101 protein-coding genes, 2 tRNA genes and 1 other RNA gene (1 of these 104 cut by a window edge) are annotated in these 114,360 nt (G+C 66.5%); 62 read left to right on the top strand and 42 right to left on the bottom strand.

The features are described from left to right. The first annotated feature begins 56 nt into the window (after positions 1–56). Both HLA91_RS07090 and HLA91_RS07085 read left to right on the top strand, forming a co-directional pair. Positions 57–144 (top strand) — tRNA-Leu (locus HLA91_RS07090). 157 nt (positions 145–301) lie between these two features. Then, positions 302–928, top strand: coding sequence for a hypothetical protein (locus HLA91_RS07085; protein ID WP_170274108.1), 627 nt, complete (start codon positions 302–304; stop codon positions 926–928). An 11-nt stretch (positions 929–939) separates the two neighbouring features. On the opposite strand, the gene HLA91_RS07080 is transcribed toward HLA91_RS07085, so the two are convergent. Together HLA91_RS07080 and HLA91_RS07075 are read right to left on the bottom strand one after the other, a co-directional pair. After that, positions 940–2,127 carry a glycosyltransferase family 4 protein gene (locus HLA91_RS07080; protein WP_170274107.1) on the bottom strand — a complete coding sequence of 396 codons (1,188 nt, stop codon included), beginning with the start codon at positions 2,125–2,127 and terminating at the stop codon, positions 940–942. Beyond that, positions 2,127–3,416, bottom strand: a complete 1,290-nt coding sequence (locus tag HLA91_RS07075; protein WP_170274106.1) for an NAD-dependent epimerase/dehydratase family protein — start codon at positions 3,414–3,416, stop codon at positions 2,127–2,129. Before HLA91_RS07075 ends, HLA91_RS07080 begins: the two co-directional genes overlap by 1 nt. A 249-nt stretch (positions 3,417–3,665) precedes the next feature. On the opposite strand from HLA91_RS07075, the gene HLA91_RS07070 reads away from it, so the two are divergent. Continuing rightward, positions 3,666–4,976, top strand: coding sequence for a M20/M25/M40 family metallo-hydrolase (locus tag HLA91_RS07070; protein ID WP_170274105.1), 1,311 nt, complete (start codon positions 3,666–3,668; stop codon positions 4,974–4,976). 40 nt (positions 4,977–5,016) lie between these two features. Here HLA91_RS07070 and HLA91_RS07065 read toward each other — a convergent pair whose 3' ends face one another. Both HLA91_RS07065 and HLA91_RS07060 read right to left on the bottom strand, forming a co-directional pair. Then, complete coding sequence (locus HLA91_RS07065; protein ID WP_170274104.1) at positions 5,017–5,988, bottom strand: DMT family transporter; 972 nt, start codon at positions 5,986–5,988, stop codon at positions 5,017–5,019. Further along, positions 5,985–6,167, bottom strand: coding sequence for a DUF5703 family protein (locus HLA91_RS07060; protein ID WP_311197719.1), 183 nt, complete (start codon positions 6,165–6,167; stop codon positions 5,985–5,987). Before HLA91_RS07060 ends, HLA91_RS07065 begins: the two co-directional genes overlap by 4 nt. 123 nt (positions 6,168–6,290) lie before the next feature. Here HLA91_RS07060 and HLA91_RS07055 point away from each other — a divergent pair, with 123 nt between their 5' ends. Next, positions 6,291–6,971, top strand: a complete 681-nt coding sequence (locus HLA91_RS07055; protein WP_102160109.1) for a histidine phosphatase family protein — start codon at positions 6,291–6,293, stop codon at positions 6,969–6,971. Positions 6,972–7,017: 46 nt separating this feature from the next. Here HLA91_RS07055 and HLA91_RS07050 read toward each other — a convergent pair whose 3' ends face one another. Beyond that, on the bottom strand, positions 7,018–7,845 hold the full coding sequence (locus HLA91_RS07050; RefSeq protein WP_170274103.1) for an undecaprenyl-diphosphate phosphatase: 828 nt from the start codon (positions 7,843–7,845) through the stop codon (positions 7,018–7,020). Between the two features lie 174 nt (positions 7,846–8,019). Between HLA91_RS07050 and HLA91_RS07045 the strand changes: the two genes are divergently transcribed. Next, positions 8,020–8,925 carry an aldo/keto reductase gene (locus tag HLA91_RS07045; protein ID WP_170274102.1) on the top strand — a complete coding sequence of 302 codons (906 nt, stop codon included), beginning with the start codon at positions 8,020–8,022 and terminating at the stop codon, positions 8,923–8,925. Between the two features lie 59 nt (positions 8,926–8,984). On the opposite strand, the gene HLA91_RS07040 is transcribed toward HLA91_RS07045, so the two are convergent. Beyond that, positions 8,985–9,326, bottom strand: a complete 342-nt coding sequence (locus tag HLA91_RS07040) for a hypothetical protein (protein WP_170274101.1) — start codon at positions 9,324–9,326, stop codon at positions 8,985–8,987. A gap of 84 nt (positions 9,327–9,410) precedes the next feature. Here HLA91_RS07040 and HLA91_RS07035 point away from each other — a divergent pair, with 84 nt between their 5' ends. The 3 genes from HLA91_RS07035 to mshC all read left to right on the top strand — a co-directional run bounded on the left by HLA91_RS07035 (position 9,411) and on the right by mshC (position 12,201). Next, on the top strand, positions 9,411–9,977 hold the full coding sequence (locus HLA91_RS07035; protein WP_170274100.1) for a DUF3090 domain-containing protein: 567 nt from the start codon (positions 9,411–9,413) through the stop codon (positions 9,975–9,977). An 8-nt stretch (positions 9,978–9,985) separates the two neighbouring features. Further along, a complete protein-coding gene (locus HLA91_RS07030) occupies positions 9,986–10,882 on the top strand; it encodes an SCO1664 family protein (RefSeq protein ID WP_170274099.1) in 897 nt (298 codons plus the stop codon). Positions 10,883–10,968: 86 nt separating this feature from the next. Further along, positions 10,969–12,201 (top strand): cysteine--1-D-myo-inosityl 2-amino-2-deoxy-alpha-D-glucopyranoside ligase, encoded by a 1,233-nt coding sequence (gene mshC / locus HLA91_RS07025; RefSeq protein ID WP_102160101.1) that lies wholly within the window; start codon positions 10,969–10,971, stop codon positions 12,199–12,201. Positions 12,202–12,262: 61 nt separating this feature from the next. On the opposite strand, the gene HLA91_RS07020 is transcribed toward mshC, so the two are convergent. Next, positions 12,263–13,099, bottom strand: coding sequence for a PAC2 family protein (locus HLA91_RS07020; protein ID WP_102160099.1), 837 nt, complete (start codon positions 13,097–13,099; stop codon positions 12,263–12,265). Positions 13,100–13,122: 23 nt separating this feature from the next. Here HLA91_RS07020 and HLA91_RS07015 point away from each other — a divergent pair, with 23 nt between their 5' ends. Beyond that, on the top strand, positions 13,123–13,827 hold the full coding sequence (locus HLA91_RS07015; protein ID WP_102160097.1) for an HAD family hydrolase: 705 nt from the start codon (positions 13,123–13,125) through the stop codon (positions 13,825–13,827). 24 nt (positions 13,828–13,851) lie between these two features. Here the strand turns inward: HLA91_RS07015 and HLA91_RS07010 are convergent, their stop codons facing one another. Further along, positions 13,852–14,685 carry a RecB family exonuclease gene (locus HLA91_RS07010; protein WP_102160095.1) on the bottom strand — a complete coding sequence of 278 codons (834 nt, stop codon included), beginning with the start codon at positions 14,683–14,685 and terminating at the stop codon, positions 13,852–13,854. Between the two features lie 97 nt (positions 14,686–14,782). Between HLA91_RS07010 and HLA91_RS07005 the strand changes: the two genes are divergently transcribed. The 3 genes from HLA91_RS07005 to arc all read left to right on the top strand — a co-directional run bounded on the left by HLA91_RS07005 (position 14,783) and on the right by arc (position 18,826). Beyond that, on the top strand, positions 14,783–15,961 hold the full coding sequence (locus HLA91_RS07005) for a site-2 protease family protein (protein WP_170274098.1): 1,179 nt from the start codon (positions 14,783–14,785) through the stop codon (positions 15,959–15,961). 82 nt (positions 15,962–16,043) lie between these two features. Continuing rightward, positions 16,044–17,105 (top strand): tRNA (adenine-N1)-methyltransferase, encoded by a 1,062-nt coding sequence (locus tag HLA91_RS07000; RefSeq protein ID WP_102160091.1) that lies wholly within the window; start codon positions 16,044–16,046, stop codon positions 17,103–17,105. Beyond that, positions 17,024–18,826, top strand: coding sequence for a proteasome ATPase (gene arc, locus HLA91_RS06995; RefSeq protein WP_420867901.1), 1,803 nt, complete (start codon positions 17,024–17,026; stop codon positions 18,824–18,826). The genes HLA91_RS07000 and arc overlap by 82 nt, the downstream gene beginning before the upstream one ends. A gap of 19 nt (positions 18,827–18,845) precedes the next feature. On the opposite strand, the gene HLA91_RS06990 is transcribed toward arc, so the two are convergent. Continuing rightward, a complete protein-coding gene (locus HLA91_RS06990; protein WP_170274096.1) occupies positions 18,846–19,223 on the bottom strand; it encodes a DUF3054 domain-containing protein in 378 nt (125 codons plus the stop codon). Between the two features lie 43 nt (positions 19,224–19,266). Between HLA91_RS06990 and dop the strand changes: the two genes are divergently transcribed. From dop to HLA91_RS06955, 7 genes are all read left to right on the top strand, one after another. Next, positions 19,267–20,826, top strand: a complete 1,560-nt coding sequence (gene dop, locus HLA91_RS06985; RefSeq protein WP_170274095.1) for a depupylase/deamidase Dop — start codon at positions 19,267–19,269, stop codon at positions 20,824–20,826. 1 nt (position 20,827) lies between these two features. After that, positions 20,828–21,022 (top strand): ubiquitin-like protein Pup, encoded by a 195-nt coding sequence (locus HLA91_RS06980; protein WP_102160085.1) that lies wholly within the window; start codon positions 20,828–20,830, stop codon positions 21,020–21,022. Further along, entirely contained in the window at positions 21,019–21,837 is an 819-nt protein-coding gene (gene prcB, locus HLA91_RS06975; protein WP_165882947.1) for a proteasome subunit beta, read from the top strand. Before HLA91_RS06980 ends, prcB begins: the two co-directional genes overlap by 4 nt. Further along, a complete protein-coding gene (gene prcA, locus HLA91_RS06970) occupies positions 21,834–22,619 on the top strand; it encodes a proteasome subunit alpha (RefSeq protein WP_165882948.1) in 786 nt (261 codons plus the stop codon). Before prcB ends, prcA begins: the two co-directional genes overlap by 4 nt. Then, a complete protein-coding gene (pafA, locus tag HLA91_RS06965) occupies positions 22,616–24,088 on the top strand; it encodes a Pup--protein ligase (RefSeq protein WP_170274094.1) in 1,473 nt (490 codons plus the stop codon). Before prcA ends, pafA begins: the two co-directional genes overlap by 4 nt. 113 nt (positions 24,089–24,201) lie before the next feature. Next, positions 24,202–25,167 carry an FKBP-type peptidyl-prolyl cis-trans isomerase gene (locus HLA91_RS06960; protein ID WP_259797221.1) on the top strand — a complete coding sequence of 322 codons (966 nt, stop codon included), beginning with the start codon at positions 24,202–24,204 and terminating at the stop codon, positions 25,165–25,167. A gap of 36 nt (positions 25,168–25,203) precedes the next feature. Continuing rightward, complete coding sequence (locus tag HLA91_RS06955) at positions 25,204–25,578, top strand: FKBP-type peptidyl-prolyl cis-trans isomerase (protein ID WP_102160075.1); 375 nt, start codon at positions 25,204–25,206, stop codon at positions 25,576–25,578. 33 nt (positions 25,579–25,611) lie between these two features. Here the strand turns inward: HLA91_RS06955 and HLA91_RS06950 are convergent, their stop codons facing one another. Then, complete coding sequence (locus HLA91_RS06950) at positions 25,612–26,760, bottom strand: DUF3866 family protein (RefSeq protein WP_170274092.1); 1,149 nt, start codon at positions 26,758–26,760, stop codon at positions 25,612–25,614. A gap of 39 nt (positions 26,761–26,799) precedes the next feature. Between HLA91_RS06950 and HLA91_RS06945 the strand changes: the two genes are divergently transcribed. From HLA91_RS06945 to HLA91_RS06925, 5 genes are all read left to right on the top strand, one after another. Beyond that, positions 26,800–27,864 carry a WYL domain-containing protein gene (locus HLA91_RS06945; RefSeq protein WP_170274091.1) on the top strand — a complete coding sequence of 355 codons (1,065 nt, stop codon included), beginning with the start codon at positions 26,800–26,802 and terminating at the stop codon, positions 27,862–27,864. Further along, complete coding sequence (locus tag HLA91_RS06940) at positions 27,845–28,831, top strand: helix-turn-helix transcriptional regulator (protein ID WP_170274090.1); 987 nt, start codon at positions 27,845–27,847, stop codon at positions 28,829–28,831. Before HLA91_RS06945 ends, HLA91_RS06940 begins: the two co-directional genes overlap by 20 nt. A 72-nt stretch (positions 28,832–28,903) precedes the next feature. Next, on the top strand, positions 28,904–29,194 hold the full coding sequence (gene tatA, locus HLA91_RS06935) for a Sec-independent protein translocase subunit TatA (RefSeq protein WP_102160070.1): 291 nt from the start codon (positions 28,904–28,906) through the stop codon (positions 29,192–29,194). An 8-nt stretch (positions 29,195–29,202) separates the two neighbouring features. Next, a complete protein-coding gene (gene tatC, locus HLA91_RS06930) occupies positions 29,203–30,024 on the top strand; it encodes a twin-arginine translocase subunit TatC (RefSeq protein ID WP_311200221.1) in 822 nt (273 codons plus the stop codon). A gap of 96 nt (positions 30,025–30,120) precedes the next feature. Further along, positions 30,121–32,820, top strand: coding sequence for a DEAD/DEAH box helicase (locus HLA91_RS06925; protein WP_170274089.1), 2,700 nt, complete (start codon positions 30,121–30,123; stop codon positions 32,818–32,820). An 88-nt stretch (positions 32,821–32,908) separates the two neighbouring features. On the opposite strand, the gene secA2 is transcribed toward HLA91_RS06925, so the two are convergent. Next, positions 32,909–35,173 (bottom strand): accessory Sec system translocase SecA2, encoded by a 2,265-nt coding sequence (gene secA2, locus HLA91_RS06920; protein ID WP_170274088.1) that lies wholly within the window; start codon positions 35,171–35,173, stop codon positions 32,909–32,911. A 97-nt stretch (positions 35,174–35,270) separates the two neighbouring features. Beyond that, entirely contained in the window at positions 35,271–37,028 is a 1,758-nt protein-coding gene (locus HLA91_RS06915) for a 5'-3' exonuclease H3TH domain-containing protein (protein ID WP_170274087.1), read from the bottom strand. 77 nt (positions 37,029–37,105) lie between these two features. Between HLA91_RS06915 and HLA91_RS06910 the strand changes: the two genes are divergently transcribed. Continuing rightward, a complete protein-coding gene (locus tag HLA91_RS06910; RefSeq protein ID WP_338076733.1) occupies positions 37,106–38,086 on the top strand; it encodes a metal-dependent hydrolase in 981 nt (326 codons plus the stop codon). 76 nt (positions 38,087–38,162) lie between these two features. Beyond that, positions 38,163–38,915 (top strand): polyprenol monophosphomannose synthase, encoded by a 753-nt coding sequence (locus tag HLA91_RS06905; protein ID WP_170274086.1) that lies wholly within the window; start codon positions 38,163–38,165, stop codon positions 38,913–38,915. Positions 38,916–39,001: 86 nt separating this feature from the next. Here HLA91_RS06905 and HLA91_RS06900 read toward each other — a convergent pair whose 3' ends face one another. After that, positions 39,002–39,343 carry an RNA polymerase-binding protein RbpA gene (locus HLA91_RS06900; protein WP_165882959.1) on the bottom strand — a complete coding sequence of 114 codons (342 nt, stop codon included), beginning with the start codon at positions 39,341–39,343 and terminating at the stop codon, positions 39,002–39,004. 75 nt (positions 39,344–39,418) lie between these two features. After that, complete coding sequence (locus HLA91_RS06895; RefSeq protein ID WP_170274085.1) at positions 39,419–40,147, bottom strand: glycerophosphodiester phosphodiesterase family protein; 729 nt, start codon at positions 40,145–40,147, stop codon at positions 39,419–39,421. A 120-nt stretch (positions 40,148–40,267) separates the two neighbouring features. Between HLA91_RS06895 and HLA91_RS06890 the strand changes: the two genes are divergently transcribed. After that, on the top strand, positions 40,268–40,825 hold the full coding sequence (locus HLA91_RS06890; RefSeq protein WP_102160050.1) for a hypothetical protein: 558 nt from the start codon (positions 40,268–40,270) through the stop codon (positions 40,823–40,825). A gap of 304 nt (positions 40,826–41,129) precedes the next feature. Continuing rightward, complete coding sequence (locus tag HLA91_RS14055) at positions 41,130–41,843, top strand: septal ring lytic transglycosylase RlpA family protein (protein WP_275587801.1); 714 nt, start codon at positions 41,130–41,132, stop codon at positions 41,841–41,843. A 110-nt stretch (positions 41,844–41,953) separates the two neighbouring features. On the opposite strand, the gene HLA91_RS06880 is transcribed toward HLA91_RS14055, so the two are convergent. The 3 genes from HLA91_RS06880 to HLA91_RS06870 all read right to left on the bottom strand — a co-directional run bounded on the left by HLA91_RS06880 (position 41,954) and on the right by HLA91_RS06870 (position 46,208). Beyond that, positions 41,954–42,469, bottom strand: coding sequence for a ferritin (locus HLA91_RS06880; protein ID WP_102160048.1), 516 nt, complete (start codon positions 42,467–42,469; stop codon positions 41,954–41,956). A 1,219-nt stretch (positions 42,470–43,688) separates the two neighbouring features. Beyond that, the gene (locus HLA91_RS06875; RefSeq protein ID WP_170274084.1) at positions 43,689–45,164 is read right to left on the bottom strand and encodes a polysaccharide deacetylase family protein; all 1,476 of its coding nucleotides are present in this window, start codon (positions 45,162–45,164) and stop codon (positions 43,689–43,691) included. Positions 45,165–45,275: 111 nt separating this feature from the next. Continuing rightward, complete coding sequence (locus HLA91_RS06870; RefSeq protein WP_165882966.1) at positions 45,276–46,208, bottom strand: AEC family transporter; 933 nt, start codon at positions 46,206–46,208, stop codon at positions 45,276–45,278. Positions 46,209–46,327: 119 nt separating this feature from the next. Here HLA91_RS06870 and HLA91_RS06865 point away from each other — a divergent pair, with 119 nt between their 5' ends. Further along, positions 46,328–46,765, top strand: a complete 438-nt coding sequence (locus HLA91_RS06865; RefSeq protein WP_170274083.1) for an Hsp20/alpha crystallin family protein — start codon at positions 46,328–46,330, stop codon at positions 46,763–46,765. 119 nt (positions 46,766–46,884) lie between these two features. Here the strand turns inward: HLA91_RS06865 and HLA91_RS06860 are convergent, their stop codons facing one another. The 3 genes from HLA91_RS06860 to HLA91_RS06850 form a co-directional block, all read right to left on the bottom strand. Next, complete coding sequence (locus tag HLA91_RS06860) at positions 46,885–47,868, bottom strand: quinone oxidoreductase family protein (protein ID WP_170274082.1); 984 nt, start codon at positions 47,866–47,868, stop codon at positions 46,885–46,887. 84 nt (positions 47,869–47,952) lie between these two features. After that, positions 47,953–48,750: a class I SAM-dependent methyltransferase gene (locus HLA91_RS06855; RefSeq protein ID WP_338076734.1), complete on the bottom strand. Its 798-nt coding sequence runs from the start codon at positions 48,748–48,750 to the stop codon at positions 47,953–47,955. Next, positions 48,747–49,745: an endonuclease/exonuclease/phosphatase family protein gene (locus tag HLA91_RS06850; RefSeq protein ID WP_170274081.1), complete on the bottom strand. Its 999-nt coding sequence runs from the start codon at positions 49,743–49,745 to the stop codon at positions 48,747–48,749. The genes HLA91_RS06855 and HLA91_RS06850 overlap by 4 nt, the downstream gene beginning before the upstream one ends. A 52-nt stretch (positions 49,746–49,797) precedes the next feature. Here HLA91_RS06850 and HLA91_RS06845 point away from each other — a divergent pair, with 52 nt between their 5' ends. Beyond that, the gene (locus tag HLA91_RS06845; RefSeq protein WP_170274080.1) at positions 49,798–51,075 is read left to right on the top strand and encodes an aspartate aminotransferase type Ic; all 1,278 of its coding nucleotides are present in this window, start codon (positions 49,798–49,800) and stop codon (positions 51,073–51,075) included. A gap of 91 nt (positions 51,076–51,166) precedes the next feature. On the opposite strand, the gene HLA91_RS06840 is transcribed toward HLA91_RS06845, so the two are convergent. From HLA91_RS06840 to HLA91_RS06830, 3 genes are all read right to left on the bottom strand, one after another. Beyond that, positions 51,167–52,021, bottom strand: a complete 855-nt coding sequence (locus tag HLA91_RS06840; protein ID WP_170274079.1) for a 3-hydroxybutyryl-CoA dehydrogenase — start codon at positions 52,019–52,021, stop codon at positions 51,167–51,169. A 74-nt stretch (positions 52,022–52,095) separates the two neighbouring features. Beyond that, positions 52,096–52,599: a peptide deformylase gene (locus HLA91_RS06835; protein ID WP_170274078.1), complete on the bottom strand. Its 504-nt coding sequence runs from the start codon at positions 52,597–52,599 to the stop codon at positions 52,096–52,098. Further along, entirely contained in the window at positions 52,592–55,993 is a 3,402-nt protein-coding gene (locus HLA91_RS06830; RefSeq protein WP_170274077.1) for a pyruvate carboxylase, read from the bottom strand. The genes HLA91_RS06835 and HLA91_RS06830 overlap by 8 nt, the downstream gene beginning before the upstream one ends. Before the next feature lie 195 nt (positions 55,994–56,188). On the opposite strand from HLA91_RS06830, the gene HLA91_RS06825 reads away from it, so the two are divergent. The 3 genes from HLA91_RS06825 (at position 56,189) to HLA91_RS14190 (ending at position 62,108) form a co-directional block, all read left to right on the top strand. Then, on the top strand, positions 56,189–57,352 hold the full coding sequence (locus tag HLA91_RS06825) for an exonuclease SbcCD subunit D (protein WP_170274076.1): 1,164 nt from the start codon (positions 56,189–56,191) through the stop codon (positions 57,350–57,352). Further along, the gene (locus tag HLA91_RS06820; protein ID WP_170274075.1) at positions 57,349–60,396 is read left to right on the top strand and encodes an AAA family ATPase; all 3,048 of its coding nucleotides are present in this window, start codon (positions 57,349–57,351) and stop codon (positions 60,394–60,396) included. Before HLA91_RS06825 ends, HLA91_RS06820 begins: the two co-directional genes overlap by 4 nt. Before the next feature lie 119 nt (positions 60,397–60,515). After that, positions 60,516–62,108, top strand: a complete 1,593-nt coding sequence (locus HLA91_RS14190) for an AAA family ATPase (protein WP_170274074.1) — start codon at positions 60,516–60,518, stop codon at positions 62,106–62,108. 102 nt (positions 62,109–62,210) lie between these two features. Here HLA91_RS14190 and HLA91_RS06810 read toward each other — a convergent pair whose 3' ends face one another. Then, complete coding sequence (locus HLA91_RS06810) at positions 62,211–62,786, bottom strand: MerR family transcriptional regulator (protein WP_102160020.1); 576 nt, start codon at positions 62,784–62,786, stop codon at positions 62,211–62,213. 229 nt (positions 62,787–63,015) lie between these two features. Next, complete coding sequence (locus HLA91_RS06805) at positions 63,016–63,738, bottom strand: 1-acyl-sn-glycerol-3-phosphate acyltransferase (protein ID WP_170274073.1); 723 nt, start codon at positions 63,736–63,738, stop codon at positions 63,016–63,018. A gap of 162 nt (positions 63,739–63,900) precedes the next feature. On the opposite strand from HLA91_RS06805, the gene HLA91_RS06800 reads away from it, so the two are divergent. Both HLA91_RS06800 and HLA91_RS06795 read left to right on the top strand, forming a co-directional pair. Next, positions 63,901–64,683, top strand: a complete 783-nt coding sequence (locus HLA91_RS06800) for an alpha/beta hydrolase (protein ID WP_170274072.1) — start codon at positions 63,901–63,903, stop codon at positions 64,681–64,683. A 1-nt stretch (position 64,684) separates the two neighbouring features. Beyond that, entirely contained in the window at positions 64,685–65,122 is a 438-nt protein-coding gene (locus HLA91_RS06795) for a hypothetical protein (RefSeq protein WP_170274071.1), read from the top strand. A 31-nt stretch (positions 65,123–65,153) separates the two neighbouring features. On the opposite strand, the gene HLA91_RS06790 is transcribed toward HLA91_RS06795, so the two are convergent. Further along, positions 65,154–65,480: a hypothetical protein gene (locus HLA91_RS06790; protein WP_170274070.1), complete on the bottom strand. Its 327-nt coding sequence runs from the start codon at positions 65,478–65,480 to the stop codon at positions 65,154–65,156. Between the two features lie 136 nt (positions 65,481–65,616). Here HLA91_RS06790 and HLA91_RS06785 point away from each other — a divergent pair, with 136 nt between their 5' ends. Further along, the gene (locus tag HLA91_RS06785) at positions 65,617–67,383 is read left to right on the top strand and encodes a DEDD exonuclease domain-containing protein (protein ID WP_170274069.1); all 1,767 of its coding nucleotides are present in this window, start codon (positions 65,617–65,619) and stop codon (positions 67,381–67,383) included. A 13-nt stretch (positions 67,384–67,396) separates the two neighbouring features. On the opposite strand, the gene trpD is transcribed toward HLA91_RS06785, so the two are convergent. Further along, positions 67,397–68,506, bottom strand: a complete 1,110-nt coding sequence (gene trpD, locus HLA91_RS06780) for an anthranilate phosphoribosyltransferase (protein WP_170274068.1) — start codon at positions 68,504–68,506, stop codon at positions 67,397–67,399. A gap of 338 nt (positions 68,507–68,844) precedes the next feature. Between trpD and ctaE the strand changes: the two genes are divergently transcribed. From ctaE to qcrB, 4 genes are read left to right on the top strand one after another with little or no spacing between them, the layout of a single operon-like run. Beyond that, a complete protein-coding gene (ctaE, locus tag HLA91_RS06775) occupies positions 68,845–69,483 on the top strand; it encodes an aa3-type cytochrome oxidase subunit III (protein ID WP_259844526.1) in 639 nt (212 codons plus the stop codon). Positions 69,484–69,532: 49 nt separating this feature from the next. Then, entirely contained in the window at positions 69,533–70,318 is a 786-nt protein-coding gene (qcrC, locus tag HLA91_RS06770; RefSeq protein ID WP_170274066.1) for a cytochrome bc1 complex diheme cytochrome c subunit, read from the top strand. 43 nt (positions 70,319–70,361) lie between these two features. Then, on the top strand, positions 70,362–71,411 hold the full coding sequence (qcrA, locus tag HLA91_RS06765; RefSeq protein ID WP_170274065.1) for a cytochrome bc1 complex Rieske iron-sulfur subunit: 1,050 nt from the start codon (positions 70,362–70,364) through the stop codon (positions 71,409–71,411). Then, complete coding sequence (qcrB, locus tag HLA91_RS06760) at positions 71,408–73,051, top strand: cytochrome bc1 complex cytochrome b subunit (RefSeq protein WP_420867889.1); 1,644 nt, start codon at positions 71,408–71,410, stop codon at positions 73,049–73,051. Before qcrA ends, qcrB begins: the two co-directional genes overlap by 4 nt. Before the next feature lie 1,052 nt (positions 73,052–74,103). Here the strand turns inward: qcrB and HLA91_RS06755 are convergent. The 6 genes from HLA91_RS06755 to HLA91_RS06730 form a co-directional block, all read right to left on the bottom strand. Then, the gene (locus HLA91_RS06755; RefSeq protein ID WP_170274063.1) at positions 74,104–74,505 is read right to left on the bottom strand and encodes an aa3-type cytochrome oxidase subunit IV; all 402 of its coding nucleotides are present in this window, start codon (positions 74,503–74,505) and stop codon (positions 74,104–74,106) included. Further along, positions 74,502–76,214: an aa3-type cytochrome oxidase subunit I gene (gene ctaD / locus HLA91_RS06750; RefSeq protein WP_170274062.1), complete on the bottom strand. Its 1,713-nt coding sequence runs from the start codon at positions 76,212–76,214 to the stop codon at positions 74,502–74,504. The genes HLA91_RS06755 and ctaD overlap by 4 nt, the downstream gene beginning before the upstream one ends. After that, positions 76,211–77,101 carry an aa3-type cytochrome oxidase subunit II gene (gene ctaC, locus HLA91_RS06745; protein ID WP_170274061.1) on the bottom strand — a complete coding sequence of 297 codons (891 nt, stop codon included), beginning with the start codon at positions 77,099–77,101 and terminating at the stop codon, positions 76,211–76,213. Before ctaC ends, ctaD begins: the two co-directional genes overlap by 4 nt. Before the next feature lie 132 nt (positions 77,102–77,233). Beyond that, complete coding sequence (gene aat, locus HLA91_RS06740) at positions 77,234–77,872, bottom strand: leucyl/phenylalanyl-tRNA--protein transferase (protein ID WP_170274060.1); 639 nt, start codon at positions 77,870–77,872, stop codon at positions 77,234–77,236. 16 nt (positions 77,873–77,888) lie between these two features. Next, entirely contained in the window at positions 77,889–78,242 is a 354-nt protein-coding gene (erpA, locus tag HLA91_RS06735) for an iron-sulfur cluster insertion protein ErpA (RefSeq protein WP_102159991.1), read from the bottom strand. A 154-nt stretch (positions 78,243–78,396) separates the two neighbouring features. After that, positions 78,397–79,761 (bottom strand): M20/M25/M40 family metallo-hydrolase, encoded by a 1,365-nt coding sequence (locus HLA91_RS06730; protein ID WP_170274059.1) that lies wholly within the window; start codon positions 79,759–79,761, stop codon positions 78,397–78,399. A 33-nt stretch (positions 79,762–79,794) separates the two neighbouring features. Here HLA91_RS06730 and HLA91_RS06725 point away from each other — a divergent pair, with 33 nt between their 5' ends. Beyond that, positions 79,795–80,430, top strand: coding sequence for a DUF3043 domain-containing protein (locus HLA91_RS06725; RefSeq protein ID WP_170274058.1), 636 nt, complete (start codon positions 79,795–79,797; stop codon positions 80,428–80,430). A gap of 144 nt (positions 80,431–80,574) precedes the next feature. Here HLA91_RS06725 and HLA91_RS06720 read toward each other — a convergent pair whose 3' ends face one another. Further along, complete coding sequence (locus tag HLA91_RS06720) at positions 80,575–81,654, bottom strand: quinone-dependent dihydroorotate dehydrogenase (protein WP_170274057.1); 1,080 nt, start codon at positions 81,652–81,654, stop codon at positions 80,575–80,577. A gap of 164 nt (positions 81,655–81,818) precedes the next feature. On the opposite strand from HLA91_RS06720, the gene HLA91_RS06715 reads away from it, so the two are divergent. From HLA91_RS06715 to sucB, 3 genes are all read left to right on the top strand, one after another. After that, positions 81,819–83,330 carry a leucyl aminopeptidase gene (locus HLA91_RS06715; RefSeq protein ID WP_170274056.1) on the top strand — a complete coding sequence of 504 codons (1,512 nt, stop codon included), beginning with the start codon at positions 81,819–81,821 and terminating at the stop codon, positions 83,328–83,330. Positions 83,331–83,553: 223 nt separating this feature from the next. After that, complete coding sequence (lpdA, locus tag HLA91_RS06710) at positions 83,554–84,945, top strand: dihydrolipoyl dehydrogenase (protein WP_170274055.1); 1,392 nt, start codon at positions 83,554–83,556, stop codon at positions 84,943–84,945. Between the two features lie 21 nt (positions 84,946–84,966). Continuing rightward, entirely contained in the window at positions 84,967–86,955 is a 1,989-nt protein-coding gene (gene sucB / locus HLA91_RS06705; RefSeq protein ID WP_170274054.1) for a 2-oxoglutarate dehydrogenase, E2 component, dihydrolipoamide succinyltransferase, read from the top strand. Between the two features lie 103 nt (positions 86,956–87,058). Here sucB and HLA91_RS06700 read toward each other — a convergent pair whose 3' ends face one another. After that, positions 87,059–88,657, bottom strand: a complete 1,599-nt coding sequence (locus HLA91_RS06700) for a hypothetical protein (protein ID WP_170274053.1) — start codon at positions 88,655–88,657, stop codon at positions 87,059–87,061. A 154-nt stretch (positions 88,658–88,811) separates the two neighbouring features. On the opposite strand from HLA91_RS06700, the gene lipB reads away from it, so the two are divergent. The 3 genes from lipB (at position 88,812) to HLA91_RS06685 (ending at position 91,362) form a co-directional block, all read left to right on the top strand. Next, positions 88,812–89,450 carry a lipoyl(octanoyl) transferase LipB gene (gene lipB / locus HLA91_RS06695; protein ID WP_170274052.1) on the top strand — a complete coding sequence of 213 codons (639 nt, stop codon included), beginning with the start codon at positions 88,812–88,814 and terminating at the stop codon, positions 89,448–89,450. A 78-nt stretch (positions 89,451–89,528) separates the two neighbouring features. Continuing rightward, positions 89,529–90,569 carry a lipoyl synthase gene (gene lipA / locus HLA91_RS06690; protein ID WP_170274051.1) on the top strand — a complete coding sequence of 347 codons (1,041 nt, stop codon included), beginning with the start codon at positions 89,529–89,531 and terminating at the stop codon, positions 90,567–90,569. Positions 90,570–90,633: 64 nt separating this feature from the next. Then, complete coding sequence (locus tag HLA91_RS06685) at positions 90,634–91,362, top strand: DUF4191 domain-containing protein (RefSeq protein WP_170274050.1); 729 nt, start codon at positions 90,634–90,636, stop codon at positions 91,360–91,362. Positions 91,363–91,477: 115 nt separating this feature from the next. Here HLA91_RS06685 and HLA91_RS14185 read toward each other — a convergent pair whose 3' ends face one another. Further along, positions 91,478–91,918 carry an RDD family protein gene (locus HLA91_RS14185; protein WP_170274049.1) on the bottom strand — a complete coding sequence of 147 codons (441 nt, stop codon included), beginning with the start codon at positions 91,916–91,918 and terminating at the stop codon, positions 91,478–91,480. A gap of 179 nt (positions 91,919–92,097) precedes the next feature. On the opposite strand from HLA91_RS14185, the gene glnA reads away from it, so the two are divergent. Together glnA and HLA91_RS06670 are read left to right on the top strand one after the other, a co-directional pair. Further along, positions 92,098–93,522, top strand: coding sequence for a type I glutamate--ammonia ligase (glnA, locus tag HLA91_RS06675; protein ID WP_170274048.1), 1,425 nt, complete (start codon positions 92,098–92,100; stop codon positions 93,520–93,522). 140 nt (positions 93,523–93,662) lie between these two features. Then, positions 93,663–95,132, top strand: a complete 1,470-nt coding sequence (locus tag HLA91_RS06670; RefSeq protein ID WP_102159966.1) for a mycothione reductase — start codon at positions 93,663–93,665, stop codon at positions 95,130–95,132. A 19-nt stretch (positions 95,133–95,151) separates the two neighbouring features. On the opposite strand, the gene HLA91_RS06665 is transcribed toward HLA91_RS06670, so the two are convergent. From HLA91_RS06665 to HLA91_RS06655, 3 genes are read right to left on the bottom strand one after another with little or no spacing between them, the layout of a single operon-like run. After that, complete coding sequence (locus HLA91_RS06665) at positions 95,152–98,325, bottom strand: bifunctional [glutamine synthetase] adenylyltransferase/[glutamine synthetase]-adenylyl-L-tyrosine phosphorylase (protein ID WP_170274047.1); 3,174 nt, start codon at positions 98,323–98,325, stop codon at positions 95,152–95,154. Then, on the bottom strand, positions 98,322–99,659 hold the full coding sequence (locus HLA91_RS06660; protein ID WP_102160708.1) for a glutamine synthetase family protein: 1,338 nt from the start codon (positions 99,657–99,659) through the stop codon (positions 98,322–98,324). Before HLA91_RS06660 ends, HLA91_RS06665 begins: the two co-directional genes overlap by 4 nt. Before the next feature lie 5 nt (positions 99,660–99,664). Then, on the bottom strand, positions 99,665–99,865 hold the full coding sequence (locus HLA91_RS06655) for a hypothetical protein (RefSeq protein ID WP_102159962.1): 201 nt from the start codon (positions 99,863–99,865) through the stop codon (positions 99,665–99,667). A gap of 179 nt (positions 99,866–100,044) precedes the next feature. Here HLA91_RS06655 and ald point away from each other — a divergent pair, with 179 nt between their 5' ends. The 7 genes from ald (at position 100,045) to bioD (ending at position 107,475) form a co-directional block, all read left to right on the top strand. After that, entirely contained in the window at positions 100,045–101,163 is a 1,119-nt protein-coding gene (ald, locus tag HLA91_RS06650) for an alanine dehydrogenase (protein WP_102159960.1), read from the top strand. 72 nt (positions 101,164–101,235) lie between these two features. Then, positions 101,236–102,147: a type I methionyl aminopeptidase gene (map, locus tag HLA91_RS06645; protein ID WP_102159958.1), complete on the top strand. Its 912-nt coding sequence runs from the start codon at positions 101,236–101,238 to the stop codon at positions 102,145–102,147. Next, a complete protein-coding gene (gene ppgK, locus HLA91_RS06640) occupies positions 102,144–102,983 on the top strand; it encodes a polyphosphate--glucose phosphotransferase (protein WP_170274046.1) in 840 nt (279 codons plus the stop codon). The genes map and ppgK overlap by 4 nt, the downstream gene beginning before the upstream one ends. 65 nt (positions 102,984–103,048) lie before the next feature. Beyond that, complete coding sequence (bioB, locus tag HLA91_RS06635; RefSeq protein ID WP_102159955.1) at positions 103,049–104,275, top strand: biotin synthase BioB; 1,227 nt, start codon at positions 103,049–103,051, stop codon at positions 104,273–104,275. After that, the gene (locus HLA91_RS06630; RefSeq protein ID WP_170274045.1) at positions 104,268–105,593 is read left to right on the top strand and encodes an adenosylmethionine--8-amino-7-oxononanoate transaminase; all 1,326 of its coding nucleotides are present in this window, start codon (positions 104,268–104,270) and stop codon (positions 105,591–105,593) included. Before bioB ends, HLA91_RS06630 begins: the two co-directional genes overlap by 8 nt. Continuing rightward, positions 105,590–106,741, top strand: a complete 1,152-nt coding sequence (locus HLA91_RS06625; protein WP_170274044.1) for an aminotransferase class I/II-fold pyridoxal phosphate-dependent enzyme — start codon at positions 105,590–105,592, stop codon at positions 106,739–106,741. Before HLA91_RS06630 ends, HLA91_RS06625 begins: the two co-directional genes overlap by 4 nt. After that, positions 106,738–107,475, top strand: a complete 738-nt coding sequence (gene bioD, locus HLA91_RS06620) for a dethiobiotin synthase (protein WP_170274043.1) — start codon at positions 106,738–106,740, stop codon at positions 107,473–107,475. The genes HLA91_RS06625 and bioD overlap by 4 nt, the downstream gene beginning before the upstream one ends. Before the next feature lie 124 nt (positions 107,476–107,599). On the opposite strand, the gene rnpB is transcribed toward bioD, so the two are convergent. After that, positions 107,600–107,965: RNase P RNA component class A (rnpB, locus tag HLA91_RS06615), an RNA gene on the bottom strand. 109 nt (positions 107,966–108,074) lie between these two features. Between rnpB and HLA91_RS06610 the strand changes: the two genes are divergently transcribed. Beyond that, positions 108,075–108,836, top strand: a complete 762-nt coding sequence (locus HLA91_RS06610; protein ID WP_170274042.1) for a peroxide stress protein YaaA — start codon at positions 108,075–108,077, stop codon at positions 108,834–108,836. Positions 108,837–108,853: 17 nt separating this feature from the next. Here the strand turns inward: HLA91_RS06610 and HLA91_RS06605 are convergent, their stop codons facing one another. Next, positions 108,854–109,594 carry a zinc ribbon domain-containing protein gene (locus HLA91_RS06605; protein WP_170274041.1) on the bottom strand — a complete coding sequence of 247 codons (741 nt, stop codon included), beginning with the start codon at positions 109,592–109,594 and terminating at the stop codon, positions 108,854–108,856. A 5-nt stretch (positions 109,595–109,599) separates the two neighbouring features. Beyond that, the gene (locus tag HLA91_RS06600) at positions 109,600–110,454 is read right to left on the bottom strand and encodes a Nif3-like dinuclear metal center hexameric protein (protein WP_170274040.1); all 855 of its coding nucleotides are present in this window, start codon (positions 110,452–110,454) and stop codon (positions 109,600–109,602) included. A gap of 133 nt (positions 110,455–110,587) precedes the next feature. Here HLA91_RS06600 and HLA91_RS06595 point away from each other — a divergent pair, with 133 nt between their 5' ends. The 5 genes from HLA91_RS06595 to HLA91_RS14180 all read left to right on the top strand — a co-directional run. After that, complete coding sequence (locus tag HLA91_RS06595) at positions 110,588–112,099, top strand: fatty acyl-CoA synthetase (RefSeq protein WP_170274039.1); 1,512 nt, start codon at positions 110,588–110,590, stop codon at positions 112,097–112,099. 85 nt (positions 112,100–112,184) lie between these two features. Next, positions 112,185–112,258: transfer RNA gene (locus tag HLA91_RS06590), tRNA-Val, on the top strand. Between the two features lie 274 nt (positions 112,259–112,532). Then, entirely contained in the window at positions 112,533–113,339 is an 807-nt protein-coding gene (locus tag HLA91_RS06585; protein WP_170274038.1) for a helix-turn-helix domain-containing protein, read from the top strand. Positions 113,340–113,343: 4 nt separating this feature from the next. After that, positions 113,344–113,751, top strand: a complete 408-nt coding sequence (locus HLA91_RS06580; RefSeq protein ID WP_170274037.1) for a VOC family protein — start codon at positions 113,344–113,346, stop codon at positions 113,749–113,751. 298 nt (positions 113,752–114,049) lie between these two features. Continuing rightward, on the top strand, positions 114,050–114,360 hold the start of the coding sequence (locus tag HLA91_RS14180) for a nucleotide disphospho-sugar-binding domain-containing protein (RefSeq protein ID WP_170274036.1). Its footprint extends 778 nt past the window's final position; only the first 311 of its 1,089 coding nucleotides appear in the window; the start codon lies at positions 114,050–114,052; its stop codon lies off the right edge, out of view.

Raw genomic sequence — 114,360 nt, 5'->3', positions numbered from 1 at the left:
GGGCGAATCCGATTTTGCAATCGGGTTCAGAGCATGTAATGTGTTCTCTGTTGCCCGCGCGGGTGGCGGAATTGGTAGACGCGCTAGCTTGAGGTGCTAGTGCCCACTATATCGGGCGTGGGGGTTCAAGTCCCCCCTCGCGCACAACCGGCTCAGGCCGTTGAAAGCCCCGGAACCATTGAGGTGCCGGGGCTTTCTGCATGTCGGCCGAGCCTCCGTCTGCACGGGATTCTGTGACATACTCGCCGGTGAGGATGCAGCCCATCCGAACCGTGTTCCCGGCAAGACAAGGAAGTCATCAGTGCCCTCTACGCGAAGTGAGCTCGTCACTGCCGCTGTCCACTATCTCTACGCGCTGTCACAGAACCTGACACCGGCAGAGGAGATCAGCGGTGCGGTCGAGTCCGAGGCTGCCGCGGAACTCGAAGAGGTCCTGCATGAGCAGGGCAGGACCCGTGCTGATGTGCTCAACGTCTTCGCACTCATCGCTGCCACCCGCGCCGAGCTCACAGCAGGTTCGGCGGTGCCGTTCTCCAAGGACGCCTATGATGCCGCGCGTGCCCGCGCGGTGCGCGGTCTGGAGTTCGCGGGCCAGGCTGGGCACCAGATCTGGCCGCCGACGAGCCAGACAGTGCGCAAGCGGCTGGGCACGAACTTCTGGAACGACGCTCTGAGCTCGCTGGGCTTCCCCACCTCGGGCGGGGGCCGCAGGCGGGGCGCCTTCCACTACTCTCCTGAAGCATTCCGCAGCGCGGTCAGCGATTTCCTCACTGATGCGCACGCAGCCGGGGGAGCGGAGAGCTTCAGCCGCTATGAGGCATGGGCCAAGGACGAACGGGCCGCCGGCCGGGCCAGGCCGTCAGGCGCCTCGGTGCGCAATCACTTCGGCAGCTGGAACGACGCCAAGGCCGCAGCTGAGCAGGTTTGACCTCGGCTCGGTCAGGTTGCGCGCGGCATCGGCCGGCCGAACGTCTTGATCCGCCAGCGCGGGGGCACATAGTCCGACCAGTGCCGCTCGATGGCCAGCTCGTAGCTTTCGACGAGCTTCTCGGTCGCCGCCCGCCAGCTGTGCTGCTCCATCTCGGCCTGCCCGCCGGCGGCCAATGCTGAGCGCAGGCTCTCATCTGCCAGCAGACGGTTGACCTGAGCTGACATGTCCTCACTCGAATGGGGTTCGCACAGCAGCCCGCCGACACCGTCGGGCACGGCGAACGGGATGCCGCCTGCCCGCGCAGCGACGACCGGCACGCCTGAGGCCATCGACTCCAGCGCCACCAGCCCTAAGGTCTCAGTGGTCGAAGGGAAGACGAACACGTCGGCTGAGGCGTAGGCCTCGGCCAGCTCCTGACCGCTCATGTAGCCGGTGAACAGCGTCGGGGTGCCGGCGAACTCAGCCTCCAGCTGCTTGAGATGCGGTCCCGAGCCGACCATCGCCAGCCGGGTTCCCTTCGGTGCGCGGGCGATGACGCCGCGCAGCACGTCGAGATCCTTCTCCTTCGACATCCGCCCGACATAGACGAGCAGCCGGTCCTCCGGGTGCCCGTCGGTGAGCCGCTCGCGCATCCGCTGCGAGTAGTTGCCCGGATGGTAGGTCTGCGTGTCGACGGCCCGCGGCCACAGGTCGAGGTTCTTGATCCCAGCCGCCGCGGCCTGCTCGATCATCGGCTGCGAGGTGCACAGGTTGACCTCGGCGAGGTTGTGGATCCACGTGATCCACCGCTCGGTCGTGTCGGTGATCCACTCGAGCCCGAGCCGCTGCGTGTACTCCGGCACATTCGTATGGAAGGACGCGAGCATCGGCAGATCGCGCCGCTTCGAGGACATCGTGCCGTAGGCGGCCAGCCAGATTGGGTTGACCGCATGGACGACATGCGGGTGGAAGCGCTCCATCGTCTTGGCGATGTTCGACGTCGGCAGGCCGACCCGCAGCTCGGGGTACCACGGCTTGAAGGACACAGATCGCACCGGCACCACCCGGAACCCGGCATAGCGGGCCGGTGGGTGGCCTGGGGCGAACACGACGACCTCATGGCCCATATCGGCCAGGTGGTCGAGGGTGCCCATGAGCCGGGTGACGACTCCGTCGATCTTCGGCAGGAAGACTTCTGTGAAGAGGGCGATGCGCATCAGCTGCCGGATACCGCCGCCGTCTCGTCGTGGTCACCTCTGGCCTGCGCATCGGCCAGGTCCGAGGTGTCGGCCGGGACGGTGGGCACACCCGGCTGCTGGTGCTTGGTCCAGACCGAGGACGCCGGGATCTTCGACAGGTCTGCCCGGTGGGCGTAGCGCTTGGCGGTCTCATTGACCTCCATGAGCAGCCCGTCGGACAGAGTCGTCGGCTTGAGCCCGAGTGCCAGGAACGTCGCGTTCGAGGCGTGCAGGTCGTTCTCTGCCGATTCGTGGCGCGGGTTGGGCACGTTCTCCAGGCGGGCGCCGGTGATCGAGCAGATGAGCTCGGCGAGTTCGCGCACCCGGTGGGTCTCGGTCAGCTGGTTGAAGATCTTGACCCGCTCACCGGCCTCAGGGGGATTGTCCACCGCGATCTCCACACAGCGGACCATGTCCTGGATGTGGATGAATGCGCGTGTCTGCCCGCCGGTGCCGTGGACGGTCAGCGGGTAGCCGACCGCCGACTGCATGAGGAACCGGTTGAGCACGGTGCCGTAGTCGCCGTCGTAGTCGAAGCGGTTGACCAGGCGCTCATCGAGCTTGGTCTCTGCGGTGTTCGTACCCCAGATGATGCCTTGGTGCAGGTCGGTGATGCGCAGCGCATCGTTCTTGGCGTAGTAGGCGAACAGGTGCTGATCGAGCACCTTCGTCATGTGGTAGATCGAACCCGGGTTCGTCGGGTACAGGATCTGCTGTTCGACCTGGTACGGCTCGCACGGCCGTCCCTCGGCATCCTTGTCGGCGGTGACCTGCACATCGAGGTAGCCCTCGGGGATCTCCATGCCGGCGGTCCCGTAGCCGTAGACGCCCATCGTGCCCAGGTGCACGAGGTGGATGTCGGAGCCGTTCTCGACGATCGCAGCGAGCAGGTTGTGGGTGGCGTTGACGTTGTTGTCGACGGTGTAGCGCTTGTGCGCCGGGGACTTCATCGAGTACGGCGCTGCCCGCTGTTCGGCGAAGTGGATGACGGTGTCGGGTGCGTACTCGCCGAGCAGGCGCAGCACGGCTTCGTAGTCCTGCGCCAGGTCGATCTGGGCGAAGCCGATCCGCTTGCCGGTCAGCTCCTCCCAGGCGTCGAGCCGTTCTTCGATCGAGGCGATCGGGGTCAGCGACTCCGCACCGAGCTCCTCGTCGATCGCCCGGCGGGACAGATTGTCGAGGATGACAACGTCGTGGCCTCGCGCTGAGAGATGCAGGGCTGTCGGCCAGCCGCAGAATCCGTCTCCACCGCAGACAACAGTCTTCATCTTGCTCCTCCTCGATCGACGACGGCGCGCTCGCGCCGGGACACTTAGTCGTAGTCTGTCATATGCACACGCCGCCCACACACGCGGGGACGCGCCGGAGGGCCCCGGCTTCGAAGGCGTTACGGGGTATTCATCTGCGGTTCGCCGATTTCCGGATGACGAACGCTCGCGAACGTGCTTGCGCTTCCGGTGTACGCTCGGCTCAGGCCGGCCCGGCCGCACCGCCGCGAGTGAGAATGGAGAGTGCCGATGAGTCATCAGTTCGCCAGCGCCGAGGCAGAGGTCACCCGCCTGTGCCAGGAGCTCATCCGCATCGACACGCAGAACTGGGGCAACAACAAGTGCAATCCCGAGCGTCCGGCCGCTGACCAGATCGCCGCCTGGTTCGCCGAGGTCGGCCTGGAGTCCCAAATCTACGAGTCCGCTCCCGGCCGCGCGACGCTGGTGACCCGGGTGCCGGGCACCGATCCCGAGGCGCCGGCGCTCGTCGTGCACGGTCACACCGATGTGGTTCCCGCCGATGCCTCCGAATGGTCTGTCGACCCGTTCGCCGGGGAGATCCGCGACGGTCTCGTTTGGGGTCGTGGAGCCGTTGACATGAAGGACATGGACGCGATGATCATCGCGGTCGTGCGTACGATGATGCGCGAAAATCTACGCCCGCGCCGCGATCTCATCATCGTCTTCTTCGCTGATGAGGAGGCAGGCGGGCTCTACGGTTCGCAGTGGATGGCCAAGAACCATCCCGAGGTGTTCGACGGCGCCACCGAGGCGATCTCCGAGGTCGGCGGTTACTCCGTCGATATCCGCGGCCAGCGCGTGTATCTCGTCCAGACTGCGGAGAAGGGCATCGCCTGGCTCAAGCTCATCGCCCGCGGCACGGCCGGGCACGGCTCGCAGATCAACCGTGACAACCCGGTCACCAAGCTCGCCGAGGCGGTCGCGCGGATCGGCGCGTACGAGTGGCCTGAGCAGATGCCGCAGGCCACCCGCGACCTCCTCGTCGGCGTGTCCGAGCTCACCGGGATCCCCTTCAGTGCAGAGACCTACGGCGAGCTGCTCGACGAGCTCGGCTCGGTGGCCAAGTTCGTCGGCGCGACGTTCGCCAACACCTCGAACCCGTCGATGCTCGAAGCCGGGTACAAGCACAACGTCATCCCCTCGACCGCCTCGGCCTACATCGACTGCCGGCACCTGCCCGGTCAGTACGAGGACCTCAAGCTCAAGCTCAAGGAGCTCGCCGGCGAGGGTGTCGACATCGAAGAGGAGATCGTGGCCACCGCGCTCGAATCGCCCTTCGGCGGACGGCTCGTCGACACGATGGTCGCCTCCCTGCAGGAGGAGGACCCGGATGCCACAGTGCTGCCGTACACGCTCTCAGGCGGCACCGACAACAAGGCGCTCTCGCTGCTGGGGATCACCGGCTACGGCTTCGCACCGCTGCGCCTGACCCCGGATCTCGACTTCCCGGCGATGTTCCACGGTGTCGACGAGCGGGTGCCGGTCTCAGCTCTGGAATTCGGTGCCCGGGTGCTCGGCCGGTTCCTCATGGACGCCTGAGCCATCCGCACCTGTTCTCACTGCGGCAGCTGTCGCGGTGTCAGTCGTCGTCCTCCAGCCAGCGCTGACGGCGCTGGATCGAGGCGACGACGACGCCGAGGAGCACAAGCCCGATCGCGATGAACGTCTGCGGGCCGATCGGCGCAGCCCCGACGGGGAAGAGCAGGTCGATGACGAGTGAGCCGAGTAGATTGCCGAACAGCGCCAGCAGGCTGATGAGCAGCACCCCCAGCCGGCCGACGGCCACGGTGGAGAAGCCGATGTACATGACGCCGAGCACACCGCCGATGAGCATCCACCACTGACCCGGCAGCTGCGGGAACCCGCTGATCGGCACGCCGGACAGGCGCACGAGGATCGCTGCGGCGAAGAGGAACAGCGAACCGACGAGGAAGTTCGTGAACGTCGCTGCGAATGCCGAGCGGGAGGCGGTGTTGAGGTTGCCGTTGAAGGCCTGCTGGAATGCCGTGAGCGCACCGGAGGTCAGCGGCAGCAGCGGCGCCCACAGGGGAACGCCGTGCGATAGTGCCCCGGAGGAGGACACGACGACGCCGAGGAGGACGATGATGACGCCGGCGACGCGGGGGACGCTCGGTGCCCTGCGTCCGCCTGGGCTCAGGTGGGTGTTGTCGACGATGATCCCGCCGAGCAGCTGACCGCACACGAACGACATGATGAATGTCGCCACGCCGAACAGCGGGACCGTCAGCGACTGGGCGATGACGACAGAGGCGCCGCCGATGCCGCCGGTGAGCATCCACCACGGGAACTCGCGGCGGCGCACGAGCTGCCAGGCGCGTCCGAGTCCACGTCGGGCGGCGGGGGCGAACGGAATGGCGAGGCACAGGACGACGAAGCCGCCGGTGAAGGAGATGAACGCGGAATACAGGCCGTGGCCGAGGGCGGCGGCGAGGTGGCCGTTGGTGGTGCCCTGGATGGACATCGCGATGCCGGCGGCGATCATCGCCACGGCTGACAGCAGCGCCGGCCCGCGGGAAGCGGTGGCCGTCATGCGGAGTGCTTGATGCGGATGATGCGGCGACGCAGCCACACGGTCTTCGACCCGCCCATCCCGATCCGGGTGCGCGCCAGCTCCCAGCGGCCGTATTCGGCTTCCTCGGTCAGCAGGCGGGCGGCTTCGGATCGGGTCATCTCCCGATGCAGGCTCACGGTCCGGAACTCGTACTCCACAGGTGTACGACGTCGCTTCACATTCCCTCCTTCGCTCCGATGAGATTATCACCAGGCCAGCCCGATTCCCGGGCGGCTCGCAAGGCGGACACGGCGTGGCCGGCGTGCACTATCCTGAGGCGTATGGTCCATCTGGTTCTCATCCGGCATGGGGAGAGCGATGCCAACGCCGCCGGCCTGCTGGCCGGCCGCACACCCGGGGTCGCGCTCACCGAGGCCGGCCGTGCCCAGATCCGCAGTCTGGCCGGCATCCTGCCGTTCGCCACGATCACCGCGCTGCGGCACTCACCGCTCATGCGGTGTGTGCAGACGACCGAAGAGCTGCTCGGCATCATCACCGTCGGCCAGACACGCGAGGACCCGGGCCTGGCCGAAGTCGACTACGGGCAGTGGAGCGGCCAGCCGCTCACCTCGCTCAAGGAGCACCCTGAGTGGGCGCGGGTGGCCGAAAGCCCCTCGACGATGGTCTTCCCCGGCGGGGAGTCGCTGCAGGCGGCGGCCTCTCGGGGGATCGCCGCAGCCGAGGCGCTGGTCGCCGAGCTGCGGCAGCGCACCGTGGCCAGTGGCGAGGATGAGAAGACCCAGGAGGACAGCGTCGGGATCATCGTCAGCCACGGTGACATCATCAAAGCGATCCTCGCCGATGCCCTCGGCAGCCCGCTCGACCGCTTCCAGCGCATCGCGGTGGCCCCGGGATCCTTCAGCGTCATCTCCTACCCGGCCACCGGGCATCCGGTCGTGACCGCCATGTCGGTCACCGCCGGCGGACGCCAAGCCGCCCCCGACCTCGGCGGCGGCCGATGACCGCTCCCGGTCAGGGGAGCGGCGGGCCAGGGGAGCGGCGGGCCGGTCAGATCGCGGAGATGACTCCGGCACCCAGCAGTGCGTAGATGACCAGGCCGATGATGACGCGGTACCACACGAAGACGGCGAACGAGCGGGTGGAGATGAACTTGAGGAACCCGACGATGACGACGTAGCCGACGACGAAGCTCACGAGTGTCGCCAGCGCGGTCGGGCCCCAGCCGAGCACCATCGGCTCGCCGATGCTCTTGAACAGGCCGTAGAAGCCCGAGGCCATGACGGCCGGGACGGCGAGCAGGAACGAGTAGCGGGCAGCGGCTTCGCGCTTGAAGCCCATGAGGCGGCCGGCGATGATCGTGCCGCCGGAGCGCGAGACACCGGGGATGAGGGCCATCGCCTGCGCGAGGCCGTAGAGGATGCCCTGACCCCAGGTCATGTCCTTGAGCTCATAGGTGCGCGAACCGTACTTGTCGGCCACGCCGAGGATGATGCCGAAGACGATGAGCATCGTCGCGGTGATCCACAGGCTGCGCAGCACAGTCTCGATCTGGCTTTCGAACAGCAAGCCGAGCACAGCGATCGGGATCGAGCCGAGGATGATGAGCCAGCCGAGCCGGACCTTCGGGTCGTCCTTGGGACCGCGTCCCACAAGCGCTTTGCACCATGCGGCGATGATGCTGGTGATGTCCTTCCAGAAGTACACGAGCACCGCGGTCTCAGTGCCGATCTGCACGATGGCGGTGAAGAACGCTCCCGGGTCCTCACCCGGCAGCAGGAACTCGCCGACGATCCGCAGATGTGCTGATGAGGAGATCGGCAGGAACTCCGTGAGTCCCTGCACGACTCCGAGGATCGCGGCGATGAGCCAATCCATGCACTTACTCCTAGCTGTAGGCACCCGCCAGCGGCGGTGTGGGCAGACTCCGGCGCCGGGGATCTGGCGGCGGGGTTGGGGTCAGCTCGGGGGATTCGTCACATGGCGGCGACGACGCACCGGCGGGCAGACCCACATCAGGGTAGACCCACTGATCAGGTAACCTCAAGGACTATGCACGTTCACCGCGTCGGAACATCAGGTCTGGAGCTCTCCGAGCTCGGACTCGGCACCTTCGACTGGGGTAGCAGGGTTGAGGCGGAGACCGCTCAGCAGCTCCTCGATTCCTACAGTGAGGCCGGAGGCACGACTCTTGAGCTGCCGTCGTTCGCCTCGCCGGCGGCCGATCTGCTCGGGAAGCTGACAGTCAGCCCCGAAGTCACTGTGTGCGCCCGTGTCGGCGTCGCCCAGCGCGGTGATGAACCGGTCCTCAGCCTGTCCCGGCAACAGGTGCTCAGACAGACCCGCCAGCTCATGCAGCGGATGCGCCGCGACCACATCGAGGTCCTCGTCCTCGACGGCTTCGACGTGACCACGCCGCTGGAGGAGACCGCCTCAGCACTCGAGACGCTGCTGAGCGCCGGGGACATCGACTATGTCGCCTGCGCTTATCATTCCGGCTGGCAGCTGGCCGCTGTCGCCGGCGCCGGCATCCCGGTGGTCGCTGCGTTCAACGAGCATTCGCTGCTCGAGCGCTCGGCAGAGACCGATGTCGCCCCGGCCGCTGACTATCTGGGCATCGGGATGGTCGCCGGTGCCGCGCTCGGCCGCGGCGTGCTCTCAGGCCAGTACGCCAGGGCCGTTCCGGCGGATTCGCGGGCAGCCGTCCACCGGGATGGCTATATGCAGGGGTATCTGAGCGATGATGCGCAGCGGATCGTGGCCGGCGTGAGCAAGGCCGCTTCGAGCCTGGAGATCGCCCCGGTCGATGTCGCGCTGGCCTGGATGCGCTCACAGGCGCCGGCCTGCAGCCTCATCAGCCCGCGTACGACCGATCAGCTCACGCAGCTGCTCAACAGCGATTCCGAACTGCAGCCGGAGATCCTCCAGGTCCTCGACCAGATCTCCGAACCCAGCTGACACCTCGGGCACGGCAACAGGCGCTGTTCAGGTGAGGGTGGGGCAGCAGCGCTTAGCGCTCACTGCTTGACGGTGACCTCATCGTCGTAATCGTCGTCGAAGTCGTCATCATCATCGTCTTCGTCGTAGTCATCGTCGAAATCATCATCGAAGTCGTCGTCATCGTCATCGTCGCCGAGGTCGGCCTTGGCATCTTCTTGATCATCGAAGAGCTCAAAGGGCGTGACCTCCTCGAATGCGCGATAGAGGGCGTCCTCGTAGATGTCGAAAGCCTCGGCCAAGGCCATGTACGTGGCTTCGACTCGCGGGTCCTCATCGGAGGAACGGTGAGCCGCTGCAGCGTAGTGCTCGCGGATTGCCGAAAGGAACTCTTCCAGGGCCACATCGGGTTCAAGGCTCATGCCTCCAATGTACCCCCCTTCTGCTGGCCGCGTCACCAGTTCGAGCCGATGACGAGGGGAATCGAATGTCATAGGGTAAGGACTATGGCCGTCCCGATCTTCGAACACCCGTCACCCGACCGGTTCATCGCCGGGACCGTCGGCCTGCCGGGTGAGCGCACCTTCTTCCTCCAGGTTGCCTCCGAGGGGGTTGTCACCTCGGTGACGCTGGAGAAGGAGCAGGTCGAGATGCTCGGAGAGCGGATGGACGAACTGCTCGACATGGTCCGGGCCAGGGGGGCCAGCACCGTGCCGATCCCCGTCGGCCCTCTCGAGGAGCTCATCGACAACGCCGGGCTGGCGATGCCGGTCGACTCCGAGTTCATCGTCGGCACGATGAGCCTGGGCTGGGACACCCAGGCCGGGCTGCTCATCGTCGAATGCTTCGAACTCACCCAGCAGGATGCCGAGTCCGGCACGAGCGGCGACCCGGATGACGACTCCCAGGAGCGCCGCTCACTCAAGGTGACGCTGACCGCCGGCCAGGCCCGCGAGTTCGCCCGCCGCGCCGATCAGGTCGTCAATGCCGGACGCTCGGACTGCCCCTTCTGCGCGCTGCCGCTCGACCCGGCTGGCCACATGTGCCCGCGCGCCAACGGAATCGCGCGCTGATGCCGGATATGACCACCCGCAGCGGGCACAGCGACTCCAGTCCCGACTGGCCGGAGATCTCCGTCCGCATCGACACTCCGACGCACCTGTCCGAGGCCGACGACACCGCCAGCATCGTCGAGGTGCTCGCCGCCGGCGAGGTCCACCAGCTCGGGCGCATCCCGCATGCGTCGAACGACACCCGGCTCATCACCGTATCAGCCGGTGACACGGTGCTGCGCGCAGTGTACAAGCCCGCCGCGGGGGAGCGGCCGCTGCACGACTTCCCGCACCAGTCCCTGGCCGGCCGGGAGGTCGCCTGCTTCGAACTCGGGCAGGCCATCGGCCTGCCGGTCGCCCCGCCGACGGTCATGCGCACCGACATGCCGGCCGGGCCGGGCTCTGTGCAGGCCTATGTCGAGACGCTCAGCCCCGGTGATGCGCTCGTCGACATCTTCGAACCCGACGAGGTGCCTGAGGGCTGGGCTGCGATCTTCGCGGCCATGTCCGAAGACGGAGAGGACCTCATCGTCGCCCACGCCCTGGCACCGGCGCTGCGGCAGATCGCGCTATTCGACCTCATCGTCAACAACGCCGACCGCAAGGCCTCGCACATCCTCAGCGGCCACTACCGCTTCGACGGCACCGCCCCCGGTGTGTTCGGCATCGACCACGGCCTGACCTTCCACGCCGAACCGAAGCTGCGCACGGTGCTGTGGGGCTTCTGCGGCGAACCGTTCACCCCAGCCGAAGCCCGGCTGCTGGCCGAGGTTGCTGAGAGCACCGAACTCCACCACCGCCTCGGGAACTGGCTCACCGATGCCGAGGCAGACGCCACCGCTGCACGTGCTGCCGGCCTGGTTGATCTCGGGGCGTTCCCGCTGCCACCGGCGACCCGGACGCCGATTCCGTGGCCTCCGCTGTGACCTGGGCACGCTGACGCCTCCCGTTCCCGCGGGCCGGGATTTCGGCCGTGTTGAGGTCGCTGATTACTCACTCGTATGCTGGGAGCGTGAAACCATGGCAATCTCCTGATGTTCCCAGGCTCTCCAGCTCCGGCCGCGGCCCCGACGTCTACTGCACTGCAGAGCAGGGACCCGTACAGGCGCCAGGCAAGGAGAAGGTCGCGCGACTCTACGTCTGCGGGATCACCCCCTACGACTCGACACACCTCGGTCACGCCGCCACCTATGTGGCCTTCGACGTGCTGCAGCGAGTGTGGCGCGATGCCGGTGTGGAGGTGTCCTACGTCCAGAACATCACCGACATCGACGACCCGCTGCTCGAGCGGGCCGACGCCACCGGCGTCGACTGGCGGGATCTGGCCGACGGTGAGATCGAGCGGTTCCGCGGCGACATGGAAGCGCTGCGCGTCATCGCCCCCGACCACTACATCGGCGCCGTCGAGAGCATCGACCTCGTCGTCTCAGCCGTGACCGAGCTGCTGCACAACGGCTACGCCTACCGGCTCGACAACGGCGACGTGTACTACCGTGTCAACGCCGCGATCAAACCGGCCTTTGGCTCGGAATCGCACTACGACCGCGAGACGATGATGCGGCTGTTCGGCGAACGCGGAGGAGACCCGGACACACCCGGCAAGGAGGACCCGCTCGATGCGCTGCTGTGGCGCGCCGAACGCGAAGGCGAACCGTCCTGGGACGGCGGCGAGCTCGGTCCCGGCCGACCCGGCTGGCACATCGAATGCGCGGCCATCGCCAATGAGTACCTCGGCTTCCCGCTCACCATCCAGGGCGGCGGCTCAGACCTCATCTTCCCGCACCACGAGATGTGCGCAGCCCATGCGACCGCGCTGACCGGTGAGCCGTTCGCGCAGGTGTTCATGCACACCGGCATGGTCGGCTACGAGGGCGAGAAGATGAGCAAGTCCCGCGGCAACCTCGTCTTCGTCTCCAAGCTGCGCGAATCCGGTGTCGACCCGATGGCCGTGCGGCTGACCCTGCTGGCCCACCACTACCGCTGCGACTGGAGCTACTCCGACGAGGTGCTCGAGCAGGCCCAGCAGCGCCTGGCCACGTGGCGCAAGGCCGCCGAACTCGGCTCGACGGTCAGCGCCGCTGACGTCATCGACGATGTGCGCCACGACCTCAGCGACGACCTCGACACGCCCTCAGCCCTGTCGACCCTCGACCGGTGGGCTGCCACGACGAGCAGCGAGGGCTCACGGGCCGACACCGAGGAGATCGTCGAGGCCATCGACGCGCTCCTTGGCATCAAGCTCTGAGGGCTTCTGCCTCGGAACTGACGACCGGCCCTGCACCTGATGGTGCCGGGCCGGTGCCGTCTCAGCTTCCGTCGCGGCGCCGGTGCTGCAGGTAGCGCTCGAACTCGCGGGCGATCGCCTCGCCCTTGGCTTCGGGCAGCTCGGAGGTCTCAGCGACCGATTCGAGGTGCTCGACGTGATCCTGCAGGTCGGGGTTGGCCTCGACGAACTCCTCGACACCGAACTCCCAGGCGCGGGCATCCTCGACGAGATCGTGCTGGGGGACGACGAACCCGGTCAGGTCCTCAAAAGCACCGAGCAGCGACAGGATCGCCTTCGGCGAGGTGGTGCCGGCGACATATCCGGGCACGGACACCGTCAGGGTGACCGCCGGGATGCGCTGCTCGGCGAGCATGACGGCGAAGATCTCCAGCAGGCCAGCGGTTCCTTCACCGTAGGCCGATTCGACGCCGTCGTAGGCGGAGACGATGTCGGACTGCTCGCTCGTGACCGCCACCGGCAGCGGCCGGCGGTGGGAGACCGCCGCGGCGGCACCGCTGATGAGCACCACCCGGTCGCCGGAACGCGCGCCGTCGAGCAGCACCTCGAAGGCATCAGCCCAGTAGAAGGTCGGTTCCGGTCCGATCATGACGATGACGTTGATCGGCGTGCCCGGCACCGTCCCGGTATAGGTCTCGATGCACGGCCATTCGACTTCAGCGCTCATACCGGAGCGGCGCAGCCGCGGGCGCACCAGCGTGTAGTCGTAGTAGCCATCGGTCAGCAGGTCCTCAGCCGGGCGCAGATCCCACGCCTCGACGAGGTGGTGCGCGGCGTCAACGGCGCTCTGACCTGCGTCATCCATACCTTCGACGGCGATGATCCGCAGCCAGCGATCGGAGGGAGGCAGAAAGTCCATGGGCACAGACTACGCTAGGAGGCATGCGACATTACTCGGCAGTCCTGTGGGACATGGACGGCACTCTCGTCGACACCGAACCGTACTGGATCACCGCCGAAACGGAGCTCATGCACGCCCACGGCCTCGACTGGGACGAGGAGAAGGGCATGCTCATGGTCGGTAACGAGCTGCTGACCTCTGCCCACATCCTCATCGCCCACGGCCTGACGCTGCCGGCTGAGGAGATCGTCGAACTGCTCCTCGACCGGGTCATCGAGCTCATCGGCGAGCATGTGCCGTTCCGGCCCGGAGCCCGTGAGCTGCTGGCAGACCTGCAGGCCAACAATGTGCCGTGCGCGCTGGTGACGATGTCGTATCGGCGGCTCGCCGAGGCCGTCGCCGCCGCCTGCCCGGAGGGTGCGTTCGCAGCCTTGGTCACCGGCGACGAGGTGCCGGCCGGCAAACCGGATCCGGCGCCGTATCTCATCGGCGCCGCACACCTCGGCGTGGCACCTGAGGCGTGTGTGGCGTTCGAGGACTCCGTCCCAGGACTCACGAGTGCCGAGTCCGCAGGCACCATCGCCTTCGGGGTGCCGCATCTGGTGCCGATTCCCGAACAGCCTGGCCGGCGGCTCGTGCCGACCCTGGAGGGGATGAGCGCCCAGTCGCTCGACGGTCTCATCGGCGAAGCCGTCCCGCACGGGCCCGGCGTCGCTGACGCCCAGCAGTCCGACGACGGCCACTGAGGCTGCAGGATCCTGCAGCCTGGCTCAGTCGGTGGTGCCTGAGAGCAGGTCGGCACCGGCGATCTCGGTGATCGCCGGAGCCTCTGGAGGTGTATTGCCCCATGCCGGGCACATCGGCTTGAACGAGCACCAGTTGCACAGCGGGGAACGCCGCGGACGCCAGCGCCCGGTCTGAGCGGCATCGGTGATCTCATTCCAGATGCCGCGAACTTCGAACTCGGTGCGCTCGATGTCACCCATCGTCGGCTGCATGTCGATCGAGCTGCGCGAACCGAGGTAGAGCAGCTTGAGGGTGTGCACAAGCTGGCCCTCTGCCAGGTAGTGCATGAGGGCATAGAAGCGCATCTGGAAATCAGCCTCACGGCCGTACTGCGGTTTGGGCTGCTTGCCGGTCTTGTAGTCGACGAGCCGCACCGCCCCGCCCGGGGCGGCATCGACGCGGTCGATGAACCCGCGTAGCACCGGACCGCCTTCGAGCGGCACCTGCACGAACTCCTCACGCCGATCCGGTTCGAGCATCTGCGGGATCTCCAACGCGAAGTACGACCGGCACAGCTCGGCTGACTCGTTGAGCAGCCGGCGGCGATCCTCCTCATCGGGGAAGAGCTCAGCGACGCGCCCGTCCTCGTCAGTCAGCCGGTTCAGCTCGATGGGAAGCAGCTCAATCGTCTTCTCCCACGTCCGTTCGGGAGCGACCGCGTCGAAGAGGCGTTCGAGCACCGCGTGGACGAGGGTGCCGCGGAAGGCGACCGGTGACAGCGGCTCGGGAATCTTGTCGACCGTGCGGAAGCGGAACTTCAGCGGGCACTGGACGAAGTCATTGGCCCGGGACGGAGAGAGCGCGACGAGTTTGGCCATACCCGAAACCCTACCGGCCACCGCTGACATCACTGACCGGTCTGTCCTCGGCATGGGCGCTCAAAGTCAGCAGGGCATCCCCTTTAGGATGGTGGACATGACTGAGGCGAGCACGAAGCCAAACCCCCCGGCCAAACGCACCGGGGCGTCGAACGGGCTCATCATCGGCCGGGTCTTCGGCGCTCCCGTCGTCCTCGCCTGGTCCTGGTTCATCGCCGCAGTCATCATCACGGTGCTCTTCGCCCCATGGGTCTCCAGCGTCCGGCCCGACCTCGGGATCCTCGCCTGGATCGTCGCATTCGCCTACGCGGTGTTCCTCTTCGCTTCCGTCTTCCTCCACGAACTCGCCCACGCCATCGCAGGAGCTGCTGTCGGGCAGAAGGTCGCTGCGATCGAGCTGAACATCTGGGGCGGCTTCACCCGGTTCGAACCCAAGATCGAAGAGGATCCGAAGCGAGCGGCCTCGACGAGCTTCATCATCTCCGTCGTCGGCCCGGTCATCAACCTCGTCCTCGCCGGTCTCGGCTGGCTGGCCATGGGCGCCTTCGAACAGTCATCGGTGGCGTGGCTGCTGCTCATCGCCGTCACGTTCGCCAATGCGGCACTGGGCATCATCAACCTGCTGCCGGGCATCCCGCTCGACGGCGGCTGGGCGATCCAGGCGCTCATCTGGCGCGGCACCAGCAGCCAGTACCTCGGCACCGTCATCGCCGCCTGGATCGGGCGGATCATCGCCACCGGATTCGTCTTCTGGGCTGTCGTCACCCCGCTGCTGCGCGGTGAGCGCCCCGACCTCATCACCGTGCTGTGGATGTCGGCGATCGCGTTCATGCTGTGGTTCTCCGCCAGCGACGCCGTCACCCAAGCCAAACGCGCCCGCCGCATGGAGACCTACGATCTGCGCTCCGTCATCCAGCCGGCGATCGCCGCCACCCACGATTCGACCATCGAGCAGACCCTCGGCTTCGCCGACTCGCTGGGCAAGGGCCCCTCAGTGATCATCGTCGTGCTCAACGAGCGCGGGCTGCCGTATGCGTTCCTCGATCGCCACGCCGCTTCGCAGGTGCCGATCGGGGCGCAGCGCACTGAGATGATCGCCGATTTCGCCCGGCCCTTCGGCGGGTGGATCGGCGTACCGGAAGACATCACGGCCCCGCACCTGCTCGAATCGCTGACCCACCGGCCGAAGGCCGCGTACTGCATGGTGATGCGCGGCTCGACCCTCACCGGTGTCATCGACTTACAGGAGTTCTTCGACGAACTCCTCGCCGACTGAGCTGCCAGCCACCGCGACGCCTGCGTTCACGCAGTGAGAGACCTGACCAGGCGGTCGGGCCAGGGACTAGAGTGGAGAGCATATGAATGCACAGCAGGCTTCCGGCGCGCCCGTGCGGCGCGGCCCCTTCCGGATCGGCGACAAGGTCCAGCTGACCGACCCGAAGGGTCGACTGCAGACGATCGTGCTGACTCCAGACGGCACCACCCACGCCCACACCGGCACGCTCGACCACGCCCAGCTCATCGGCCAGCCCGAGGGCGTCGTCGTGCGCAACTCCAGCGGCACCGCCTACCAGGCGCTGCGCCCGCTGCTGGAGGACTTCGTGCTGTCGATGCCGCGCGGAGCGGCCGTCATCTACCCGAAGGACGCCGCGCTCATCACCACGCTCGGCGACATCTTCCCCGGCGCAGTCGTCGTCGAAGCCGGTGTCGGCTCCGGTGCCCTGACCCTGTCGCTGCTGCGCGCGGTCGGCGACCAGGGCCGCGTCCACTCCTTCGAAATGCGTCCGGACTTCGCAGAGATCGCCGCCGGCAACATCGCTGACTTCTTCGGCGGGGAGCACCCGGCATGGTCGTGCACCACCGGCGATCTCGCCCAGGAGCTGCCGAAGGCCTTCGGACCCGGCGAAGTCGACCGGGTCGTCCTCGACATGCTCGCCCCATGGGAATGCCTGTCGGCCGTCACCGAGGCCCTCATTCCCGGGGGAGTGCTGACCATCTACGTCGCCACCGCCACCCAGCTCTCGCGCACCGCCGAGGCGATCCGCGCCACCCGCATGTACACCGAACCGCACGCGATGGAGTCGATGATCCGCGACTGGCACCTCGAAGGACTGGCGGTGCGCCCAGTCCACCGGATGATCGGCCACACCGGGTTCCTGCTCTTCGCCCGCCGGCTCGCTCCCGGCGTCGACCCGCTCGAGCGCAAGAAGCGCCCGCAGGGCTCCGAACCCAGTGCTGAGGACCGCGCCCACTGGGAAGGCGGAGAGTTCACCGACGAGACCATCGGCCACCGGTACGCAACCGGCAAGAAGATGCGCCGCCTCAAGCGCGAGGTCGGATCCCGGCAGAAGGCCGAGGACGCCGCCGAAGAGACGGCGGCAGCCGCCAACGACGACCCCACCGCGAAGGAGGACCAGTGAGCCCCACCACCCCGGATCCCACCGCGGATCTTGCCAAGCTGCGCAAGGACTCAGCCCAGCTGCGCCAGCAGCTGTTCAACGCCTCGAAGCGCAACGAGGCTCTGACGAAGACACTGCGCCAGGCACGCGACGAACTCGCCCGGATCCGCACCGAAGCCGAGCGGATGTCCGATCCGCCGAACTCCTTCGGCACCGTCCTGGAAGTCGTCACCGACGCTGAAGGCGTCCCCGAACTCGACGTCCACGTCTCCGGGCGCCGGATGCGCGTGGCGATCTCGACAGAGCTCGACACCGCTGAGCTGCGCCCGGGCATCCAGGTGCGCCTGTCCGAAGGGCTCGTCGCGCTCGAAGCCTGTGACTACAACCGGGTCGGCGATGTCGTCACCGTCCGCGAGGTGATGAGCGATGACCGGATCCTCATCGGCACCCCCGGAGACGACGAGCAGGTCTACATTCTCTCAGCTGTGCTGCAGGAGGAGGGCGTGCGTCCCGGTGACGCCGTGCTCGTCGACACCCGCACCCGGTTCGCTTACGAGAAGATCGCCAAGCCCGAGGTGTCCTCGCTGCTGCTCGAGGCCGTCCCGGACATCTCGTACAACGACATCGGCGGTCTGGAAGCCCAGATCGACATGATCCAGGATGCTGTCGAAATGCCCTTCGAGCATCCGGAACTCTACACCGAGCACGGCCTCAAGCCGCCCAAGGGCATCCTGCTCTACGGTCCGCCCGGCTGCGGCAAGACGCTCATCGCCAAGGCCGTTGCCCACTCCCTGGCTCAGCGCCGCGGAGATGCGACGACGCGTTCGTACTTCCTCAACATCAAGGGCCCTGAGCTGCTCGACAAGTACGTCGGCGAGACCGAACGCCAGCTGCGGCTCATCTTCGCCCGGGCACGGGAGAAGGCGACAGCCGGTTCACCGGTCGTTGTGTTCTTCGATGAGATGGAGTCGCTGTTCCGCACTCGCGGCACCGGCAAGTCGTCCGATGTCGAGACGACGATCGTCCCGCAGCTGCTGGCCGAGATCGACGGTGTCGAGCAGCTAGAGAACGTCATCGTCATCGGTGCCTCGAACCGCGAGGACCTCATCGACCCAGCGATCCTGCGCCCAGGCCGGCTCGACGTCAAGATCCGCATCCAGCGCCCGGACCGCTCTGGTGCTGCCGAGATCTTTTCGAAGTACCTCGTGCCGGAGCTTCCGCTGCACGAGACGGTGCTCGACGCTGTCGAGGGCTCACGCGTGCAGGCCGTCGAGGCGCTCATCTGGCGGTGTGTGGAGCGGATGTACGCCCACAGCGAGGAGAACGAGTTCGTCGAGGTCACCTACGCTGACGGCAGCGCCGAGGTGCTGTACTACTCGGACTTCGCTTCCGGTGCGATGATCTCCAACATCGTCGACCGGGCGAAGAAGCATGCGATCAAGGCGCTGCTGGCCGACGGGCAGCGCGGCATCAGCTGGGAGCACCTTGAGCAGGCGATCGTCGAGGAGTTCTCCGAACATGAGGACCTGCCCAACACCTCGAACCCGGATGAGTGGTCGCGAATCTCCGGCCGCAAGGGCGAGCGCGTCACCCACCTGCGGATGCTCGGCCAGCAGCGCTCACAGGCTGCTGAGGCCGATGCGCGAGCCGAACGCGACCGGCAGCTCGACGCCGAGGTGCGCGCCGCCCCGGGCACGGTGGGCGAACCGGAGACCGCGACCCCGGACCCGGACCTGCTGTGAGCCGGGGCTGCCCGTCAGCTCAGCGCGCCGAGCGTCCGGCTACGGCGGTGGCGATGACCCGCCAGCCGACGAGAGTGACGAGGTTGAGGCTGGCGGCCACGACGATGAACGGGCCCTCGGTGCCCTCGCCGGTCAGCGCCCGGATCACAAGACCGAGCAGCACGGTCGTCGCCCACAGGCCGGTGCCGGTGCGCAGCGGCGCGAGCGGGGCGGCCCAGACGGCGTTGAGCAGCCAGGCGATGACGAGCCCGGCGAGGAACGGCCAGGCGGTGCCGAGGATCTGCTCGGGCACCAGCGACTGGTGGTGCGTGTAGTGGCCGACGACCGTGAACAGCGCGACCAGGCACGCGTCGACGACGATGGCGATGAACAGGTGAGATGATTTCTTTGCAGCCACGCAACGATTCTACGTCCGCGCCGGCGGCAGACAGGAGGAGGACATGCTGAGTGTCACACGGGTCATGGGAGCGGAGACCGAGTTCGGGATCTCTCAGCCCGGTCGCCCGCACGCCAACCCGATGCGCGATTCCGCCCGCGTCATCGACGCCTACGCAGGTCCGCGGGGCCTGAAGTCCTCTCAGAGCTTCTGGGACTTCGACACCGAATCGCCGCTGGCTGACGCCCGCGGCTTCATCATGAACGAAGCCCAGGCCCACATCTCGCAGCTGACCCACCTGCCGCAGGCGCAGCCGGACGCCCAGTACCTGGCCAACGTGGTGCTGGAGAACGGCGCCCGCTACTACGTCGACCACGCCCACCCCGAGTACTCCTCACCGGAGACGCTGACCCCGCGCGATGTGGTGCTGTGGGACCGGGCCGGGGATGTCGTGGCGCTGCGCTCGGTCGAGGCGCTGGCCGGTGGCGAGGAGCCGGTCAATCTGTACAAGAACAACACCGACTCCAAGGGCGCAAGCTACGGCGCGCACGAGAACTACCTCGTCGACCGGAATGTCGACTTCGATGAGCTGGCCGCCTGCCTCATCCCGTTCTTCACCACCCGGCAGATCCTCTGCGGAGCCGGCCGGGTCGGGATCGGTGCCTCGGGGGAGGAGCCGGGCTATCAGATCTCCTCGCGGGCGGACTTCTTCGAAGCCGAGATCGGGCTCGAGACGACGCTGCGCCGGCCGATCGTCAACACCCGCGACGAACCGCACGCCGATCCGCTGCTCTACCGGCGCCTGCACGTCATCATCGGCGATGCGACCATGGCCGAGCCGGCCACCCTTGTGCGCTTCGGTTCGACCTCGCTCGTCCTCGGTCTCATCGAGTCTGGCCGGTGCCCGCGCATCGAACTCGCCGACCCGGTCGCAGCCCTGCAGCAGGTGTCCCATGACCTGAGCCTGTCCGCCCCGCTGGAGCTGGCCGACGGATCGCATATGACCGCCATTGAGATCCAGCGGCTGTACTGGCAGGCCGCCGCCGAGGCGGTGGGCGCCTCAGCAGATAAGGACACTGTCGAGGTAGTCGAGATGTGGGATAGATTCCTCACCGAGCTGGCCGAGGACCCGATGCGGCTTGCCGCCGAGATCGACTGGGTCGCCAAACTGCAGCTGCTGACCCGCTATCAGGAACGCGAATCGCTGCCGTGGAACCACCCGAAGCTCGCCCTCATCGACGTGCAGTACCACGACGTGCGCCCGGCCAAGGGCCTGTTCTACAAGCTCGAGGCAGCCGGGCGGATCCGGCGGTTCACCACCGATGAGCAGGTCGCCCACGCCGTGGAGAACCCGCCGGAGGACACGCGCGCCTACCTGCGCGGCCGCGTGGTCGAGAAGTTCACCGACTCCCTCATCTCCGCCAGCTGGGACTCCCTCGTCTTCACCACCGGCGGCGAACGGCTGGTCCGGGTGCCGATGAAGTACCCGCTCAAGGGCACCAAGGAGCTCGTCGGCGAGATCGTCGAGTCAGCCGGCAGCGTCGATGAGCTGTTGAAATCATTGGGCATCACTACACTTGAGGACAGCAGTCCCCGAGTCCACCGCGACAGGAATGAGGTGTGAGATGAGCGGCCAGGAGCAGATCCGCCACAATCGCAAGGACGGTGCCGAACCGCCGGAGGAGGCACCGGTCGCCCCGCAGGCGCAGACCCAGATCAGCACCGAGGCCGTCGACTCGATCCTCGACGACATCGACTCGGTGCTGGAGACGAACGCCGAGGAGTTCGTCCGCAACTTCGTGCAGAAGGGCGGCCAGTGAACACCGGCTTCGATCCCGCCTTCCTGTCAGCCACGACGAACTCGTTCACCGACTTCGCCCGCACCGTCGCCCCCGATGTGCTGCCGCACATCTCACCTGAGCAGCTCGTCGCCGGCTCCGGTGAGCGGGCCGGTGTGCCAGACGGTACGACGATCATCGCGTTCAAGACCGCCCACGGTGTGCTCATGGCCGGTGATCGGCGGGCCACAGTCGGCAACCTCATCGCCAGCCACATCATCGAAAAGGTCCACGCCGCCGACTCCGCCTCGGTCATCGGCATCGCCGGCACCGCCGGCCTGGCGCTCGAGCTCATCCGCCTCTTCCAGCTCGAACTCGAGCACTACGAGAAGATCGAGGGCACCCCGCTGTCCCTAGAGGGCAAGGCCAACCGGCTGGCCTCGATGCTGCGCGCCGGACTCGGGCTTGCGATGCAGGGCCTGGCGGTCGTGCCCCTGTTCGCCGGCGTCGAACCCGGCCGGGACTCCGGACGGATCTTCAGCTTCGACGTCACCGGCGGCAAATACGAGGAAGTGAACTTCCACTCGATCGGCTCCGGTTCCGGGTTCGCCCGCGGTGCGCTCAAGAAGCTGTGGTCGCCTGGCCTGTCCGAGGCCGGGGGAGTGCGGGTCGCTGTCGAGGCGCTCATCGATGCCGCTGATGACGACTCGGCCACCGGCGGACCGGACTTCGTCCGCCAGGTCGCCCCGGTCGTGCGCGTCGTCGACGCCGACGGCGTGCGCCGGATCCCCGAATCCGAGGTGCTGCAGTACGCCACTGCGGTCGTCGCCTCCCGTGCAGAAGGAGACCGCCCATGAGCGCACCGTTCTATGTCTCTCCCGAACAGCTGATGAAGGACCGGGCGGAGTTCGCCCGCAAGGGCATCGCCCGCGGCCGCTCGGTCGTCGTGCTGCGCTACGACGACGGGATCCTGCTGCTGGCCGAGAACCCGTCGGCGACCCTGCACAAGATCGCCGAGATCTACGACCGGATCGCCTTCGCCGCTGTTGGGAAGTACAACGAGTTCGAGACGCTGCGGCAGGCAGGCGTGCGCTACGCCGATCTGCGCGGCTTCTCCTACGACCGCGCCGATGTCACCGCCCGGGGGCTGACGAACGCCTACGCCCAGACCCTGGCGAGTGTCTTCACCACCGAGTCGAAGCCCTTCGAGGTCGAGCTCGTTGTCGCCGAGATCGGCGAGCATCCCTCCAGCGACCGGCTCTTCCGCCTGTCCTATGACGGATCGGTCGCCGATGAGAACGAGCATGTCGCCATCGGCGGGCAGGCCGAGGAGATCGGCAAGCGGCTGTCCGGGCTGCGCACTGCCGGCAAACCGCTGGCCGAGGTGCTCGCCATCGGCCACACGGTGCTGGGCACCGGACGCGACGAGGACGTCGACCTCGACGATCTCGAAGCCGCCGTGCTCGAACGCTCCGCGTCCTCGCACCGCACGTTCCGCCGCCTGCAGCCTGATGATCTGCGCGCCCTGCTCGCAGCCCCGGCCACCGGCGAGGCGACCGGCAGCGAGGCAACCGGGAGCGGCGAGGCGACCACCGCCTCGGGCACGGACACCCAAACCCGGGAGGACGAGGGCCAGTGAAGCGGATCTTCGGACTCGAAACCGAGTACGGGCTGGCATACACGCAGGGGCAGTCCCGGCGGGTCGGGCCCGAGGAGATCGCCCGGTACCTGTTCCGCCCGGTCGTCGAATGGGGCCGGTCGTCGAACGTGTTCCTGCCCAACGGCGCGAGGCTGTACCTCGACGTCGGCTCGCACCCGGAATACGCGACGGCCGAATGCGACCGGCTGCCCGATCTGCTCGCCCAGGACGCCGCCGGCGACCAGATCATGGTCGAGCTGCTGGCACAGGCGCAGGAGGCGCTGGCTGCCGACGGGATCGACGGCCGCGCCCACCTGGTGAAGAACAACGTCGACTCCGCAGGCAACTCCTACGGCAGCCACGAGAACTTCCTCATCCGCCGCTCGATGGACTTCTCCCATCTCACCAGCGTGCTGCTGCCCTTCCTCGTCACCCGCCAGCTGCTCGTCGGCGCCGGAGCGATCATCCCGGCGAAGGTGACGACCGAGCTCAAGCCAGCCGATTCGAACCGCGCGAACCCCCACGCCCCGGCCCGCACCCCGCAGCTGAACCCCGGACAGCTGCAGTTCGGGCTCTCCGCCCGCTCCGACGTCATGTGGGAGGGCGTGTCATCGGCTACAACGCGGTCGCGGCCGATCATCAACGCCCGTGACGAACCCCATGCCGATGCCGAGAAGTACCGGCGCCTGCACGTCATCGTCGGCGACTCGTCGATGTCGCAGACGACGACCGAGCTCAAGGTTGGCTCCGCGGCCCTCGTCCTCGACCTCATCGAGACCGGGGTGCCGATCGAGGACCTGAGCCTGCGCAATCCGATCCGCGACATCCGCCGGGTGGCCCGCGACCTGACCGGCCGCACCGAACTCGGACTCGCCTCAGGGCAGACGATGACGACCCTGGAGCTGCTCGGCATCTACCTGCGCCGGGCACAGAAGCTCGTCGCCAAGGGCGACCACAGCCTCGGCGACGATGCGACCGCCGAGCGTGTCATCGACCGGTGGCAGCGCATGCTCACCGCCGTGGACACCGGTGACTTCGCACCCGTGGCAGGCGAGATCGACTGGGTCATCAAGCGCCAGCTCTTCGACCGTTACGTCGCCCGCGGGGACATCGAACTGTCTGATCCGCGCATCGCCCGGCTCGACTTCGCCTACCACGACCTGACCCCGCAGACCTCGATCTTCAAGCAGTTCGAGGACAAGGGCGCAGCCGCCCGCGCCGTCACTCCTGAAGCCGTCGAGCAGGCACGCCACCATCCACCGGCGACCACGCGGGCGCACCTGCGCGGCCGGTTCGTCTCCGGAGCCCAGGGTGCGGGCAAGGACTACACGGTCGACTGGGTGCACCTGCGGCTCAACGACCAGCTGCAGCGGGCGATCGTGCTCAAGGACCCGTTCTCCGCTGAGCACGAACAGGCCGAGAAGCTCATCGCCGGACTCGACGGCCAGCCTGCCTCGTTCGACGTCTGACCGCCCCTGCCGGTCATCAGAGAGCATCAAGCCTGTGTGGGTGTGACGCACAGTGCCATGCCAGTAAGATTCTGTACGTTTGTGGAGATCACTCCGACCTGAGAGGAATGCCCGTGCGAAGAACCCTCATCGGCGCGCTTGCCGTTTCAGCGCTGCTGCTCACCGGCTGCGGTGCCGACGACAGCGCCGAAGGCAATCCGGCTGAGAACCCGACCGTCGACGCGTCGAATGCGAAGTCCACCTCGCTTGACGACGTCGAGGTCACCGGCGAACCCGACCAGAAGCCGGAGGTCTCCTTCGAGGCCCCGCTGGTCATCGAGAAGCCGGAGAGCACCGTCGTCTCCGAAGGCGACGGGCCCAAGGTCGAAGAGGGCCAGCAGGTGACAGCGAACATGACGCTCGTGTCGGGCAACTCCGGTGAGATCGTCGAATCCGGCTACGACACCAAGCAGCCCTCCGGCTTCCCCGTTGACAAGGCCCAGATCAACGAAGCGCTCTACGACGCCGTCATCGACGTGCCGGTCGGATCTCGGGTGCTCATGAGCCTCAACGGGGCAGCGAAGTCCGGCGATGATCCGGAGACGCTCGTCTACGTCATCGACATCGTCAACGCCGAGAAGCTGCCCGAGCCGCTGGAGAAGGCCGAGGGCACCGAGAAGGAGCTGCCGGCTGGCCTGCCGAAGGTCACCCGCGACGACACCGGCAAGCCCAGTGTCGAAGCCCCTGAGGGCGACGCGCCCAAGGAGCTCGTCGTCGAGCCGACGATCGAAGGCGACGGACCGGTCGTCGAAGAGGGCCAGACCGTCCAGGCCCATTACTCAGGCTGGCTGTACGACGATGTGACGAAGACCTTCGACTCCAGCTGGGACCGCGGCGAGCCGTTCTCCTTCAACGTCGGTGCCGGTGAGGTCATCAAGGGCTGGGACGAGGCCGTGGCCGGCCAGAAGGTCGGCTCGCAGCTGCTCGTCATCGTGCCCCCGGACAAGGGCTACGGCGAGCAGGGCTCGCCGCCGAGCATCCCCGGCAACGCCACGCTCATCTTCGTCGTCGACATCCTGTCCGCCACCGGCGGCAAGTGATCCGAGAACTGCAACCGATCTACGAGAAGAGGAATCATGGCCAAGACGAAACCCGAAGTCGACTTCCCCGGTGAGAACCCGCCGAGTCAGCTCGAGATCATCGACGACATCGTCGGTGACGGCCCAGAGGCGAAGGCCGGCGATACCGTGTCCGTCCACTACGTCGGGGTGGCCCATTCCACCGGTGAGCAGTTCGACGCGTCCTGGGACCGCGGCCAGCCGCTGCAGTTCAAGCTCGGCGTCGGCATGGTCATCCGGGGCTGGGACGAAGGAGTGCAGGGCATGAAGGTCGGCGGACGCCGCACCCTGCGCATTCCGCCGCACATGGCCTACGGCCCCTCGGGGGTCCCCGGGGCGATCGCTCCGAACGAGAGCCTCATCTTCGTGTGCGACCTCGAAGGCGTCAGCTGAACCGCTGAACCAGCCTCAGCGGCTGGCCTGGGCTCAGGCCAGCCGCCCAGCTGCACAGGTGCCCGCCGCAGCAGCGGCGATGAAGGACAGCGGGTCCTCAGACAGACCCCGTCCCATCGTCGACAGCCGCACGGGCACCTGCTGCAATTCACCCAGCAGACCCCGCGGGTCGACCCACTCGATGTCATGGCGAGCAAGCTCGGGCAGCTGGGAATCGACCGTGTCGATGACCGCACGCGGATCGGCACCATCAGCGCCGATCGCCGCCGTCACCTCCTCGTCGCTCAGCTGTGTGAGATCCGGCAGCGGGACGAGGCAGCCGGGGTTGGCCGCCATTCCGACAGCGGTGAGTGTGTGATGGGAGATGCCGTAGTGGCGGCCGCGGGCGTCCGCATTCGACATGCGCGCCACGGCGATCGGCAGCCCGCCGAGGAACGCTGCGGCATTGAGATGATCGGCGACCATCATGCCGGTGAACCCGTACGGGGTGCCGGTGCCGAGGTTGCCCGGGCCCTGGGAGACGATGACGACATCGGCGCGGGCCACCTCGGCGGCGGCCAGCAGCGCCGAATGGATCGTCACCGCCTCATAGTCCCCGCCGTAGGCCTGCCCGACTGAGATCGTGGCAGCCAGCCAGCCGCGCTCACGCAGCTCAGCGACCGAGCGGGAGAACGACAGCGGCAGGGCAGCCCCGTCGGTCATGACATAGGCGACCCGCGCCTCGGGCGCGGTGGCCTGGATGCCGGCGAGGATCGCTGGCAGCGCCGAGTGCAGATCGGCGACGATGACCGGCAGGCCGGAAAGCGAGGCGGTGTCGCGGATCATGGTGTGGTGCTCGGATTCCTGGTCGTCGACGCCAAGCACCATCGTCTGCAGCGGCGTGTAGCGGTCCTTGACCATGTGGCCTGGCTGCGGCGGGGGATCGGCCGGCAGGTTCTCCGGCAGGGCGACGATGAGCCCGAAACCGCCGGTGCCCAGCCTGCGGGCCAGCGCCGAGACGTTGACGAGCACCCGGTCACCGGCCGCCGGTGTGCCAACGATGTCGGTGTAGGCGATTGCGCTGATGACCCGGTCGCCGTCCTCGCTGCCGGGCAGCGGTGCGGTGAGTTCGACACGGGTCTGGTGGACGCCCGGCCAGGTCTTGGTGACCTCGCAGACGGTTCCTTCACGCCAATGGATCATGTGCTTAACCGTACCGGGCAAACGTAGTAGCTTAGAAGCGTGAACCAGATACGCCAGGCCACCGAGCGGCTGCTCAACCTGCTCATCGCCCTGCGTGCCGCCTCCGGCTGGGTCGACCGCGACACGCTGCGGCGCAAGATCAGCGGCTATCACGACCTGAGTGACGAGGCCTTCGACCGGATGTTCTCCCGCGACAAGGACGCGCTGCGCGAGCTGGGGATCGAGATCTCGACGACGAACTGGACCGACATCGGCTCGACTGACACCGTCTACGGCTACCGGATCACCAACGAGGACTACGAGCTGCCGGCCATCGACTTCACGCCTGCCGAAGCCGCTGCGCTGTCGGTCGCTGCCGACTGGTGGCGCTCCTCACCGGCAGCCGGGCAGGCCGAACGCGCCCGCTACAAGCTCACCGGCCTCGGCACCGAGCTCAGTCAGCCGGCCACCGGCCCCGAGGCGTCGGTCACCCCGTCCCCGGAGTTCTGGCCCGGGGATGTCGCCACCGCCATCAGCGTCACAAGCGAACGCCTGCCGGTGCGCTTCTCCTACCGCAAGACCAGCGGCGAGACCGCCACTCGCACCCTGGAGCCCTATGCGCTGCTGACCCGCGGCAACCGCGTCTACCTCATGGGCCGCGATGTCGACCGGAAGGCAGTGCGCACCTTCCGGCTCTCACGCATCATGGGCCGGATCCGCAAGGCCCCCAGGCGCACTGCCGGGGACTACGAGATCCCAGCCGGCTTCGACGCCGCCGCCCACTTCGACCCCGGCCCGGAGGCCGGCACCCGCAGGCAGGCGGTCATCGCGATCGCCCCGGGCCGGGCCGAACCGCTGCGCCGGGAGGGCATCCACACCGGCACGACCGCCCGCGGCTGGGACACCTTCAGCCTGGAGTACGAAGATGAGGAGCTGTGTGCGACGACGCTGGCCGAGTTCGGCCCCAGCGTGCGGGTCATGAGCCCGCGTGACCTCGCCGCAGCCCACCGCGTGCATGTGCAGGCGACGATCTCGGCACTCACTGGGCTGGTCTCCGGTGAGTCCGGCCCGGGTTCGCCCGCCGGCGCAGGGGAGGAGGATGACAATGGCGCAGACGACACCTGAGCGGCTCAGCCGGCTGCTCGGCTTGGTCCCGTACCTGACGGCGAATCCGGGTGCTGAGCTTCATGAGGTGGCCGAGGCATTCGGATGCACCCGGGAGGAGCTCATCGACGATCTGGAGCTGCTCTTCGTCTCCGGCCGGCCCGGGCACATGCCCGATGACCTCATCGAAGCCAGCTGGGAGGACGACCGCATCTACGTCTCCAACGCCGAGGAGGTCTCCGTCCCGGTGCGCCTCTCACGCGCCGAAGCCGGCACCCTGACACTGGCACTCGAGACGATCCTCGCCCTCGATCCGCCCGATGCCGAGGCGGTGGAGAGCGCGAAGGACAAGCTCGCAGCCGCAGCCAGCCTGGGGGAGTCCGGGCAGCGCTTCGACATCGTGCTCCCACCGGTCGACCCGCAGGTCAAACGCGTCGTCGAGGACGCCCTGGCCAGCGGCGACGACCTGCAGCTGTCCTACTATGTGCCCAGCCGCGATGAACTCACCGAACGGGTCGTCGACCCGTTGACGCTGAGGCTGTCGGGCCGCTGGTACCTCGAAGCCCACTGCCACACCGCCGGCGGGCTGCGCAGCTTCGCCCTCGACAACATCCGCCGCATCCGCCCGGTGCCCGCCCAGGAGCACGCGTCTCCGGCAGACCCTGCCGATGCCACCGCCCCCGAGGCGGAGGGAACCTCGCGCACACAGCCGGCCGGCGCCTCGGGCACGGTGACGATGTCGCTCACGAGCACCGGTGCCCGCTTGGTGGAGGACTTGCCGGTCCAGACACGGTATGACACTCATGGTCCAGGCACGGTGACGATCACCCTGCCGGTCTACGACCAGGCGTGGCTGGTGCGCTGGCTGCTCGCCCACGGCAGGCATGTCATCGCCCTCGACCCGGTCGATGCCGCCTATGAGACGCTGCGGCAGTCGGAGGCCGCGTACGAGGAGATCAGCTCGCCGCCGCACCGCGCTGCCGGGTAGTGCACAATCCGGCGGTGTGAAGCACCCGGCCGGAAGGACTACAATTGAGGCAGTCATTGCAAAGGAGACTCCATGCGCCCGACCCCTGTTCACTTTCTCATCCTCGTGCTTGTCATCATCGTCATCTTCGGTGCTGCCAAGCTGCCGATGGTGGCCAAGAACCTCGGCAAGTCGATGAAGGTGTTCAAATCCGAGGTCAAGGACCTCCGCGACGATGACAGCGCCGATGACGAGGCCAAGGAGATCACCGACGCGCAGCGCCGCGCCGACACCGGTGGCTCCCACCGGGCCGAGAGGACTGCAGAGGAGCGCATCGGCGAACCCCGCACCGAAGGTGAGCCGCGGCACGACGACCGCCTCTGAGGCCGTCGGTGGCGAAACTTCCCAGACGTCTGCCCCGACGTCAGAACCCCGAGAAGCGGATGTCCCTGGGCGGGCATCTCCTCGAGCTCCGCAATCGGGTCATCATCTGCCTCATCGGTCTGCTGATCGGCGGGATCGTCGGCTGGATCCTCTACGACCCGGTCCTCGACATCCTGCAGACCCCGATCCGGCAGGTCGCCGAACAGGACGGCCGTGACGCGACCCTGAACTTCGCCGGCGTCGCCTCCCCGTTCGATCTCAAGATCAAGGTCTCGCTGTTCCTCGGCATCATCCTCACCACCCCGCTGTGGCTCTACCAGCTGTGGGCGTTCATCATGCCCGGGCTGACGAAGAAGGAGAAGCTCTACGCACTCGGCTTCCTCGCCGCAGCCGTCCCGCTGTTCTTCGCAGGCGCAGCCCTGGCGTTCTTCGCCCTGCCCAACGCCGTGCGCGCACTCATGACGTTCACGCCGATGGGCGCGTCGAACTTCGTGCCCGCGCAGGATTACTTCTCCTTCGTCATGCTCATCATCGTCGTCTTCGGCATCGCCTTCGTGCTGCCGGTGCTCATGGTCGGGCTCAACCTCGTCGGGATCCTGTCGGCTGACACGATCCGCCGCTCGTGGCGGTGGATCGTCGTGCTCGTCTTCGCCTTCGCGGCGATCGCAACCCCATCACCGGATGCACTGTCGATGTTCTTCCTCGTCATCCCGATGATGCTGATGTTCTTCCTTGCCTGGGTCATCTGCCTGCTCAATGACCGCAAACGCAAGAAGCGGATGATCGCCGAGGGCACCTGGGTCGACCCGGCGGAACTCGACGAGGTCTGAGCTGCTCGTCCGGCTGCCCGGCACCGTCCTGAGCCCCCAGATTGCGGGCGAGCCTGCACCAGCCGGGCCGCTTCTGAAGCGGTAGACTGGTGCGATATGGAGCTCTCACCTGCCGAAGCCTATGCCGCTCACCAGCGACGAGTGAAGGAGGCAGGCTCACCGCTTGGCCGCTATGCCGCTGAACTCGACTACGAGCTCGATGACTTCCAGCAGACCGCCTGCCTGTCGCTGCAGGCCGGCAAGTCTGTGCTCGTGGCGGCCCCGACGGGAGCCGGCAAGACCGTCGTCGCCCAGTTCGCTGTGCGGCTGGCCTTCGAACGCGGTGTGCGCGCCTTCTACACCACCCCGATCAAAGCGCTGAGCAACCAGAAGTTCCAGGAGCTGTGCGAGGAGTACGGCGAGGACAACGTCGGGCTGCTCACCGGAGACACGACGATCCGCCGCGACGCCCAGGTCATCGTCATGACCACCGAGGTGCTGCGCAACATGATCTACTCCGGCACCGACCTGTCGAAGCTCGGCTTCGTCGTCCTCGACGAGGTCCACTACCTCGGCGACAGGTTCCGCGGGCCGGTGTGGGAAGAGGTCATCATCCATCTGCCGATGCACGTGGCACTCGTGAGCCCGTCGGCGACTGTGTCGAACGCCGAGGAGTTCGGCGACTGGCTGGCCGAGGTGCGCGGCGACACCGACGTCATCGTCTCCGAGCACCGGCCGGTGCCGCTGTACAACCATGTCGCCGTCGGCACGAATCTCTACCCGCTCTTCGCCCCGGGCAAGAAGAACGCGCACAAGCTCAACCGCGACCTGACGTATGCGACCCAGAAGTTCACCCGCCGGCCGACCAGCCGCCGGGATCGCCGCAACCCTCGGCAGATGCGCTTCCAGCGTCCTTCGCGCACCTCGCTCATCAGCGAACTGCTGCATGAGCGGCTCTTACCGGCGATCTACTTCATCTTCTCCCGCAGCGCCTGTGATGACGCTGTCGAACAGTGCCTGGCCGCCGGTCTCGATCTCACCACCTCGACGCAGAAGCGCCACATCCGCGCCCGGCTCGAGGACCTGCAGGACGAACTGGCCCAAGAGGATCTCGGCGTGCTCGGCTTCCACAGCTTCGCCACCGGCATGATCCACGGGTTCGCCGCCCACCACGCCGGGCTCATCCCGCAGTTCAAGGAGCTCGTCGAGGAGCTCTTCGCCGCCGGGCACCTGCACGTCGTCTTCGCCACCGAAACGCTGGCACTGGGCATCAACATGCCCGCCCGCACCGTGGTGCTGGAGAAGCTGACGAAGTTCAACGGCGAGTCCCATGTCCAGATCACACCAGGCGAGTACACCCAGCTGACCGGCCGGGCCGGGCGGCGCGGCATCGACATCGAAGGCCATGCCGTGGTCGTGTGGCATCCGACGATCGAGCCCGAGGAGATCCAGTCGCTGGCCTCGAAGCGCACCTATGCGCTGCGCAGCCAGTTCACCCCGACGTACAACATGGCTGCCAACCTGCTGGCCCGGATGACCAAGGACGATGCCGCGAAGGTGCTGGAGACTTCGTTCGCGCAGTTCCAGGCCGACCGCGGTGTGGTGGGTCTGGCGAAGAAGCTGCGCCGCAATGAAGAGGCCATGGCCGGCTACGAACGGTCGATAGAGTGCGAGGCCGGGGACTTCATGTCCTATGCGCAGCTGCGCCGGACGCTGTCGACGATGGAGAAGAAGGCCAGCCGGTACCGTTCGAAAGTCAAGCAGCGTGACGTCGTCGAATCGCTGGCCGGACTGCAACCCGGTGACGTCATCGTGCTGCCGTCGCACAAGTTCTCCGAACCGGCTGTTGTCATCCAGGAGATGCAGAGCCAGGACGGCACGTCCCGGCTGCCGACGATCCTCACAAGCTTCGGCAAGGTCTGGCATCTGCGCCCGCACGAGGTGACCGAACCGGCTCAGCTGCTGGGCCACATCCGCATGCCTCGGAAGTTCAACCACCGGCAGGTCGCCGCCCGCCGGCAGGTCATCGAGACGATGGAGGCGGCTTTCGACCGCGGCCAGCTGACCTCACCGAAGGGCAAGCACAAGACCAAGCACCGCCCGCAGCGCAGCGGCGAGGCCGAAATCGACGAGGTCCGCCAGCAGCTGCGCGCTCACCCGTGCCATTCCTGCCCGGAGCGGGAGAACCATGCCCGCTGGGCCGAACGGCTGTTCAAGCTGCAGCAGGAGACCGCCCAGCTGCGCAAGCAGATCTCCGGGCGCACCTCATCGATCGCCCACGTCTTCGACCGGGTGTGCTCGGTGCTCACCGCGCTGCACTTCCTGCCCGATGACTCGCGGATCCTGCGCCGCATCTACGGTGAACGCGACCTGCTCGCGGCGATGAGCGTGCGCGCAGGCCTGTGGGATGAGCTGACCGAACCCGAGGCGGCAGGCCTGGCATCAGCACTGTGCTACCAGTCCCGGCGCGAAGGCGGCTGGGGAATGCCCCCGATGCCGACCGCCGGCCTGCACGACGCTGCCGGCGAGCTGCGCGGGCTGTGGGCTGACCTGTTCCGGCTTGAGACTGACTTCCGGCTGCCGCCGACACCCGAACCTGACTTCGGTCTCGTGCAGGCGATCTTCCGCTGGACCGAGGGCAAGAACCTCAGCGGCGCGCTGGCCGGCAGCGATGTCGCCGCCGGTGACTTCGTGCGCTGGGCCAAGCAGACCCTCGACATGCTCGGCCAGATCGCCGATGTCTGTCCACCGGCGGTCGAACCGACCGTGCGCCGGGCTGCCGATGCGATCCGCCGCGGCGTCGTCGCCGACTCCTGATACGACAGCGCCGCCTCCACAGCGACTTCTGATACGGCGCCGCCGCCTCACCGGCTGGTGAGGCGGCGGCGTGCCAGGCGCGAGCGGTTCAGCGTCCCCGTGCCCGCTTGACGACGGTTTCGATGTCCGAGCCGAACGTCGACTCGGTGGTGAGATACGTCCACGTCGAGGACGGGCGTTTCATGCCGTGGGAGGGCAGGTCGATGCCGGCTTCGGTGATCTCAGCGTCTTCCAGCGCCGCGGTTGCGGCGTCGAGGACGTCGGGCCAGAAGGTGTCGAAGGCCTGGATCGATTCGGTGTTGAATGCCTCATGCGGGCGCTCCTTGGCCAGGGTGCGCAGGTGGATGCCCTCGCGCAGGTCGTTGAGGTAGGCCAGGTGCTCGACCCACCGCTGGTCGAGCTGGAAGAGCAGCACATCGCGCAGTGCGTCGTTGACGATCTCGCTGCCGAGCCTCTCATCCCAGGCCTCGGTCTGCTCCGGCAGCCGCTCACGCAGCTCGTCGGCACCCGAATGCTCCTTGCGGATCCGGTCGCGCTTGCCGAGCACGATCTCGCGCTGCTGCTTCATCAGCTGGTTGAACCGCCACGTATCGCGGTGCACGGCGGTGTTGTGGCCTTCCGACATGCGCTGGGCGTGTTCGACGAGCTGGGCTGCGCGCCGGTTGGCGATGTGGCCGGTCTCATCGCCTTCCTCGACGAAGCGCTTGGCCTCGGGCACCCGGCTCATGAGCTCGTCCTCAAGGCTGGTGAAGAACACCGAGGAGCCCGGATCGCCCTGCCGGCCGGCGCGTCCGCGCAGCTGGTCGTCCAGTCGCGAGGACGGGTAGCGTCCAGCGCCGATGACGAGCAGACCGCCGGCTTCGACGGCCTTCTCATCGGCTAGCCGGATATCGGTGCCGCGACCGGCCATCTGGGTGGACACGGTCACCGCTCCGCTGCGGCCGGCCTCGGCGATGATCTCGGCTTCGCGGGAGTCGTCCTTGGCGTTGAGCACCTGGCAGGAGATCCCGCGTTCGCGCAGCCGCTCGGCGAGGCTTTCGGATTCGGCGACTGAGCGGGTGCCGATGAGGATCGGCCGGCCGTTGGCGTGCTGTTCGTCGACTTCCTCGACGATCGCACGCTCCTTGGATTCCTGGAAGGTGTAGAGCCGGTCGGGTTCGTCTTCGCGGATGACCTTCTCATGCGGTTCGACCGGGACGATCTCCAGGTCGTAGAACTCGCGCAGGTCATCTCCGACCGCCAGGGCGGTGCCGGTCATCCCGCAGACGGTCTCGTAGCCGCGGATGAATTCCTCGACGGTCATCTGGTCGAGGATCTCACCGGATTCGGTGGTCTTGAGCTTCTCCTTGGCCTCGACGGCCGCCTGCAGGCCATCGGGCCAGCGCTGCAGATCGGCGACACGTCCGCGGGAGCCGGAGATGAGCTTCACCTGACCGTCGACGATGAGATAGTCGACATCGCGCTTGACGAGCGCCTCGGCGTAGAGGGCGAGGTTGATGGCCGCCAGCGTCTGGGCGTCCTCGCCGAAGAGGTCGGCGTCGAGGAGCTCTTCGATGTGGTCGACGCCAGCATCGGTGAGCGAGACGGCCTGCTTGTCGTCGCTGACCTCGTAGTGGAGACCGGGTTCGAGGTTCGTCACGAGGGCGGCGATCTTCTCATCGGCGTCCTGCACCTCGGTTGAGCCGGCGAGCACGAGGGGCACGCGGGCCTCGTCGATGAGCACCGAATCGGCTTCGTCGACGATGACGACGTCGCGGCTGGGCACGCGGATCTCATCGTCATCGACGATGAACCGGTCGCGCAGGACGTCGAACCCGATCTCCGTGACCGCCCCGTAGACGACTTCGGCGCGGTAGGACCGGCGGCGTGTGCCATCGCTGTCAGCTTCTGAGATGCTGGCCGATTCGACGCCGAGGAGGTCGAACAGCGGCTTCATCCAGTTGCGGTCGCGCACGGCGAGGTAGTCGTTGACGGACACGACGTGCACGGTGCGGCCCTGCAGCGCGTAGCCGGCAGCGGCCATCGCACCGACGAGCGTCTTGCCCTCACCGGTGAGCATCTGCACGATCGAGCCGTCAAGCAGGCCGATGAGTCCCTGGATCTGGGAATTGTAGGGCCGCTCGTCGAGTGCCCGGTCGGCGGCTTCGCGCACGAGGGATGCGTACTGGCGCAGCTGCTCCTGCCGCGATCCGGAGGTGAAGATGTCAGCGGCCTTCACCGCGATGTCCTCATCGCTGAGTTCGGCGTACTCCTCGGCCAGGGTGTCGATCTGCGGCCAGGCCTTCTCGAGCCAGCCGATGCTCTTGTCTGCTTGGGCACCGGGTCGGTTGAGCAGGCGGGAGAGGAATCCCATGTGTCACGTCCTCAGAATCGTCTCGGGGAGGGGCGCCGCTGCCGGCGCCGCGGGTTCGTGCTGTGGAAAGTCTACGTGCTCAGTTCCCGAACACGGCTCAGCTGCGCAGCTGCGGTGTTTCGAACGGCCATTCGCGGCTGACGGTGATGCTCTGATCGCCGCGTTTGCGGCGCAGGTAGCTTTCGAAGCTCGCTGATTGATCCCGCTTCCAGGCGATCTGGGCGGCGTGGATCTCCGCGGCGCTGAGCGTGCCGATCGTCTCCGGGTGGGCTGAGGCGATCCGCAGCGCGATCTCGACGGTGGCCAGCGCATCGGCGGTCGCGTCGTGGGCGTTGTCGAGCTCGACGTTCCAGTGCTCGGCCAAGGCGGTGAGGACGCGCGAGCCGCGCCGGTAGGGGTCGACCTGTTTGTCGATGACGAAGGTGTCGATAACCGGCGGGCACAGCTGGGAGGCACGCTGCCGGCTGCCCAGCCGGATCGTCTCGGCTTCGAGGATCGTCAGATCGTAGACGATGTTGTGCCCGACGAGGATCCCGCCGTCATCGCGGATGCGTGAGAACCATTCGAGCAGCTCGGCCAGCACCTCTGCCAGCGGCCGGCCGTGGGCGCGCACATGCTCGGTGGAGATGCCGTGCACCTCGGCGGCCGCGGCTGGGATCTCGACCCCGGCGTCTGCCAGCCATTCGAGCCGGCTGGTCTCAACCCCGTCGCGGAACTCACACAGTGCGGCGGTGACGATGCGGGCGGTGTGCGGGTTGGTGCCGGTCGTCTCCAGATCGAAGCCCCACACCGGCGACCGGGTCCAGCCCGATGTCAGCTGCGCAGGTTCCGGGGTGGGGAACAGGGCTGCCTGCTCAGCGGCGGCTGGATCGCCTGCGTGCACCGCCGCCGGTTCGGCGGCTGCCGGGGTGGCGGGTGCCGCACCGGGTGCAGCGGATGGGACGAGGGAAGCGATGAGGCGTTCGGCGCTGCGCTCGAAACCGTGTTCGCCGGCCAGCTCGCGCAGGGTCGCGGCATCCCGCTTCTCCTCTGCGGTCTCGACTGCCGCGAGGAACGCAGCGACGTCGAGGTCGTCAGCACACGTCATCACCTGATGTCCGCGGCGGACCGCCTCGGCGGAGGCGACGATGTTCTCCTGGCGCTTGGGGCTCAGGCCGTGGTCCTTCTGCCCGGCCTGCGCTGCGGCGATGACAGCATCGAGGCTGCCGTAGCCGGCGATGAGCTTAGCGGCGGTCTTCTCGCCGATGCCCGGCACGCCGGGCAGCCCGTCGGACGGGTCGCCGCGCAGCGCGGCCAGCGCCCGGTAGGACGGGCCATCGGACACACCGTAGTGCTCCGGCAGATCGGCTGCCCGGACGTGCTCCCACGCCCCGCCCTTCTTCGGCCGGCACACGGTCACCCGCCCGGCGTCATCGAGCAGGGCGAGCAGATCACGGTCGGGAGAGACGATGACGACCGGTTCGGCGGTCGCGGCGATGAGCGAGGCGATGACGTCATCGGCCTCGGTGCCCGCCACCTCGGCGACGGGAATGCCTGCGGCGATGAGGCAGGAGCGCAGCAGCGGCAGCTGCGCCTCGAGATCCGGCGGGGTCTCCGTGCCGGCCTCCTGGTCGACGATGCGCTGGGCCTTGTACTCCGGGACGATCGCGGTGCGGAAGGCCGGCCGCCAGTCGGCGTCCATAGTGGCGACGATCCGGGTCGAGGACCAGTTCTCGGACAGCTGGGCGATCGTGTCGAGGACGCCGCGCACGGCGTTGACCGGGAAGCCCTCCGGTGAGCGGATCGTGTCCGGCAGCGCGTAGAACGCCCGGTAGTACAGGGCCGGTGTGTCGAGGATGATGAGTGGAGCCTTCACACGCCTCACTCTATCCCGGCAGCCGGTCTGCGGCAGGCGGCAAGGGCAGCGGCCCGGTGTCGTGACACAATGGCGGCGTGACTGACTCGACGATCCTGTACAACGCTGATGTCTACTCCAGCGCCGATCCCTTCGCGACCGCCATCATGTTCACCGGTGACACCGTCGCCTGGGTCGGTTCGGATGAGGCCGCCTGCGCCTTCGAGGGCGCGCACCACGATCTCGCCGGGGCCTTCGTCACCCCGGGTCTCGTCGCCGCGGCCGTCGACCTGCGTCCGGAGGCTGCCCGGCCGGCGCCCAGCGGCGATCAACTCCTGGCCCGAGGTGTGACCGCCGCCCATCTCATCGGCACCTCTGAGCAGCTGGAGGAGTTCGCCAGTTCCGCTCCCGAGGCGCTGGTCACGACTGCCTATCAGCTCGGGGGAGCAGGGGAGGGCTTCGGTGCGCTGCCCGCCAGTGCGCTCGACGCCGATGCTCTGCCGGATGGGGCGCAGTTCGTCCTCATCGACAGTGCAGCCGATCTCACTGCGGTCCTCGGTCTCCTTGAGGACGCAGGCGTGCGCGCCCATCTGCAGCGCAACGCCTGGCGGCTGCTCATCAACGTCGCCGTCCCATCCGAGGCGATCGATGCGCTGGCCCAGTCCGGTCTCGGCATCACCCTCGACCCGCTGGGACACCGCCAGCCGCTGGCCCAGCTTTTGGCCGCCGGCGCCCAGGTGAGCTTCGCGCTCACGGCAGAGAACCCCTGGCAGACCCTGCGGGCAGCCGTGTACGACTCCGCTGACGGTGTCTCGGCCCGGGCGGCATTCAACGCCGTCACCCGCTTCGGCTACCGGGCACTGGGCAGCTTCGACGGGGGAGTGCTGGCGCCCGGGGCTGCGGCCACCGCGTGCGTGTGGTCCGTTGAGAGCCTACTGGTGCAGGCAGCCGATTCGCGCGTGGCCGCCTGGAGCACCGATCCGCGCTCGGGCACACCCGGGCTGCCCGACCTCAGCTCCGATGCAGCACTGCCGCAGCTGCTGAGGGTCTGGGCCAACGGCACAGCAGTGACGTCCTGAACGCCTGCCCGAACCACTCGGGGCGTGTTGCCCTGATGAGTCGCGCACCAATCTCCTCTAGGGTGTAACCGTGCATATGTCTATACTGATCGTCATCCCGACGTACAACGAGCTCGATTCGCTGCCGGTGACCCTGGCAGCGATCCACACCTACGCTCCACACGTCGATGTCCTCATCGCCGATGACAACTCTCCAGATGGCACCGGCCGCTGGGCTGATGAGCGCGCAGCAGAGGACCCGCGCGTCAACGTCCTGCACCGCAAGGAGAAGGCCGGGCTCGGCCCGGCATATGTGGCCGGCTTCCAGTGGGCACTCGAACGCGACTATGAGGTCATCTGCGAGATGGACGCCGATGGCTCCCATCGCGGCAAGGACTTGCCGCTGCTGCTTGATGCGGTGGCCGGCGGGGCAGATCTGGCGATCGGCTCACGCTGGGTTCCGGGTGGTGCCGTGGTCAACTGGCCGCGCAACCGGCATGTGCTCTCCCGTGGGGCGAACATCTACGTCGATGCGCTCATGGGCATGGGCGTCAAGGACGCCACTGCAGGCTTCCGCGCCTATCGCCGCGAGACCCTGGCACAGCTCGATCTCGCCGAGATCGCCTCACAGGGCTACTGCTTCCAGATTGATATGACCAAACGCGTCCACGAGGCCGGCCTGAGGATCGTCGAGGTGCCGATCGTGTTCGTCGAACGCGAGCTCGGGGAGTCGAAGATGCACGGCAGCATCATCCGCGAGGCCGTCGGCCGGGTCGCCCAGTGGGGTGCCCAGCGCCGCCTCACCCAGGCACGCCACCTCGTCGGCAGAGTCAACGGGCGCGCGGCCTGAGACGCACACAGAAAGAGGGCGGATCCGAATATCGGATCCGCCCTCTCTGCGTTCAATGGCCGCGGCATATCTGCCGCGTCAGGTCATCAGACCTGTGGCGGGATCTCCCCACGGCGAATGGCCAGACGCTCATCGAGGAGCACCTGCAGCTCGTCGAAGGAGCGGCGCTCCAGCAGCATGTCCCAGTGGGTGCGCACCGGCTTCTCCGGCTCCTCGTCGGGCTCTTCGCCTCCGACGCGCGTGCCGATGCCATGCGTTCCCGAATCCCAGGTGGCCGGAACTTCGGCTTCGACGGAGAAGGGGACGGTGAACTTATGGCCGTCTTCGCAGACGTACTCGACCATCTGGCGCGGGGCAGGTTCGACACCAACTTCCGATTCGAGGCTTCGGGAGCCCAGCTGGGTACCGCGCAGACTGCGTTCACTCATCTGTTGCACACCTTCCGATGATGGTTTTCAAGCTCTTGGCAACCAGAACAGTCTAGCGACTCGTTTCATTCCCGCCTAAACCGCCTCGGCCAGCACCGCCTGGGCCGTCAACGGATCATCGGTGACGAGCCCGTCGACCCCGAGGCGCGCCAGACGGCGCATCTCCGCAGGCTCGTTGATCGTCCACGCATCGACGCGGAGTCCGAGACTGTGGGCAGCGCGGATGAAGCCTGCGGTGATGACCGGGAATCCGTACCGGCTCGGCGGGACCTGCATAGCGTCGACTGAGGGGTCGAGACGCCAGCCACCGGCGCCGAGGAGACGCAGCCGCACCACCTCGGTGGTGCCCAGCGAGGTGGCGACGCCCGGCAGCGCCTGCCGCAGGACGTTCAGGCGGCGGGTGGAGAAGGCGGCCAAGCGCAGGCGTGCGGTGTCCCTGCGGCCGCGCAGCAGCCGGATCACCGCGGCTGCCGAGCGGTCGGCTTTGACGTCGATGTTGAAGTGGGCGGTGGGGAATGCCTCCAGCAGGTCAGTCAGCCGGGGGAGTGTCCCGCCGGCGGTGAGTTCGATCGCCTCCAGTTCTGCAGCTGGAAGCTCGGCGAGCTGCTCGGGACGCCCGGCGATTCGCTCAAGATCATCATCGTGGGCGGCGAAGAGCACTCCGTCTGCTGACAGGTGCACATCGGTCTCAAGCAGCGTGACACCGTGGGCGACGGCCTGTTCGAAGGCTGCCATGGTGTTCTCTTCTGTTCCGGGCCACAGGCCTCCGCGATGGGCGATGATGTCCGGGCGCGCAGCAGTCATACCAGCCAGCCTATTGCAGGCCGGCTGCGACATGTCGCGAATATCGGTGATGCCTGAATCGAAGTCTCAGCCAGTGCTGTCATACTGGCTTCAGCGCGCAATCTACGAGGACGGATGATTATGAAACGCAGTGAGAACGAACCCATCGAACCGACTGCTGTCCACGACTCCACCGACACGTCGACGACCGACCGGATGCGCAAGCTCGCCGGCCGGACATTCGCCTACGGCCGCAGCTTCGCCGATGTGCTCGGGCGCACCGCGCGTGAGGGCACGAGCCAGCTGCGCGACGAAGCTCGCCTGCTGAAGGACAACCCGCGCGGCCGATCCCGCGCCTACCAGGACCGGGCGCGCTGGGCTGTCGACAAGGGCCGGGAACAGGCGAAGACCACCCTGTCGAAGTCCGATAAGGCCGTCGACTGGACCGAAGAGAAGCTTACGAAGCTCCTCTCCGGTGCCCAGGAGCAGTTCTCCGGCCGCATGGATCAGACCTTCACCACCGTCCAGCGCGGTGTGAGCACTGGTGCCGATAAGGCCCGGGAGTTCATCCGCCGCAACGATGCCGACACCACCGTGGACACGGTGGCGGAGCCTGCTGAGGGAACGGTCGACACCACCGTCACGCCGCCGGCTGCCGCAGACCGCACTGCTGCTGACACCGACTACCGCCAACCCTGAGTGACAGGCTGCCCTGCTCTGAAGGTCCTGCATCCATCACCGGATGCAGGACCTTCATCAGTGTTTCCTCAGAATGCGCCAGATGGGTGGTGCTTTACCGTACCGTTACATAAGCTGTGAGTGTTGTCACAGCCACATAAGTGAGAAGGGCCTGATTGTGGGCAAGCACTCTGCGCCGAAGACAAAGCTCTCAGCATCGATCGCTGACTTCTTCCGGGCATTCGGACCACGGCGGCACGGCCGCCACAGTGACATCGATGAGGAGCCGGCATCAGCGGCAAGCATTCTCAGATCGACCAAGCGCATGCCGAATTGGGCGGCCTTAGCTGTCCCGACTGCAGCAGTGGCGAGCCTGGCCGTCTCCGGCCTCATGCTCGCCCCAGCCGACAGCGGCACCCCTGAGCGCGTTGTCTTCAGCAGCAAAGAGCAGCCGCGCACCGGCCCCGCCTCAGCACAGGCCGTATCAACCGACAATGCGCACGCAGAGAAGCTGCTTAAGGACTGGGACGATGCCGTCAGCCGGTCGAAGGAGAAGTCGGGTTCCCAGGAGATCGCCGCATCACCGAAGCCCACGCCGCCTCCGCCGCCACCGGTCATCCCGGAGATCCCGACGCCAGCCGCCGCTGAAGCCGCGACCGGCGCGTCCACAGAGAACGAGGACAAGTCCTCGGATTCCAAGAAGGACTCCAGCCCGAAGCGCGATAAGAGCGAGCCGAAGCAGAACACCGAAGCCTCCGGCCAGGGCGGCACCTGCAAGGCGTCGTACTACAACACCGGCCACACGACAGCCAATGGTGAGTCCTATGATCCGATGGGCATCACCGCCGCGCACAAGAAGCTGCCCTTCAACAGCAAGGTGAAGGTGACCAACAAGGCCAACGGCAAGTCCGTCGTCGTGCGCATCAATGATCGCGGGCCGTTCGTCGGCAGCCGCTGCCTGGACCTCAGCGAAGGTGCGATGAAGGCCGTCGGCGGCATCGGATCCGGTGTCATCACCGTCGACTGGGAAGTCCTCTGACCCCTCGGTGCCTGTGACGCAGAAAGCGCCCCCTGTCCGCGTGGACAGGGGGCGCTTTCGCATCAGCGTGACCTCAGCGCAGGCTGCCGGTCAGCAGTGCTGGCGACGTATCAGCCTTCGGCAGCGACGACGTCCGGAGTGCGGGCGCCGAGCTTGGCGTCCATGCGCAGGATGCCGTTTCCGTCTTCGCCGACGCGTTCGAGCTGGCCGACGATCTCACCAACGGTGGCCTCTTCTTCGACCTGCTCGTCGATGAACCAGTTGAGCAGCGGGATGATGTCGATGTCATCTTCCTTATGAGCGGTCCGGTACAGGTTGCGGATCGACTCGGAGACCTTGCGCTCGTGATCGAGAGCGGCCTGGAAGAGTTCGACGGGGGACTTGCCGGCGAAGCTCGGAGCGGTGATGGTGCCGATCTGCGGCGAGGTGCCGCGGTCGAGCGCGTGCTGGATGAACTTCGCGGCGTGCACCTGCTCCTCCTCGGCCTGTGCCCGCATCCACGAGCTCATGCCGGTGAGATCCTGGTCTTCGAGTTCGATGGACAGCTGCAGGTAGACGATAGAGGCTTCGAGTTCCATGGTGACCTGGTCGCTGACTGCGGCGGCCATGTTCTGGGTGAGTTCCATAACTGCTCCTTTTCGATCGTGTGGGTGATCGGACCAGTAGTGAGGTGCAGGAGATTCGCCTTCGGTCCGGGTGAGGCGACAATCGCGTTCTCAGCGATTCATCCTGCGGGCATGTGCGCAGTTTCGAGCTTATAGCAGGCCTGCAAGCGGCTCCAGTAAGGCAAAGAACGCCTAACCTGGAAACATTCCAGAATAGAGACAAGCGCTGGAGTGGTACAGGGGAGTAGGGGTCGTTCCCGAGGCGGTGGTCGCCTCTGTTCGGATGGCCCGCAACTCCTCACGCATGCCCAGCGGGCAGCTACGCGGGCAGCTCGACGAATCGTCGTCAGCACTGCACGGCCGCTGACGCGGGACTCAAACGTGAGCAGACGAGGGCCGTACAGGCAGGTTGACATAATAATTCCGCATACCCGCATGTGCCCTGGGCGTCTGTTCTGATGCGCGGGAGACAGTGCAGCCGTGACCTCGCAGGGGCCAGGAATGCCACATGACGTATCCATGACCAGAGGGCAGCCACCGACAGAACGTCACTAGAGCAACATCACCAGTGCAGTCGAGGACACGACACGAGGGTCACGACAACGTCTATATGGAGTGCGAACGCTGCGCACCCGCAGACACCGGAGCGTCAAGGACACCCGAACGCACACGGCAGGCAGATGGCCATACGCATACGCTGCGGCAGGCGCAGTCCGTGCGACCATGAAGACAGGTGGAGGCAGCCGAGCGTGAGCACATGGACACCGCTGCGCGCCTAGTTCCCGCAATCACCGTCGTACGCCGATAATATACATTATGTAAACTACAGTTTCAGACGCTCCCGCACACATCTGCTCGGCGCCAGAGCCAGCCACTCTCCCTCACCGGTGCTGGAGTGTCCCTTGAATGCGAAACGGTGCACCGCCTTCGTGGCAGTGCACCGTATCCGTCATCGTTCCGCTCAGCGAGGCTGGCAGACGAGTGCTTTCCTCAGTCGTCCTGGCTGGTCACGGTCGTGCGACCGCGTCCGGCCGGCATGAAAAGCGTTGCGACCATCGGCGCGAACATGACTGCACCGACGATGCACATGGAGATGATGATGTCTGCCACGTGATACACCTCCTGAAACGGGTTGTTGAGCGGGCCATTGCGTGTCTCGGAACAAGGATACCCAATGCTGAGACTCACCTGGTAGCCGACCTGCCGGTTCCACGCAGCCGCCAGGCAATGTCATTGGCTCTCACCCAGCCCAGCGCGGAATGTGGCGGCTGCCCTCCTTGCGCTCATCGCTGTAGTAGCTCTGCCCCGGCTTGAGTTCCCCGCCGAAGAGCTCGCTGACGGTCACCAGCGTGAAGCCCTGTTCCTTGAGCTTGGCGATGATCTGCGGGCTGGCTTCGACACTGGGCTTGTGGATGTCGTGCATGAGGATGATGTCGCCTGGCCGCACGTCAGTGGTCGCGGCCTTGACGGTCTTCTCCGGTGCCTTCTTGTTCTGCCAGTCATTGGTGTCCAGGCTCCAGATGATCGACGGCAGCCCGCCGTCGGGAACACCCTTGGCGAAGGCGCCGTAAGGCGGGCGGAAGACCGTGGGCTTCTCCCCTGTCACCTTCTCGATCGCGCCGTTGATGCGGGCATGCTCCCGCTCGGCTGCCGATCGCGAGATCTTCGTCAGCTGCGGATGGTTCCATGTGTGGCTGCCGATTTCATGGCCCTCCTCGGCGATCCGCTTGAGCGTGGCCTCATTGCCCGCGATCGAGGTGCCCTTGACGAAGAACGTTGCCGGCACGCCTTCGGCCGCCAGCGCGTCAAGCAGCTGTGGGGTGTCCTCGCCCGGACCGTCGTCATAGGTCAGGGCCACGCACTTGGTCTCAGCGCAGTCGACATCGTTGCGGTCGCGGGTGACGTGCTCGGGAATCTTCTGCCCTGCTTTGAGCTGCGGCCCAGGCGCCGAGTCGTTCAGCCACTCCCGCCCGGCTGCTGTCAGCCAGTCGCGGGCCTGGTCGCCGGTGAAGCTCACGGCCACCGAATCGTCACCGCGGGCATTGACGATGCCGCTGCCGAGGTGGGTCACCAGTCCCCCGTGTCCGTCGACGGTAGTGCCGGTGGTGATGGCTTCGACCTGCACACTGCTCAGGTGCGCGGCGTCATGGGCGCTGGTCCGGTAGCCCTTGCGCCGCAGGGCCTCAAGCACGTGGGTGGCGAGTTCTCGCTGCCCTGCCTTGGTGAACAGCTCGGCTGCCGGAATCTCGGTTCCGGCATCACGGTCGAGCACCTTGGTGTAATAGGCCTCCGGTCCGGCACCGGGCAGAGTGCTGCGGTCATGGAGCAGGAAGGAGACGTGGCTGCGGCAGTTCTGCGTCACCTGCCAGTCAAGCTCGTACTCCCCCGGCACAGGCTTCTTTCCGCCTGCGCCTGATGACTCGGATTCGGGCAGCCGCTGGCGGCGCAGCTCGCTGACGAAGTCACTGATCTTCCGATTGAACGCCTCAGCACCGCGAACCTCGGGAAAGCGCAGAGTATAGTCCGGGCTGTCGGATTCGTGGCGCTGGCCGAGCACATCGGCAGGTTCGGCTGCAGCGGCGAACGGTGTGCGGCCATCGGCGAGTGCGGTGACCTGTGCTGCTGCCTCGCGGCTGGTGCCGTTCGAGGCGCAGCCGCTGAGCAGCAGGGCTGCGATCGCCGCTGAAGCGACAGCGGCGCGGGGACGACGCGACATGAGGAGACGATCCTGGGTGCAGACGGGGATGCGGGGACGAATCAGAGTTTAATCCGTGCCCCTGTGGAGATGCACACCGAATCCGGTGAATGTGAGGAGTTCGAAAGGCTCTCACAGCAGCAGCTGTGCACCGGTCGTCAAGACGATCGGCAGGGTCAGCATCGAGATGACCGTCTGACCTGCAATGAGAGCGGCCATGAGAGTGGCGTTGCCGCCGAGCTGCCGAGCCATGACGTAGGCGCTGGAGGCTGTTGCGATCGACTGGAAGATGAGCCCGACGACAGCAGCCTCTCCCCTGACGCCGAATGCCAGCAGCGAGACGACCGTGACCGCCGGGACGATGAGCAGCTTGAGCACGGTCGCTGAGACGAAGGCGACGGCGTGCTCGCGCACCGAGAACCGCCGGATGCCAGCACCGACGCACAGCAGGCCGATCGGCAGCGCGGCAGCGGCGAGCGGATCGATCATCCCGGCCACCGCCTCGGGCGTGGTCACCGGCAGCACATTCCACGCCCCACCGGCAGCACAGCCGAGCACGAGCGGGTTGAGGATGACCGAGCGGCCGAGTGCCAGCCAGGAGCGCTTGTCGACGAGGAAGAGCTCGAAGGCGATCGAGGAGAGCACGTTGACGAGTGGGACGAGCACCGCGCCGACGATGGCAGCCAGTGCCGCGCCCTCCGGGCCGAAGAGAGTCGCCGACAGAGACAGGCCGATATAGGTGTTGAACCGGATCGCACCTTGGACCACAGAGGTGAACGATGGCCGGTCGGAGGCGAGCACCCGGTTGAGTGCGAAGAGGATGATCGTGATGCCGATCGTCGGCAGGACGAGGGCGGCGGCCAGGCGGCCGATGTCGATGTGGGAGATGTCGACAGCTGAGATGTTGCGGAAGAGCAGCACCGGCAGTAGGACAAAGTAGGCGAGCTTCTCGGCACCGGACCAGAAATCAGGGTCACTCAGCAGCCGCAGCCGGCGCAGCACCCAGCCGAAGGCGATGAGGCCGGCGACCGGGATGAGGGCGCCGACAACACTGACGAAGTCCATGTGCCCACTCTATGGAGACTGAGGTGATTCCCAGGAAACTGGTCAAGTGACGGGAATGAAACCAAAGTTGAGCGCGTTAGACTCAACGTAAGCGACCAGCTGACCGAAAGGAGCCTGCCATGGCTGCAAAGTTCGATCCGATCCGCGATCTCGACCGCTTCTTCTCCGACATCACCCGCACCCCGAACAGCACCGCCCTGCCGATGGACCTGTACCGCGACGGCGACGCCTTCGTCGCCCGCATCGACATGCCCGGTGTCGACCCGTCGAGCATCGATGTCGACGTGCAGGATCGCACGCTGACGGTGCGCGCCGAGCGGACCGCCTCGACGGAGAGCTCCGAGGTGCAGTGGCTCAGCCGTGAGCGCCCGACGGGCACCTTCGCCCGCCAGCTGACGCTGGGCAACCGCATCGCCCTCGACCAGATCACCGCTGCCTACGAGGACGGCGTGCTGCTGCTGACCATCCCGGTCGCAGAAGAGGCCAAGCCGCGCAAGATCTCGGTCAACCACACCCAGCGCGGAGACGTCATTTCCGGCGACGAGACCCAGGCCTGATCGGCTGAGCGCTCCTGCGCCCAGCTCATCACGCCAACGGGCCGCACACCTGCTCAGGTGTGCGGCCCGTTTCGTGACTCAGTTCCCGGTGCTGAGGGAAGCCGGAGCTGTGCTGCGGCTCAGTCGGTGCTCAGCACGATCTTGCCGAAGCGCAGGTTCGAATCGAGCTGCGAGTGGGCCTCTGCCGCCTCGTCGAGCGGGTAGACGGAGTCGATGATCGGGTCGATCGAACCGTCTTCGACCATATCGAGCAGGCCGGCGAAGTCCCGCGGGGAGCCCATGGCGGTGCCGAGCACGCGCTTGTGGGCCAGGTACAGGGTGCGGATGTCGAAATCCTCGACGACGCCCTGGTTCTCCGTCCCGCCGAGGGCGACGACGGCGCCGCCGGGTTTGAGCATCATGACCGATTCCTGCAGCGTCGAGCCCACGGAGTCGAAGACGAGGTCGGCCTCGCCGATCTCATCGCGCAACGTCAGCTCCCAGTCGTCGACCGTGTAGTCGACACCGGTGACGGCGCCGAGTTCCTTGGCGAGGTTGATCTTGTCGTGATTCGACGAGGTCACCGCCACACGCGCACCGGCCTTGACCGCCAGCTGCAGGGCCAGCAGCGAGAGCCCGGAACCGGCGCCGAGGATGACGACAGTCTGGCCCTTCTCAAGCTGCCCGACGGTGAACAGCGCGCGATAGGCCGTCACTCCCGACAGCGCCAGCGCTCCGGCTTCGGCCCAGGCCATCCGCTTGGGCTTGGGGTACAGGTTCTCTTCCGGCACGGCGATGAGCTCGGCATAGGTGCCGTCGCTCGGGCCGCCGAGGATGCTGAAGTCCGGGCCGGCGCAGGCATCGGAGTCACCCCAGTTGAGCGAGGGGAAGACGATGACCTCCTCGCCGGTGTCGCGGCGGACGCCAGCGGCATCGGAGCCGAGGATGAGCGGCAGGTGCGGGCGGTACTGCGGTCCGGCGCCTTCGCGGATGAGCGCGTCGCGCCGATTGATGCCGGCCATCTTGACCTCGACGAGGACCTTTCCATCTGCCTGCGGTTCGGGCAGTTCGGAACACTGCAGCACCTCGGGCCCGCCGTGCTCAGTGAGCTGGATTCCACGCATGACGTCTCCTTCCTGACTCTGCGTCCATCCTCTCATGCCGGCACTCCCCTGAGGCGGGTGGGCGCGCCTGCGACCAGGGATGTCTCAGTCTGCGGTCGGCACGCGTGAGATGCTCACGAGGCACAGATAGGGCAGCTCGAATGTGCCGGTCGTGTCGAATCCGGCCTCATGGGCCAGATAGTCGCGGATATTGGCCTCGACCCGGGAGCGGGTGCGCTCGTTGGAGCGCAGCCAATAGGACCGGGTGGCTGCCAGCTTGACGACGGTGTCGATGGTGACCGGTGTGGTGAAGAGGTGCTCCTGGGTGGGTTCAGTCGTAAACCCGTGCCCGAGGTGGGGCTGCCAGCCGGGCCGGTAGACGTCGCCTGCGTGCATGATCCGGGCCAGGCGCAGCACCCACGGGATGCGCACGTCGAGCTGGTTGTTCAGGATCGCCAGCCTGCCGCCGGGGCGCAGCACCCGGGCGATCTCCGCACCGGCGGCCTGCGGGTCGAACCAGTGCCAGGCCTGGGCGGCGGTGACGAGGTCGACGGAGGCATCCGGCAGCGGGATCGCCTCGGCGGTGCCGACGCGCACCTGGGCGGGATTGCGGGCGAGCAGCTGTTCATCCGGATCGACGGCAGTGAGTTCGGCGACCCGGTCATCGAGCAGTAGGTCGCGGCTCAGCAGCCCGGTGCCGGCCCCGAGGTCGCAGACATCGAACTGCCGGTCAGCCGGCCCGGCCAGCACAGCGTCGATGGCATCAGCCGGGTATCCAGGCCGGACGGCGTCGTAGAGTTCGGCGGTCGTGCCGAAGCGGCGCCCGTGGGCTGTCCGTGTCTGCTGTGGGATCTTGGGGCCCGCTCCGTAGCGCAGGTCGTTCTCGGCCGGCTGGGAGGTCACTGCTGCGTCTCCGGCGGCAGGTGGTAGTCGATGACGATGCCGCGGTGATCGGATCGGGAGATCTCCAGGATCTGCCCGCCGATCGGGTGCAGGGCAGCCCGATCGTAGACCTGGTGATCGATCTGCGCGCCGAGCAGGCCAGGCCAGCTGGCAGGCCACGTGCCGGCTCCGGCCGTCCGCAGGCTGCGGGCTGCATCCGCACAGCCCTCAGGCACTGCGAACGGGGCGTGGTCGAGAGTGGCGTTGAAGTCGCCTGCCACGAGAACGCTGCTGCCGGGCTGACACAGGCCCGTGGCAGCAGAGACGGTGCGCTGCCATTCGCGCTGGACCAGGCTGCGCTGGATCGGTGCGTGCGTGTGCACGGCATACATATCCCCAAGCCTGGTGCGCATGCCCACGAAGGCGCGCGACGCCTCGGGATCGGCAAGCTCTTCAGGTTCCAGGGAATTGTGCACGGCCAGCACCGTGCCGGCCTCACCGTCGAAGACCGCCCGGTGGGCGATGCGGTAGTCCCCGGCAAGACCACGCTGCTCAAGAGCCGCGACGAGGGTCTGCCGGTCGGTCTCCTGCAGGGCGATGACCCCTGCTCCCCTGGCGTCAGGGCCGAGCACATCATCAAGGCTGCCGGCGCCGAAGAACAGGTTCGCTGAGATGACCCGCAGATCACCGGGCACAGCGGGCAGCTGGGCCTGCGGGGTGCCGCCGCGCAGCCCGAGCACGCCGAGGCTGACAGCGACGAAGATGAGCGAGGTGGCGATGAACCCGGCGCAGAAGCGCACGCCGCGGCCGACGACGAAGCTCAGAGACAGCAGCGCGAGGACGACGATGAGGGCGGCGGTGGCCAGTGCGCGGAATGACTGCAGGTGGGCGATGCCGGTGACAGCACCGAGGACGAGGTGCTGGGGGAACCACATGAGCACACCGAGCACGACGGCTGTGATGATGCCCAGCAGCACGGGAATCAGCGGTGACTGGGCGCGTGGGGATTGTGGCACGCCAGTAGTATAGGAGACACCGATCTCGTCGCGCTGTGAGAGGATCTCCCCCATGTCCCTGACTGACCTGTCCCGTTCCGATCTTGAGGCTGCGCTGGAGCAGGCTCACGCCGACTACGAGGCGTTCGCCGGGCGCGGACTCGCCCTCGACATCACGCGCGGGAAGCCCTCTGCCGAGCAGCTCGATCTGGCCGCGGACATGCTCACGAACGTCACCGCTGATGACTGCCTGTCCCCCAGCGGCGTCGATGTGCGCAACTACGGCGGACTGGAAGGTCTCATCGAGCTGCGGGAGATCTTCGGTCAGCTGCTCAAGGTCCCAGCATCCCAGCTGCTCGCCCAGGGCAACTCCTCGCTCAGCCTTATGCATCAGGCGCTGAGCTTCGCCTGCCTGTTCGGCACCTCAGCAGGCACCACCCCGTGGGCCCAGCAGCCGCGCCGCATCCTGTGCCCGGTGCCCGGTTACGACCGTCACTTCGATCTGGCGGAGGCGCTCGGCTTCGAGCTCGTCTCCGTGGAGATGGACGACGAGGGACCGGTCCTTGAGCAGGTCGAAGAGCTGGTGGCCACCGACCCGACGATCAAGGGCATGTGGCTGGTGCCGATGTACTCGAACCCGACCGGCATCACCATCAGCAACGAGCGCGCACGCCGTCTCGTGTCGATGAAGACCGCAGCCGAGGACTTCAAGCTGCTGTGGGACAACGCCTATGCCCTCCACCACCTGCGCCAGCCGCACGCCGAGGTGATCGACATCCTGTCCCTGGCAGCTGAGGCCGGCAACCCGGACCGGGTGTGGATCTTCGCCTCGACATCGAAGGTCACCCATGCCGGTGCCGGTGTCGCGTTCTTCGGCGCCTCGGATGCCGACGTCTCCTGGTTCACCGGGCATCTCGCGGCCGCGTCGATCGGGCCGGACAAAGTGAATCAGCTGCGGCACCTGCGCTTCTTCGGTGATGCTGACGGGGTCGTCGACCATATGGTCAAGCATGCCGAGATCCTGCGCCCGAAGTTCGAGGCGGTCTCCCGGATCCTCGGTCAGCGCCTCGGCGACGATGACATCGCGACGTGGACGGATCCCAACGGCGGGTACTTCGTCACCGTCTCGGTGATGCCCGGCACCGCTGATCGGGTCGTCAAGCTCGCCGCCGAGGCCGGGGTCAAGCTCACCCCTGCTGGTTCGACGCACCCGTACAAGCTCGATCCGGACAACGCCGTCATCCGGGTGGCTCCGTCGATGCCGACACTCGAGGATGTCGAGACGGCCGTCGAGGGCTTCGCCGTGTGCGTGCGGCTGGCCGCCTGCGAGAAGCTGCTCGCCCAGGACTGACACACAAGACGCAAGCGCGGGTGCAGAGGATCGTCCTCTGCACCCGCGCCTGTCGTGTCAGCGTGTGGTCGCTGGGCGGTTCAGGCTGGGATCACCAGTCGTAGAAGCCCTTGCCGGTCTTGGCTCCGAGCAGGCCGCCGTCGACCATGCGCGAGAGCAGGATCGGCGGCTTGGCAGCCGGGTCGCCTGTCTCTTCGTAGATGCTCTGGCCGACGAACAGGCAGGTGTCGAGGCCGACCATGTCGGCGAGCTTGATCGGGCCCATCGGGTGCGCGCAGCCGTTGACCATGCCGGTGTCGATGTCCTCCTTGGTGGCGTGACCGGATTCGAGCATCCGGATGGCCGAGAACAGGAACGGGATGAGCAGGGCGTTGACGATGAAGCCGGGACGGTCATCGGAGCGGATCGGGGTCTTGCCGAGCACCTCGGTGGAGAGCTTCTCGATCTCGTCTGCCACCTCGGGCGCGGTGACGACCGAGGAGATGATCTCGACGAGCGGCTGCACCGGGGCGGGGTTGAAGAAGTGGAGGCCGAGGACGCGCTCGGGCCGCGAGGTCGCCTGGGCGAAGCGGATGATCGGCATCGACGAGGTGTTCGAGGCGAGGATCGCCTGCTCGTCGGTGACGATGGCGTCGAGTTCGGCGAAGATCTTCTTCTTGATGTCCTCGTTCTCGCTGGCGGCTTCGATGACGAGCTGGCGGTCGGCCATTTCGGAGAGCTCGGTGGTGAACGTGAGCCGGCCGAGGGCTTCGTCGCGTTCCTGTTCGGTCATCTTGCCGCGCTCGACGCCCTTGGCGAAGGACTTCTCGATGCGCTTGCGGCCGGCAGCCACTGCGTCGTCGTTGATGTCGCGGACGACGACGCTCAGGCCGGCGCGGGCGAGCACCTCGGCGATGCCCGATCCCATCAGGCCGCAGCCGATGACTCCTGCACGTTCAATGGTCACTGGTACTCCTTCGGTCGTTCTGTGTGCGCCGGGCGTGCTGCCCGGCGGTCTGTCTGTCGGTTCGGCCGGTGGTCTCAGCGGCCTGCCATGAACCAGTCGGTCCGGCGGATCGCCTTAAGTGCCTGCTTGCGGCGCTCGGCTGGCAGCGTCTCGATGTAGACGATGCCGTCGAGGTGCTGGGTTTCGTGCTGCAGCATCTGGGCGAAGACCTCCTCGCCTTCGACACGGATCTCCTCGCCTTCGACGTTGAGCCCGGTGACGGCGGCGTACTCCCAGCGCGGGGTGGGGAACCACAGTCCCGGCACGGACAGGCAGCCTTCGTCGATATCGCGCAGCTCGCCGCCGGTTTCGACGATGACGGGGTTGATGACATGGCCGATCCGCCCGTCGAGGTGGTAGGCGAAGATCCGCTTGTCCATCCCGATCTGGGGTGCTGCCACGGCGGCCCGGCCCTCGGGCACGGTCGTGTCCGCGAGGTCCTGGACCATGCGCCGCAGGCGGTCGTCGAAGACCGTCACCTCAGTGCAGCGGGTGCGCAGCACCGGGTCGCCGTAGCAGCGGATCTCCCGCTCAGCCATCGACCACCACGACGAGGTCGCCGCCTTCGAGCTGCTGGACTTCGCCGATCGCCACACGCGAGACGGTGCCGTCGATGTGGCTGGTGATCGAGGCCTCCATCTTCATCGCCTCAATGGTGGCAACGGTCTGGCCGGCCTTGACCTCGTCGCCGACCTTGACCTGCAGGGTCACGACGCCGGCGAACGGGCTGGCGACGTGGCCGGGGTTGGAGGTGTCGGCGCGCTCAGCGGTGGCGACGTCGACCTCGATGGAGCGGTCGCGCACCGACATCGGGCGCAGCTGGCCGTTGAGCGTGCACATGACGGTGCGCATGCCGCGGTCGTCAGCGGCGCCGACGGCCTGGACGCCCATGAGCAGCGCCTTGCCCTTCTCGATGATGACGGAGTGCTCTTCGCCTTCGTCGAGTCCGTACAGGTAGGCCTGGGTCTCCAGTACCGACAGGTCGCCGTAGGTCTCCCGCATCCGGTTGAATTCCTTCGTCGGGGCGGGGAACAGCAGCCGGTTGAGGGTCTCCTGGCGGGTGCGGCCGGGCTCGGTGAGCAGTTCGGCGTCGTGCGCGGAGAGGTCCTCGGTGGCCGGCTTGTGGGAGCGGCCGTCGAGAGCCTTGGTGCGGAACGGCTCGGGCCATCCGCCGGGCGGGTCGCCGAGGTCACCGGAGAGGAATCCGATGACCGAGTCCGGGATGTCGAAGTTCGCCGGGTTGTCTGCGAACTCCTTCGGGTCAGCGCCGACTGCCACAAGGTGCAGGGCGAGGTCGCCGACGACCTTCGATGACGGGGTCACCTTGACGAGGTGGCCGAGGATGTCGTCGGCAGCTTCGTACATCGCCTCGATCTCCTCGAACTTCTCCCCCAGGCCGAGTGCGTTGGCCTGCTGGCGAAGGTTCGACAGCTGGCCGCCGGGGATCTCGTGGCGGTAGACGCGTCCGGTCGGTCCCGGCAGGCCGGATTCGAACGGCTTGTAGACGTTGCGCACGGCCTCCCAGTACGGTTCGAGGTCCTCGACGCTCTTGAGCGACAGGCCGGTGTCCCGGTCGGTGTGCTCGAGTGCGGCCACGAGCGCAGAGATCGACGGCTGCGAGGTGGTGCCGGCGACCGAGGCGCTGGCGACGTCGACGGCGTCGGCACCCGCTGCCGAGGCGGCGAGCAGGGTGGCGAGCTGGCCGCCGGCGGTGTCGTGGGTGTGGACGTGGACGGGCAGGTCGAAGTTCTTCCGCAGCGCGGTCACCAGCTTGGTGGCTGCCGCCGGACGCAGCAGGCCTGCCATGTCCTTTATGGCGAGCACGTGGGCGCCGGCCTCGACGATCCGCTCGGCCAGGCCGAGGTAGTAGTCGAGCGTGTAGAGCTTCTCATCGGGGTTGTTGAGATCCGAGGTGTAGCACAGCGCGACCTCGGCGACGGCCGAGCCGGTACTGCGGACCGATTCGATGGCCGGGCGCATCTGCTCGACGTCGTTGAGGGCGTCGAAGATACGGAAGATGTCGACACCAGTGCGGGTGGCCTCGTCGATGAAGGCATCGGTGACCTCGGTCGGGTACGGGGTGTAGCCGACGGTGTTGCGGCCGCGCAGCAGCATCTGCAGGTTGATGTTCGGCATCGCCTCGCGCAGCTTCGCCAGGCGCTCCCACGGATCTTCGGCCAGGAAGCGCAGCGCCACGTCGTAAGTCGCTCCGCCCCAGCACTCGACGGAGAGCAGCTGCGGGGTCATGCGGGCGACGTACGGGGCGACGTCGAGGAGGTCCTTGGTGCGCACGCGGGTGGCCAGCAGGGACTGGTGCGCATCGCGGAAGGACGTGTCGGTCACCGCGAGGGTCTTCTCCTGGCGCAGACGCTGGGCGAATCCTTCGGGGCCGAGCTCGTCGAGCGTCTGCTTCCAGCCGGCTGGCGGGCCGCCGTCGAAGGAGACCTCCGGCAGCTTCTCGCTCGGGCTCAGGTAGACCGGCGAGTCGCCGTTGGGCTTGTTGACGGTGACATCGGCGAGGAATTCCAGCAGCTTCGAGCCGCGGTCGGCACCGACCTTGGCCTCCAGCAGGTGGGGCCGCTCTTCGATGAAGGTCGTTGACAGGTCTCCGCGCATGAAGGCGGGGTCATCGAGCACCGCACGCAGAAAGCCGATGTTGGTGGCCACACCGCGGATGCGGAACTCAGCGATGGCACGGCGGGCGCGGTTGACGGCCTGTTCGAAGTCGCGGCCACGGGTGGTGCACTTGACGAGCATCGAGTCGAAGTGAGCCGAGACTTCGGCGCCGGCGTAGACGGTGCCGCCGTCGAGGCGCACACCGGCGCCGCCGGCGGAACGGTAGGCGGTGATGGTGCCGGTGTCGGGACGGAAGGAGTTCGCCGGGTCCTCGGTGGTGATGCGGCACTGCAGGGCTGCACCCTTGATCCGCAGGGCATCCTGGGTCAGGCCGAGGTCGGCCAGTGACTCACCGGCGGCGATGCGCATCTGGGACTGCACGAGGTCGACGTCGGTGATCTCCTCGGTGACGGTGTGCTCGACCTGGATGCGCGGGTTCATCTCGATGAAGGCGTGCTTGCCGGAGCGCGGTCCTTCGGTTTCGAGGAGGAACTCGACGGTGCCGGCGTTCTGGTAGCCCAGCGCGCGGGCGAAGGCGAGGGCGTCGTTGCGCAGCGCCTCGGCGATCTCCTCATCAAGGTGCGGGGCCGGGGCGATCTCGACGACTTTCTGGTGGCGGCGCTGGATCGAGCAGTCGCGCTCGAAGAGGTGCACAGCCTCGGAGTTGTTGTCGGCCAGCACCTGCACCTCGATGTGGCGCGGGCGCTGCACGGCCTGCTCGATGAACACAGTCGGATCACCGAAGGCGCCTTCGGCTTCGCGCATGGCGGCCTTGAGTGCGTCGACGAGCTCAGTCTTGTTCGCCACCCGGCGCATGCCGCGTCCGCCGCCGCCGGCGACGGCCTTGACGAACAGCGGGTACTCCATGCCCTCGGCCTCACCGAGCAGCTGATCGATATCGGCTGATGGGCGGGTCGATTCGAGGGTCGGGATCCCGGCACGGCGGGCGGCATCGAGGGCCTGGACCTTGTTGCCGGCCATCTCGAGCACATCAGCCGACGGGCCGATGAAGGTCAGGCCGTTCTCCTCGCAGGCACGGGCGAGATCGGGGTTCTCGGAGAGGAATCCGTAACCGGGGTAGATCGCGTCAGCGCCGGATTCCTTGGCGACGCGGATCATCTCGTCGACGCTGAGGTAGGCGCGGACGGGATGGCCCTCCTCGCCGATCAGGTAGGCTTCGTCAGCCTTGAGCCTATGCTCCGAATTGCGGTCCTCATAGGGGAAGACGGCAACCGTGGAGGCACCGAGTTCGTAGGCGGCACGGAATGCGCGAACCGCGATTTCACCGCGGTTGGCAACGAGAACTTTGGAGAACATCAGGTATGACCGTTCCTCTCGGCGCCGACGGATGGTCGGCGGAATTCCTTTATCGGTTCCTAACTGTACTCAGGGCGGTTTCCGCCACCGTGCACAGGTTCCAGTTTGCTGCTCCAAGTGTACGGGCAGGGCCGGGCGCGGATGTGACCGGCCTGACGTCGAAGCGGTGTCCGTGGTCTTGGCTAGGCTGGCAGCATGCGGATCCTCCACACCTCTGACTGGCATCTGGGGCGCACCTTCTTCGGTGTCGACCAGACCGCCGCGCAGCGTGCGTTCCTCAACCATTTGCTCGACGTCGTCGCTGCCGAGCGCATCGACGCAGTGCTTGTCGCCGGGGACGTCTACGATCGAGCGATCCCTCCGGCTGATGCTCTGACGAACTTCGATGAGACTGTCACTGCGCTCCTCGATTCCGGAGTCCGGGTCATCGCCACCAGCGGCAACCACGATTCGTTTATGCGGCTCGGCCACGGGCGCCGCACCCTCGATCATGCCGGCCTGCACATCCGCACCCGGATCTCCGATCTCACCTGGCCGGTGCTGCTGGGCGGCAGTGCGTCCTCGCCCGAGGCGGTGGTGTACGGGATCCCGTATCTGGAACCTGGACTGGTGGCCGGGAAGTTCGGGTGTGCCCGCAGCCATGAGGCGGTGCTGGCACACGTCATGGACCTCATCCGCACCGATCACCAGCAGCGGTACCCAGACGCCTTCCTCATCGTCGCAGCTCACGCTTTCGTCGGCGGGCAGTCGCTGGCCAGCGAATCGGAGCGCTCGATCGACGTCGGTGGCGTCTCGGTCGTCTCCGCTGATGTCTTCGCCGGTGCAGATTACGCGGCTCTCGGGCATCTGCACCGGCCCCAGGACGTCACCGACATCGTCCGGTATTCCGGGTCCCCACTGCCGTACTCCTTCACCGAGGCCAAGACACCCAAGCGGATGCTGCTGCTCGACACCTCGGGCCCGGAGCTCAGCGTCGAGAGCATCGCCCTACCTGCTTTCAGCGATGTGCGCACCCTGCGCGGCACGCTTGAGGAGGTGCTCGAGACCGGGCGGGCGGCACGTGCCGATGGCGAAGATCTCACCGAAACCCTCGTGGCCGCCGAACTGACCGACCCGGCTCGGGTGACCGGGGCACTCGGCCGGCTGAAGGAGACCTTCCCGCAGCTCATCAAGATGACCTGGGTCAATGCCGCACAGCCTGCACAGGCACATGAAGCAGCAGCGCAGGGCAGCGTCGAACGCACTGACCGCGAGGTGTTCTCCGACTTCATCTCTCATGTCACCGGACAGCCGGCTGATGTCGAGGATCTCGCCCGCTTCGACTCAGCGCTGCTGGAGCTGCGGGAGGCGACGTCATGAGGATGAACTCGCTGCAGATGCAGGCTTTCGGTCCGTTCCCCGGCGCACAGGCCGTCGACTTCGACGAGCTCGGTGCTGATGGTCTGTTCCTCATCAGCGGTCCGACCGGGGCAGGCAAGACGACGATCCTCGATGCGCTCGCCTTCGGGCTCTACGGCACCGTGCCCGGGGCGCGCAGCGACGCTGAGGACTACCGCAGCCATTACGCCGATCCTGACACCCCGACCTACGTCGAGGTCGAATTCACTGCGCAGGCACGGCGGTGGAGAGTCCGGCGCAGCCCGCGCTACATGCGCCCCAAGAAGCGCGGCACCGGTATGACCGAGGCGAAGGCGACCGCTGAGCTGTCGGTGTTCAACCCGGAGTCGGGGCACTGGGATGGGATCGGCCGCACCGTGTCGGAGGTGCAGGCGGAGATCAACCGGGTGCTCGGGCTCAAGGCCGCCCAGTTCATGCAGATCGTGCTGCTCCCCCAAGGCGAGTTCGCCCGTTTCCTGCGGGCAGATCCGATCGAACGCGAGCCCATCCTCAGGCGGTTGTTCAACACCGAGCACTTCACGGATCTGGAGTCGATCCTCGAGGCACGGGCCCGGCAGGCGCGTGCCGCACTCGATGCCGTGTCACAGGAACGGCAGACGCTCATGCGCCAGGCGCAGGGCAGCTGCGGCGAGGATCTGCCGATCCCGACCGCGGCCCATCCGAGTGTCGCCGATGTCGATGCCGTGCTGGGGGCGGCGGTCAGCGTCGTGCGCGAACGGATCGACGTCTTCACTGAGGTGCTGCAGTCTGCGCGCACGCGCTCTGCCGATGCCGAAGCGGCTGCCGACGCAGCAGCGGCACGTCAGGCTGACCGTGAGAAGCTCACACAGCTGCGCAGCCGGCAGGAGGCCTACGCCACCTCTGCTGACGAGCGCGCACGGCTGTCCCAGCTGCAACGCCAGGCGATCAAGGCAGAGAGCGTCGCACCGTACGGACGTGAAGCTGACCGTGCCGTCCGCGAACAGGAAGCGGCAGAGAAGCACCACACCGCAGCGCTGACGGCTTTCAGCACAGAACTTTCTGCACTCCCCCGCCAGCCTGAGACCACCTCTGCCGAACATATCGTTCAGGCAGCTGGCGACGGTCAGCGCGCGGCGGCCAGCATCGCCACGCACCTGACACGCGTCGCTGACCTCACGCGTGAGCGCACCGACCTCCAGCAGAAGCAGACGGCCGCAGCCGGCCGGGTGGCCGAACTGGAGGAGAAAGCCGCTGCCCAGGATGCCGCACTTGATGAGCTCAACGCCCGGCTTGAGACTCGCAGTGACGTCCAGCGGGAATACGACCGGCTGCTGCGCGCACTGGAAGCCGCTGCGATCCGCCAGCAGCGCGGCGACGAGATCACCGCCGCCGAGCAGCAGCGCGACAAACAGCAGGAAGCGCTGAAGGACAGGCAGGCCGAGGAATCCGCCGCCAAGGACACCTACGCCCGCATCCGTTCGACCCGTCTGGCCGGTATCGCAGCAGAACTCGCTGCCGAGCTGACATCGGGACACGCGTGCTCCGTTTGCGGTGCCACCGAACATCCCGCACCGGCAAAGCCCACCGACGACACGGTGACGAAATCTGACGAGGACGCAGCGCTGAACGCGTGGACTCAGGCGCAGAACGCCACCAATACCGCACGCAGCACGCTGGCAGAGTCGCGCGCCCGGATCACTGCCCTGACCCGCAGCCTCGACGAGCTGGCAGGTGAGGACGCAGCTGTCTCGCTTGCCGAACTCACTCAGGCACGCGACACCGCCGCACAGACACTTCGCGAGCTCGATCAGGCACGCAGAGAGCGTGACGAACTGCAGCAGAAGCGAGTCGCGCTCGAACAGCAGCAGGCCTCAGCTCGGGAAGACGCCCAGACAAGCGCCACCCAGCTGTCGGCAGTCGGCGGCCAGTTGAAGCAGCTCGATGACGTGGTCTCAGGCGACCAAGCAGCGGCTCTGCATCCGTTCGGGTTCGAAACCCCCGACACCTCCGCGGCTGCTGAGGAGTGCGCAGCTCAGCTGCAGCGCTTGCGCAATGCCGGTGAAACGCTGATCCAGGCACAGACGAAGCGAGAAGACACAGCCGCCGAGTCGGCCGAACGCCGAGACGCGTTTGAGACGGCACTGACTGAGGCCGGCTTCACCGACAGAAACGATTATCAGGAAGCCCGCCAGATCGATAAGACTGGAGTCGACAGCGCTCTGCGCGCCGCTGCTGATGAGGCCGCCCGGATCGCAGAGCTGACAAGCCAGGACTGGTACTCGCCCGCCTGCGCTGACACAGCATCAGACGAGGAGCTGATAGACAGTGTCGCCGTCACCGCTGAGCAGCGCACGACCGCCGCCTCCGACGCCGAGCATCTGGGTCAGCTGCTGGCGGTGCACAGACATGATGCCGCGGATCTCGTCCAGCTGCGCGAGCGCTTCCTGCACACCGCCGCCGAGGTGGAAGCCGAGGTCGCACAGCGCCGTGGAGACGTCGCCCTTGATGGCATCGTGCGCGCCACCTCCGCTGACAACCTTCACCGGCTGCCGCTGAGCTCATATGCCCTGCTGTCGCTGTTCGTCGAAGTCGCACATAATGCCTCCGAACGATTGCAGACGATGAGCGGCGGTCGGTTCACGCTCATCCACGACCTCTCCCTGCACCGACGGGAGAAGCGCGCCGGCCTCGGCCTGCAAGTGCTCGATACGTTCACCGACGAACCGCGCGATCCCCGCTCACTCTCAGGCGGCGAGACATTCATGGCCTCATTGGCCCTGGCGCTCGGGCTGGCCGACACCGTGGCGGCCGCAGCCGGCGGCATCAGATTGGATTCGCTGTTCATCGACGAAGGCTTCGGCTCGCTCGATCCTGACGCACTGGCCCAGGTTCTGGAGGTGCTGGACGAGCTGCGCGCCGGTGGACGATGTGTCGGAGTCATCTCCCACGTGCAGTCCATGCTGCAGTCGATTCCCCAGCAGCTGCGCATCGAGCGGAGCCCCACCGGATCGACGATCACCCACCGCTCCTCCCCTGGCGGCTGAGCGCACTGCGCTGAGGTCGGACCTCCTGAGGTCAGCACAGATGGTGATCTGTTGAAACTGCTGGCCACCTGCCGGGCGAGGTCCGTGACCGCGATGTGCGAATCGGATACCGTAAGAGTGTGCTTGTGCTCAGCGTCTCTAGTCTCAAAGGTGGGGTCGGCAAGACCTCGGTGACCCTCGGTTTGGCCTCTGCTGCCTACAGCCGCGGCATCCCGACCCTGGTGATCGATATGGATCCGCAGGCGGATGCCTCGACAGGCCTCGACATCCCGGTGCGCACCGAAGTCGACATCGCCGATGTCCTCGCTGCACCGCGCAAGCGGATTCTCGAACGCGCCGTTGTTCCCAGCGGTTGGGTCGGCGATCAGCGCGGTCATATCGATGTGATCTCCGGATCGCCCCGCGCTGCCGAGTTCGATCAGCCCACCTTGTCGCTGCGCTACCTGCGTCGACTCTCGGAGGCCATTCATAAGGCCGGGGCCGGCTATCGCCTCGTGCTCATCGACTGCCCGCCTTCGCTCAATGGCCTCACTCGCGCTGCGTGGACCGCAAGCAGCCGCGTGCTCATCGTCACCGAGCCCGGGCTCTTCTCCGTCGCCGCAGCCGACCGCGCGCTCCGCGCCACCGACGAACTGCGTCGCCGCACCGCTAGCGACCTGCAGCCTCTGGGCATCGTCGTCAATCGCGCCCGGCTGCAGTCCCGCGAGCACTCCTATCGCATTGACGAGCTGCGCGAGATGTTCGGCCCATTGGTGGTCAACCCGCCGATACCCGAACGCACAGTTCTGCAGCAGGCTCAGGGATCCGCGCGTCCGATCCACTCCTGGCCGGGCAAGCCGGCAGCCGAGCTCGCTGCAGCGTTCGACAAGATCCTCGATCGCGCGCTGCGTTCCGAACGCATCCGCCGCAAAGCAGATGCCAAGGCCACCCCGGCGTCGTCGGCTGCGTCTGGCGGCTCCGGAGATGCACAGCGGTCCGACGCATCTCTCACAGCAGATGAACGTCCGTCGACTGCTGCCGAACTGCACGGCGATTCCGGCAAGCAGGGCCAGGCAGCGACAGTAGACAGCGCTGCGCAGGCGACAGACTCTGCCACCAGCTCCCCTGCCCCGGCCGATGGGGCCGAGAGCAGGAAGTCGGCAGGCCTCGCAGCCGAAACAGCCTCAGCACCGGAAGCACAGGCCGAATCCGACCAGGCTGACCGAGTCGCCCAGGCTGACCGAGTCGCCCAGGCTGACCGAGCCGCCCAGACTGACGGAGCCGACCGGGGCGAGGAGACGACACCGTCACAGGCACCATCTCAAGCAGTCTCGGCAGGAGATGCGCGCTCGACGAAGGACCCGGACACCCCGACGACACCGAGTGCCCCGGCTGACACGGTCGCAGCCGACAGCTCTGATCCAGCTGAAGAAAGGCACCGTCGCGATCAGCGCCCGTCCCGCAATGACGGTGCCCATCCGCAGCCGCCGAAACCGAGCTCAGCTCCCACGGTCGGCAGCCAACCCACCGGATCGACGCCACCAGCACAGCCGCAGTCACGGCAGGACGACGCGGGAGTGGAGACCGCTGCTATGCCGCTCGTCGACCCTGGTTCCGGCCCCGTTCCGATCCATGAGCCGGCCGGAGGGGAAGAGGCATTCCTCACACGGCGGCAGCTGCGTGAGCGCCGCGAACGTGAGAAGAACACCAGGCGCAAGTGGTTCGGCCGCTGAGCAGCTGAGCAGGGCAATCGCGGATCGGCGCCTCTTCACTCCGTGAAGAGCGAAGCGGCCGGGAGCAGTCTGCTCCCGGCCGCTTCGCTGTGACGACGTTGTTCAGTTGGCCTTGCGGCGCTCACGAAGCTGCGCAAGCTCATCGACGAGCGGCAGCTCGTCCTCCGGACGCTCGCTCGGCAGCTCAACCAGCGAACCTTCGACCTCGCGGAAAACGCTTCCCACCGCGATGGCGAAGACTCCCTGACCTCCCTGCACAAGGTCGATGACCTCATCAGTCGACGTGCATTCGAAGACGCTGGATCCATCGCTCATCAGAGTGATCGTGGCAAGATCCTGCACACCGCGTTCCCGCAGATGCCCGACTGCCGTGCGGATCTGCTGAAGACCGACGCCGGTGTCGAGGAGGCGCTTGACGATCTTGAGAACGAGAATGTCGCGGAAGCTGTAGAGACGCTGCGATCCCGAACCGGTGGCAGTGCGGATCGAAGGGACGACGAGATCGGTGCGTGCCCAGTAGTCGAGCTGGCGGTAGGTGATGCCGACAACCTTGATGACTGTCGTTCCGCGGTAGCCGGCATCTTCGTCAAGGTTCGGCAGATCGTCATCGAACAGCAGACCTTGAGCTGAAGGCGGCACGGCGGGCGCGGCAGCCTGTTCCTGACTTGAGCGGTTCACACCGACTCCTCCTTTTAGCCCCTAGGGGAAGCGAAGTCGCATTCCGGTTTGCGGCAGTGTCACAATTCTACCGCATGACCCTCGAGCGACTCGGGGTTAACGTACACATCGAACCTACTGGCTGAGTTTCCCCTGGCCAAACACCTGCCGATAACGATTTGCGCGTGTCGCCGTTATCGAAGGAATCGAACGACTTTCGACCCCGTTGGACAGTCGGGAGACAGGCGATTCAGGCCGTCGCGTCGCCGGATGGCTGTTCGTCCGCCTTCTTCGCAGCGAGCAGCTTCGTTTTGGCTGACGAGGCATAGGTGTCGATGTACCGCTGACCCGATAGGCGGAGGATCTCGTACATGATGTCGTCAGTGATCGAACGCAGGAGGAACCGGTCGCCGGCCATGCCCTCGTACTCGGAGAAGTCGAGCGGCTCACCGAAGACGACGCCGATCCGGCGCAGCCGCGGCAGCATTCGGCCCACCGGCTGCACCTTGTCGGTTCCGATCAGCGCCACCGGCACAACCGGCACACCGGCTTCGAGGACAAGACGCGCCACACCGGTGCGCCCGCGGTAGAGGTTGCCGTCAGGGCTGCGTGTGCCTTCCGGATAGATGCCGAGCAGATTGCCGCCGTTGAGGACTTTCAACCCGGAGTGCAGAGAGGCTTCGGAGGCCGAACCGCCGGACCGGTCCATGGGCAGCTGGTTCGTCAGGCGGAAGAACCACCGTGTTGCGGTGCCTTTGACGCCTCTGCCTGTGAAGTAGTCCTTCTTGGCCAGATACACGACGGGTCGAGGTGCGACGAGCGGCACGAAGATCGAGTCCATGAACGACAGATGATTGCCGGCGATGATCGCCCCGCCGGACTCGGGAATGTTCTCCAAGCCACGCACCCACGGGCGGAAGAGCGCACGCAGGAAGGGCCCGACGATGATGCGCTTGAGCAGCCAGTAGAACACTCGACCCCTCTCGACGAGTCTGAGTCACGAACGAATCCGAGACTACTACAACGCCGAGGTGAGCAGGAAAACGCTCGCAGCCGCCCGCCCTCGCCGCAGCGACCATCGGTCTGCACGCTCATCCACTGTCAGAGTCACTCCTTGTATGGCAGTCTGGTGCCCATGTACGACAATGCCTCTGGCGACGATCACGACCTCCACGCAGCCATCGACATCCGTTCCCGGTCTGCGTCGACCGCTGTGCTCTTCATCCACGGCTTCACCGGCTCTCCAGCGGTCTTCGCCGATGTTGCGCGCGAGGTCGCCAGCCGAGCCGATGTGTCAGTGAGCGTGCCGAAACTTGCAGGACATGGCACCACCTGGCAGGAGATGAGCGGGACTCGCTGGCAGGACTGGCTTGCCGATGCTGAATCCGCACTGCTGGAATGCGCTGATGAGCACGACACCGTCATCGTGGTCGGCCTCTCGATGGGCGGAGCACTCGCCCTGACCTTGGCAGCCGAACACCCCGACCTGGTTGATCGACTCGTCCTCGTCAATCCAGCGCTGTACGTCGACTCCCCTCTGGCGCCGCTGACGCCATTCCTTCGGCACGTAGTGACATCTGTTCCCGGCATCGGCGGCGACATCGCGCTGCCCGGAGCAGCTGAGCACGCCTACACGCAGACGCCGGTGGCCGCAGTGGCCTCATTGCACCGAGAGTTCAAGCACGTCCGCCGCCGCCTGTGGCAGGTGACGGCACCGACAACACTGTGTCTCTCCACTACCGATCATGTGGTTCGCCCCCGCTCCGCCCGCCTGCTGCGCCATGCCCTGCTCACCTCGCCACGTGTCGTCATGCTGCGGCGCAGCTACCATGTGGCCACGGTCGACTACGACGCAGAGATCATCGTGCGCGAGATTCTCAGCGCAGTGAACGCCGCCAGCCAGGCCCGGACGAGCTGAGATGTCTCCTTCGGCACGCGACGACCACTCCTCATCAGACGACGACAGGTTCGAGCCCACGTGGGACGCCCTGGATGACAGCGAGCGCATTGACGATACCCAGTGGAAGGACCTCGTCTCCGGCATCAATCGCGACCAGGGGTTCGTGCCGGAGATGTCCACCGATGAGATCCGCGATGCGCTAGCAGACGACGAGGAGTGGGAACCGCCGGACCCCGGCCCGGTCGGCTGGCGCACCGCCTCCCCGCTCTTCATGCTCGGACTCGTCGGGCTCATCGGCGGAATCGCTGCGCTGGTCCTCAGCGCCTTTCTGTTCCGCGGGCTGCCTGGTTACGCCCTCGTCGGGATCATCGTGGTGATACTGCTCAGCACCTTCGCGCTGATCCGGCATCTCCCCCAGTACCGCTCACCTGAAGACGGAGACGGCGCGCAGGTCTGAGCACGTCGCTCAGCCGCTGGGAACTCACGACTCAGGCACCTCGGGCATCTCGGACCAACGAGCCGTGGAAGCTGGCAGGACGCATTTCTGTGGTGGCATCATCAGGTCCGAGGCTCACGATCTGCGGGACGAGGCCCGCGTCTCCGAGGATCGCAAGCGCCTCCACCTCACACTCCTCCAGCGCATCCGGGCTGGAGAGAATCCAGTCCGGACGCTGAGCAGGCAGGCGATCCATCGGATTGGGCTGTCTGGCGACATCACTGCGGTCGATTGCTGCCGCCAGGCAGTTCGGAGCGGGACAGTCGATCCGTCCGGCTGCGTCGACGACGTGGTCAGGGTGGGTGCATTCGACAATCATGGTCAGCTCCTCAGGTCAGTGCTGTGTCGATGAGCGGGCACCATTGACGCTACGGGCACCCACTGACATCGCCTGTCGATCCGGTCATTGCGACGCCGTCCATGGCGTTGTCTGAAGCGCGTGACATCATGTTCCTATGCCAGCCAGCCACCAGCCACCGCTGTTCGATCAGGCGTCGCAGCCCCGCAGCGGACAGCTCTCCTTCGCCGATGTGGGCACGCCCCTGCACGACGTCACCTTCGTGACGGTGGACCTGGAGACAACAGGTGCCCACGCACAGCGCGAGGAGATCACCGAGATCGGTGCGGTCAAGACCCGCGGCGGTGAGGTGGTTGGCGAGTTCTCCACCCTGGTGCGCCCCGAGCAGGCGGTCATCTCCGCTTTCGTCGAACGTCTCACCGGCATCACCAATGGAATGGTGGCAGGCGCACCGACGATTCATGCTGTGCTGCCGAGCTTTCTGGAATTCAGCCGCGGAGCGGTCTTGGTCGCCCACAACGCAGGGTTCGACATCGGCTTCCTCAAAGCTGCCTGCGCGCGCCTGGACTATCAGTGGCCGAACCCGCACGTCCTCGACACCGTTCGCCTGGCACGTCATGTCGTACCCCGACCAGAGGTGCGCAACCACAAGCTGGCGACGCTTGCGCAGCACTTCGCCACCCAGACGCCGCCCACTCATCGTGCTCTCGACGATGCCAGGGCCACGAATGAGATCCTGCACCACCTGTTCGAGCGCTTCGGCTCGTACGGAATCACCACCCTCGAGGAGCTGGGGACCGTACGCACCTCCGGTTGGCAGAAGCGCCAGCGGAAATCGCACCTCGCGCGCGATGTGCCCGCACTGCCGGGCGTCTACATGTTCCTCGACGGTTCGCGCCGCACACTGTACGTCGGCACCAGCCGGAACATGGCCACGCGCGTGCGCCAGTACTTCAATGCCGGGGAGACGCGCGGACGGATGACCGAGATGGTCACCGCAACGCAGGAAGTCTCGACACTCGTATGCGAGACGGTCGTTGAGGCCCATGTGCGCGAAGTGCGGCTCATCGCCGAGCTGCAGCCGCCGTACAACCGGCGCTCGAAGAACGCCGACAAGCGCGCCTGGCTGCGCCTGACAGACGAACCGTATCCCCGCTTGTCGGTGACGAGGACTCCTCCCGCTTCCGACAGACCGGAGCGGTATCCCCGCCTGGGACCGTTCAGATCACAGGCAACCGCACAGCGGATCAAGGACACTCTGGAACGCGTCGTCACCGTCAAGCGGTGCACGCAGTCAGCTGCCGCAGCCCGACGAACCCCGTGTGCAGCCGCAGAAATGGGACGCTGCACAGGTCCGTGCATCGGGCAGAGCCAGGAAGAATACCGCGCAGAGCTGAGCGACCTCGCTGCCTTTCTCGGCGGCGATTCGACCGGTCTGCTCGACCAGATCCGCCGGGCGATGATCGATGCCAGCTCCGCGCAGCGCTACGAACGCGCCGCCGAGATCCGTGACCTCGCGGCTGACCTGCTGCGGACAACCGTCTCCGATGAACAGCGTCGCGGGCTCTACGCAGTGCCGGAGCTCATCGCCGCTCAACCCCGCGAGCAGAAGAACCCTGCGGCCGGTCTCGACGTGGCCCTGATCCGCTACGGAAAGATGGCCGGCAGCGCGCACGTGACACACCCGACTCGGCTTCGAGAGGTCGTGTCGGCTCTGCGCCTGACGGGCGAGCACGTCGATGCGCCGGTTCCAGGGACTGGCAGCACGTACGAGGAGGAGACCGATATCCTGCTCCGCTGGCTGCAGCAGCCGGGTTCCCAGCTCCTGTCAGTCACGGGAAACTGGTGCGCGCCTCGAAGCGGGCACGCCTTCGGCTTGCACACCAGCGGCTTCGCCGCCGCAGGCAGCGCCAGCCAGCAGTGAAATGCTGAGCGGCTCAGCCCTCTGCGGGTGCCTCGTCGCGGCCCGAGAGACGCCGCGAGGCAGCGATGAGCTCTTGCAGCTTGTCGTACGCTGCGCCGGAGTCGAGATGCTCGCGCGCGATCTCGATCTTCGCCGCCAGACGCTCGGCGAAAGGCCCCTCCGCAGAAGAGTCAGCAGCGACGAGTGCGGCAGCAGAGTTCAGCAGCACGATGTCGCGCACTGGTGAGAGCTCTCCGGCCAGCACGCTCTGGATGGCCTGCGCGTTGAATGCCGGGTCGCCACCCCGCAGGTCGTCCTTTGTCACCCGCGGAAATCCGAGGCTGCAGGCATCGAATTCACTGTGCGTGATCGAGCCGTCGCGGACTTCCCACACGTCGTTGACTGCAGTGTTGCTCAGCTCATCGAGGCCGTCCTGCGAGCGGAAGACCACTGCCGAGTCACCGCGGCGGGCGAGGACACCGGCGACCAATGGCGCCATCTCCCGGCTTGCCACGCCGACCGCCGTGGCACGGGTGCGAGCGGGATTGGTCAGCGGCCCCAGGATGTTGAATGCCGAGGGCACCTTGATGGCCCGGCGCACCGGCGCGATGAAGCGCATGGCCGGGTGATAGACGTTGGCGAAGCAGAAGGCCATGCCGACGTCGTCGGCAAGCTGGCGCGATTGCTCAGGAGTCAGGTCGAGCACGAGGCCAAGCGTTTCGAGCACGTCAGCCGAGCCCGAGGCAGAGGAGGTCGCCCGATTGCCGTGCTTGACGACACGCTGGCCGGTCGCAGCGATGATGAACGAGGCAGTCGATGAGATGTTGACGGTCTTGGCCCGGTCTCCGCCGGTGCCGACGATGTCGACGGCGTCGCTGAGGCCCTCCAGCGGTACGGCATGGCCCATCATCGCCTCGACAAGACCGGTGATCTCCTCCACCGTCTCCCCTTTGGCGTGATGGGCGACGAGGAATGCCGCCATCGTCACATCCGGGACACTGCCGGACATGATCTCGTCCATCGCCCACCCGGCGGTCGCCGCGTCGAGGTTCTCCTTATTCATCAGAGCCACGAGCAGATCCGGCCACTCCCGCACACCGGAGACGGTGGCAGGAGCATCGGCTGCAGAAGGAACGGCAGACATAGGGGCCTTTCGAGTTGGTGCGTATCATGCGGACAGCGGCCAGGCTGTCACCGGAACATCCTACGCGCCACTCGCACAGCACACCGAACCCGTTTCATCGCAGTCTCTGCGCAGCCGGCGATCCGAGCCTCTGCCCGTCTCCGCCTCGGTACCGGCCGCTGATGTGCGGCGATGCCGTTTCGCAGCTCTTCGGGACTCCCGACACGCGCACGTTGCAGAGTCGTGACGAACCGACCGGCCGCGAGTTCTCGCTGGAAATTCCACACGCTGTAGAAAAACTCGCTCAATTAGCTGAGCAAAAGGTGAATTTATCCTGCGGACAGGGTAATAATGGAGGCGTGTCTACTGCCACTGCAACTTCAACAGCGCCGGTTCATCCAGTCGTAAACAGGCCCAACACGACGACAGTCGGGTTCATCGTGTGGCTGTCGAGCGAGCTGATGTTCTTCGCCGCGCTCTTCGCCATGTACTTCACAGTCCGGTCCGTTGTACCTCAGATGTGGGAGACGGAGACCGCTAAGCATGACGTCGTGTTCGCATCGATCAACACGTCGATCCTGGTGCTTTCATCGGTCACCTGCCAGCTGGGTGTCTTCAAGGCTGAGCACTTCAAGCCGCGCCGCACCGGCGGGCTCATGAACATCGGCTCGTGGGGCATGATCGAGTGGTACTACCTCTCCTTCATCCTCGGCTCGATCTTCATCGGCGGCCAGGTCTTCGAGTACGCCACCCTCGTCTCCGAGGGCATCGCAATCAACTCGAACGCCTACGGTTCGGTCTTCTACCTGACCACCGGCTTCCACGGCCTCCACGTGCTCGGCGGACTCATCGCGTTCCTGCTCGTCATCGGACGCGCCCACGCCGCAAAGCGCTTCGGCCATCGAGAAGCGACGTTCGCCATCTGCATGTCGTACTACTGGCACTTCGTCGACGTCGTGTGGGTTGGCCTGTTCTTCGTCATCTACATCTTGATGTGACGCGCCCGTAAGACCTCGCCCCTGGCAACTGCAACAAAAGGACTAACTAGTGAAGCTTCTAGCGGAACGACGCCGGCACCCCATGGCACTCGTCGTGCTCCTGCTCGTCGGCCTGCTCCTCACCGGAGGCGCATACGCCGCATTCACCGGAACGAGCACTGCGAACGCTGAAGAGTACTCCGCCTCAGACGTTGAGGAAGGCGAGAAGCTCTTCGTCACGAACTGCGCGACATGCCACGGCATGAGCGGCGAGGGCACCGAGAATGGCCCCGGCCTCATCGGCGTCGGCGCTGCTGCTGTCGACTTCCAGGTCGGGACCGGCCGCATGCCGCTGCAGATGATGGGCCCGCAGGCCCAGGTCAAGCAGCCCCAGTTCAGCGAAGAGCAGACCCGTCAGATGGCTGCCTACGTCGCATCACTCGGCCCCGGACCGGCAGTTCCGGAGGACGAGTACCTGGATCCCTCCAAGGGTGATGTCGCTGCCGGCGGTGGTCTGTTCCGCGTCAACTGCGCAATGTGCCACAACGTGGTCGGCGCCGGCGGCGCCCTGACCCGCGGCAAGTACGCTCCGAGCCTCTCCGGTGTCTCCGAGAAGCACCTGTACGAAGCCATGCAGACCGGTCCGCAGAATATGCCGATCTTCAATGACGCCAACCTGACTCCCGAACAGAAGCGCGATGTCATCGCCTACATCAAGGAAGTCACCGAAGAGACCGAGCCCGGCGGCTTCTCCCTGGGCTCGATCGGACCGGTGTCCGAGGGTCTGTTCATCTGGTTCTTCGGCCTGGCAGGCGTCATCGGCATCACGATGTGGCTGTCCTCGCGTTCGAAGTAACCCTCAAGTTTTCATCCGTATCGAGTAATAGACGAGGAAGCGAATGACCTCGAAGCATCTCACTGCCGAAGCCGGCAGCCAGCTCGAGCAGGTGAACGGGCACACCAACCCCGGTCTGCCCGAACACAAGCCTCGAATCACTGACAGCTCGCCGCAGGCAGAGCGCATCACCGAACGCCAGATCGCCGGCTGGTTCATCCTGTCGATGATCGGAACGATCGGTTTCATCGTGTCGTACTTCCTGTTCGACTCAGAGCCGGGCACGTACAACAACCTGCGCCTGCAGAACACTGCGTTCGGCATCACCTCCGCCGCCGCTCTCGCGGGCATCGGCATCGGTGTGATCCTCTGGGCTCGGCAGCTGATTCCTGACGCAGAAGTCGTCGAAGAGCGCCACGACATCGCCGGGTCCGAGGAGGATCAGGCGGTCGCCATCGAGATCCTCAACCAGGCGAAGGAAGAGTCGGGCATCGCACGCCGTCCGTTCCTGCGCAACACGCTCATCGCTGCTGTGGCACTCGCTCCTCTGCCGGCCGTCCTCGTGTTCCGCGACCTCGGACCGCTGCCGGGAGACAGCCTCTTCAAGACCCTGTGGGGCCCGGGCGTGCGTCTGTGTCAGGACCCCGGCATGGTTCCGCAGGAGGATCGCTACATCCGCGCCGAGGAAGTCACCATCGGCTCGGCCTTCCACGTGATCCCGGAGAAGATGCACGAGTCGGAGCACCCACTTGATGAGAAGGCCAAGGCCGCGGTGCTGCTCATGCGCATCGATCCGCGGGAGCTCAACACCGACCCGGAGAAGGAAGACTGGGGCGTCGACGGAATCGTCGCCTATTCCAAGATCTGCACCCACGTCGGCTGCCCGGTCGCTCTGTACGAGCACCAGACGCACCACCTGCTGTGCCCGTGCCACCAGTCGACATTCGACGTGACGAACCACTGCGCTGTCATCTTCGGACCGGCGAAGCGGCCTCTGCCGCAGCTGCCGATCGCAGTCGACGACGAAGGTTACCTCGTGGCTCAGCGCGACTTCCCTGAGCCCGTCGGACCGACCTTCTGGGAGATCAACATGAGGGAGACTTCGGTAGAATGACGATGACGCACGAACCCACAACTGCGGTCGGCAAGGCAGCGTCCTTCGCCGAGACCCGAGTCGGCGCTTCGAAGATGGTGCGCGAGTTCGGCCGCAAGATCTTCCCGTCGCACTGGTCCTTCATGCTCGGCGAAGTCGCCCTGTACACGTTCATCATCCTGGTGCTGACCGGTACGTTCCTGACGTTCTGGTTCAAGCCGGCGATGGGTCACGCGATCTACGAAGGCCCGTACGTCCCGCTCCAGGGTGTCGAGATGTCCGAGGCGTTCGAGTCGACGCTGGCGATCTCCTTCGAGGTGCGCGGAGGACTCTTCATCCGCCAGATGCACCACTGGGCAGCCCTGCTGTTCATGGTCGCTGTCTCGGTGCACGCTCTGCGCATCTTCTTCACCGGCGCCTACCGTCGCCCGCGTGAGATCAACTGGATGGTCGGCATCGCACTCATCGCCCTGGGCATGGGTGCCGGCTTCACCGGCTACTCGCTGCCCGATGACGTGCTCTCCGGCAACGGCCTGCGAATCATCGACGGTCTGCTGAAGTCGATTCCGCTCGTCGGCACCTACGTCTCCTTCTTCCTCTTCGGAGGCGAGTTCCCGGGCACCGATATCATCTCCAGGCTCTACACGCTGCACATCATGGTCGTGCCGGCGCTCATCATCGCCTTCATCGCGATCCACCTGATGTTCGTGGTCATCCACAAGCACACGCAGTGGCCTGGCGCCGGACACACGAACCGCAACGTCGTCGGCGAACCCGTTCTCCCGACGTTCGCAGCCAAGGGCGGTGGATTCTTCTTCATGATCTTCGCTCTCCTCGGGTTCATCTCCGGCATCTTCTCCATCAACGCAGTGTGGGCTTACGGACCGTACGACCCCTCCCCTGTGTCGGCCGGTACGCAGCCTGACTGGTACATCGGTTGGATGGACGGATACCTGCGGATCCTCCCGGGCTGGCTCGAGTTCTACATCTTCGGCCTCCCGTTCAGCCTCAACATCAACACGGCATTGCTCGCAGCGCTCGTGCTGTTCGGTGCCATGGCGATCTGGCCGTTCTTCGAAGCGTGGCTGACGAAGGACTATCGCGAACACCACGTCCTCGACCGCCCGCGCAACAACCCGACTCGAACTGCTGTCGGTGTCGCCGCCGTCGTGTGGTACGCAGTCTTGTGGGCCGCAGCTTCGGGTGACCTCATGGCAGTGTTCTTCCACATGTCGCTCAACGACATGATTTACATCTTCCGCATCATGTTCTTCCTTGGACCGATCCTCGGCTTCATCATCACGAAGCGGGTCTGCCTGGGACTGCAGCGGAAGGATCGGGAGATCGTCCTGCACGGCTTCGAATCCGGTGAGATCATCCGTCTGCCGCACGGCGAGTTCCAAGAGCGCCACAAGCCGCTCGACCCGCACAAGCTGTGGAAGCTCATGGCCTATGATTCGCCGCGCTACATCCCGGCCGAGCCCGGACCTGATGGGAAGATCTCCAAGGGTGAGAGGCGCCGCGCGACCATCGCGAAGTACTTCTACGAGGATCGGGTCGCACCGGTGACGAAGGAAGAGCTCGATGCCGCTCACCACGATCACCACGCAGTGGAAGCCGGCAGCCACGAAGCCGGATCCCGTGGCTCGATCGGCCACTGATTCGCTGATCACCTGAGAGAGGCGCCAGTCATTGCGACTGGCGCCTCTTTCGTAACTTCCAGGGGCGCTGGCTGACAGCTTCCAGGAATGACAGCGCCCCGTCGCAGCACGTCTGGGATAGCTGCTGCCGCACATCGCGGAATCAACGCTCGGTGCGCCGGGATGTCCATCGAACCTAGCGCCTGCTCTATTCTCCAGAGTCACCTCACGGGATTTATGAAGCACGGAGCCGCTCTGGCCCCCTCTGATCCTGCTCCCCCGCGGACGACGGCCATTCGCGTCTCGGATCACGGCTTCCCCGCGCGTCACCATACGGGCGGCCCGTAGGCCTCCTCGGCGACATGCAATTCAGCCTTGAGGAGGGTTGCGCGCAGCAGCCGATGAGATCGCGTCTCAACCATGCCGGCTTCTGCGTGCTGGAACCAGGCTTGAGCAGTGCGTTCGCAGGCCGGCGTCACATGCTTCCACATCGACCGCTCGTTCAGCCGACCTCTGCAACTGGGCCGTCAATAGGGCCGCTCCTTCCTGGGCGGCTGCCCGGCTGCGAAGGACGACTGGCTCTGCCGCAGGATGCGTATCCTTTCCATCGACGATAGAGAGCGCAGAGATTCTCGATCGACATCTTCTTATACGGCACCGGCAGCGGACTCAGCGGCGCTCTGCCCATTCACGATGTCTTCGGAGAGCCCGCAACGTCCAGCACACGGATGCGCGGCGGGAGCCTCTCCGCATTAGAAGTGAAGGACACCGGCGACCGACGGGCCGCTCGAAACTGCTGGCACCGCTCATCACAGCTGCAGGCTGGACGTACGCGGTACGCGGCATGCACACTGCGTCGGCCTCGATCGACTGTCAAAGCGGCGGTGGATGGCTGGCCGGCGCTGGAAGCGTTACCGGCCTCTCCTCCACAGAGTTGGCAAGCTCTGCGCAAGGTTCGGATCGTCGCAGCGCGCACTTCCTGCTCGTCCGCCCACAGGTTTGAGTCGCGACGGCAGCGAAAAGGGCCTGCCAGGATGATGAACATCCTGGCAGGCCCTCGGGCTCACAGAGCATCAGTGTGCGTGGTCGCCCCGGTTGTACTCGTAGACGAGTCCGATGACGCCGATGAAGGCGATCACGGCACCGAACGGGAAGATCCACCATCCCACGGCAACGCCGAGGAAGCAGATGCCTGCACCGGTGGCGATGATGATGGGCCACCAGCTCCACGGGCTGTAGAAGCCGTACTCGTAGTGTTCGTCAGAGATCTCGGCATCGAGGCGATCCATCGGAGTGTCTCCGACGCTGCGGTGCTGCAGGAACAGGTAACCGCCGATCATGATGGCCATACCGCCGAGCAGCAGGATGGCCGGGAATCCGACGAGCTCTTTGAAGTCCGTCAGGATGCCGTAGACGATCGCGACGGGGACGAAGAAGAACAGCCCTGAGGAGAAGATGATTGCTGAGGTCTTCACTTGGCGGTCTCCTTCTTCTCGATCATCGAGTAGGCGTCACGCGGGTGACCAACGAGCTCCAGGAGCTCGGGATGGTTGGCATCGAATACCGGGCGCTCCGAGCGGATGCGCGGCAGCGAGGTGAAGTTGTGACGCGGCGGTGGGCAGGAGGTTGCCCATTCGAGCGAGGAGCCGTAGCCCCACGGGTCGTTGACAGTGACCTTCGGTGCCTTGCGTGCGGTGACCCAGACATTCCAGAACCACGGGATCATCGAGAGGCCGAGGATCAGTGCGCCGACGGTGGAGATCTGGTTCATCCAGGTCCAGCCGTCCTGCGGCAGGAAGTCGGCGTAACGGCGCGGCATGCCGTCGGCACCCATCCAGTGCTGGACAAGGAACGTGCCGTGGAAGCCGATGAACAGGAGCCAGAAGTGGATCTTGCCCAGGGTCTCGTCGAGCATCTTGCCCGTCCACTTCGGCCACCAGAAGTAGAATCCGGCGAACATCGCGAAGACCACGGTGCCGAAGATGACGTAGTGGAAGTGCGCAACGACGAAGTAGGAATCGGACAGCTGCTGGTCCATTGCCGGGCTGGCCAGCACGACACCGGTGATGCCACCGAAGACGAAGCTGACGAGGAAGCCGAGCGACCAGAGCATCGGGGTCTCGAATGTCAGCGAGCCGCGCCACATCGTGCCGATCCAGTTGTAGATCTTCACACCGGTCGGAACAGCGATGAGCATTGTCATGAAGGCGAAGAACGGCAGCAGCACTGCGCCGGTGACGTACATGTGGTGTGCCCACACGGTCACGGACAGAGCCGAGATCGCGATCGTGGCGTAGACGAGGCCCTTGTAGCCGAAGATCGGCTTGCGGCTGAAGGTCGGGAAGATCTCCGAGACGATGCCGAAGAACGGCAGTGCGATGACGTAGACCTCCGGGTGACCGAAGAACCAGAACAGGTGCTGCCACAGGATCGGGCCGCCGTTCTCCGGGCTGAAGACGTGCGCACCGAGGATGCGGTCGGCGCCGAGCGCGAGCAGGGCGGCGGCCAGCGGCGGAAACGCCATCATCACGAGGATACCGGTGATGAGGGTGTTCCAGGTGAAGATCGGCATGCGGAACATCGTCATGCCCGGGGCGCGCATCGTGATGATGGTGGTGATGAAGTTCACCGAGCCGAGGATCGTGCCGAAGCCCTGGAAGGCCAGGCCCATGACCCACATGTGGCCGCCGATGCCCGGTGTGAACGTCGTGTTCGACAGCGGTGCGTATGCCGTCCAGCCGAACGAGGCCGCACCCTGCGGGGTGAGGAAGCCGGCGCAGGCGATGAGGCTGCCGAACAGGAAGAGCCAGAAGGCGAAAGCGTTCAGGCGCGGGAACGCGACGTCAGGAGCGCCGATCTGCAGCGGCATGATGACATTCGCAAATCCAGCGAACAGCGGCGTTGCGAACATCAGCAGCATGAGCGTGCCGTGCATAGTGAACAGCTGGTTGTACTGCTCCTTGGTCTCCAGGATCTGCATGCCCGGCTCGAAGAGCTCGAGTCGGATGAGCAGCGCCATGACGCCGCCGATGCAGAAGAACGAGAACGACGCGATCAGGTACATGTACCCGATGGTCTTGTGGTCCGTCGACGTGATCCAATTGACGATGACCCTGCCCAGGCTCTTGGGCACAGGTGCCTGGTCGACTGTGACAGTGCGGTTGCTATCAGCGACAGCGGTCACTCGTCATCCCCTCCCTCATGTGGGTTCTTGTACCAATCAGTGCGGTCGTACTCGGGCCCGAGACGTCCGGTGTTGCCTTCCTCGCGCAGCGAGTCGGTGTAGGCCTTGTACTCGTCCATGGAGACGACCTTGACGTCGAAGAGCATCTCGGAGTGGAACTCGCCGCAGAGCTCAGCGCACTTGCCGATGTACTCGCCTTCCTTCAGCGCTTGGAAGTGCAGCGACGAGGTTCGGCCGGGGATCATATCCCGCTTTTCGAGGAATGCCGGAACCCAGAACGAGTGGATGACGTCACGGGAGCGCAGCTGGATCTCCAGGTCGGTGTTCGACGGCAGGTACAGAACCGGGACCTTCTCGCCGGCCTTCTCCGTTCCGTCGAGATTCACCTGAACACTGGAGTAGTAAGCGTCCTCAGTGATGTAGTTGAAGTCCCATGCCCACTGCTTGCCGACCACTTCGACGACAACCTCGCCAGGAGTGTCGTCATAGCTGGTGTTCTCCACAGCCTTGACGGTTTCGAAGAAGAATCCGATGACGAGGATGATCGGCACAACCGTATAGAGGATCTCGATCGGCATGTTGTAGGCCAGCTGGACGGGCAGCCCGCGCTCGTGCTTGCGACGGCGGTAGGCGACGACGCACCACAGCAGCAGGCCCCAGGTGACGAAACCGACGATGAGCGCGGCGATCCAGCCGCCGTTCCACAGGTGAATGTAGTGATCCGTGTGGGACGTCGCTCCCTTGGACTCAGGTGGGAGGAATCCTACTTCCCAGTGCTCCTTCGAGCAGCCGGAGAGCAGCGCAACGGCACCCAGGGCGCCAATGACACCGAGCCGCTTGGCCCAGGCTGTGGGGCCCGAGCGGACTGGCTGATTCGGAGAATCCACGTGCAGCCTTTCGCAACTTTGTCAGCTCCTCGCGGGCCCTCTCATCTGAGCGGACGCACGCGAATCGCCGAACACTGACTTTGTTCTCGTCCACCTTACCGCTACAAGAGGTAGAAATTCACTTCCGACTGCTCATTTCGTGAGAAAAGCCTGGAAATGACGGCCGCTCCGCGCGACGGCAAGCGCTTCGAGGTACTCGAACCCGCTGACCTCCGACACGCCGAGAGTTTCGAGGTGTGAGGTCTGCCACTGCGTGTCGATGATCCACGGGGTGTGATCGCCGACGCTGTCGAGCAGTTCGACGAGCCTGACGAGGGCGACCTTGGAGGCGTCGCGGCTGGTGTGGAACATCGACTCCCCGCAGAACACACCGCCGAACGCGACCCCGTAGAGTCCGCCGGCGAGCCGGCCGTCTTCGTAGACCTCGATCGAGTGGGCGTGGCCGGCCTCATGCAGGCGCTGGTACAGCTGTGCGATCTGCGGGGTGATCCAGGCGCCGTCGCGGGAGGGGTCTGCACAGCCGGCCACCACCTCGGCGAAGGCGGCGTCGACCGACCACGTGAAGCGGGTGAGCGAGCGGCGCAGGGATCGCGACACGCGCAGCTGCCCGGGCCTGAGCACCCCGCGCGTCAGCGGGGCCCACCAGCCGATCGGCGGTGCGCCGTGCTGGCCGATGCCCATCGGGAAGAGCCCAGCCCGGTATGCAGACAGGACCTGGTCGATCCCGCTGATGGCGCCGACGGCGCGGAGATCGTCCAGGCCCTGTGACATGGCTGGTGCAGCTGAGTCAGCTGAAGGAGTCGCCGCAGGCGCACGAGCCGGCGGCATTCGGATTGTCGATCGTGAAGCCCTGCTTCTCGATGGTGTCGGAGAAGTCGATCGTCGAGCCGTTGAGGTAGGGCACGCTCATCCGGTCGACGATGACCTCGACGCCGTCGAAGTCGCGCACGGCATCGCCGTCGAGGAACCGCTCGTCGAAGTACAGCTGGTAGATCAGGCCTGAGCAGCCGCCGGGCTGCACGGCCACGCGCAGGCGCAGGTCGTCGCGACCCTCCTGCTGCAGGAGGCTGCGCACCTTGTCGGCCGCCTCGGAGGTGAGGTCGACTTCGTGCGTGGCGCTCGTGTCCTGCGTGGCGGTCATGAGGTCTCCTTACATCTGTTCGGTCGTGCAGTCAGAGCGAGGCGCTCCGGCTGGCTGCGGCGCTGCCGGGCCCGGATGGGCCCCACGGAGGCGTCGCCTGTGCAACGTTCGTCGTGGCGCCATTATTCCATTGATCGCGCTGCGGTGAGAGCGCTCAGTCGCGGGCGAGCCGGTCGAGCAGCAGCGCCTCGGAGCTGATCGCCGAACGGAAGTCGGGCAGGTACAGCGATTCGTTCGGGCTGTGGGCGCGGGTGTCGGGGTCTTCGATGCCGGTGACGAGGATCGATGCCTGCGGGAAGACCTCGACGAGATCGGCGATGAACGGGATCGAGCCGCCGAGTCCCATCTGGACTGCGTCAGCGCCGAAGCCTTCGCTCAGCGCCTCCATCGCAGTCGCGATGACCGGATCGGAGGAATCAGCGCTCCACGGGGCGCCGGACTCCTCGGCGCCGAACTCCAGCTCTGCGCCGAAGGGCACGTGCTCTTGGAGGTGCGCTTTGACTGCGGCCAGGGCATCGGCGGGGTCCTCCCCCGGTGCCAGGCGGATCGAGATCTTCGCGCGCACGCTGGCCAGCAGCGTGTTCGAGGAGTCGTCGACGTACGGGGTGTCGATGCCGATGACGGTGATCGAGGGCTGGTGCCACAGGCGTGAGGCGATCGCACCGCGGCCGATGAGCGATGTGCCGGGCAGGGCCACCGTGTCGGTGCCCATCGGGTCATCGCCGTACTCAGCCGCCGCCTCGGGCGCGGAGCGCAGACCGCTGACGGCCACCGCCCCGTCGTCATCGTGCAGGGTGGCCAGCAGGCGGGTCATGGCCAGGGTGGCGTCGGGAACGGCGCCGCCGTACATGCCCGAGTGCACGGAGTGGTCCAGCGTGCGGACGGTGAATTCGAGGCCGGCCATGCCGCGCAGGCTCGTCGTCAGCGCCGGCTTTCCGCAGGCCAGATTGGAGGAGTCGGCGACGATGATCGCATCACCGGCCAGCTTGTCGCGGTAGGTCTCCAGGAAGCTGCGGAAGCTCGGCGAGCCGATCTCCTCCTCGCCTTCGATGAAGAGGACGACCCCGACGCCGAGTTCGTCGCCGAGCAGCTGCACAGCGGTGAGGTGGACGAGGATGCCGGCCTTGTCGTCGGCAGCACCGCGGCCGTACATGCGGTCGCCGCGGATCGTCGCCTCGAACGGCGGGGTCTCCCACTGGCTCAGGTCTCCGGCCGGCTGCACGTCGTGATGGGCATAGAGGACGACGGTCGGCCGGCCCTCGGGAGCCGGGCGGCTGGCGACGACGGCGGGGAATCCGGGAGTGCCGTCGGGGTTCTGAGCCCGCAGCGTCTCGACGGTTTCGAACCCCAGCGGCTCAGCCATGCGTGCGACAGCAGCCGCGGTGGCGTCGACATGGGCGGGATCTGCCGTCGGCCAGGCCAGAGATGGGATGGCGACGAGTTCGCTCAGGCGGGCCAGGACGTCGTCGTAGATCGCGTCGAGGCGGGAGGTCAGTTCAGCACGGTTCAGGTGGGTCATAGGGCGATCCTATAGTCGGATACGATAGAGGGCGTGTTTGGACGGAAGAAGAACTCCCAGGATGAATCGCCCGCAGAGCGGACGGGCTCCCATGCTGCCTCCGCTGGCCCGGTCGACGAGGCTGCCGAGGCGCTGAATCCGGCTGAGGCGAAGAAGAACCGCCCGACGCCGAAGCGCTCACAGCAGGAGGCAGCCCGCCGTCAGCCGCTCGTCGGCGAGGACCGGCGTTCGGCGAACAAGCAGGCCAAGGCTGAGATCCGCCGCAAGCGCGATGAGGCCCGCATCGGCCTGATGCAGGGTGATGAGAAGTTCCTCGGCCCGCGCGATCGCGGCCCGCAGCGGCGGTATGTACGCGATTTCGTCGACGCCCGCTTCTCGATCGGTGAGATGTTCATTCCCTTCGCCTTCATCGTGCTGCTCATCGGCTTCATCATCTCGACTCCGCAGGTGCAGATCGTCACGAGCTATGCCGTCTACGGCCTCATCCTGCTCGTCGTCATCGACTGCTTCATCCTCAACTACGTGATGAAGGGCCGGATGGCCCAGAAGTTCGGCGGCAAGGAGAACCTCGAGCGCGGCCTGACCTTCTACGCCGTCATGCGCGCCATCCAGCTGCGGGTGCTGCGCATCCCCAAGCCCAAGGTCAAGCGCGGCCAGTACCCGTCCTGATCTCCGGTCCCGAGGCGGTGGTTCCGCCCGCCGAGCCCGCACCCGAGGTGCCGGTTGAGGAGATGAGAGAAGCGCCCCCGTTCGTGCGGGGGCGCCTCTCCTCTATATAGGACTCGTATACGGGGCCTCTCGAATGCGCGATGCTCAGGGCTTGCGGCGCAGTGTGCGCAGCATGCGGCCTGGCCACATCGGCCCGCCGTAGATGAGCCCGGAGTACACCTGAACGAGGTCGGCGCCGGCACCGAGCCGGGCAGCGGCATCCCGTGCGTCGGCGATCCCGCCGACGGCGATGAACGTGAGCTTGTCCCCGACGTGGCTGCGCACCAGGCGCAGCACCTCGAAGGCGCGTTCGGCCAGCGGCTCACCGGAGATCCCACCGGCCTCGGACTCGGCGAAGGCCCGGTCGGCGCCGGAGAGGACGCAGCGGTCGATCGTCGTGTTCGTCGTGATGAGCCCGTCGACGCCGGTGCGCAGAGCGAGGTCGGCGACGGCGAGGACGTCCTCGTCGGCGAGGTCTGGGGCGATCTTGATGAGCAGCGGCACATGCCCGAGGCTCGAGCGCGGAGTCCCGACCGCCTCGGCGGCGGCGCCGCGGACTGCGGTGATGATCGGTTCGAGCGCCTCAGCGGACTGCAGGTCGCGCAGGCCGGGGGTGTTCGGTGAGCTGACGTTGATGACGAGGTAGTCGGCCAGCGGGGCCAGCTGACTGGCTGACTGCCGGTAGTCCTCAGCGGCATCGGCGGCCTCGACGACCTTGGTCTTGCCGATGTTGACGCCGATGATCGGACGCTGATCCTCCGGCAGCTTGGCGATGTCCTCACGGGCCCGCAGCAGTTCGAGCCGGGCGGCGGCCGCCCCGTCGTTGTTGAAGCCCATCCGGTTGAGCACCGCATTGTGGCCCAGCAGCCGAAACAGGCGCGGACGCGGATTGCCCGGCTGGCCGTGAGCGGTGACAGTGCCGATCTCAACATGTCCGAAGCCCATCTGGGTCAGCGCCCGGATGCCGATGGCGTTCTTGTCGAAGCCGGCCGCCATGCCCAGCCGGTTGGGAAAGCGCAGGCCGAGCACCTCGACGGGATCGGCGGTGCCGCGGCTCATGACCGCGCGGCTGAGCCGGCGCAGGCCGGGCATGCGGTCGAGGGCGCGCAGGCCGGTGAAGCTGAGGTGGTGGGCGGTCTCCGCGTCAAGGCGGGTGAGCAGGGTGCGGAAGATCAGCGAATACACGCTCTCATCCTAGCGAGGCCTCCGGCCGCCAGAGAACACGTGGGAGTTCGCTGACGAATCGAAGTTCAGCAGGTGACTTTCGTCCCAGCAGCGCCTGCATTGACTACGGTAGGAGGCGGAGCAGATCCCCTGCCTGAGATTTCTGTCTATTGGAAAGGAACAGAATGACGACCGCAGAACTGACGATCGACGCCGCGGCATCCGAACCCGCCCGCAGCAAAGCCGACGTCCTGGTCATCGGTGTCGCCGTTGACGGCGATGCCGTGTCCATCCCCTCCGGTGTCGCACTGGCCGCCGGAGCCCGCAAGGAGCTCGTCGCCGCTGCCTCCGCTGTCGGCTTCACCGGCAAGGCCGGTGCGCTGGCCCGGATCCCGTCCCCCAAGGGCGTCGCCGCCGGTTCGGTGCTGCTGGCCGGCCTCGGTGACTTCGACGAGGTGGCCCTCGAATCAGAGCTCGACGCCGATGGCGCTCACGAGGCGCTGCGCCGCGCGGCAGCTGTGGCCGTGCGCTCGCTGACGAAGGGCGAATCGGTCGCCATCGCCTTCCCGGCGCAGACCGCAGCCGCTGCCGAGGCGACGGCCACCGGTGCCGTGCTCGGCTCATACCGCTACACCGAGTACCGCTCGAACGCCGAGGAGCACAAGCGCGTCACCTCGGTCACGGTGCTCGCACCGAAGGGCTCGAAGGACGGTGTCGCACGCGGCCAGTTCCTCGGCGCGGCCACCAACCGCTGCCGCGACCTGGTCAACCAGCCGCCGCTGGACCTGTACCCGGAGACCTTCGCCAAGACGGTCACCGAGCAGGCCAAGGCACGCAAAGTCAAGGTCACCGTCATCGACGAGGCCGCTCTGGAGGCCGGCGGCTACGGCGGCCTGACCGGTGTGGGCAAGGGCTCGACCCGCGGCCCGCGCCTGGTGAAGATGGAGTACAAGCCGCGCAAGGCCAAGAAGCACCTCTCGCTCGTCGGCAAGGGCATCACGTTCGACTCCGGCGGCCTGTCGCTCAAGCCGCCGCAGGCGATGGAGGAGATGAAGTGCGATATGGGCGGTGCGGCTGCGGCCGCGCAGGCCGTGCTCGCCGCTGCCGACCTGGAGCTGCCGGTGCGGGTCACCGCGTGGCTGGCCCTGGCTGAGAACATGCCCGGCGGCAACGCCCAGCGTCCCTCCGATGTCATCCGCATCTACGGCGGCAAGACCGTCGAGGTGCTCAACACCGATGCCGAGGGCCGTCTCGTGCTCGCCGACGCGCTCGTCGCCGCGCAGGAGGAGAAGCCGGACCTCCTCATCGACATCGCGACGCTCACCGGCGCGCAGGTCATCGCACTCGGCAACCGCGTCTCCGGTGTCATGGGCACCAACGGGGCACGCAACCGCGTCGTGCTCGCCTCGGAGGTCACCGGTGAGTCGATGTGGCCGATGCCGTTCCCCGAGGAGATCCGTTCGCACTTCGATTCGACGGTCGCTGACCTGAAGAACACAGGCAAGCGCGAAGGCGGCATGCTCGCCGCCGGTGTGTTCCTCAACGAGTTCGTCGAGAAGGGCCAGCAGTGGGCCCACATCGACATCGCAGGCCCGGCCTTCAACAGTGAGAGCCCGTGGGGCTACACGGCCAAGGGCGGCACCGGCGTCCCGGTGCGCACCCTGGTCGAGGTGGCTGAGCAGCTCGACCGCAGCTGACGGCAGCCCACCTGAGTCAGGGGCGCAGCCGACACCCGGCGGCTGCGCCCCTGACCATGTGCCCACACCAGCCACCGCCTCGGGCCGGGAGTCCACATGAGACAGACGTGAGCAGGGTTACGGGGGTGCAGGGGCGAACGGTTGCGACATTTCCGGGAAATAGTGGAAAGATGGAGACAAGTGCCGTGACCCGGCAGTTCATCCATTCAACGAGGAGCAACCTGTGAGCGAATCGGACAACACCTACGACCTCGTCATTCTGGGTGGTGGCACGGGCGGCTACGCTGCCGCGCTGCGCGCTTCCCAGCTCGATATGCGCGTCGCACTCATCGAACGCGACAAGGTGGGCGGCACCTGCCTCCACCGTGGATGCATCCCGACCAAGGCCCTGCTGCACGCCGCCGAGGTGGCGGATTCCGCACGCGAGGCCGCGTCCTTCGGCATCAATGTCGAGCTGCAGGGCGTCGACATGGCCAAGGTCCTGGAATTCAAAGACGGCATCATCGACCGCAACTACAAGGGTCTGCAGGGACTCGTGAAGGCGCGCGGCATCGACTACATCGCCGGTGAGGGCAAGCTGACCGGCAAGGACACCGTCGAGGTCTCCACCGATGACGGCTCGATGACCGTGACCGGCAAGAACATCGTGCTGGCGACCGGTTCGACGTCGAAGACGATCGGCATCGAGATCGGCGGTCGCGTCATGACCTCCGAGCAGGCGCTGCAGTACGACGAAGTGCCGGAGTCGGCAATCGTGCTCGGCGGCGGCGTCATCGGCGTCGAGTTCGCCAGCGTCTGGGCATCGATGGGCTCGAAGGTCCACATCGTCGAAGGTCTGCCGAACCTGGTCGCCAATGAGGACGCCACGATCTCGAAGAACCTTGAGCGCGCCTTCAAGAAGCGCAAGATCAAGTTCACCGTCGGCACGATGTTCAAGAGCGTCGAGCAGGACGACGACGGCGTGCACGTCACCCTCGAAGACGGCACCGTGATCGATGCGTCGATCCTGCTCGTGGCCGTCGGCCGCGGCCCGGTCACCGAAGGCTTCGGCTTCGAAGATCAGGGCATCGAGATGGATCGCGGGTTCGTGCTCACCGATGAGCGCCAGCACACCGGCGTCGGATCGATCTTCGCCGTCGGCGACATCGTTCCCGGTCTGCAGCTGGCGCACCGCTCGTTCGCCCAGGGCATCTTCGTCGCTGAGGAGATCGCAGGACTCGACCCGGCGCCGGTCGTCGAATCCGGCATCCCGCGGGTGACCTACTGCGAGCCGGAGATCTTCTCCGTCGGCCTGACCCAGAAGCAGGCTGAGGAGAAGCACGGCGAGGACAAGATCAAGACGATCGAGTACAACCTCGCTGGCAACGCCAAATCGACGATCCTCAAGACCACCGGTCTCATCAAGCTCGTCAGCCTTGAAGACGGGCCGGTCCTCGGTGTGCACGGCATCGGCGCGCGCCTGAGCGAGCAGGCCGGCGAAGCGCAGCTCATCGTCAACTGGGAGGCCTTCCCCGAAGAGGTCGCCGAACTCATCCACGCCCACCCGACCCAGAACGAGGCGATCGGCGAAGCCGCCCTGGCTCTGTCCGGCAAGCCCCTTCATTTCCACAGCTAAGAGCGAGGGAGACCAAACGTTATGTCCAATAAAGTGCAGATGCCGGCTCTCGGTGAATCAGTCACCGAGGGCACAGTCACCCGCTGGCTGAAGGAAGTCGGCGAGGAGGTCGAGGTCGACGAGCCCTTGCTCGAGGTCTCGACCGACAAGGTCGACACTGAGATCCCGAGCCCGTACGCCGGAACCCTGCAGGAGATCCTCGCTGACGAAGACGATGTCGTCGAAGTCGGCGGCGACCTGGCTGTCATCGGCGACGGTGACTCCTCTGACGACTCCTCCGATGAGGATGCCGACGGCGAGGATGCAGACGAGTCCGATGACTCGGCTGAGGATCAGGCTGACGAGGACTCAGCTGATGAGGATTCCGCAGACGAGGCTGATGACAGCGCCTCGGACGACGCGGATGACAGCGACGAGAAGCCGAAGAAGAAGTCCTCGGGCGGTTCGGGTGACTCCACTGAGGTGAAGATGCCGGCGCTCGGTGAATCGGTCACCGAGGGCACAGTCACCCGCTGGCTCAAGGAGGTCGGCGACGAGGTGGAAGTCGACGAACCGCTGCTCGAGGTCTCCACCGACAAGGTCGACACCGAGGTGCCCTCCCCTGTGGCCGGAACCGTGCAGAAGCTCATGGCAGATGAGGACGATGTCGTCGAGGTCGGCGATGTCGTGGCGCTCATCGGCTCCGGCGATGCCCCGGCTGACGACTCGGATGACGCGGATGACTCCGACGACTCCGATGAGGCCGAGACCACCGACCGCAAGACCGAGCAGGCCGATGACGTCTCCGAGGAAGACACCGACGACGACGTCAAGGAGGAGTCCGACGAGGACGACGAGTCCGATGACTCCGAGGTCAAGGACAAGGAGTCCGACGCCAAGGCAGCCAAGGACGAGGCCGAGAAGTCAGACAAGTCCGAGAAGAAGGCTGAGAAGAAGTCCGAGAATTCGGAGAAGTCCGACGAGGACGCTGCCGCTGAGGCGCAGAAGGCCGCAGCCGAGCAGGCCGCCGGTGAAGAGGCCAAGCAGTCGATCTCCTCGACTGTCGCCCACGGTTCGGCGTACGTCACCCCGCTGGTGCGTCGCCTGGCCAAGAACAAGGGCGTGGATCTCTCCAACGTCACCGGCACCGGTGTCGGCGGTCGCATCCGTAAGCAGGATGTGCTCTCGGCAGCCGAGAACGCCGGCGGATCGAAGTCCGGCGGTGCTCCGGCACCGGCAGCCGGCAAGCCGGCTGTCACCGATGACCGCGAGCCGTTCGTCGTCGAGATCCCCGAAGAGGTCAAGAAGCTGCGCGGCACCACGCAGAAGGCCTCCCGGATCCGCCAGACGATCGCCACCCGGATGCGCGAGTCGCTGCAGAACTCTGCACAGCTCACGCAGGTCATCGAGGTCGACATGACCCGTGTCGGTCAGCTGCGCAAGGCCTACAAGGACCAGTTCCAGCAGACCCACGGCGTCAAGCTGACCTACCTGCCGTTCTTCGCCAAGGCCATTGTCGAAGCACTCCAGGTCCACCCGAAGGTCAACGCCACCTACGATGTCGAAGCCAAGGAGATCACCTACTTCGACCACGAGAACCTGGCTGTTGCCGTTGACACCGAGCGGGGTCTCCTCGTTCCGGTCGTCAAGGACGCCGGCGACCTCTCGATCGCAGGTCTGGCCAAGGCCATCGACGATGTCGCTGAGCGCACCCGCACGGCCAAGATCGGCCCGGATGAGCTCTCCGGCGGCACCTTCACGGTCACGAACATCGGCAGCGTCGGCGCGCTGTTCGACACCCCGATCCTGAATACCCCGCAGATGGGCATTCTGGGCACCGGTGTCATCACGCGCCGCCCGGTCGTCGTCGAGACCGCTGACGGCGGCGAATCGATTGCGATCCGCGACATGGTCTACCTGCCGCTGACGTACAACCACGAGCTCGTCGACGGTGCGGATGCAGGACGCTTCCTGCAGACCATCAAGGCGCGCCTCGAGGACGCGAACTTCGTCGCCGACCTTGAACTGTGATCCGGAGCGTCAGCTGAGCCTCATGGCCAGCTGACGCACGGCACACCGGCCACTGCGGGTAGGATGCTCAGGCATCCCACCCGCAGTGTCGTCTCAGCCCGTCTCAGCTCTGCTCGATCGCGTCATAGACCCTCCAGCTGCCGTCCTCGCGGCGCAACTCGACGCGCATGCGCACGCTGCCGTAGTCGTGGCCGGACCCGTCGGGTGCGCTCACCTGCGTCCGTGTGGCGACGTCGAGCTCGGCTCGGTCCGCCTCCTGCTGCGTGATCTGAGCCGATTCGATGTCGATGCTGATGTCACTGCCTTGGAAGGCCTCGACGTCGGCTGCGCCATCGGCTGCCGCTGCCGGGGAGCCTGCGACCGTCAGCTCGGCCAGCGCTGCGGCATCGCCGAGGTGGTAGGCCTGCTCGCGTCTGCGGGTGAGCGCGGCGAACGCGTCCTTGGGGTTCTCCGGCCCCGAGGCGGTGGTCGCCGCAGGACCTTCAGTTGCTTGGTCACTAGGCGGGTTATGGCCGGCACTGCCCGGGGCGACTGCCTCACCTCTGGGATCGATGAGACCGGTGAGCAGCGCGATCCCCGACAGGCTCAGCACGAGTGCGGCCGCAGCGCCGATGAGCATCGTGCGGTTCAACGGCAGCCGCGGGAGCCGGAGCGCCCTCGAGCCGGTGTCTCGTTCCTGCCGCGCAGGCCGCTTCTGCTGCCGTTTGCGCCTCGTGGCTGCGGTGTGCTGAGTGGAGTCCTTCCTGCGCATGCGGTCGCGTCCGCTGTGCCCGGCGGCGGCGCGCAGTCGGCCGATCCCGCTGCCTGTGGTGTTGTCTTCGACCCGGTGAGCCCTCTTTTCACGCTGGCCACCGGTGGTGTGCTCGCGGCTGCGCTCATAGCGGCCGGTGAGTGCCGACGCGACGCTGGCGTCGACGCGCAGCTGGGCGGTCACCGCCTCGGACACCGAGACCTCCGCCTCGACGGGGACGAACGGAATCTGCTCCGGCTCGCCCATTGCCGCAAGCCTCGTCAGCAGCTCGGGCCCGGGCGCGGGACCGCCGCCGGGTTCGGCTTCGAGCAGTTCGATGATGATGCCGGCTAACGGCTCCGGAACGGCTGGGGTGAGGTCTGGGACCGGCACCCCGTGCTCCTCCCATGTCAGGCCGGTCAGGCACAGATAGGCAAGCTGACCGAACTCGACCGCCTCGCTCGACACTGACTCAACCGGCACCGTATGGCCGGGCACGAGGTGAATGGCACCGGCATCATCGACGCCGAAGGCGCTGCGGTGGCAGCGCAACCGGCCGGAACTCGGTTCAGGGGCGGCACACAGCGCCTCCAGGCAGGCACCGAGCACCGCCAGAGTCTGCCCGAGGGTCAGCCCGGCATAGCTGCGCAGCGCATCGACGAGCAGACCGCCGTGGAAGCGGGGCACGATGAGCCCGTTGCCGCCTGCCTGCCGCGGCTGGCCGAGCACATGGGCGGGCTGCCCATCGACTGAGGCGACGTCGCTTGCGCGGGTGCCCTCCGCCTCGGGAACGGTGGCAGGATCGCAGCTCACCGGCCCGCCAGTGAGCTCAGCGGTGCCGATTCCCGGCCACCGGTGCGTGATATCGGCCACGTCGCCCTCGGGCAGGAACCAGGCGGTGCGCTGCCCTGTGCTGATGCGGCGGATCCCCGGTGCCACCTCGGCGACGGTGTGCCACGTCTGCTCGGCCATGTCCCTCCTGTCTGCACTCGTGGTGATCGGCTGTGCGGCAAGGCTACGGCTGGGCTGGAGGGTGTTGCCATGGGCTTGTCGGATCTGTGGATAACCGTCGGCGGCGGATGCGGACGGCTTTGCCCGCCTGCAGCGTGCGGCATAGGGTGAGTGCATGTCATTCACAGTGGAATGCCTCGGGTATGCACCCGACTATGTCGACTACCGCAGCGCCTGGGATCTCCAGCAGCGCTATCACGCCGACGTCATCGCCGGCACGCGCGAGTCCACCCTCCTGTTCCTGGAACATTCCCCCGTCTACACCGCTGGCAAGCGCACCGAAGACCATGAGCGCCCGGTCGACGGAACGGAGGTCATCGACGTCGACCGCGGCGGCAAGATCACCTGGCACGGACCCGGCCAGCTCGTCGTCTACCTCATCTACCGGCTCAACGACGCCAAAGACGTCAAGCTCTTCGTCGACCAGATCGAAGATGCCCTCATCGACGTGTGCGCCTCCCTGGGCATCGAGACAATGAAGGTCGACGGCCGCTCCGGCGTGTGGCTGGCCGCCACCGACACACTGCCCGAGCGTAAGATCGGCGCGATCGGCATCCGCATCCACGAAGGCGTGACGATGCACGGGCTGGCCCTCAACTGCTCGAACGATAACACCGGATTCGACTCGATCGTGCCCTGCGGCATCGCCGATGCCGGGGTCACGAGCCTGAGTGCCGAAACCGGCCGCACTATCACCCCCGCCGACGTCGCTCCGGCAGTCGAAGCGGCGCTCGCCAGGCACATCACCGCCTGAGACAATTGAAGCCCCGGCATCAGCCGCGCCGGCCGGCGCACCTGCACGAGGCACGACCACCGACGAGAAGGACCCACAGTGACGATTGCTCCTGAAGGACGCAAGATGCTGCGTGTCGAGGCACGCAACGCCCAGACGCCGATCGAGAAGAAGCCGGCCTGGATCAAGGCGAAGGCCAATATCGGACCGGAGTTCACCGAACTCAAGTCCCTGGTGCGCTCCTCGAAGCTCAACACGGTCTGCGAGGAGGCCGGCTGCCCGAACATCTTCGAATGCTGGGAGGACCGCGAGGCGACCTTCCTCATCGGCGGTGAGCAGTGCACCCGCCGCTGCGACTTCTGCCAGATCGACACCGGCAAGCCGGCCGACTTCGACGCCGACGAGCCGCGCCGGGTGGCCGAATCGGTCGCGACGATGGGCCTGCGCTACTCGACGATCACCGGTGTCGCCCGCGACGACCTCGACGACGGCGGTTCCTGGCTGTACGCCGAGACCGTGCGCCTCATCCACGCGATCGAGCACGAGGACGGCCACCAGACCGGCGTCGAACTGCTCATCCCCGACTTCGACTCCAACGACGACCAGCTCGCCGAGGTGTTCTCCTCCCGGCCGGAGGTGCTGGCCCACAATGTCGAGACCGTCCCGCGGATCTTCAAGCGCATCCGCCCCGGGTTCCGCTACGAGCGATCGCTGTCGGTCATCACGAAGGCCCGCGATGCCGGCCTGGTGACGAAGTCGAACCTCATCCTCGGCATGGGTGAGACCAACGACGAGGTCATCGAGGCGATGCAGGACCTCTACGATGCCGGCACCGACCTGCTGACCATCACCCAGTATCTCCGCCCATCGCCCCGGCACCATCCGATCGAGCGCTGGGTCAAGCCGCAGGACTTCGTCGAGCTGCGCGATGCCGGTGAGGAGATCGGCTTCGCCGGTGTCATGAGCGGACCGCTCGTGCGCTCGTCCTACCGGGCCGGCCGGCTGTGGGCGCAGGCGATGCGCCGCCGCGGTGAGGAGATCCCCGTCCACCTGCTGCACCTCGACCGGGAGATGCCGGCCAAGCAGGAGGCGCAGGCGGTCGTGAATACCTTCGGACCCGGCGAAGAGGTACAATTCTAGGTTGTCCGCCCAGCACGGCTGGGGCGTCATCCGCCACACCAATGAAAGCTGATTGAGCACAGGAATGTCAGAAGAGAAGCCACGCCGCTTTTTCAAGCGCAAGCCGAAGGATCCGAGCAAGCCGGGCCGCATCGCGCAGATGCGCCAGGTTGTGCAGCTGTCGAAGAAGCACAACCCCGCCACCGTCTGGCTCATGCTCGCCGCGATCGTCGGCCTCACCGCCCTGGGTGTCGGGGTGGGCTTCCTCTTCGGCCCGATCTGGCTGTGGACGATCCTGGGCCTCATGCTCGGTATCTTCCTGGCCCTGTTCATGCTCGGCCGCTTCGCTGAGACTGCCGCGTTCAAGGAGATGGAGGGCCAGCCCGGTGCGATCGGTGCGGTGCTCAACACCTGCCGGCGCGGCTGGCTCATGGATGAGCAGCCCATCGACGTCGATCCGCGCAGCCGCGACCTCGTCTTCCGCTCCACCGGCAAAGCCGGCGTGGTGCTCATGAGCGAAGGCCCCAAAGGCCGGGTCGAGAAGCTGCTGGCCAAGCAGAAGAAGCGCCACGAGCGCGTGCTGCCCAATGTGCCGATCTACACGCTGCAGGGCGGCGAACAGGACGGCCAGATCCCGATGAGCAAGATCGTGCGCACCGTCCACCGGCTTCCGCGCAAGCTGAACAAGGCCGAGATCCTCGCCGTGCGCAACCGGCTGACCGCTCTCGGCTCGGTGACGAAGAACCCGCCGATCCCCAAGGGCATCGACCCGATGAAGGCCCGGCCGAACCACCGCGCGATGCGCGGACGCTGAGCCTCAGCACCGGCGACACTCGGAGACCAACGACGAAGCGGCAGGCTGTGCACGTGCGCAGCCTGCCGCTTTCGCGTGCCGCGGCGAGCCCCGCCTCGGGCACGGGAGGGTTTCCTCAGCTGCGCACGACGGCGGTGCGGGCGGCGATGTCGTGGAAGCCGCGCCGGTCGGCATCGAAGATGACGGCTGGGATGACGAGCATGAGCAGCAGGGTGCGGATAAAGCCGGAGGCGATGCCCGGGGTTGCGCCGTCGAGACGGATGACGCGGATGCCGAAGATCTTCTGCCCGACTGTTGTACCCAGCAGCGAGACGAGCACGAGGTATTCGATGAAGAAGATCGCGAGGATGGCGAGATTGCTGCCGTCGAAGAGCCAGAACGCGATGCCCAGGCACATGAGGTAGTCGAGCCACAGGGCCAGCAGCCGGCGCCAGATCGGCGCGATCGCGCCCGGCCCGTCCTCGGGCAGGCCGAGCCGGCTGCCCGGCCAGCTGCTGCCGGTGCTGGCGGCAGTGGGTCCGTTGAGCCATGAGCCGAAGTCATCTCGCTGAATCACGCACTCAAGTGTAACCGCCGGCGGTCGGCCGCTGTGCACCGGCAGTCCGTGATGCAGCACTCGCAGACGGCCGGGAAAAACAGCGTGGCACCGACTCTGGCGGGTGTGCGGTGAATTAGGATGGAGAACACACCACAGGGCCACGCCCGAGTCGTGGCCCGCGACTTTCAGGAGTGATCTTGTTCAATACCCCGGCTGAGCTCGTCGCCTACATGAAGGAAAACGACGTCGACTTCGTCGACATCCGATTCTGTGACCTTCCCGGTGTGGTGCAGCACTTCAACCTCCCAGCCTCGGCCTACGGCGAGGATAAGCTCGAAGAGGGCCTGCTGTTCGACGGTTCATCGATCCGCGGGTTCACCTCGATCCACGAATCGGACATGAAGCTCATCGCCGATGTCACGAGCGCCTACATCGATCCGTTCCGGATGGCCAAGACGATGGTCATCACGCACTCGATCGTCGACCCGTTCACCGATGAGCCGTTCTCCCGCGACCCGCGTCAGGTCGCTGCGAAGGCCGAGGCGTACCTCAAGTCGACCGGCATCGCCGACACCGTGTTCTTCGGGGCCGAGGCTGAGTTCTACCTGTTCGACTCGATCCAGTACCAGAACCACCCGGGCAACAGCTTCTTCAAGATCGACTCGGTCGAGGCCGCCTGGCGTTCCGGCGCCGAGGAGGGCGGCAGCAACCTCGGCTACAAGACCCCGTTCAAGGGCGGGTACTTCCCGGTCTCCCCGCAGGATCACTTCGCCGATGTGCGCGATGCGATCTCGCTGACGCTGGCGGAGATCGGCTTCGAAGTCGAGCGCGCCCACCACGAGGTCGGCACTGCCGGTCAGCAGGAGATCAACTACAAGTTCGACTCGCTGAAGAAGGCCGGCGACCAGCTGCTGGACTTCAAGTACGTCGTCAAGAACGTCGCCTGGGACTTCGACAAGTCGGTGACCTTCATGCCCAAGCCGCTGTTCGACGACAACGGCTCGGGCATGCACTGCCACCAGTCGCTGTGGAAGGACGGCGAGCCGCTGTTCTACGATGAGAACGGCTATGCAGGACTGTCGGATCTGGCGCGCTGGTACATCGGCGGGCTCATTGAGCACGCTGGCGCGGTGCTGGCGTTCACGAACCCGACGATCAACTCCTACCGTCGGCTCGTCAAAGGCTACGAGGCACCGGTCAACCTTGTGTATTCCTCCGGCAACCGCTCGGCGGCCATCCGCATCCCGGTCACCGGTGCCTCGCCGAAGGCCAAGCGGCTGGAGTTCCGCGCCCCAGACCCGTCGGCCAACCCCTATCTGGCATTCTCAGCCCAGCTCATGGCCGGTCTCGACGGCATCCGCAACCGCATCGAGCCGCCGGAGCCGATCGACAAGGATCTCTACGAGCTGCCGCCGGAGGAGCTGGAGGACATCAAGCTCGTGCCCGGCACGCTCGAGGAGTCCCTGGCCGCACTCGAGGAGGACCACGACTTCCTCACCGAAGGCGATGTCTTCACCGAGGACCTCATCGACACGTGGATCTCCTACAAGCGCGAAAACGAGCTCGACGTCGCTCGTCTGCGCCCGACCCCGACCGAGTTCGAGCTGTACTACTCAATCTGATGAGCACCCCGTGACCTGAGCAGCCCGGCCCGGCTGACAGGTGCAGCGCCGCAGGCGGTCTCCCCCACCGGGATGCCGCCTGCGGTGTCTCTGTGTGGGCGGCCCGTTGACGATCGGGCTGATCTCGTAGGATTTGTATCATGGCTCATTACGACGTACTTGTCATCGGCACCGGGTCCGGCAACTCCATCATCGATCACCGCTTCGACGACCTCTCGGTCGCCATTGCTGAGTCCGCCCGCTTCGGCGGCACCTGTCTCAACGTCGGCTGCATCCCGACGAAGATGTTCGTGCACACTGCCGACCTCGCCCGTCTTGCCGCTGATGGTGAGCGCTTCGGCATCGACACCTCCTTCAACAGCGCGGACTGGCAGTCGATCCGCGACCGGATCTTCTCGCGCATCGACCAGATCGAGTCCAGCGGCCGCGCCTACCGAACCCATGAGCTCGACAATGTCACCGTCTACCCCGAACATGTCGAGTTCACCGGTGCCCGCTCCTTCCGCACCGCCTCGGGCACGGAGTTCACCGCCGACCGCATCGTCATCGCCACCGGCTCCCACCCGGTCGTTCCGACGGCCGAGGGCCTCGATCCCCAGCGCGTCGACACCCCCGGCTACCCGGTGCGCACGTCGGATACCATCATGCGCATCGATGCGCTGCCGGAGTCGATGGTCGTCATCGGCGGCGGCGTCATCGCCGCCGAGTTCGCCCATGTCTTCTCCTCCTTGGGTGTGGAAGTCACGGTGCTCGTGCGCGGGAAGCGGCTGCTGAAACACTCCGATGAGCTCGTCTCCGAACGCTTCACCCACGCGTTCGGCGCCGCCCCGCGCATCGACCTGCGCACTGACACCGTGGCGACCCGCTACGAGATCCGCGAAAACGCTGAGGCTGCGCAGGGACAGCCCGGCGCCCGGGCCGTACGACTGACGACCGATGCCGGGGATGTCATCGACACCGACCTCGTGCTCATGGCCACCGGCCGCACGCCCTCGACCGGGCAGCTGGGCCTGGAGCACACCGACATCGACGTCGAGCGGGGCTCGATCAGCGTTGATGAGTACCAGCGGGTGCGCTCCGGGGGAAAGCCGCTGCCCGGTGTCTTCGCGCTCGGCGACGTGTGCTCGGACTACCAGCTCAAACACGTCGCCAACCACGAGGCGCACATCGTCAAGGCCAACCTGCTCGCCGACATCGCCTCCGGTTCAGTCGGTGGCGCGCAGGAGGCCGATCTCACCGAGGCCAACCATCACGCGGTCCCGGCAGCGGTGTTCTCGTACCCGCAGTCGGCCGGCGTCGGCCTGACCGAGGCTGAGGCCCGGGAGGCTGGCTGCGACTATACCGTCAAGGTCCAGGAGTACAGCGACGTCGCCTACGGCTGGGCGCTGGAGGACCGGACCGGATTCTGCAAGGTCATCGCCGATCGCACCAGCGGGCAGATCCTCGGCGCCCACATCCTCGGCGCGGAAGCCTCGATGATCATCCAGCCGCTCATCCAGGCGATGGCCTTCGGGCTGCCAGCTGACCAGATGGCCAAGCACCAGTACTGGATCCATCCGGCGCTGCCCGAGGTCGTCGAGAACGCCCTCCTCGGCCTCGAGCTCGGCTGAGCAGGTGCGAACCGGTGGTTCAGAACCGGCGAGAGTAGCCGCGGGCGAATTCGTCGGGGTCGGCGACGTGGCCGCGATTGGCCGCGTGGGCGTGGCTGCCTGCCTGCTCTTCGTCGAAGTCGTAGAACAACCGCTCCATGACCTTCCGTGCCCGGCGGGTGGCGCCGAGGTAGTCGTCGAAGAGGTCCTGGCCGCACCCGGGTTCGTAGTCGAGCAGCCGGGCAGTAGCCTCCAGTTCGGCTGAGTCCGCCGGCAGGGCGGCTGCCGTGCGGCCGCGGAACAGGGTCACAGCTGAGCGCACGCCGGTGGCCAGCAGCCAGGCCTCGCTGAGGATCTCGGCGTCCTCGGCACCGACCTCCCCGGCGGCGAGGAGCGCGTCGAGGGCTGCCAGGGTCTCGGTGGTGCGCAGATGTGGATTGTCAGCGGCGTGCTGCATCTGCAGCAGCTGAACCGTCCATTCGACGTCGGACAGGCTGCCGCGGCCGAGTTTGAGGTGCCGATTCGGGTCAGCGCCGCGGGGCAGGCGTTCACTCTCCATGCGCGCTTTGAGCCGGCGCATCTGCCGCAGCGAGGATTCAGGCACCTCGTCGGGGTAGCGCAGCGGGTCGATGAGCTCGGTGAAGGCATCGCGCAGAGTCTGCTCACCGGCGATCGGCCGGGCGCGCAGCAGCGCTTGCGCCTCCCACGGCTCGGACCACTTGTCGTAGTAGCCGGCGTAGGAGTCCAGAGAGCGCACGAGCGGCCCCTTCTTGCCCTCCGGACGAAGGTCCGCATCGATCTCAATCGGTCGGGAGGGCCCGGCGCTGCCGAGCTGATTGGTCACCTCGAGCGCGACCCGGCGCACGTGCGAACTGAGCGTGGAGCGGGCGTCGGCGTCGAGGTTCTTCTCCAGAGAGCGGAAGGCAAACATCACATCTGCGTCGGAGAAATACCCGATCTCAGCTCCCCCGAGGCGGCCCATCGCGATGATCGCGAACTCGTACTTGCCCACCTCGGCATCGGCGTCGAGTCCGGCGCGTACCGCGCGCACGGTCGCATCGATCGCCGTGTCCATGAGGGTGGCCAGCTGCTTGGGGATGTCCCTGCGGTCGGCAATGCCGAGGATGTCGGACAGCGCGATGCGCAGCACCTCCCGGCTGTAGCGGGCGCGCACCGCCGGGACCGCCTCGTGGCCGTGCCGGTCGACGATGCCGCGCAGCTGGGCTTCGATGTCCTCTGGCTCCCGCAGCTGCAGCCGACTCTGATCGTCCAACCAGGACACGGCGCTGGGGTTGCGCAGCAGCAGCTCGGTGGCGAACGAGGACAGCGACAGCACGTGGGCCATCGACTTGGCTGCGACGCCGGAATCGCGCAGCATCTTGACGTACCACGTCGAAGTCGACAGCGATTCGGAAAGCCGACGGAACGCCAGCAGCCCGGCATCAGGGTCTACACCGCGGGAGAACCAGTCGAGCAGCGCCGGGAGCACCTGCTTCTGCACCATCGCTGCGCGCGACACACCGGTGGTCAGCGCCTGAATGTGCTTCATCGCCGACTTCGGATCGCGGTAGCCGAACGCCGACAGACGTTCGCGGGCCGATTCGGCTGAGAGCCGGGAGATCGCCCCATGGCCGGCAGCGGCTTCGAGGATCGGGCGGTAGAAGATCTGCTCATGAAGCGCCCGGATCCGCCGGGACCGGGACTCGCGCTCCTCCTGCAGCCGCTGCGGAGAGCGGTCGCCGAGGGCGTAGACGCTGCGCGAGAGTGCGCGCATCTTCTTCTCCTGTGTCGGCAGCAGCGCAGTCCGGCGCATCCGCGGGATCTGCAGCCGGTGCTCGACGGTGCGCAGAAACCGGTAGGACTCGCTGAGGTCGGCGGCATCATCGGAGGAGATGTACCCGCGTGCACCGAGCCGGTCGAGCAGCTCGAGGGTGTTCGTCACCCGGATGGCTTCGTCGTCGCGGCCGTGGACGAGCTGCAGCAGCTGGGCGGAGAACTCAACATCCCGCAGTCCCCCGGCCCCGAGCTTGATCTGGCGTTTGGCTTCCTTGGCCGGGATGAGGTCGACGACGCGGATGCGCATCCGCCGCACCTCGTCGATGAACCCGGGTCTGGCCGAGGCGGTCCACACATGCGGGTTGAGGGTCTCGAACCAAGCTGTGCCCAGGTCGCGGTCACCGGCGATCGGGCGGGCCTTGAGCAGCGCCTGGAACTCCCAGTTGTGGGCGATGTTCTCGTAGTAGTGCTCGAACTCCTCCAGTTTGCGCACCAACGGGCCGTTCTTGCCCTCCGGACGCAGTGCGGCATCGACCTCCCACAGGGGAGGTTCGGGCGCGTAGCCGGCGATGACCTCGGCCAGCCGGTGGGCGAGCTTCGTCGCTGTTCGCGCACCGGATTCGTCGAGTTCGGCCAGTCTGCGGGCCTGCGCACCGTGGTCGGTGTCCTGGCCGCCGCTGTCGGGCTCACCGGTGTCAGCAGGTGCCCAGCAGTAGACGACGTCGACGTCGCTGACGTAGTTGAGTTCCCGGGCTCCGCACTTCCCCATCGCAATGACAGCCAGCCGCACCGTCTCGGCATCATCGGTTTCGGCCCGCGCGACGGCGAGAGCGGCGTCGATCGCCGCGGCTGCCATGTCGGCGAGCAGCGCGGACACATCGCAGACGATCTCATTGGCGAACAGGCTGCCGAGATCGTCGCAGGTGAGCTGGACGAGCAGATCCCGGTAGGCCTGCCGCAGCGCGACGACAGCGTCCTCCCCCGTGACCGAGGCGACCGGGGCCTCGGCGGCGGGATCGGCACCGATGGCCTCGAACAGGTGGGCCCGCAGCCGCGCCGGTTCGGCCGCCTCGGTGCCCAGGAGCAGGGTCTGGTTCTCTGCGGCGAGCAGGAACACCGCCTCGGGCCGGCGCACGAAGTGATCGACTGAGACATCCGAAGTCCCTGCCAGATGCGACAGTCGTGGGAGGAAGTTCGAATACTCATCGACGGCGCTGGCAAAGCGGCGCTGACCCTTCTCATCGAGTGCCTCGATGGTGCGCAGGATCCCAAGCGCCGCGGCATCCGGGTCAGGTGCCTGGGTGATGAGCTCGACGCTGACCGGTGAGCTCAGCACCTCCCTGCCGAGCAGCTCGTCGGCCTCAGCCAGGAACCCCCTGGCACGGCGGGAGTCCCCGAAGCCTGAGCGGCTGCGTGCGGGGTCGACCTGACGGCTCATATGGTGTTGAAGTGGCGTCGGTACTCGTGCGGGGTGACCTGGTCGCGGTAGTCGACCCACTCCTGCATCTTGTTGCGCAGCACGAACTCGAACACCGCTTCGCCGAGGGTGTCGGCGACGAGTTCGCTGTTCTCCATCTTCGCGACCGCGTCGTTGAGGCTCACCGGCATCGCCGAGATGCCGAGTGCGCGGCGCTCATGATCGGACAGCAGCCACACATTGTCCTCGGCTTCGTCGGGCAGCTCGTAGCCCTCTTCGATGCCCTTGAGGCCAGCGGCCAGCATGAGCGAGTACGTCAGGTACGGGTTGGCTGAGGAGTCGATGCCGCGGTATTCGACCCGCGCCGAGGAGGCCTTGCCCGACTTGTACTGCGGGATCCTCACGAGTGCGGAGCGGTTGCGGTGGCCCCAGCAGATGTAGCTGGGCGCTTCGTGCCCGGTCCACAGCCGCTTGTAGGAGTTGACGTACTGGTTCGTCACCGCTGAGATCTCCGGGGTGTGCTCCAGCAGACCGGCGACGAACTGCCGGCCGGTCTGGGAGAGCTGATACTCAGCACCGGGTTCGTAGAAGGCGTTCTCATCGCCTTCGAACAGCGAGACGTGGGTGTGCATGCCGTTGCCGGGCTCGTCGATGAGCGGCTTGGGCATAAACGAGGCGAACACGCCCTGTTCGAGGGCGACTTCGCGGATGACGGTGCGGAACGTCATGACGTTGTCGGCCATCGTCAGCCCGTCGGCGTAGCGCAGGTCGATCTCGTTCTGGCCAGGGCCGGCCTCGTGGTGCGAGAACTCCACGGAGATGCCCATCGATTCGAGCATCTGCACAGCACTGCGGCGGAAGTTGTTCGCCGTGCCGCCATCGACGTGGTCGAAGTATCCTGCGGTGTCGACGGGCACCGGCGGCTGGCCGCCGAGGTGGCCGGACTTGAAGAGGTAGAACTCGATCTCCGGGTGGACGTAGAAGGTGAAACCGCGGTCGCTGGCGATCTTCATCTGGCGCTTGAGCACATTGCGCGGGTCCGAGGCCGACGGGGTGCCGTCGGGATCGTAGATGTCGCAGAACATCCGGGCGGTCGGCTCGGTGTCTCCGCGCCACGGCAGCAGCGCGAAGGTCGCCGGATCGGGCCGCAGCACCATATCGGCTTCGAAGATCCGGGAGAAGCCCTCAACGGAGGAGCCGTCGAAGCCGATGCCCTCCCGGAAGGCGCCTTCGAGTTCGGCAGGCACGATGGCCACCGACTTGAGCTGGCCGAGCACATCGGTGAACCACAGGCGGATGAACTTGACGTCACGGTCTTCGACCGTGGACAGCACGTACTCCTGCTGGCGGTTCATCGACATCAGCCGTTCCACTCCTTGTCCTCAGCGTCCCACTGCTTCGTGTTCTCGGCTGCCTTGGCCAGGGCCTGTTCGGCTTCTTTGGCGGTGTCGTAGGGGCCCATGCGGTTCTCCCAGTTGCTCTGCGGGCCGTGCTCGACCTTGCCGGTCTTGGTGTTGAACCAGTACTTCTCGGCGCCGTAGGTCTCTTCCTGATCAGTCATCGCTGAGCTCCCTCGTCGGACGGTTAGGCAGCGCCGGGGACGCGTGTGCCCCAGGCACCCTGTCGTCCCAGTCTAGCGCGCTGACTGGCGGCAATTGGCCGCTATCGTCCGCGCGCCGTAAGGTGTGCGTCAGGGAGTTGTGAATTGCGCCCCAGAGCGTTGAAATGAAAGGTCTGTCAATGAAGATTGCCGTTCCCACTGAAGTCAAGAACAGCGAATTCCGCGTGGCCATCACCCCAGCCGGTGTCAATGAGCTGACCAAGCGCGGTCACGAGGTCAGCGTCCAGGCTGGCGCCGGTCTCGGCTCGAGCATCACCGACGAGGAGTACGCCGCCGCCGGTGCCACCATCACCCCTGATGCCGCCTCGACGTGGGAGGCCGGCGAGATGGTGCTCAAGGTCAAGGAGCCCGTCGCTGAGGAATACGACTTCCTGCGGAAGGATCTCACCCTCTTCACGTACCTGCACCTGGCCGCCGATGAGCCGCTGACCAACCGCCTCGTCGAGGCCGGCACGACAGCGATCGCCTACGAGACCGTCCAACCCGATGGTCAGGGTCTGCCGCTGCTGGCACCCATGTCCGAGGTCGCAGGCCGCCTGTCGACCCAGGTCGGCGCCAACAGCCTGCTGAAGAAGAACGGCGGCCGCGGCATCCTGCTCTCGGCCGTCCCGGGTGTCGAACGCGGCAAGGTCACCGTCGTCGGCGCCGGTGTCGCCGGCACCGCTGCCGCCCGCATCGCCCTGGGTCTCGGTGCGCAGGTCGACATCTTCGACATCTCGCTGCCGCGTCTGCGCCAGCTCGAAGAGCAGTACGGCACCGGCCTGCAGGCCCGCATGTCCAACGAGTACGACATCGCCGATTCGCTGCGCACCGCAGACCTCGTCATCGGCTCGGTCCTCATCCCCGGCAAGCGCGCCCCGAAGCTCGTGACCGACGAGATGGTCCAGAACATGAAGCCCGGCTCGGTGCTCGTCGACATCGCCATCGACCAGGGCGGCTGCTTCGAGAACTCGAAGCCGACCACCCACGACGACCCGACCTTCGAGGTCCACAACTCGGTGTACTACTGCGTGGCGAACATGCCCGGTGCTGTGCCGACCACCTCGACCCGCGCCCTGACGAACGCCACCATGAGCTACGTGCTCAAGGTCGCCGACCAGGGATGGCGCGAGGCGATGAAGAAGGACACCGGCCTGGCACGCGGCCTCAACACCTTCGACGGCCACGTCACCAACGCCAATGTCGCCGAGGCATTCAACCTCGACTTCACCGCACCTGAGAAGGTCCTCGCAGACTGAGGCACGTCTCACCGCAGGCGGCCGTCTCCACACCTGGAGGCGGCCGCCTTCCGCGTTAGACTGGGGATCATCATGACTTCACACGCACCGCTTGGCACCCTGCGCAAAGGAACCGTCTCTCCGATCCTGCCCGTTCCCAAGGACATCCCGCGTCCGGAATACGTCGGCAAGGCCGTCCCGAACGAGGGCAACGCCGGCGATGTCTACTCCGCCGAGGACATCGAGAAGATCCGCGCCGCCGGCCGCATCGCCGCCAACGCGCTCGAAGCCGTCGGCCAAGCGGTGGCTCCCGGCGTCACGACCGATGAACTCGACCGCATCGCCCACGAGTTCCTCTGCGACCACGGCGCCTACCCGTCATGCCTGGGCTACCGCGGGTTCCCCAAGGCCTGCTGCACCTCGGTCAACGAGGTCATCTGCCACGGCATCCCCGATGACACGGTGCTCAACGACGGGGACATCCTCAACGTCGACATCACCGCCTACTTCGAGGGCATGCACGGGGATACGAACTTCACATTCTTTGTCGGCGATGTCGATGACGAGTCCCGCAACCTCGTGCTGCGCACCCACGAGGCGATGATGCGCGGCATCAAGGCCGCCAAACCCGGCCGCCAGATCAACATCATCGGCCGGGTCATCGAGAAGTACGCCCAGCGCTTCAGCTACGGCGTCGTCCGCGACTACACCGGCCACGGCGTCGGCGCGGAGTTCCACTCCGGGCTCATCGTCCCCCACTACGACGCCGCCCCAAACCACGACGAGCTCATCGTCCCGGGCATGGTCTTCACCATCGAGCCGATGCTCAACCTCGGCACCGAGGGATGGGAGGCATGGGATGACGATTGGACGATCGTCACCGCCGATAAGAAGCGCTCAGCCCAGTTCGAGCACACCATCGCGATCACCGAGACCGGCGCCGACATCCTCACCCTGCCCGATGAGACCGCAACCATCTACGGCGGACCAGGAGACCCGGCATGAGCCCGGCAGCGCAGCGCGCTGACTGGGCCATCGGCGTCGACATCGGCGGCACCGGCATCAAGGCCAGCCTCATCGACCCGGTCGCCGGTGAGCTGGCGTTCAAGCGCAGCCGCATCCTCACCCCGCAGCCGGCCACCCCCGAGGCGGTGGTCGCCACGGTCAGCGAGGTCGTCGGGCAGGTCATCGACAAGGCCCTGCAGAAGGACATCATCGCCGATGCCGCCGAACTCGACCACGCCCCCATCGGCGTGGCCTTCCCCGGCGTCCTCAAGGACGGCGTCGTGCGCTTCGCCCCGAACCTCGACCAGTCCTGGATCGGCGAGCACCTGCCTGAGCATCTGGAGAAGGCAACCGGCCGCAGCTGCTACGTCCTCAACGACGCCGATGCCGCAGGCCTTGCCGAGATGACCTTCGGCGCCGGCCGCGACTACCGCAAGCAGACCGTCATCCTCACCACCCTGGGCACCGGCATTGGCACCGCGCTGTTCGCCAACGGCCAGCTCGTGCCCTTCACAGAGCTCGGCCACATCGAGATGAACGGCGCTGATGCCGAGACACAGGCCGCCGAATCGGTGCGCACCCGCGAAGGGCTGAGCTTCGAGCAGTGGGCTGAGAGGCTCCAGCAGTACTACGCGCAGATCGAGCTGCTCCTCCACCCCGACCTCATCATCGTCGGCGGCGGAGTGTCGAAGGAGCACGAGAGCTTCCTGCCGCTGCTCAAGCTCGAAGCCCCGATCCGGCCGGCTGAGCTGCGCAATGCCGCCGGCATCGTCGGAGCCGGCTACTCGGCCGCACGCGCCGGCCGGACGAAGGTGAAGAAGAACACCGCCAAATAGCGAGGTGAGCCGCCCGGTGGCGTGCCGGTTTTGCACCCAGCTGAACACTGTTCAATAATTGAACGATGTTCAGCTACTCTTCGCTCGCCGATCGCGTCCTCGCTGGCACCCCGGCCACTGCTGACGACGCCCACGCCATCCTCTCCAGCTCCGATGAGGAGCTCCTCGACCTCGTCGCCGCCGCCTCCCGCCTGCGCCGGGAGCACTTCGGCAGCCGGGTGAAAGTCAACTACCTCGTCAACCTCAAGTCCGGCCTGTGCCCGGAGGACTGCGGCTACTGCTCGCAGCGCCTTGGCTCCGAGGCCGAAATCCTCAAGTACTCGTGGCTGCCCGGTGACGAAGCCCGCCGGCAGGCGGAGTTCGGCCTGGCTGGCGGCGCCTCGCGCGTGTGCCTGGTGGCCTCCGGCCGCGGCCCGTCGAACCGCGATGTCGAGCGCGTCTCCGGCATGGTCGAGGACATCAAGTCCGCCAATCCCGGCGTCGAGGTGTGCGCCTGCCTCGGCTTCCTCAAGGACGGCCAGGCCAAGCGCCTCAAGGACGCCGGAGTCGACGCCTACAACCACAACCTCAACACCGCCGAGTCCCACTACGCCGACATCTGCTCGACGCACACCTTCGCCGACCGCGTCGACACCGTCGACAAGGCCCGCGAAGCCGGCATGTCGCCGTGCTCGGGCCTCATCGTCGGCATGGGCGAGACGAACGCCCAGATTATCGAGACGATCGAATCGCTCAAGGCCGTCGACTCTGATTCGATTCCGGTCAACTTCCTCATCCCCTTCGACGGCACTCCGCTGGAGGGCACGAACACGCTGACCCCGCAGCACTGCATGCGCATCCTGTGCGCGGTGCGGTTCATGTGCCCGGACCGCGAGCTGCGCATCGCCGGTGGCCGAGAGATGCACCTGCGCTCGCTGCAGCCGCTGTCGCTGCATGTGGCCAACTCGCTGTTCCTCGGTGATTACCTCACCTCCGAGGGCCAGGCCGCAGAAGACGATCTCGACATGATCGTCGACGGCGGCTTCGAGATCGTCGGTGCGAAGAACACCGCCCAGCTGCGCGATGAGCTCAAGGCCCACCGCGCCGCCCACCAGGCCGCCTTCGACACCAGTGCCAACGGCACCGGCGCCTCCGAGGACACCGCCTCGGCGGCAAGCCCGGCGGCTACCGCGAGCACCCTGCCGTGCGGCAAGCCGCTGCCGCCTGCCGGCCACGAGGCGGGTTCGACCGGTGTGCAGATCCCGACGATCCGCCGCCGCGGTGCCGGCACGGAGCTCGCCCCCAATGCCTGACCAGCACCAAGCCTCGACTCTGAAGCGCGACACCGGCCTACTGTGGCACCCGTATGGGCCACTCGATGCCGGTGCGCACTTCTCGGTCACCGGTGCCTCGGGCCCGTACGTCGACCTGATCGACGCCGCAGGCACCAGCCACCGGCTGCTCGACGGCATGAGCTCGTGGTGGTCGGTCGTTCACGGCTACCGCCACCCGGTCATGGACGCCGCGCTCACCGAGCAGATCGGGTCGTTCTCCCACGTCATGTTCGGTGGGCTGACCCACGATCCTGCCGTCGAGCTTGCCGAACGGCTCGTCGACGTCACTCCTGCCGGGCTCGATCACGTGTTCCTCGCCGATTCCGGTTCGGTCTCTGTCGAGGTCGCGCTCAAGCTCGCGATCCAGTACCAACGGGCGCGCCGGCGGCAGCGCGGCACGTTCCTCGCCCTCGAAGGCGCCTATCACGGCGATACGACCGGGGCGATGAGCGTGTGCGACCCGGTCGGCGGCATGCACGCCGATTTCGCGGCGCTTCTGGCTGAGAACGTCTTCCTGCCCCGGCCGCCGCTGCCGGAGGCGCCCGCCGCCGAGGTGGAGGCGTGGGTTACCCAGGCAGAGAACCTCGTCGACGCCCATGCTGAGGATCTGGCCGGCATCATCGTCGAACCCCTGTTCCAGGGGGCCGGTGGCATGCGGCCGTACCATCCGGCGGCACTGCAGGCGCTGCGCCGGCTGGCCGATGAGATCGATGCGGTGCTCATCGCTGATGAGATCGCCACCGGTTTCGGGCGCACCGGCACCGCCTTCGCCTGTGAGACTGCCGGCATCGTTCCGGATGTCATGTGCCTGGGCAAAGCCCTGACCGGTGGATACCTCACCATGGCCGCACTCCTGTGCCGCGGCCCGGTCGCTGAGGTCATCACGCAGTCGTCATACCGAGCGCTCATGCACGGCCCGACCTTCATGGCCAATCCGCTTGCCTGTGCTGCGGCGTCAGCCTCGCTTGGGCTGCTCTTCGGCGATGAGACGAGCGGCTGGCAGCCGGCGATCGAGCGCATCTCCCCGGCCTTGGAAGCAGGCCTCTCCCCTGCCCGAGAGCTGCCGGGCGTCCATGAGGCCAGGGTGACCGGCGGGATCGGCGTCATCGAACTCGACCGGCCCGTCGACGTCGGCCTCACCACCCGCATCGCGGCCAGGCACGGCGTGTGGTTGCGGCCGTTCCGCCAGCACATCTACACGATGCCGCCCTACATTTCCACACCGGAGACGATCGCCACGATCACCCTGGCGATGGTCGCCGCAGCGGCTGCCCACACCGAGGAGACGGAGTCGTGAACGCCGTCGCCGCGCGGCTCGCGGCTGCCGGTGAGCGACGGCAGGCTGCTGATATGCACCGCACTGATCCGGTGCTCACCGGCCTCGACCTCGCCTCGAACGATTACCTCAGCCTGTCCCAGCACCCGCAGGTGCGTGCGGCGGCCATCGAGGCGATCGAGCAGTTCGGCACCTCGGCACGTGCCTCCCGGCTCGTCACCGGCACGACGCGAGCCCATCACGCGCTCGAAGCCGCCCTGGCCGAGCGGCTGCTCCACCCGGCCTGCGTCACCTTCTCCAGCGGGTATATGGCCAATCTCGCTGCGGTGGCCACACTGGCTGGGCCGGATACGCTCATCGTCTCCGACGCCCACAACCACGCCTCGCTCATCGATGCGTGCCGGCTGACGAAGGCACCGGTGCAGATCGTCGCCCACAACGACACGGCAGCCGTCGAGGCCGCACTGGCCGAACGCCGCCAGCCCGAGGCACTCGTCATCGTCGAATCGGTCTACTCCGTCCTCGGTGATGCCGCAGATCTGGACGCACTGCTCGATCTGTGCGCCCGCTACGACGCGATGCTCCTCGTCGACGAAGCTCACGGCCTCGGGGTCGCCGGCACCGGTGAGCACACCGGCTTTGGCGCAACCGCCCAGCTCTCAGCTCACCGCGACCGGCTCGTCGTCACCGCCACCTTGTCCAAAGCTCTCGGCTCGCAGGGCGGTGCGCTGCTGGGCAGCGAGCTCATCCGCGACGCGGCGATCAACACCGCCCGCTCGTTCATCTTCGACACCGGCCTGGCACCGGCCAATGCCGCTGCCGCCCGTGCCGCACTCGACCTCATCACCCCAGAACGGGTCTCCGACATGGCGGCTGCCCGCGCTCAGCTGGCGGCCGCGCTCGAGGTGCCGGTCCCGGCCGGTGCGGTGCTCTCGGTGCCGATGCCCAGCCCCGAATCCGGAGTGCGGGCCCGGGAGCTGCTGCGCGAGGAGGGCATCCTCGTCGGCTGCTTCCGCCCGCCCTCGGTCCCCGATGGCATCACCCGGGTGCGGCCGACCGCCCGCGCCGGCCTCAGCAGCGCCGAACTCGAACGCGCCTGCACCCGCATCCGTGCGATCACCGATGCCTGCGCATCCCTGGTCGCCGGCGCTCAGGTGACCGGGTCATGATCCCCCGGTACCTGCTTGTCACCGGCACCGACACCGGTGTCGGCAAGACGATCGCGACCGCCGCCCTGGCGGCAGCGCTCTCAGCGGCCGGGCGACGGGTCATCATGGTCAAGCCCGTGCAGACCGGGCACATCAGCCCCGATGACCCCGAGCGCACCGAACTGGAGGCACAGTACTCCGACGTCGTAACCGAATCCGATGCGCAGATCATCGCCCGGCTGGCCGGCATCGAGACGTTCACACTCACCACCCTGCGCCTGCCGATGGCACCAGTCCCGGCCGCCCGTGCCGAAGGCGCCAGCCTGCCGACAGCCGGTGAGCATGCTGAGTACATCCGCGAGCTGGCTGCGAAGACCAGCGCCGACCATGTCCTCATCGAAGGCGCTGGCGGGGTGCTCGTCGACTTCGGCGGGCACACGGCAGCCGATCTCGCTCGCACCCTGGCAGCCGAATCCTGTGAACCGGTCGGTGCCGTCATCGTCGCCCGCTCACGGCTGGGCACACTGAATCACACCGCACTGACCGCCGAAGCGCTGGCCCACCGCGACGTGGACGTCACTGGCCTCGTCATCGGCTCGTGGCCTGATCCTGCCCTGCCGGTCGATATCGACAACCGCGAGGCGCTCACGACCATCGCCCCGCTGCTCGGTGCCCTGCCAGCCGGAGCCGGCCACCGCCTCGGTGCCGGTGATTTCCAGGCCCAGGCACCTGCCTGGCTGCGCCTGCCGGACTGACCTGTTCATGAGTGCTCGTGCCACTCCTGCAGCACCCGGCTGAGATTCTGGTTGGCATCCTCGAGTGCCTTCTCATTGGCCGCCTGGCCGAACTATCAAATGTATAAAGGACTGCAAAGACGGGGAGGTCAGGCCGCCTGTACGCCGGGTTCTGTCCGCAGGCGGGTCGCCCCGGTCTGCGTGACGGTCATCTGTCTAGGAGCACCGTTGCCGGTGCCCTCAAGCGATCTACCCGACAGCTTCAGCGAGCAGCCGTCAGGCGCTGTCTGTGCGATCTTGCTCCCGGCGGGGTTTACCGTGCGATCCCAGTCACCTGGCACCCGGTGGTCTCTTACACCACCCTTTCACCCTTACCGGCCGATGACCGGCGGTCTGCTTTCTGTGGCACTGTCCCGCGAGTTGCCCCGGGTGGGCGTTACCCACCGCCGTGCTCTGTGGAGCCCGGACGTTCCTCGTCAGCATCTGCTGCCGCGACCGTCCGGCGACCTGACCTCGGCCTCCAGTGTACGCCCGCGCCCGAGGCGACAGGCACCGGATGTGCGCATCCTCACCTGCACCTGAACGCAGGTTGGGGTCTGGAGATGGCTACGATGGCTGGCGTGATTGTTCTGCTGCCGCCCTCTGAGGGCAAGACGCTTGCCGCCTCGGGTCCGGTGCTCGATTTCGATGAGCTGAGCTTCCCGGAGCTCACCGGTGCCCGCATCGAGGTTCTCGAATCACTCGCCGAGGTCTCAGCTGAGCCCGATGCCTGCGAGCAGCTCGGTGTGGGGCTCTCCCTCCAGGACGATGTCGAGCGCAATACGCACCTGACGGAGATCCCCTGTGCTCCTGCGCTGGAGACTTACACCGGGGTCCTGTATGCCGCCCTCGATGCGGGGAGTATGCGCGGCAAGGCTGGCGAACGTCTCTCGCAGGTCTATGTATCCTCAGCGCTGTTCGGGCTCCTGGCAGCAGGTGATCCGATTCCTGCCTACCGGCTGTCGATGAAGACGAAGCTCGCCGCGCATGGGGTGCTCGCCACATGGTGGAAGAAGCGCCTCTCACCGGTCCTCGATGAGGAGTTCGCCGGTCAGCTCATCCTCGACTGCCGCTCGACGGAGTACCGCAAGTCCTGGCCGGGGCCGGTCGATCAGGTCGTAACCGTTTCCGCAGTGACGGAGAAGAACGGCAAGCGCTCGGTCGTCTCCCACAACGCCAAGCTCACGCGCGGGGAGCTCGCCGGTCATCTGCTGCGCAGCAGAGCGGGCCTGCCGGAGACTCCTGAGGCGCTGCTCAAGGCTGCGCGCAAGCACTATGAGGCGGAGCTGACCCCTGCCACGAAGCGCAAGCCTGCCGAGCTGACGATCGTTCTGCCCGGCTGAGAACACTCACGTGCAGGTCAAGCGTGCAGCAGCAGAGCGCCGCACTCATCGCAGTCGGCGGTTGCTCCGGATCCCGAGGCGCCGAGTCGGTCGATGGTCATCGCGCTGATCTGCGAGCCGCAAGAACCGCAGGAGCCGGCGCTGACATGCGCGGCCGTCGGCTGACCGGCGGCGAATGCCTGCATCAGCCGGCTGCCGATCGGGCCGGGCAGCTGGGAGGCGATCTGCTGGCGTTTGGCGGCGAGCTCTTCGCTGCGGGACTGCAGTTCGGCGGCGCGATAGGCGCGTTCGGCCTGCAGCTGCTTGCCGGTGGCGGCGATCTGATTGAGGTCCTCGGTGACGGTGCTGATGCGCTCGGTGAGGTCGTCGATCTCGCCCATGACTTCGAGCTGGTCGTTCTCGCGCTCACCTTTGGCTGCAATCGCGGTGTCGATATCGGACTGCAGCGCCACGAGGTCACGGCTGGTCAGGCCTTCACCGGAGTTGAGGGCATCGCGCATCTGCTCGATGCGGGTGCTGCGGGCTTCGACGTCGGCATCGATCTCAGCGGCCTGTTTGCGGTATCCGGCCTGGGCGGCTTCGAGCTCTTTGAGCATCGCGGCAGTCGCCTGGTGTTCGCCGGCGAGCTGGCGCAGCCGGGCGATGAGCTCGGTCTGCTTGGCCTCATGCTCGGTCTTGCGTGATGCGGCTGCCGTTTCGATCCAGTCGTTCAGCGCCTGCTGCTCGTCTGTGCTCAGTATTGTCGTGTTGGCTGTCATGTATGTCATTCACCTGCCTGTCCGATGCGCTCTGTCCACGGGTCGGTCGAGATCTCCGAGACTGTGACCGTCACGTCCATGCCGCCTGAGCTCAGCCGTTCGCGCAGCTGTTCGGCGGCTCTGGCCATCCACATGGATTCGGCTGCCCAATGGGAGATGTCGATGAGATGCGGGGTGCCTGCGGCGCACCGGTGGGCGGTGTCCCGGGCTTCGGTGGCCGGGTGATGGCGCAGATCGGAGGTGATGTAGACCTCGGCGTCGGTGGCGCGGACTTCGTCGAAGAGCGAGTCCCCTGCTCCCCCGAGCACGGCCACCCGCTCGACCTGAACTTCGGGGTCGCCTGCGATGCGGATGCCGGTGGCGGTTACCGGTGCCGCCTTGGCCAGGCGGGCGGCGAGCTCGCGCACACTCACCCGAGCCGACAGGGTTCCGACCCTGCCGAGACCCACTCCGGCAGGGGCGTCGCTGTGCTGGACGAGCGGGGTGAGTCCGGTCAGTTCGATCGCCTCAGCCAGAACGTCGGAGACCCCTCCGATGACGGAGTCGGCGTTGGTGTGGGCGTTGTACTGGGCGATGCCGGAGCGGATGAGTTCCGTGATGGCCCCGCCCTTGAGAGTGTCGGCTGCCACGGAGGTGATCCCGCGCAGCAGCAGCGGGTGATGGGTGAAGAGGAAGTCGGCTCCCAGGTCTTTCGCCTCGGCGATGACGGCATCCATCGGGTCGAGTGCGAGGTGGATGTGGGAGACCTCAGCAGACGGGTCGCCGACAGCGAGCCCGACGCTGTCCCAGGGCTCTGCGTAGGCCGGAGGCCACAGCGAGTCGCAGATGCTGACGATGTCCGAAACGCGAGGTGAGCCCATGCGGATACCGTAATACATTTCAGCTGCTGAGAACATTCGCCATGATGAGCCTGTCCGTGCTAGCCGCTGGCGGTCTGGCACAAGATGAGACCCCCGTGCAGAGCGCTTCAGGCCCTAGCGCATAATCGGTGGTATGAATCACATCACTGCCCTGAATGCCAGCACCATCTCCGATGCGGTGGCCCGGTCTGCACGCCGGAACACCGACCGGGTCGGCGTCGTCTTCGCCGACCGCACCTGGACCTACCCGCAGCTCGATGTCGCCATCACCGCCGTGGCCCGGCATCTGGTCTCACTCGGCCTGTCCAAGGGTGAGCGCGTCGCCGCCTACGGCAAGAACTCCGACCTGTACCTCATCGTGTTCCTCGCCGCCGCGCGCGCCGGCCTCATCCACGTGCCGGTGAACTACCAGCTCAAGGAGAACGAGCTCCAGTACATCCTCACCGACTCCGGCGCCGGCGTCGTCATCGCCGATGCCGACCTCATGGAGCATGTCGAGAACACCGAGGCAGGCCAAGCCGCCCAGCGCCTGACGATGGACGACCTCGTGCCGGTCGCCACTGCCACAGATGTCACACCGGTCGGCGAGGGCGAGTTCGATGTCATCGACACCGACGCCGTCCAGCTGCTCTACACCTCGGGCACCACCTCGGCGCCCAAGGGTGCAGTGATGACGCACCGGTCGCTCATGCACGAGTACCTCAGCTGCCTTGACGTCCTCGACTTCTCGGCTGAGGACCGGCAGGTCCACGCACTGCCGATGTACCACTCGGCGCAGATGCACGTGTTCCTGCTGCCGAGCCTGCTCAAGGGCTCGTACAACATCATCGTGCCCGCTCCCGTCCCGGCTGAGCTCATCGAGCTGTTCGCCTCGGAGCGGATCACCTCATTCTTCGCCGCACCCACGGTGTGGGTGGCGCTGGCGAACACCCCGGCGTTCTTCGAACGCGATCTCTCCAGCCTCAAGCGCGCCTACTACGGTGCATCGATCATGCCCGGCCCGGTGCTGAAGAAACTGCGCGATCACCTCCCGGAGCTCGGCTTCTACAACTGCTTCGGCCAGTCCGAGCTCGGCCCGCTGTGCACGGTGCTGCGACCGGAGGAGCACGACGATCATCCCGGTTCGGCAGGCCGCCCGGTGCTGTTCGTCGACGCCCGCGTCGTCGACCCGATGGGCCAGGAGGTCGGACCCGGTGGGCAGGGCGAGATCGTCTACCGCTCCCCGCAGCTCATGCGCGAGTACTGGAACAAGCCCGAGGCGACCGAGGAGGCGCTGCGGGATGGCTGGTTCCACTCCGGTGACCTCGTCGTCGCAGATGAGCAGGGCTTTATCGAGGTCGTTGACCGCGTCAAGGACGTCATCAACACCGGTGGTGTGCTCGTGGCCTCCCGCCAGGTGGAGGACGCGATCTTCGAACTCGACGCCGTCGGCGAGGTGGCAGTCGTCGGCATGCCCGATGACAAGTGGATCGAGGCGATCACCGCGTTCGTTGTGCCGAAGGGTGAGATCACCGAGGACGCGGTCATCGACCACGTCAAAGAGCGCCTGGCTCCGTTCAAGGTGCCCAAGGCCGTTCACTTCGTCGAGGAGCTGCCGAAGAACACCTCGGGCAAGATCCTCAAGCGCGAACTGCGCGACCGCTGAGCATTGAGGCTGGGGCGTGTGGGAAAGGGCGCCCCGGCCTGCTCGTATGGCATACTGTTGTCCGGCCGGAGACGATTCCGGCTGGGGGCCTATAGCTCAGTTGGCTAGAGCATCTCGTTTACACCGAGAGGGTCGGGGGTTCGAGTCCCTCTGGGCCCACTTTTTCTTCAAGTCTCGGGACATCGTCCACTCGATGCCCCGAGACTTCTTCTCGTTTTGGCGCTGATGTCCCAGGCTACCCGCCATCGAGAAACGACACGCAGGACGCTTCACCGCCATCCTCACCAGCGCCGGCACCGCCTCGGTCAACTGGCTCATCCACCTCGGCGACCACATCTGCACTCACCATGACGGCCAGCCGTCAACCTCTCCCTGGGCCCAGGCGCCAGCTCTACAGGACATGAGCGCGTGGTCTCGCAGCTAGGCTTGGGAGATGGAGACTGTGACACGGCCGGTTCATCCCGCACTTCAGAGCTGCCTGGCTGAGCCCATGGTGGCCTACGACATTGTGCTGCCGGTCGACGCCGTCCACGTGGGAGTGCCCAGCACGGCCGCCACGGTGATCATCGCGGTGGAGGAGCCTCTCGATGTGGGGTGGCTTCACGAACCCAACCGATCCACGGCGCGCTGGTGCTCGATCTCCGGTCTCCATCTGCGTCCTGCGCTGATTCACACGCACGGTCTCCAACGAGGTATTCATCTGGCTGTCACACCGATTGGATGCCGAGCACTCTTCGGCGCACCGATCGGCTCTGTGGCAACACACACCGTCGATATGGATGACCTGCCGCGAGGGCTGACCTGCGACGAGCATGAAAGCATCGCCAGTCGCACCTCGTGGACAGACCGCCTCGCCGCCGCGGAAGCCATGCTGTTGACCCGACTGAATCGGTGGGCTGGCGACCCCACGGTGACGGCGGCGTGGCGTCTCCTTGGGAGTGGTCTTCCGGTCGCCGAGGTGGCCGCGGAAATTGGGTACTCGCGGCGCCACCTGAGAAATCGCGTCCGCGCAGAGTTTGGCCTGACGCCCAAAGAGATCAGCCTTCTGGCCCGCTTCGAGAACGCCCAGCGCCTTGTCGCATCAGGAGCGTCCCTGACCGAGGCGGCCAGCAGTTGCGGGTATGCAGATCAGTCGCACCTCTCGCGGGAATGGAAGAGATTCGTCGGAGGCAGTCCCAAAGCTCGAACTGAAGATTTCCCAAATCTTCAAGACCTGGCACTGATCGCCGACCATGATTGAACACATGACGACAACCAAGCCCCAGCTGTTTCACTGCCTCACCTACGCCGATGCCGACAAAGGTCTAGCGTTCCTCGCCGCGCTCGGGTTCGAGCAGGTCCTCGTTGTCCGCAGCGAAGCAGACCCCAGCCGGGTTGAGCATGCCGAACTGCGCTGGCACGATTCGGGCGGGATCATGCTTGGCTCCGCCCGGCAACCAGGCCCTCACAGGATCCCAGACACGGCCGGCCAGGCCCGCTGCTATCTCGTGGTCCCGGCAGACGCTGACGTCGACGCAACCTACGAGAAGGCGATGGCAAACGGCGCCACGACCATCGAAGTTCCCGCCGACCAGCCCTACGGCGGACGTGTCGCCACCGTCGCAGATCCAGAAGGCAATCTCTGGTCTGTTGGCTCGTACCCGGGCGAGTGAGAACATGTCTTGACTCGGGACACATCTGGGCCCACTTCTTAGAATCTCGGGACATCGTTCACTCGATGTCCCGAGATCTCTTTTGCTTCGACATTGGTCTCTCGCGTCATCGTTCCGTATGTCGCATCAGCGGACACGTTCCGTAGACCGGTCAGCGATGCGGCGTCGTTCTGCCCACTCGTGGAGAACTCGCCCGCCGCCGGGGTGACCAGCACTGTTGCAGTAACGTGGGTTTGAGAACCATCCTTGATTTCGTTCCGGAACCGCCCACCGACCCCGATGCCGAGAGGATGTGGCAGTGAAGGCACTCTTCTTCACCGCCGACCTCGGGGGCAATGTGCCGCCGATCCTCGCGGTCGCTGAGGAGCTTGCCGCCAGGGGCTGGGATATCGAGGTCGCAGGCCTGGCAGCTGGTGAATCCGGATTCCCCCAGCCGCCCTTTGCAGCAGGCATCGCAGCCGGACCCGTGTCAGGGATGGGCATCGCCCGCATTGCGTCGATCGTCAGGATCACTGCCAGCCCGTATGCACGCGAAGACGCTGCCGCCATCATCGCTGCCAGCCAGCCGGATGTCATCGCCGTTGACTGCCTGCTGCTCACTCCGCTGCG

Origin of the sequence: Brevibacterium luteolum, from assembly GCF_013004595.1 — a bacterium.
Lineage (GTDB): Bacteria > Actinomycetota > Actinomycetes > Actinomycetales > Brevibacteriaceae > Brevibacterium > Brevibacterium luteolum.
This window is presented reverse-complemented; position numbering and strand designations above follow the sequence as displayed.

Excerpts from the sequence above, each read along its gene's own strand:
- HLA91_RS07030 (WP_170274099.1), top strand. The coding sequence starts at position 9,986 with ATGACCACCCGCAGCGGGCACAGCGACTCCAGTCCCGACTGGCCGGAG.
- HLA91_RS06890 (WP_102160050.1), top strand. The coding sequence starts at position 40,268 with ATGAAACGCAGTGAGAACGAACCCATCGAACCGACTGCTGTCCACGAC.
- HLA91_RS07015 (WP_102160097.1), top strand. The coding sequence starts at position 13,123 with ATGCGACATTACTCGGCAGTCCTGTGGGACATGGACGGCACTCTCGTC.
- HLA91_RS06955 (WP_102160075.1), top strand. The coding sequence starts at position 25,204 with ATGGCCAAGACGAAACCCGAAGTCGACTTCCCCGGTGAGAACCCGCCG.
- dop (WP_170274095.1), top strand. The coding sequence starts at position 19,267 with ATGCTGAGTGTCACACGGGTCATGGGAGCGGAGACCGAGTTCGGGATC.
- trpD (WP_170274068.1), bottom strand. The coding sequence starts at position 68,506 with ATGTCTGCCGTTCCTTCTGCAGCCGATGCTCCTGCCACCGTCTCCGGT.
- HLA91_RS06830 (WP_170274077.1), bottom strand. The coding sequence starts at position 55,993 with ATGTTCTCCAAAGTTCTCGTTGCCAACCGCGGTGAAATCGCGGTTCGC.
- HLA91_RS07075 (WP_170274106.1), bottom strand. The coding sequence starts at position 3,416 with ATGAAGACTGTTGTCTGCGGTGGAGACGGATTCTGCGGCTGGCCGACA.
- ald (WP_102159960.1), top strand. The coding sequence starts at position 100,045 with ATGAAGATTGCCGTTCCCACTGAAGTCAAGAACAGCGAATTCCGCGTG.
- HLA91_RS06950 (WP_170274092.1), bottom strand. The coding sequence starts at position 26,760 with ATGATCCATTGGCGTGAAGGAACCGTCTGCGAGGTCACCAAGACCTGG.
- HLA91_RS06655 (WP_102159962.1), bottom strand. The coding sequence starts at position 99,865 with ATGACTGATCAGGAAGAGACCTACGGCGCCGAGAAGTACTGGTTCAAC.
- HLA91_RS06870 (WP_165882966.1), bottom strand. The coding sequence starts at position 46,208 with ATGGACTTCGTCAGTGTTGTCGGCGCCCTCATCCCGGTCGCCGGCCTC.
- HLA91_RS06600 (WP_170274040.1), bottom strand. The coding sequence starts at position 110,454 with ATGGGCTCACCTCGCGTTTCGGACATCGTCAGCATCTGCGACTCGCTG.
- qcrA (WP_170274065.1), top strand. The coding sequence starts at position 70,362 with ATGACCTCGAAGCATCTCACTGCCGAAGCCGGCAGCCAGCTCGAGCAG.
- HLA91_RS07010 (WP_102160095.1), bottom strand. The coding sequence starts at position 14,685 with ATGGCCAAACTCGTCGCGCTCTCTCCGTCCCGGGCCAATGACTTCGTC.
- HLA91_RS07020 (WP_102160099.1), bottom strand. The coding sequence starts at position 13,099 with ATGGACTTTCTGCCTCCCTCCGATCGCTGGCTGCGGATCATCGCCGTC.
- HLA91_RS07045 (WP_170274102.1), top strand. The coding sequence starts at position 8,020 with ATGCACGTTCACCGCGTCGGAACATCAGGTCTGGAGCTCTCCGAGCTC.
- HLA91_RS06820 (WP_170274075.1), top strand. The coding sequence starts at position 57,349 with ATGAGGATGAACTCGCTGCAGATGCAGGCTTTCGGTCCGTTCCCCGGC.
- bioD (WP_170274043.1), top strand. The coding sequence starts at position 106,738 with ATGATCCCCCGGTACCTGCTTGTCACCGGCACCGACACCGGTGTCGGC.
- HLA91_RS06585 (WP_170274038.1), top strand. The coding sequence starts at position 112,533 with ATGGAGACTGTGACACGGCCGGTTCATCCCGCACTTCAGAGCTGCCTG.
- sucB (WP_170274054.1), top strand. The coding sequence starts at position 84,967 with ATGTCCAATAAAGTGCAGATGCCGGCTCTCGGTGAATCAGTCACCGAG.
- HLA91_RS07000 (WP_102160091.1), top strand. The coding sequence starts at position 16,044 with ATGAATGCACAGCAGGCTTCCGGCGCGCCCGTGCGGCGCGGCCCCTTC.
- secA2 (WP_170274088.1), bottom strand. The coding sequence starts at position 35,173 with ATGGGATTCCTCTCCCGCCTGCTCAACCGACCCGGTGCCCAAGCAGAC.
- prcA (WP_165882948.1), top strand. The coding sequence starts at position 21,834 with ATGAGCGCACCGTTCTATGTCTCTCCCGAACAGCTGATGAAGGACCGG.
- HLA91_RS06790 (WP_170274070.1), bottom strand. The coding sequence starts at position 65,480 with ATGATTGTCGAATGCACCCACCCTGACCACGTCGTCGACGCAGCCGGA.
- HLA91_RS06875 (WP_170274084.1), bottom strand. The coding sequence starts at position 45,164 with ATGTCGCGTCGTCCCCGCGCCGCTGTCGCTTCAGCGGCGATCGCAGCC.
- HLA91_RS06925 (WP_170274089.1), top strand. The coding sequence starts at position 30,121 with ATGGAGCTCTCACCTGCCGAAGCCTATGCCGCTCACCAGCGACGAGTG.
- HLA91_RS06730 (WP_170274059.1), bottom strand. The coding sequence starts at position 79,761 with ATGACCCACCTGAACCGTGCTGAACTGACCTCCCGCCTCGACGCGATC.
- tatA (WP_102160070.1), top strand. The coding sequence starts at position 28,904 with ATGCGCCCGACCCCTGTTCACTTTCTCATCCTCGTGCTTGTCATCATC.
- HLA91_RS06685 (WP_170274050.1), top strand. The coding sequence starts at position 90,634 with ATGTCAGAAGAGAAGCCACGCCGCTTTTTCAAGCGCAAGCCGAAGGAT.
- HLA91_RS06940 (WP_170274090.1), top strand. The coding sequence starts at position 27,845 with ATGGCGCAGACGACACCTGAGCGGCTCAGCCGGCTGCTCGGCTTGGTC.
- ppgK (WP_170274046.1), top strand. The coding sequence starts at position 102,144 with ATGAGCCCGGCAGCGCAGCGCGCTGACTGGGCCATCGGCGTCGACATC.
- HLA91_RS07040 (WP_170274101.1), bottom strand. The coding sequence starts at position 9,326 with ATGAGCCTTGAACCCGATGTGGCCCTGGAAGAGTTCCTTTCGGCAATC.
- HLA91_RS06795 (WP_170274071.1), top strand. The coding sequence starts at position 64,685 with ATGTCTCCTTCGGCACGCGACGACCACTCCTCATCAGACGACGACAGG.
- HLA91_RS07065 (WP_170274104.1), bottom strand. The coding sequence starts at position 5,988 with ATGACGGCCACCGCTTCCCGCGGGCCGGCGCTGCTGTCAGCCGTGGCG.
- HLA91_RS06865 (WP_170274083.1), top strand. The coding sequence starts at position 46,328 with ATGGCTGCAAAGTTCGATCCGATCCGCGATCTCGACCGCTTCTTCTCC.
- HLA91_RS06660 (WP_102160708.1), bottom strand. The coding sequence starts at position 99,659 with ATGAACCGCCAGCAGGAGTACGTGCTGTCCACGGTCGAAGACCGTGAC.
- HLA91_RS06845 (WP_170274080.1), top strand. The coding sequence starts at position 49,798 with ATGTCCCTGACTGACCTGTCCCGTTCCGATCTTGAGGCTGCGCTGGAG.
- HLA91_RS06825 (WP_170274076.1), top strand. The coding sequence starts at position 56,189 with ATGCGGATCCTCCACACCTCTGACTGGCATCTGGGGCGCACCTTCTTC.
- HLA91_RS06715 (WP_170274056.1), top strand. The coding sequence starts at position 81,819 with ATGACGACCGCAGAACTGACGATCGACGCCGCGGCATCCGAACCCGCC.
- HLA91_RS06605 (WP_170274041.1), bottom strand. The coding sequence starts at position 109,594 with ATGACAGCCAACACGACAATACTGAGCACAGACGAGCAGCAGGCGCTG.
- HLA91_RS07080 (WP_170274107.1), bottom strand. The coding sequence starts at position 2,127 with ATGCGCATCGCCCTCTTCACAGAAGTCTTCCTGCCGAAGATCGACGGA.
- HLA91_RS06980 (WP_102160085.1), top strand. The coding sequence starts at position 20,828 with ATGAGCGGCCAGGAGCAGATCCGCCACAATCGCAAGGACGGTGCCGAA.
- HLA91_RS06800 (WP_170274072.1), top strand. The coding sequence starts at position 63,901 with ATGTACGACAATGCCTCTGGCGACGATCACGACCTCCACGCAGCCATC.
- HLA91_RS06900 (WP_165882959.1), bottom strand. The coding sequence starts at position 39,343 with ATGAGTGAACGCAGTCTGCGCGGTACCCAGCTGGGCTCCCGAAGCCTC.
- HLA91_RS06895 (WP_170274085.1), bottom strand. The coding sequence starts at position 40,147 with ATGACTGCTGCGCGCCCGGACATCATCGCCCATCGCGGAGGCCTGTGG.
- HLA91_RS06630 (WP_170274045.1), top strand. The coding sequence starts at position 104,268 with ATGCCTGACCAGCACCAAGCCTCGACTCTGAAGCGCGACACCGGCCTA.
- erpA (WP_102159991.1), bottom strand. The coding sequence starts at position 78,242 with ATGACCGCCACGCAGGACACGAGCGCCACGCACGAAGTCGACCTCACC.
- bioB (WP_102159955.1), top strand. The coding sequence starts at position 103,049 with ATGTTCAGCTACTCTTCGCTCGCCGATCGCGTCCTCGCTGGCACCCCG.
- aat (WP_170274060.1), bottom strand. The coding sequence starts at position 77,872 with ATGTCACAGGGCCTGGACGATCTCCGCGCCGTCGGCGCCATCAGCGGG.
- HLA91_RS06670 (WP_102159966.1), top strand. The coding sequence starts at position 93,663 with ATGGCTCATTACGACGTACTTGTCATCGGCACCGGGTCCGGCAACTCC.
- HLA91_RS07070 (WP_170274105.1), top strand. The coding sequence starts at position 3,666 with ATGAGTCATCAGTTCGCCAGCGCCGAGGCAGAGGTCACCCGCCTGTGC.
- HLA91_RS14055 (WP_275587801.1), top strand. The coding sequence starts at position 41,130 with ATGCCGAATTGGGCGGCCTTAGCTGTCCCGACTGCAGCAGTGGCGAGC.
- HLA91_RS06700 (WP_170274053.1), bottom strand. The coding sequence starts at position 88,657 with ATGGCCGAGCAGACGTGGCACACCGTCGCCGAGGTGGCACCGGGGATC.
- HLA91_RS06905 (WP_170274086.1), top strand. The coding sequence starts at position 38,163 with ATGTCTATACTGATCGTCATCCCGACGTACAACGAGCTCGATTCGCTG.
- lipB (WP_170274052.1), top strand. The coding sequence starts at position 88,812 with ATGTCATTCACAGTGGAATGCCTCGGGTATGCACCCGACTATGTCGAC.
- HLA91_RS07005 (WP_170274098.1), top strand. The coding sequence starts at position 14,783 with ATGACTGAGGCGAGCACGAAGCCAAACCCCCCGGCCAAACGCACCGGG.
- map (WP_102159958.1), top strand. The coding sequence starts at position 101,236 with ATGACTTCACACGCACCGCTTGGCACCCTGCGCAAAGGAACCGTCTCT.
- qcrB (WP_420867889.1), top strand. The coding sequence starts at position 71,408 with ATGACGATGACGCACGAACCCACAACTGCGGTCGGCAAGGCAGCGTCC.
- HLA91_RS06595 (WP_170274039.1), top strand. The coding sequence starts at position 110,588 with ATGAATCACATCACTGCCCTGAATGCCAGCACCATCTCCGATGCGGTG.
- HLA91_RS06860 (WP_170274082.1), bottom strand. The coding sequence starts at position 47,868 with ATGCGTGGAATCCAGCTCACTGAGCACGGCGGGCCCGAGGTGCTGCAG.
- HLA91_RS07050 (WP_170274103.1), bottom strand. The coding sequence starts at position 7,845 with ATGGATTGGCTCATCGCCGCGATCCTCGGAGTCGTGCAGGGACTCACG.
- HLA91_RS07055 (WP_102160109.1), top strand. The coding sequence starts at position 6,291 with ATGGTCCATCTGGTTCTCATCCGGCATGGGGAGAGCGATGCCAACGCC.
- HLA91_RS07035 (WP_170274100.1), top strand. The coding sequence starts at position 9,411 with ATGGCCGTCCCGATCTTCGAACACCCGTCACCCGACCGGTTCATCGCC.
- HLA91_RS06580 (WP_170274037.1), top strand. The coding sequence starts at position 113,344 with ATGACGACAACCAAGCCCCAGCTGTTTCACTGCCTCACCTACGCCGAT.
- HLA91_RS06665 (WP_170274047.1), bottom strand. The coding sequence starts at position 98,325 with ATGAGCCGTCAGGTCGACCCCGCACGCAGCCGCTCAGGCTTCGGGGAC.
- HLA91_RS06785 (WP_170274069.1), top strand. The coding sequence starts at position 65,617 with ATGCCAGCCAGCCACCAGCCACCGCTGTTCGATCAGGCGTCGCAGCCC.
- HLA91_RS06880 (WP_102160048.1), bottom strand. The coding sequence starts at position 42,469 with ATGGAACTCACCCAGAACATGGCCGCCGCAGTCAGCGACCAGGTCACC.
- HLA91_RS06835 (WP_170274078.1), bottom strand. The coding sequence starts at position 52,599 with ATGGCTGAGCGGGAGATCCGCTGCTACGGCGACCCGGTGCTGCGCACC.